Source organism: Brenneria roseae subsp. americana (assembly GCF_003115815.1).
GTDB classification, from domain to species: Bacteria; Pseudomonadota; Gammaproteobacteria; order Enterobacterales; family Enterobacteriaceae; genus Brenneria; species Brenneria roseae.
Window position 1 is genome coordinate 1 of sequence record NZ_QDKJ01000017.1, and the last position, 81,395, is coordinate 81,395.

Here is an 81,395-nt window from a genome sequence, read left to right on the forward strand (position 1 = left end):
CACCGACCGTGGCGGTGACGGTAAAGGCGCCGCCTTCGGTCACCTGATTGTCCGAGCTTAGAGTGATAACTGTGGTATCGCCGTCATCTACCACTGTGGTAGTGGTGGTACTTGTCGTATCCAGCGCGTCATAGTTGCCGCCGGACGTTTCTTTAATACCAACCGTGATCGATTCATCACCCTGCCGGTAGCTATCATCGGCTCGCGACGCGATCTGCACCGACCCGCTGCTTTCCCCTACCGGAATGGTGATGGTCTGGTCATTGCTCAGCGTAATGACCAGCGGGCTGCCGGTGACCGGCGAACCGACGGTGGCGGTGACGGTAAAGGCGCCGCCTTCGGTCACCTGATTGTCCGAACTCAACGTGATAACGGTCGTATCGCCGTCATCTACCACTGTGGTAGTGGTGGTACTTGTCGTATCCAGCGCTTCATAGTTGCCGCCGGACGTTTCTTTAATGCCAACCGTGATCGATTCATCACCCTGCTGATAGCTATCATCGGCTCGCGTATCGATCTGCACCGACCCGCTGCTTTCGCCAACCAGGATAGTGATGGTCTGATCATTGCTCAGCGTAATGACCAGAGGGCTGCCGGTTACTGGTGAACCCACCGAGGCAGTGACCGTAAACTGTCCGCCTTCAGTGACCTGACTGTTGGAACTCAGTGTGATTACGTCACTATTTCCCGTATTCCCTTCAGAAAGTTGCGTGTTCGTTAATGATTGGGTGTCGGCGCCATCAAATTCTTCTACCCCGTCGGTCGCGAAACCGATCCCCGCCGTCGGATAACCCACCGTCACATCAACAATCTGTCCGGTCAGATCGAGCACCACAGCGGTGTGTCCGCCGCCGCCGTCGCCCGCCTCGCCAGCGCTATCATTACCCGCTGCCGTGGCTTCAAGCACTTGTGTCGGATCCGCGCCCTGTTCAATGGCGGCCTGCAAAGCGGCAACATCATCCGCGGCTTCCTCCGTCTTCTGCGAAGTTACACCAGCAACTTCGCTCCAACGGCTGTCACGCCCTAAATCCAGAGAGCGCCCATCAGGTAACGTTATAGAGACTGCACCATTGTCACCGGTAACAATTTCTTCACCGCTATAGATACGATCGCCCGCAACCAATAATCGTTGGCTCCCATCTAAAGCGATAACAAAGACCTGTCCAATGACATATTTGATGATACCGATTACGCTATTCATGATAGCTTCTCCATGATATCTATAGTTATTTTATGGTGCAGATAAAAATGATTATATTTCGACATCATCCTAATGAATTAGGTTTGCTGTGTGTCGTCCTGATTTAAATTTGGGGTTAACTTACTAATTTAGTGTTTTCTTATGTGCCAGGTACTTGACTCAATGACTGATATAATAAAAAATTCGGATTATTCTTTCCACCACTTTACTTATTAAGTACGATAAATATCTCCTCCACAATAAAAAGACATCTTCATAAAATATAACACATTGATTATTAATAAATAAAAACGAAGACAGCACTAATGACCCACACATCTCATTTAATAGGAATAATCACAAAAAAACATTTGTGAGGAAGATAGTATGATATTGCGTAAATACAATGTTACTTTAATGCTACTTATTGTAGCCTCTTCCAATGCGGCTTATGCCGACACTATTCAGGAAGCGATTAGACACACACTCAATACCCATCCGGAAGTCAGCGCCTCAGTGAACAGCCGTTTTTCTGCAGAGCATGATATGAGTGCCGCCAAAGGGGCCTATTTGCCCTCGGTGACATTAAATGCAGGCATAGGACGTGAGGAAACAGACAGTGTTTCGACACGCTCCAGCGGTCATCATGGCGTTGAGCTGACACGAGGCGAATCCAGTATCAACCTAAGCCAGATGGTATTTGATGGTTTTGCGACATCCAGTGAAGTCGCCCGGCAACGAGCCACCGTAAATTCCCGTGCATACAAAGTATTAAACACCAGTGAATCCACCGCATTAGACGCAGTACAGGTTTATCTCTCTGTCCTGCAGCGTCAGGAGTTTGTACGACTTGCTGAAGCCAATCTCTCCAACCATGAACGTATTTACGATCAAATCAGGCTGCGTAGCGAGCAAGGCGTGGGTCGTCTGGCAGATATGGAACAGGCGGAAGCGCGTCTTGCTCAGGCACGGAATAACGTGTTAACAGAGAAAACCAATCTGGATGACGCCAAAACCAATTATCTGAGCGTAATTGGCAAAGAACCTGACAGTTTGATACTGCCAGATAGCGCAACGCTCTCAATGCCGGCCTCGCTGGCAGATGCGCGGCGTATCATGATAGCGAACAGCCCGGCGTTGAAATCTGCAGAATCTGATGTTGAGGCAACAGAAAAACAATATGAAGCCAGCAAGTCGACATTTTACCCACGGGTCAATGTTGAACTGGCGCGCAGTATGGACAATAACATCGACGGCGCACGCGGCCACAGTAATGAATGGCAGGCCATGCTGAGAATGCAATACAATTTGTATGAAGGCGGTTCCGGCAAAGCAAATATGGAATCAAAGGCCTACCAGATCAAAGAAGCACAGGATATCAGAAACAATGCTCTGCGCATGCTGGATGAGGAGCTGCGTCTTGCCTGGTCTGCGTTGAATAACGCACGCCAGCAACTTCCTATTGCCGCAGAATATGCCGATCGCAGTATGAAAGTTCGTACGGCCTATCAGAAGCAATTTAGCTTAGGCGAAAGGACTCTTTTGGATTTACTGGATAGTGAAAATGAATTATTCACCGCGCAACGACGTCTGGTTGAAGTTCGTTTTACGTCACTCTTTACCGAGTATCGGATAAAGTCGCGTATGGGAGATCTCCTGAACAGTTTATCAATCCCGGCGCCCATTGCGGGGAAAAGTCTTACTAACGTGACTACCCGCGCAGAGTTACCGAACCTAAATTAATATATTAATAGCTTGGAATCTTTTATTTGTAAGTATCATTGATACTGTGGGTAAAATAGCGGTGACGATATCTCGCTCCGGGCTTATCACAGATAGTCATTCAGGCAAGAGAACGTCGCGAATCATACCGCACCATTAAGTGATAACTGTCTATACTGCTTCCCGGTCTTGCCGGGAAGCAATTGTTTGCATATTGTCAGTTACATGGATCGCCTACGTAAGGGAAAGTTCCGTTAAATGAAGTTGCACTCTGTACAAGATGAAAGTAACAACCCTGACGAACCGGTTGTCCATGAATATAGCGATCCCCGCAATCGCCATGACGATCCATTATTGGATGGTCTGCTGATACTTTGTGCTTTGCAGGGAAAATCCGCCAGCCGAACGACATTGACAGCCGGACTTCCCCTTGCCAATCAGCGCCTGTCCATCAAACTGCTTCCCCGTGCCGCGGCACGCGCCGGTTTACAAGGCAGAGTGCTCAAACGCCCGCTGAACAAAATTCCAGCCATGTCCCTGCCGGCCATGCTGCTACTGCTCGAAGGAAGGGCCGCCATTCTGTTAGGTTGGAATGCCGATGGCAGCGCCCGTATCATGCCCAGTGAAACAGAGGGCGGAGAGATTTCTGTCGACTACAACACGTTACAGCAGAATTACCTCGGGTTAGTGATGTTCGCCCAGCCTCGTCATCAATTTGATATTCAAAATAATTCACTGATTCCCCGCACCAAATCCTGGTTCAAGGATACGCTCAAGCTCTCGCGCTTCCTGTATCTGGACGCCGTGTTCGCCAGCCTGCTGATCAATATCATTGCTCTGGCCACTCCGTTATTTGTCATGAACGTTTATGATCGGGTCGTTCCTAATCAGGCAACGGCGACCCTATGGGTGCTGGCTATCGGCATTACGGGCGCGTTTCTTTTTGACCTGGTGTTGAAAACGCTGCGTGGGCTCTGCCTGGATATGGCCGGTAAAAAAACCGACCTGATTATTTCCGCTACGTTGTTTGAACGTATTACAGGCATGTCGATGAAGGCCAGACCGGCACGCGTCGGTAGCTTCGCGCAAAATATTCATGAGTTTCAGTCACTCAGAGATTTCCTTTCTTCCTTGACGCTGACGACGCTGATTGATTTCCCTTTTACCTTACTGCTATTGCTGGTGATCGGATTCATTGGCGGCCCGCTGGTCTGGATATCGATTCTCGCCTACCCTATCGCCTTGCTCACCAGTTGGGCGCTGCAAAAACCGCTCGCTTCCACAATTGAAAAAACCATGCATCTTGCCAGTGAGCGGCAGGCAACGTTGATTGAAACGTTGGGGGGCCTGGATGCCATAAAAGTCAATAATGCGGAAAGTGAACGACAACACCTGTGGGAACAAACTATCGGTAGCCTCAGCAAACTCGAACTGCGGGCGAAAACGTTGTCATCATTAGCGGTTAACCTGACACTCTGGTTCCAGCAGTTTGCTGGCGTCGCAATGATCGTGGCCGGTGTTTACATGTTGATTAACGGCAACCTCAGTATGGGCGGATTGATTGCCTGCTATATGCTGAACGGCAGAGCACTGATGCCGCTGGGGCAACTGTCGGGATTGGTAACCCGTTACCAACAAGCCTCCCTGACGATGACCACCACAGAACAAATGATGCAATTGCCGCAGGAACGAAGCGATAATGAGCGACCTCTTAAACGCGAAAGTATCCGCGGTAGCATTGAGTTTCGTGATGTCACCTTCAATTACCCCGAACAAAAAAACAGTTCGTTGCAAGGCATAAATCTGAGCATTACGCCTGGTGAAAAAGTCGGCATTATCGGCCGAAGCGGCTCCGGTAAAAGTTCGCTGCAAAAGCTGATCGTCAATCTTTACCAGCCTTCAACCGGTAACCTGCTGATTGATGGCGTTGATGCGCGCCAGTTGGATGTCGGCGACTTAAGACACAATATCGGCTATGTGCCACAAGATATTCAACTATTCAGCGGTACGCTGCGCGATAACCTGATCAGCGGTGCACGCTATGTCGAAGATGAAGCAATGCTGTTGGCCGCAGAAATTGCCGGGGTAAATGAATTCGCCCGTCTGCATCCGGATGGTTATAACCTTCAGGTTGGTGAACGCGGTCAGCAACTCTCCGGTGGTCAACGTCAGGCGGTGGCATTAGCCAGAGCGTTACTGCTCGATCCCCCGATTTTGGTTTTTGATGAGCCAACCAGTTCAATGGACAACACCAGTGAAGACCGCTTGAAGCAGGCACTGGTGCCCGTGCTCGCCAACAAAACCTTATTGCTGGTGACACATCGTGTCTCCATGTTGGCGTTGGTTGATCGTCTGGTTATTGTTGATAAAGGTCGCATTATTGCCGATGGTCCAAAAGCCATCGTACTGGACGCCTTGAAGAAGGGACAAATCAATGCGTCTCGTTAAATATATCAAGCGAATCCATCGCTATTTTACCGGGGATGACAACCGCGATAATCTTCAGACGATGCCGGAAGTCAGTCGTGCGATGATCGAGGATTCCCCCAGAATTGCCCGCATCACACTCTGGACCATCGGTGCGTTTTTCCTGTTTTTTATCCTGTGGGCGGCGTTCGCCAATATCGATGAAGTCACCCGGGGTGATGGGAAAGCCATTCCCTCATCAAGGTTGCAAAAAATTCAGAATCTGGAAGGCGGCATTGTTACAGAAGTATTCGCTCACGAGGGGCAGGTCGTCAAAGCGGGCGATCCGCTACTGCGTCTGGACGATACCCGGTTTGCGTCAAATGTCGGAGAAACCGAAGCCGATCGGCTGGCGCTGATTTCAAGAATCGAACGTCTGAACGCCGAAATCAACGATCGTGAGTTGGTCTTACCAGAGGAAGTCACCAGGCAGGCGCCGGAAGTGGCCAACGGCGAGCGTGAACTTTACAACAGCCGACGCCAGCAATTTCATAACGAGATATCCGGCCTGGAAGAACAATTGGTGCAGCGTCATCAGGAATTACGGGACTTTTCTGCAAAGCAGATTCAGTTTCGTAATAGCCTGAATTTACTGCAACAAGAAATCAGAATGTCGGAACCGCTCATCGCCGAAGGGGCGATTTCCAGAGTGGAAGTGTTGCGGTTAAGACGAGCCGAAGTCGAGACCAAAGGACAGCTCGATTCAGTCACGCTGTCGATACCGAGAGCAGAGTCGGCAATAAAGGAAATTGAAAATAAAATAGCGGAAGCGCGCGGCCGTTATAAGAGTGATGCGTTATCACAGTTGAACGAAGCGCAAACCAATCTGAACAAAATTACCGCGACCGGTAAGGCGCTGGAAGATCGGGTAAACCGGACATTGGTTGTTTCTCCGGTACGGGGTGTCGTCCAACAAATTCTGGTTAACACTATTGGCGGTGTTATTCAACCTGGGAGTGATTTGGTCGAAATTGTGCCACTGGATGATAACCTGCTGGTTGAAGCCAGAATTCGACCACAAGATATCGCGTTTTTACACCCCGGTCAGGAAGCTATTATTAAATTAACGGCCTATGACTACACCATCTACGGTGGACTTAAAGGTCAGCTTGAGCAGATTAGTCCCGATACCGTTACCGATAAAGAGGGGAACAGTTTTTATATTATTCGTTTACGCACGGATAAAAACTATTTGGGTACGGCCGACAAACCGCTTCTTATTATTCCGGGGATGGTGGCCTCGGTCGATATAATCACCGGAAAGAAAACGATTCTCAGCTATCTGTTAAAACCCATCATTCGAGCAAGGGCGGAAGCCCTGCGAGAAAGATAATCAAGCAGGGAAAGAACGCCAAAAGAAGAGCGCTCGGTTAGAAGACTTATCATTACGATTTTTATATCCGATAGATTGCAAAGTGCTGGAAGGAGACAACTGAATAAATCACAATAACTTAGATAACCAAGTGACCGGATAAGTGAAAGTAGTCAGTACATCGGCAACCTGGATGATGGGGGATATTAAGGATTATTCAGGTCGTGATAGATTTGGGTCTGACTGCGCCCTATGGCTTTCGCCTGATACATTGCTGAATCGGCATTAATTGCCAATGTCAAAGAGTCAGTACCATGCTCAGGGTAAAGGGCAATACCTATACTACAGGATATATCGAGTTTTTTCCCTTCAATTTCAAAGGGCTTATTTAATGCGTTATGGATTTTATCTGCAACATACAACGTATTATCGACTTCTTTAATTCCCTGTAGCAGAATAATAAACTCATCACCGCTGCGTCGATATACCGTATCGGAATCCCTTACTGCGCCACGCATACGTGCCGCGGCTTCTTTTAATAGCAAATCGCCAACGGCATGACCAAAAGAATCATTGATTTGCTTGAATTTATCCAAATCGAGGAACATGAGCGCAATTTTTCTGCCCGTTTGTTTAGACAGCAATATTGCCTGTTCCATTTGCTCGGCAAAGGTTAAACCATTTGCCAGTGACGTCAGCGAATCATAGTGAGCCAATTGGCGATAGTGCTCCTCACTCCGACGCAACATATCAATTGCCCGATAACGCTCAATTGCGACAGAAATCAGTTGCGCAGACTTTTCGATAGAAAAAATTTCATCCTCAGTGGGAACATAGACTTTCCGGTGATAAACACTTAACACCCCCAGTATTTCTTTATTTTGTCCATAAATTGGCTCAGACCAGCATGAACGCAACCCGGCATATAATGCCAACCCTTTATGGAGAGACCAGTCCGGATGAACAGAAATATCGTCCGTGATCACACGCTTTCCCGTATACGCAGCCGTCCCGAACGACGCAACGCCATCAGCAATCTTGACGTTATGGATAGCATTTTTATAGAAACCAGGCAAACTCGGCGCCGAACCTAAGGCCAGGCATTTTTTATCTTTATCAACCAGCAACACCGAACAGACGATACGGCCGGGATTTTTCTCTTCCACACTGAATATAATCGCGTCAAGAATATCTTTTAGCGGTGCGCCACTCGACAACAGCTCCAGTGCACGATTGTAGGAATTGTCATGATGCTCCTGTGATTTTCTCTCTGTGATATCCAGTTTTACGCCAACATATTGGGTTGAGTTAGTCGCTTTATTATATATTTTGACGATATTGGCTTTTTCCCAGTAGAGTTGACCGTCTTTACGACGGTTAACAAACTCACCGCTCCATACATTACCTTTATTTATGGTAGCCCACAGATCTTCATAAACACTTGCGTTGGTCATCCCTGACTTTAATATATTCGTTTTTTTGCCAATAACTTCATCCGGCATATAGCCAGACATGGTAATGAATTGACGATTGACGTAAACAATTTCACAATTCTCGTCCGCGATCATAATAGAAGCCGGACTGTATTCCGCCGCGAAGAAAATCATGTTTAGAAAATCTTGTTTTTTCTGCTCAGAAGTAAACTTTTGTTTAATTTTTCTATTCTTTATAGAAGAAAACAACAGTAGCAATAACAATATGGTTATTATAATTTCATACACAATAACACTCTCCTCAGGCCCGAGCGGTCCTGATCGTACAAATCACGGCATTGATGACGAAAAATCCCGGTAACAAATCCCTATCCCATTGATTTTCAGGATTGGCACATTTCCGGAGAGCAGAAAGGATGAAAGAAAAAATGCTCCATATAGGTGGAGTGTTCAGATACATAGGAACGTCAGCATAAAGCCCCCGCATATGACTGTGCGTAAATAAGAATAACAAGATCAAAGAGTATCTTAATTGAATATTAGTAATTGTTTACGTTATAAGTTTTGCTAATGGTATAAAAAAATATGCCACCAAATGCATGGTGATATATTTTGAACATCAATTTTTTGTAAGCAAATCAATTATACCAATAAGTATCATTCTTTTAATCAATAAAATCTATCACAAAATGATTTTCGATCGTTATCGGCGAATACTGTGATTTTTTATCATTATAAATCATAAGTTTAAAATAAAACCTACAATCCTTCAACCGTCTATGCAATGAGAATGCCAGCTAACCCTTAAAAAAGTCATAAAACTTATCACCTTCTTTTATAACAAAATAAAACACTATGATTACGAGATTAACAAGAATAAGAAAATGAAATAATTCGATTAACAAGACAATAAGCCACTGTCTGACTGCAAAATGCGGTTATTTCGCAGAATGTGCTTTTATACGATAACCAAATGTTATTGAAGGGAACAGAATCCGGGAGAGTAAGACAAATGAAAAGTAAGGCATACATCGAAACGGCATGTTAATGACACAACACAACGATCTATCCTTAAAGTTCCAATTTCAACGCCTCGAAGTTATCAAACGGCTGAGGACGAGAAAGGTAGTACCCCTGAGCCGCATCCGCACGAGAGGCCTTGACAGTCGCCCACTCTTCTTTTGTTTCAATCCCCTCAATCACAATATAGTTACAAAAACGGGCAAGCAACGCGATTAATGCCGGGAAAACTTCACGCCCTTCGCCACTCTGCTGTAACAAAATAAACAGTTCCCGCGCCACTTTAATACAATCATACTGTGCCAGCATTAATGATGAAAAATTAGCCATCCCACAACCAAAATCATCCAGCCAAAGCGCCTGAGCTTCCGGAAGCTTAGTCAGAATTTCTTTGGGTAATCCGCCTTGGTTTTCCACCATCTCGAAACGAATCCAAGGCATCGAAGAGATCAGCCGCTTTGCTTCATGGCTTTTCTGTAACGCCAGTAGCGTCATGCCATCGATATTCACGGACGCAAGCAGATCTTCACGGATAAAACGCAAGTGCCAATGAGATAAAAGCTGTAGTTGTTCTACAATAATTTGCAGCCGCGCATCGACGTTAATATTGGCAAAGTATTTTTCAGGTGAGATAAATTTTTGCGGCAAGGTAAAAGAGGAGACGGAGGTGAGTAACTCAATGGCCATCAGTTTACCCGACGTTCGGTAAATTGGTTGAAAAGTATACCGTCGTTGGCATTCACGCCAATAATCAACCTCTAATGACTCAGAGTCTCCTTGATGAGAAAACAATGGCCCAAACTGATCCAGATCACCTTCCTGCTGCACTATGAGTTCCGCCATTAGACTGACACTTATTAGTTATAAAAATTATATCATACGGATATATACCGTTATCGACGTTCCTGGTACAAACTTTACCGGTGATAATGATTAAATCCCACACGGGCTAACGGATAAAAATAAGCAGATCAATATCACAGCTAAATTAATTTAATTTTTAAATCAGCTAATTAGCTCATGAACTTAGAGAGCCGTATTGGCTGACCGATACAGTCTAAAGGATAAATCTGGCGCCAATGTAACGAACAGATGGTTATTTTACCCTGTAACTTGACCATCTAATACCCACGCGCTTTCAAGCTGAAGCCAGCCCGGCTTCGTTCAATTATTTGCCCGCCATAAACCCCGTCACCGCGGTATTCGTAGTGCAAATCTGGACCAGACGTTTTCCGTCATTGGCTTTTCATCTCTTAAATATAGGGGGTATATTTACTCATCAGCCATCGTTACGCGTGTTTAAACGCGCTTCAACAGGTATAATCTGCGCCCCGTTTGTAAGACAGAAGGCTATCATGGCATTACTCATCACCCATAAATGTATCAACTGCGATATGTGTGAACCGGAGTGTCCTAATCAGGCCATCTCGATGGGTATGGATATCTACGAAATTGATGCAGATCGATGCACCGAATGTATCGGACATTACGACACACCGACCTGTCAGAAAGTTTGCCCGATTGATAACACGATCATCAAAGATCCTGCGCATCTGGAAGGGAACGAGCAGCTATGGGAAAAATTCGTCTTAATGCACCATGCAGATAGTCTATAACGACTAACTTTCAATAATGACCGTGGCACAAGCGTAACGGCGTTCATCTGCCAGGGTAAGGTGCACATACTTCACCCCCATGCGATCTGCAAGCTCCGCCGCTCTGGAGAGAAAGCGCAGGCAGGGTTTGCCCAGTTCATCATTGAATATTTCGAGCTGAGTAAACGCCAATCCATTGCGAATACCCGTACCAAGCGCTTTAGCCGCCGCTTCTTTGGCTGCAAAACGTTTGGCGAGAAAACGGACCGGTTGCTGGTGCTGCTGATATTGAAACCATTCCGCATCCGTTAAGATGCGGCGGGCCAGACGCTCACCGGAACGCTCAATCACCGCTTCGATACGGGCGACTTCGACAATGTCGGTGCCAAGTCCAAGAATCGGCATTAACGACGAGCTTCTTTCATCAGACGTTTCATTTCAGAAACGGCTTCACTTAGCCCACTCATGACCGCGCGGCCGATAATGGCGTGGCCAATGTTCAACTCATGCATTTCCGGCAAGGCCGCAACAGGTTGGACGTTATGATACGTTAACCCATGGCCGGCATTCACTTTCAGGCCTTTTCCCGCAGCATAAGTTGCCGCATCGCGAATACGCTCAAATTCGTGCTGGCGTTCGCTATCGCCGGATGCCTCCGCATACGCACCGGTATGAATTTCAATATAAGGCGCGCCGCTGGCAACGGCAGCGTCAATCTGGCGTTTATCAGCGTCAATAAACAGAGAGACCAGAATGCCGGCCTGGGTGAGTCTGGCGACGGCGTCATTCATTTTCTCCTGCTGTCCTGCAACGTCCAGCCCGCCTTCAGTGGTCACTTCCTGGCGTTTCTCTGGCACCAGGCAGCAAAAGTGGGGTTTCAGTTCGCAGGCAATCCCCAGCATTTCTTCCGTCACCGCCATTTCCAGATTCATTCTGGTTTGAATGGTCTCCCGCAAAATACGCACGTCACGATCGGTAATATGACGTCGATCTTCACGCAAATGTACGGTAATGCCATCGGCCCCTGCCTGTTCAGCCATAAATGCAGCCTGAACCGGGTCAGGATACGCCGTTCCACGGGCATTACGCAGGGTGGCGATATGATCGATGTTAACGCCCAGCAACAATTCAGCCATGGTAAATCCTCAAAAGGGTAACGCGTAATGTCTGGCAGTTTACACCGATGTATGGGTTGCTGGGTACAGGCGGGCGAGTATTATTTCTCAGAAGATGGTGCTTTGGGGACGTTGAATCCAGGAACAAACTGGCGGAACAGCTCTCGGCTTTTCAGCGGCTTACCGCCAAGATAGGGTTTTAATGCCATGCGGGTAAAACGTTTTGCCGCCCGCCATGTCGCCGCATCAGGAAACTCCCGTGAAGCCAGCGCACGCAATTCATAGCCGGTAAAACTATTATTATCAACAATCAGACTGGCTATGAACCCCTTCTCCTCGCGATACCGATATGTCATGGTGTCAGACACCGGTTCCCCGCTTCCCGCACAATGCAGAAAATCCACGCCATAGCCAAGATATCCCAGCAGCGCCAGCTCAAAACGACGCAATGCCGGCTCAGGAGATGCATTTTGAGCAGCAAGCTGTTGTAAACAATGGAGGTAATCGAAAAAGAGAGCGGAATAATTGGTTTCGTGTTCCAGCACCCGCGCCAGTAACTCATTCACGTATAAACCGCTATAAAGCATGATGCCGGAAAGAGGAAGCGCCAGCGATACGGGCTCGGCGTTACGCAGCGTTTTCACTTCTCCCCTGCCGCTCCAGCGCACCAGCAAAGGCGTAAAAGGCTGCAAACATCCTTTCAAACTGGATCGACGCGCCCGGGCGCCTTTTGCCAGTACCCGAATCCGCCCTTCACTCTCGCTGAACAAATCCAGCAATAAACTGGTTTCGCTGTAAGGTCGCCCATGCAAGACAAACGCGCGCTGCCAGCCTTCCATCGGCGCGGACCTTACAAGTCTTCGCTATAACCCAGGCTTCTCAGGGCACGTTCATCATCTGCCCAACCTGATTTTACTTTTACCCACAGTTCAAGATGAACTTTGGTTTCAAACATGTCTTCCATATCATGGCGAGCTTCAATGCCAATCGTTTTGATCTTGGCGCATTTGTTTCCAATGACCATTTTCTTTTGACCTTCACGCTCAACAAGGATCAGGCCGTCGATGTCATAGCCACCGCGCTCATTGGTTGCAAAACGCTCGATCTCAACCGTCACAGAATACGGTAATTCCTCGCCCAGAAAACGCATCAGTTTTTCACGGATAATTTCTGATGCCATGAAACGCTGTGAACGGTCGGTAATATGATCTTCCGGGAAATGGTGTTCGGCCTGCGGCAAATGTTTACGCACAATGCTGGCGATAGTGTCGACATTGGTTCCTTTTTCCGCAGAAATCGGCACCACATCCATAAAATTCATTTGCTGGCTGATAAACTGAATATGCGGTAACAGCTTGGTTTTATCCGTGACGTTATCCACTTTATTAATTGCCAACAGGACAGGATGTTTCTGGTCTCTCAGCTTGTTCAATACCATCTCATCGTCAGCGTTCCAGTGCGTACCTTCCACGACGAAAATGATCAGCTCGACATCGCCAATAGAACTGCTGGCCGCCCGGTTCATCAGACGGTTAATCGCCCGCTTCTCCTCAATGTGCAGCCCAGGGGTATCCACGTAGATAGCCTGATAGGGGCCTTCGGTATGAATGCCCATAATACGGTGACGTGTTGTTTGGGGTTTACGCGACGTAATCGAAATCTTCTGCCCCAGCAGCTGATTCAATAAGGTTGACTTACCGACGTTAGGCCGACCAACAATCGCGATAAAACCGCAGTATGTCTGTTCTTCGCTCATTCAAGCTCCAGTTTTTTCAACGCTTGTTCTGCCGCAGCCTGTTCAGCCTTCCGACGGCTCGAACCGGTACCAATTACCGATTCACTAAAACCACTGACCTGACAGTGGATCGTAAACTCCTGATCGTGCGCCTCACCGCGAACCTGAACAACCAGATAGGTTGGCAACGGTAAATGACGTCCTTGCAAAAACTCCTGCAACCGCGTCTTGGGATCTTTTTGCTTGTCACCAGGACTGATCTCATCCAACCGGCTTTGATACCAATTAAGGATCAAACGTTCGATAGTCTGAATGTCACTGTCGAGGAAAATCCCGCCAATCAATGCTTCTACCGTATCAGCGAGAATGGATTCGCGGCGGAAACCGCCGCTCTTTAATTCACCCGGACCAAGACGCAGGCACTCGCCCAATTCAAATTCACGCGCAATTTCTGCCAGCGTATTACCACGCACCAGCGTCGCACGCATCCGGCTCATGTCTCCTTCATCAACTTTGGGGAAACGATGATACAGCGCGTTGGCAATAACAAAGCTGAGAATGGAATCGCCCAGAAATTCAAGTCGCTCGTTATGCTTGCTGCTGGCACTGCGGTGTGTCAGGGCCTGTAACAATAGCTCATACTGCTGGAAAGTATAGCCTAGCTTTCTTTGTAAACGATTTATCAGGATGGGGTTCATGTCTTACCAATAGATCAACGATGCGTCAAAAACAGCAGCATACGGAACAGCCCTGACCCGCAATTACCCGTCAAAACTGTTTCGTTTGCATCGGCTCCCGACCGGGAGCCTGCATTTTATTCTTTCAAAAAGAACGTTTCGAAAATAGTGTTTCAGGAAATATTCTACAACGGGCGGCATAATAATGCTGCGTGTTTATCAATTTGATTAATGAATACCACCAATGCGACTCAGTCGAACACCGGTAGGCCATTCACCTTCCTGTTTTTCAAAGCTCATCCAGATTGCAGTTGCTTTACCAACAAGATTTCTTTCAGGAACAAAACCCCAATAACGGCTATCAAGACTGTTATCGCGGTTATCCCCCATCATAAAATAATGGCCGGCGGGCACGACCCAAGTCGCAAGCTGCTGCTGGGACTGCTGATAATAGCCGCCCAGCTGATCCTGCACGCCAGGAACAATCAGTATATTATGCGTTACATTTCCCAGCGACTCTTTACGCGTCCCCATGCGGACGCCATTAACGCTATTATCCGTCACCGGGACCTGATAGAAACCGCTGCGTGATTCCAGACCAGGCTGATTAAACGTCTGAACAAAATCACTGGGCTGTACATTATTATAGGTCACAGCCAGAGCTTTATCACAACGTTGCTGACCATCGCAGTCAGGACTAATCGTCACCTGTTTGCTCATCGGATTATAACTGACGCGATCGCCCGGAACGCCAACCACACGTTTGATAAAATCAACTTTTGGATCGGATGGATATTTAAATACCACCACATCACCGCGTTTCGGATGTCCGGTTTCAATTAACGTTTGCTGAGTAAAGGGCTCTTTAATACCGTAAGCAAATTTCTCTACCAGTATAAAATCACCGATCAGCAACGTTGGCATCATTGAACCCGATGGTATTTGAAAGGGTTCATAAATGAATGATCGCACCACCAATACCAGCGCAACGACCGGAAATATCGATGCGACCGTTTCAATCCATCCAGGCTGCGCCCCCGATTTTGACAACGCAACCAGCTCATCCGAGGCCGCTGATTTTTTCCGGCGCGCAGGTGCCCACATAAAGCGCTCCAAACACCAGACGATACCCGTGACAAGCGTCACTAATGCCAAAATTACGGCAAACATATTGGCCATGCCAACTCCTCAGGATTTATTTGTTGTCTTTGCCGACGTGCAAAATGGCCAGGAACGCTTCCTGCGGTAACTCAACATTACCCACTTGTTTCATACGTTTCTTACCCTCTTTCTGTTTCTGCAACAGCTTCTTCTTACGGCTGACGTCACCGCCATAGCACTTCGCCAATACGTTCTTACGCAGTTGCTTAACCGTAGAACGGGCAATAATGTGATTGCCAATTGCCGCCTGGATGGCGATATCGAACTGCTGGCGTGGAATAAGGTCTTTCATTTTTTCCACCAGATCGCGACCGCGGTATTGAGAATTGTCCCGGTGCGTAATCAGCGCCAGCGCATCGACACGTTCGCCGTTAATCAACACGTCTACGCGTACCATGTCGGAAGCCTGGAAACGTTTGAAGCTGTAATCCAGCGAAGCATAGCCGCGGGACGTCGATTTCAGGCGGTCAAAGAAGTCGAGAACCACTTCCGCCATTGGAATTTCATACGTCAGCGCCACCTGGTTGCCGTGGTAAACCATGTTTGTCTGTACGCCACGTTTCTCGATACACAGCGTAATGACGTTACCCAGGAATTCCTGCGGCATCAGCATATGACACTCGGCGATAGGCTCGCGCAGTTCCTGAATATTATTCAGCGGCGGCAGCTTAGACGGGCTATCCACATGAACCGTCTCACCGGCGGTCGTTTCTACTTCGTAAACCACCGTAGGCGCTGTCGTGATCAAATCCAGATCGTATTCACGCTCCAGACGTTCCTGAATGATCTCCATGTGCAACAGCCCAAGGAAACCACAGCGGAAACCAAAGCCCAGCGCCGTAGAACTTTCCGGTTCATAAAACAGGGAAGCATCATTCAGGCTCAGTTTACCTAACGCGTCACGGAAAGCTTCATAATCATCGGAACTGATCGGGAAAAGTCCGGCATAAACCTGCGGCTTCACTTTCTTGAAGCCCGGTAGCGCCTTTTCTGCGGGTTGACGAGCCAGCGTCAGCGTATCGCCGACCGGCGCCCCCAAAATATCTTTGATAGCACAAACCAGCCAGCCCACTTCGCCGCAGTTCAGCACTTCGCGATCCACGCGCTTGGGCGTAAAAATCCCCAGACGATCGGCGTTGTAAACCTGACCGGTGCTCATAACCTTAATCTTGTCGCCTTTTCGCATGGTGCCATTTTTAATACGCACCAATGAAACAACGCCAAGGTAATTATCAAACCAGGAATCAATAATCAGCGCCTGCAACGGCGCGTCCGCACTGCCTTCAGGCGGCGGAACATCGCGAACCAAACGCTCCAGTACATCAGGCACACCGACACCCGTTTTAGCTGAACAACGCACCGCATCCGTCGCATCAATACCAACAATGTCTTCGATTTCCTGGGCAACCCGATCCGGATCGGCAGCAGGCAAGTCGATTTTGTTCAGAACCGGCACCACTTCCAGATCCATATCCAACGCGGTATAGCAGTTCGCCAATGTCTGCGCTTCAACCCCCTGACCAGCATCAACCACCAGCAATGCTCCTTCACAGGCAGCCAGTGAGCGGGAAACTTCGTAAGAAAAGTCAACGTGTCCGGGAGTATCAATGAAGTTTAACTGATAGGTTTGACCATCCTGCGCTTTATAATCCAGCGTTACGCTCTGTGCTTTGATGGTAATACCGCGTTCACGTTCCAGATCCATGGAATCCAGAACCTGCGCAGCCATTTCACGTTCGGTCAAACCACCGCAAATCTGGATAATACGATCGGATAATGTCGACTTACCGTGGTCGATATGGGCAATAATGGAGAAATTTCGTATACGCTTCATTATAAAAATTTTTCTACCTTGATATTCCTGAAATTCTTGCCGATGGGCATGCGCATTAGGTGAAAACAGCCGCGATGTTATTCCACCCGAATCGCAGCATTCTACATGTCAGAAGAGCGAAAACCTAGTCATGTCCCGTGCATTACCATTGATTCTGACCGTTTTATTCGGAATGGCGAAGGAGCAAGACAAAAGCAGAGAGTAAACGGATGATAATTGATGAAAATAGCACAGGATAATCAAGAGGCACTGACAGCGGCAAGACGCAAATAAACGCCGCTACGACGACTGGGCGGCGGTCTGAATTTGCAAGAGTTCACCGGGTAGCACAATTTGCAGGATAATGGGCTCATAACGATTATTTTTACCCAATCGCCTGGCCCAATGTTTTACCGACACAAAAACCAGACCACCGCCGACAAACGCCCCGACAATGGCGGACAATTCACTGCCAAAAAACATCTGGAACAACGCCGAACCGATAAACAATCCCAGCAGAGGCAAAAAATAGACCATCATCGCCGAACGCAGCAGGCTGCCTTCGGCGATGCCCAATTCAATTTGCTGCCCGGCCTCAAGCGGTTGTGCACAAGGCACCGTCAAGAGATGTTCGGCAGAAGCGCCGAGCTGATTCAGCAACCCGGTGCCGCAGGTCGAGCGGGATTTACAGCCCCCGCATCCGGAACTCTGCTCACAGCGCACAACAGCAATGCCATTCTGCCATGAAACAACCGTTGCCCACTCTTTAATCATTACTGCGCCTTCTGGATAACATTGTCTGCAATACGTTTAGCCGTGGCGGGTGGGATCTCGCCGACAACGGTGATTTCGTTATTATTATGAACTTCCGTATGTATTGACCGTCTTCCAGTACGTATTGCTTGTTCGGGGCGGACATCAGGAGAAGGACTGACATTAATCGAAAAGCTGAACAAACCATCGCTGTATAAACGCGTCTCAATGGGAAGATTGGTCCCCGACAGTATTCTACGACTGCGCGAAACCTCTTTCATCCCTACGGGCAGCCACTCCGCACTCCAGGGAAAACTGACGTTTTCCGGCGTTGGTGCAGGCAGTGAAGGTGGCAAATTGATACGTTCCAGCGGCCGCAGGGCTTCTATAATCTCATTATCGATAATCAGCGAAGTCACCAGAAACTGTTCCAGACGCTCACCATTCCGATCCTGCAAATCTATCCGCAAAGGCAGCTTGGACTGGGCATCGACCCAGACGGCATAGCTGTAGCGCGTGGCGTCTCGAGAAATGATCCGGATGCCCACCGCTAAACGATCGGCAATACGCACTCGCCCATCAGCAGGGACGAAATCGTAGTACATCGCGAGTTTTTTGAAATCCGCATAAACCAGAGCGGGCAACGAATCAACGATGTGATCGCCCGTCAGCGTAAAAGGTTCAAGCCCGGAATCAAAATAGCTGATTTCATTACCACGCTGTACGATTTCACGCCTTGGCCCATCCATCAGCACAAGCTGCGCCAGAGAACGATTATTCAGCATAGCATGCCGGTATCTGACTGACTCGAATCCTTGCTGGGTGATGTTGATAAAAGAAAGTTCGTAACTTAATGAACGACTGGCGCTGTTCATCTGTTGCAACAACGCCCCGGACTCAGTTTGAGCCGGGGCGAGTGTGGAATAGAACAGACTGCCAATCAGCAAACAGGCGGCAAACAAAACACGCTTCATTACCGAGGCTGAGTTCCTAATGATTGAGTTCCAGGGACCTGAATGGCAGCTTGCTGATCATCATGCAGTTGAACCTGTTCAGCATGCAGGCGGCGCTGTAATTCATAATCCTGCAAAATAGCATTGAGGCGGTTACGCTGCGCGTCGTACTTTTGCTGTCCGTTATTATGGGCAGACACACCGTCTTGAGGTGTTCCCAGACTAACCGGAGAAGCGGTTCCCAACGCAGGCAATGTCCGGAACGACGCAGACTCGGTTGCGCCTTCCGAAACGTCTGGGCGATCATAATTCTGAATGCCCACAATCACGGCCAGAGACACACAGGCAGCAACACCGACCTGAGTCAATTGACCCGCCCAAGGGCGAACTTTATGCCAGAACGGCATTTGAGACCACCGCGCAGGATGTGGCTGAGACTCGGGTTGCGCTTGAGGAACCAGACGAACAGGCTCTTTTTCAATTGCGGCAGCAACACGGGAAGCGATATCCAGATGAATGACTTTTTCATCGATATCACCACGCAACGTATCGCGAATCAGATGATAACTTTGCCACTGTTGCTGCAGCTTGTCATCCTGTGACAAAGCCTTCAGCAACTCAGAATCGACTGTCTCACCATCCATTAAAGCGGAAAGCTTCTCTTTCTGCATACCGACACCCTTACCTTGTCAAATCCATCATTAGTCATGCGACTAGCTAAAAACGAGCTAACGCCGAATAAGCGGTTGTACTTTATTATCAATTGCTTCCCGTGCCCGGAAGATACGAGAACGAACAGTGCCGACGGGACAATCCATAATCACGGCGATCTCTTCGTAGCTCAATCCATCCAATTCACGCAGCGTAATTGCCAGTCGCAAATCTTCCGGTAAAGACTCTATAGTGCGAAAAACTATGCTTCGTAATTCCTCAGACAACATTAAATTCTCAGGGTTCGAAATTTCTTTCAATGCGCCCGCATTTTCATAGTTTTCAGCGTCATTGGCATCAATGTCGCTGGATGGGGGACGGCGGCCCTGCGCTACCAGATAGTTTTTCGCTGTATTCACGGCTATACGATACAGCCACGTATAAAAGGCACTATCACCACGGAATGACTCCAATGCGCGATATGCTTTGATAAACGACTCCTGTACCACGTCAGGCACGTCCCCCTGGGGCACATAGCGCGACACCAGACTCGCCACCTTATGCTGGTAGCGAACGACCAGCAAATTAAACGATTTTTGATCGCCTTTCTGGACTCGCTCGACTAGTACTTGATCTGCCAGCTGCTCACTCATCCGAGGTAATATCTCCTCAAACCGATCTCCACACGTAAAATAGTACTGCCAGCCATATTAAGTTATACCAGAGCAAGCTCTAGCTTAGAGCCAACACCCGGCATAAAGTTCCTGGTAATCATTTTTTCTTCTATAGCGCTATCGTTATCGCCCCGAACACTGATACTGGAACAATCCATTTTTTGGACTTATCAGGGGCATATGACGGGGATCATACGATAAATTCATAGCATTAGCACGATTCTCACCGTTCTGACGCCCGGTATTTATACATCTTTACAGGAGTGAAAAATCAATACATGAATAAATAATTGGGTGCTAACATCAATTCACCTCTTTTTTCTTGCATCAATGGCACTAACATGCAACCGACCGTAGAACATTCCTGTGATGTATTAATCATCGGCAGCGGTGCTGCCGGGCTTTCTCTTGCTCTTCGTCTTGCTTCCCAGGCAAACGTTACCGTTCTCAGTAAAGGCCCGCTGAACGAGGGCGCAACGTTTTATGCTCAGGGCGGAATTGCGGCTGTTTTTGATGAAACTGACAGTATCGACTCGCACATTGAAGACACATTGATCGCGGGTGATGGTTTATGTGAACGTGAAGCCGTCGAATTCATCGCCAGCAATGCCAAACACTGTGTACAGTGGTTAATCAAACAAGGCGTACTGTTTGATACTGAAACCAGCACCAGTGGTGAAGAACGTTATCATCTTACCCGTGAAGGCGGACATAGCCACCGCAGGATCCTGCATGCCGCCGATGCCACGGGAAAAGAAGTCGAGAATACGCTGGTCGGCCAGGCGCTGGCGCATCCGAATATCCGGATCATGGAACGCTGCAACGCCGTTGACCTGATTACCTCCAATAAGCTGGGGCTGCCCGGTACGCGGCGTATCGTCGGCGCTTATATATGGAATCGGGAACGGGAAATGGTGGAATCCTGCCGGGCGAAAACCGTGGTTCTGGCTACCGGGGGCGCATCCAAGGTCTACCAGTACACCACCAACCCGGATATTTCATCTGGCGATGGTATTGCCATGGCCTGGCGAGCCGGTTGCCGGGTGGCGAATCTCGAATTCAACCAGTTCCATCCAACCTGTTTATTCCATCCGCAGGCGCGAAACTTCCTGCTGACAGAAGCATTGCGTGGCGAAGGCGCTTACCTGAAACGCCCTGACGGCTCCCGTTTCATGCCAGACTTTGATTCCCGGGGAGAACTGGCGCCGCGCGATGTGGTTGCAAGAGCAATCGACCACGAGATGAAACGCCTCGGCGCAGACTGCATGTATCTGGATATCAGCCATAAACCTGCCGAATTCATTAAACAGCATTTTCCGACCATCTACGAAAAGCTGTTATCACTGGGCATTGATTTGACTCTGGAGCCGATTCCTATCGTTCCGGCAGCACACTACACCTGCGGTGGCGTTATGGTCGATCAGCACGGGCGTACCGATCTCGACGGGTTATATGCGATTGGCGAGGTCAGCTATACCGGCTTGCATGGCGCAAACCGTATGGCATCGAACTCATTATTGGAGTGTCTGGTATACGGCTGGTCGGCAGCAGAAGATATTCTGCAACGTCTGCCGCAGATAAAGCCCATCAAGAAACTGCCCGAATGGGATGAAAGCCAGGTCGATAATTCGGACGAACAGGTTGTTATTCAGCATAATTGGCATGAATTACGCCTGTTTATGTGGGACTACGTCGGGATCGTCCGGACCACCAAACGGCTTGAACGTGCACGACGTCGTATCATCATGCTGCAACAAGAAATTGATGAGTATTACGCTCATTTTCGCATCTCCAATAACCTGTTGGAATTGCGTAATCTGGTTCAGGTTGCGGAGTTAATTGTGCGCTGTGCGCTGGAAAGGAAAGAAAGTCGCGGGCTGCACTATACGCTGGATTATCCAGAACAGTTCGATATGCCACAGCCAACCATCCTGACGCCCTAGCACGTCACCTTTATGTAGCCAGTCGCGACATAAATGGGATGTTGACGCAAACACGGCGATGGAGGTTTCAAACTGGCCTCACGCCGTGGTCTTAAATCTCCGCCTTTATCAGTACACGCATAACGATTTTCGCCAAACCTACATAAAGAGGTAAAAATCTTTTGTCAGTTGCTGAAAATCAGAAGAGTATCCCCTGTCTCCGTCACGAATAACCAAACGCTGCGTCAGGCTCTCCCCCGGTTGCCGGGATAATGCTATCAGCACACGATGCGCGGGCCGGGAATCAGACTCAGTTATTGTCATATGCCGACGGACAAACCAGCCGCACTGATGCGCCAGCGGCAAAAAATCTTCTGCCACCCGAACAGGCAGCACCACACAAAATAAGCCATCAGGGGCAATCAGCTGCCGGGCGCAATCGAGCAGGATGTCATGAGTCAGCGACGTGGTATAACGGGCCTGGGTGCGTAATTCGCTTGAACAGGCGACGCCCGGCGAAAAATAGGGGGGATTACTGACAATCAATGAGTAATCGTTCTCGGCGGTGGCGGTGAAATCTACAATGCCGCCAGCATAAACGCGCATGCGATCGGCCCACGGAGAGGCCGTGATATTATCCAACGCCTGCTGGCTTGCGCCCGCGTCCAATTCAACAGCATCAATATAAACATCGTTATCGGCGCGCTGAGCCAGCATCAATGCAATCAGTCCCGAACCGCAGCCAATATCCAGTATGCGCCGCGCGCCAGAGAGCGGCGCCCAGGCCCCCAGCAATATACCATCGGTACCGACCTTCATTGCACAGCGATCGTGCGCGACAAAAAATTGCTTGAAGGTAAATCCATCTCGACGCAATGTCGGTTTATTATCATGACTCATTATCGATGGTTCCAGACTAAAACTGCCGTAGCATAAGTTAATCCTCAATACAGGAAAAGTGCCGTTGCCTGTTTAAACAGGTGAAGTACCCGGCTAATGCGTCTATAATCGGCGCCCCAAACAGAGGTAGACCATGACTGCAACAAATTTTTCCGAGCTTGATCTTGATGACAGCCTGCTAGACGCACTGCGTGATATGGGTTATGAACGCCCGACAGCCATCCAGCTGGCAGCGATTCCACCAGCGATGGAGGGCCGCGACGTGCTCGGCTCGGCTCCGACAGGCACCGGCAAAACAGCCGCATATCTGTTGCCGGTCTTGCAGCATCTTTTAGATTTCCCTCGTAAAAAATCCGGGCCGCCTCGCATTTTGATCCTGACGCCGACCCGTGAACTTGCCATGCAGGTCGCCGACCAGGCACGGACCATCGCGGCGCATACGCACCTGGATATCGCGACGATCACCGGCGGCGTGGCGTATATGAACCACGCGGAGGTATTCAGTGAAAATCAGGATGTGGTCGTTGCAACAACGGGACGCCTGCTGCAATACATAAAAGAAGAAAACTTTGACTGCCGCGCTGTCGAAACCCTGATTCTGGATGAAGCAGACAGAATGCTGGATATGGGATTCGCACAGGATATCGAACATATTGCAGGCGAAACCCGCTGGCGCAAGCAAACGCTGTTATTTTCCGCGACGCTGGAAGGCGAGGCGATTAAAGATTTTGCCGAGCGTCTGTTGAATGATCCTGTCGAGGTAGAAGCCGATCCCTCACGTCGGGAACGCAAAAAAATTCTGCAATGGTATTACCGGGCTGACGACATCAAACACAAAACCGCCCTGCTCTGCCACCAGTTGAAGCAACCGGATGCGACCCGTTCGATTATTTTTGTCCGCAAGCGCGAGCGTGTTCATGAGCTGGTTGCCTGGCTGCGCGAAGCCGGAATTACCGCCTGCTATCTTGAAGGCGAAATGGTGCAGGCCAAACGTAATGAAGCCATCAAACGCCTGAGTGACGGCCGGGTGAATGTGCTGGTTGCAACCGATGTGGCTGCGCGCGGTATCGACATCAACGATGTCAGCCACGTATTTAACTTTGACCTGCCGCGCACGGCTGACACTTACCTGCATCGTATCGGACGTACCGGTCGCGCAGGACGTAAAGGCTGCGCGATTTCATTCGTCGAAGCACACGATCATCTGTTACTCGGCAAGATCACCCGTTATTTAAATGAACCGCTGAAACCCAGAGTCATTGATGAACTACGACCGGCAACAAAAGCGCCCAGCGCCAAAATAACCGGGAAACCATCAAAGAAAGCGTTGGCCAAACGAAAAGAGAAGAAAGAGCAGGACAAAGAAAAAGCGAAAGTGAGGGTGAAAGTGCGCCATCGCGATAGTAAAAATGTCGGTAAACGCCGCCAGCCCGCTAAAAAAGCGGATGAGTCAGCCAGCGAATAACATCGGTTGTTTAAAAACGGGCTGACACCAAACGTGCAAATACAAAAAGGGAGCTTTCGCTCCCTTTGATTTTATTGGGGTAAAACGAACAACGCGACTTACAGACTTTCTGTAAAAGTACGAGTAATAACGTCGCGCTGTTGTTCTGGCGTCAGAGAGTTAAAACGTACCGCATAGCCAGAAACACGAATGGTCAACTGCGGGTATTTTTCCGGATGCTTAACCGCGTCTTCCAGCGTTTCACGGCGCAGAACGTTCACGTTCAGGTGTTGACCACCTTCTACACGCACTTCAGGTTTGATTTCCAACGGGATTTCGCGATATTCGATCTGCCCCAGATCGCTGACCGCAACAACCTCATCTTCGCTATAGCCGGACTTTGCACAAACGCAACGTGCCTGGGATTTTTCTTCATCCAGCAGCCAGAAGGAATTGATCAGAGCGCTGTTGTTCGCCTTGGTGATTTGAATACCAGTAACCATTATTGCCTCCGTAAAACGGCGTGTTATTGTCTTAATTGAAAATCGGTATCAGTAACAAACTGCCATTAATATTTAACGATTAAATAAAACCGATTGAATCTGACTCCCTGTATACCAGTACAATCACTACACATCTTTGATTTAAATCAATTTTAAAATCACATCAAAGCAGCGATAGATGGCAATTTATTGTTTTATATCAATTAAACCCACAAAACCAATTACAAATATTTTTGTAAATATTCAATTTTTTTTCAAGAAATCAGGAGGGCGGTCATTTTTTTGTCGCTACGATTTTACCTCAACACAATTGATCGGTAAGCTATCTTCATGAAAATTCACCTTGAAAGAGTGCATGATGGCGACTTCCCTCACCTGGCACGATGTGCTGGCACAAGAAAAACAGCAACCTTATTTTGTGAATACGCTTGAATTCATTGGTAAAGAGCGCGCCGCCGGAAAAACCATCTATCCTCCCCAGAAGGATGTATTCAACGCGTTCCGGTTTACCGAACTGTATCAGGTCAAAGTTGTCATTCTGGGTCAGGATCCCTATCACGGCCCCAATCAGGCTCACGGATTATCGTTTTCCGTTCGCCCCGGTATTCCGGCGCCGCCATCGCTGGTAAATATCTATAAAGAGCTGGCCACCGATATTCCAGGGTTTGAGATCCCTCATCATGGATTTCTGCAAAGCTGGGCTGAACAAGGTGTTTTGTTACTCAATACCGTGTTGACGGTTGAGGCGGGGCAAGCACACTCACATGCCAATCTGGGATGGGAAACCTTTACCGACCGCGTTATCGCCGCCCTGAATGAAAATTGTGAAGGGATTGTCTTTCTGCTGTGGGGTTCCCATGCCCAGAAAAAGGGCAGCATTATTGATCGTCAGCGCCATCATGTATTGAGAGCTCCCCACCCATCCCCTTTATCCGCGCATCGTGGATTTTTGGGATGTAAGCACTTTTCGCAAACCAATCAGATTCTTGAGAAACAGGGTTTAACACCCATCGATTGGACGCCACGTTTACCTGACAACGCATAAATTCCCCCTGCCTTCGTGACCGGAGGCAGTAAACAGCACGGTAATGAAGTCAATTATTTATTGATGAAAAGTCAGGAAACAGATAGCGGAAATAACAGCGAATAACGGGAAATTGTAAAGCGGAATATCGATTTGGTGGAGCTAAGCGGGATCGAACCGCTGACCTCTTGCATGCCATGCAAGCGCTCTCCCAGCTGAGCTATAGCCCCACATAAGTGGAATGTCGCACACTCAAAACTAAATCACAGAACCAAACCATCAAGGTTTGGTGGAGCTAAGCGGGATCGAACCGCTGACCTCTTGCATGCCATGCAAGCGCTCTCCCAGCTGAGCTATAGCCCCGTCTCTTACAGACCCATACTTAAGTAGAGTTCCGTGCGAACGGGTCGCATAATATGAAACCCGCTTAACAGTGTCAACGGCTAAATCTTTTTATGCAGTCAACCGCTGAAAAAGCCGCCAAACACCCGTTGCAATAGATAAAATATTGCCATAGGTTTGCAACATCTTATTGAAATACCGGCTTGCCCAACCAAGTGCGATAAAAAGAAGCTGCTAATGATAACGTGATTTATTATCATCTTTTTACCTTAAGCTCACACGACCCCATAAGTCACCACATGCGCTATTTTTCTATGATTGCTTTTACACTGATGGTTTCCTGTATTCTTCCCGCTCGGGCACAGCCCAGTATTCCGGTAATAAGTGAGCAGGCACAACGCCATTTCGAGATTCAGCAGTTTGATATGCAAAGCGGTAAGCAGCATGCCTATCGTCTTTTCGTTGCCATACCACGTCAGGCAGTGCCCCAGGCGGGTTATCCCGTTCTCTATATGTTGGACGGCAATGCGCAGTTCCCTTTTGCCGTAAACAGCTATAAAGAAGAAAATGGCCCTGCGCCGTTGATCGTCGCCATCGGTTATCAGATAACCCAGGCCTACGATGTTCCGGCCAGAACCCGGGACTATACGCCACCGACGACAATCCGCGAGCCCGATTTTGCGGCAGGCGGGGAAGCTGAAGATTTTTATCAGTTCCTGCAAAACCAGGTGAAACCCTGGGCCGAAGCGCGTTATCCGGTTAATACCCAAAAACAAACGCTCGCCGGGCACTCCTTTGGGGGATTGTTTACACTTTATACGCTGTTTAATCACAGCGAATCTTTCCAGCGCTATGTCGCGGCCAGCCCGTCCATCTGGTGGGGTAACGGCGTGGTTATACCGGCAAGAACACCATTGCTGAGTACACCGCCACTGTCCATCACGCTGAGTGCCGGTGAATATGAAGATGCGCCAGAAAAGGTTAACGCAGGACAGCCCATTGACGCCGAGCGAGAAGAACGGAAAAACCGGAGAAAATTGGTAATGAAAGCGAAAACCTTGGCCGCGCAATTAAAAGCACAAGGAACCAATGCAGAATTCATTCTGTTCCCTGGCAAGAATCACGGTAGCGTCATCCCTGATGCGATGGGAAAGGCAGTGGTGATTGCAGGACAATAATGCGCGCAATCAATGGCTGATCAACACGGAAAAACGCCGAAACGCGCTATGTTGAGAAGCCATGTTCTGTCAGGACGCCGCATAGAACATTGCAGCAACGACCCGAAGCCTCCCCCCATAAAAAATCCCGGCCAATTAAGCCGGGATTTTTTATCCGTTACCTGAAAGCAACCATCACTGCTGAGCTTCACGTTCGGCAATGAACGCCAGCGCTTTATCAATACGCGCCAGAGAACGCTGTTGGCCTACCGCTTGCACGGTCACATCAACGCCAGGAGACTGCCCCGCGCCCGTAACGGCGACGCGAAGCGGCATCCCGACTTTCCCCATCCCTTGTCCCAGCTCATCGGCCGTTCCCTGAATGGCATGATGAATATTCTCTGCCGTCCAGTCAGTGATAGCGGCTAGCTTCGCTCGTACCAGCTCCAGCGGCTGACGAGCGACGGGACGCAAATGTTTCTTCGCGGCGTCGGCATCAAACTGATCAAAATCTTCATAGAAATAACGGCAAGAAGCAGCAATTTCTTTCAGCGTCTTACAACGCTCTCCCAATAGCGTCACCAGTTCGCTCAATTGCGGGCCATTGCGGGTATCAATACCAGCCTGCTCAACGTGCCATGATAAATGCGTCGCCACATATTCCGCAGGCAAATGGTTAATATAGTAGTGATTCAACCACTGAAGTTTTTCCGTATTAAAGGCGCTGGCTGATTTGCTGACAGCATCCAGTGAAAACAGCGCTTTCATTTCTTCAATGGAGAAAATCTCCTGATCGCCGGAGGACCACCCCAAACGGACCAGATAGTTAAGCAAGGCCTCTGGCAGGTAACCATCATCACGATACTGCATTACACCGACCGCACCGTGGCGTTTGGACAGCTTCTTGCCATCGTCCCCCAGGATCATGGAAACATGCGCATATTCCGGGACTGGCGCGCCCAATGCTTTCAAGATATTAATTTGGCGCGGCGTATTATTGATATGGTCTTCACCACGGATCACGTGCGTGATTTCCATATCCCAGTCATCAATCACCACACAGAAGTTATAGGTCGGCGAGCCATCGGTACGGCGAATGATCAAGTCATCCAGTTCCTGATTGCTGAACTCAATCGGCCCACGGATACGGTCATTAAAAATAACGGAACCGTCCTGTGGGTTACGGAAACGAACGACATGCGGCTCATCGTCAGTATGGTGTTCGTGAGAATCGCGGCAGTGGCCGTCATAACGCGGTTTTTCACCGTTTTCCATCTGCTGTTCACGCAGCGCTTCCAGACGCTCTTTAGAGCAGTAGCATTTATAAGCCGTATCGTTTTCCAGCATCTGGTCGATAACTGCGTTATAACGATCGAAACGTTTGGTTTGGTAGTACGGACCTTCATCCCAATCCAGGTTCAGCCAGTTCATACCATCCATAATGGCCTCGATCGCTTCCTGTGTGGAACGTTCCAGGTCAGTATCTTCAATACGCAGAACAAACTCACCGCCCTGATGACGGGCAAACAACCAGGAATAAAGTGCGGTACGGGCACCACCGACATGCAGATAGCCAGTTGGGCTGGGTGCGAAACGGGTTTTGATTTTCATTTGGGATTAAAGCCTTATTACGCAACGGCTGTCGGCGTATACCGACATGAGTTCAAATACAAAAGTGGGCAACATTCTATCATTCTGCCCCGATTCCTCAACGCTGTAACTCGTCACACCGGCGTTTATTACCGCCGAAATCTATCGATTACCCGCAGAATTGAATAAAGAAGCGACATCCGCGGCCAGAAATAACGCGCCCTGACTAATTTTACAACGAACAACCATTTTAGATTTAAAAAGCGTTGACTCACTTTCAACTATCCCTATAATGCGACTCCACACAGCGAGGGTGATTAGCTCAGCTGGGAGAGCACCTCCCTTACAAGGAGGGGGTCGGCGGTTCGATCCCGTCATCACCCACCAATCGATTAGAGTGCTGCGTTGTGTAAAGCAAGAAGATTTGAGATTGGGTGATTAGCTCAGCTGGGAGAGCACCTCCCTTACAAGGAGGGGGTCGGCGGTTCGATCCCGTCATCACCCACCAATCTCATACCAGCTGCCTTCTTGTTGAATGGAGTACAGAAGTGGGTGATTAGCTCAGCTGGGAGAGCACCTCCCTTACAAGGAGGGGTTCGGCGGTTCGATCCCGTCATCACCCACCACTTCTGCGGGTCGTTAGCTCAGTTGGTAGAGCAGTTGACTTTTAATCAATTGGTCGCAGGTTCGAATCCTGCACGACCCACCAATTCCCCCAGAGTTTCATCCTCCTGAAGTCATTCCACCTTGTTTAACCCATATCGCGAATCCATGCCTTTTCTGTTCCTCATCATGCTTTAAAAACGCTTTACCTATTATTTTATCGCGGCGCCTATCATTTACTGATGTAAAAAACGCCCTTACCGGGCGTTTTTTATAGCGGAAGCATTACCGCACAATCATTAAATTTCCCAATCATGGTTATAACGTTTGGGTTTGAACTGAATGACATCCCCTTTTTGCAAACCATGCAGGCTCAAATCGTCTTTTGCCACTTCCGCTTCTATCAGCTCCTGCTCATCGCCCAGTTTCAATGACAGACGAGTCAACGCGCCAAGCGGGCGAATATCCCGCACCACAACGGGCTGGTATCCCTCCTGAGCCTGCGTGGACAAAGCGACTTCATGCGGCCGGAACAGAATGGTTTCATCGGTCTGCGCGATCTTCAGTCGGTTGCTGTCTCCCAGGAAGTGATAAACGAACTCACTTGCAGGCCGATTATAGACTTCATCCGGGGAACCAATCTGCTCAATGACACCTTTGTTCATCAGTACAATACGATCGGCAACTTCCATTGCCTCTTCCTGATCGTGCGTTACGAATACCGATGTCAGATTGATGTTTTCATGTAACTGGGATAACCAACGGCGCAACTCTTTACGGACTTTGGCATCCAGCGCGCCAAAAGGCTCATCCAACAACAGAATACTGGGTTCGACAATCAACGCACGAGCCAGCGCAATGCGCTGGCGCTGTCCGCCAGAAAGCTGTTCAGGATAACGATCCGCCAGCCAGTCCAACTGGACCAGATTCAGTAATTCATGCACTTTTTGTTCAATTTCACGCTTTGAGGGACGAATGCTTTTCGGTTTCATTCGCAACCCAAACGCCACGTTGTCAAACACGGACATATGTCGGAACAGCGCATAATGCTGAAAAACAAAACCGACATTACGCTTACGGACATCGTGAACGGAGACATCTTCGCCATGAAAAATGATGCTGCCGCTGTCCGGTTGTTCCAGACCCGCGATAATACGCAACAACGTGGTTTTGCCACATCCGGACGGCCCCAGAAGCGCCACCAGTTCGCCGCTCTGAATGGCCAGATTGATTTCGTTCAGTGCCTGAAACTGACCAAATTGTTTATTAATATTGCGGATCTCAATGCTCATTTTTGGTCAGCTCCTGTTGTTTCTGTATTTGCTTCGTCAACCTGCTTTCGCTCCACTGGCGCAGCAACAGAACCACCAGCGACATCACCAGCAGTAGAATTGCGACGCTGAAAGCAGCGACGATGTTATATTCGTTATAAAGAATCTCGATATGCAGCGGCAGCGTATTAGTCAGCCCGCGTATATGGCCGGAAATAACGGATACCGCACCAAATTCCCCCATTGCTCTGGCTGTACAGAGCACGACACCGTAAATAAGCGCCCACTTCACATTCGGCAGCGTAATGTGCCAGAACATCTGCCAACCATTGGCGCCCAGCAATCTCGCGGCCTCTTCCTCCTGAGACCCTTGTTGCTCCATCAGCGGGATCAGCTCGCGCGCGACATAGGGCAGCGTGACAAAAATGGTCGCCAGCACAATGCCCGGAACCGCATAAACAATTTCCAGATTATGAGCCGTCAGGAAGGGATAGAGCTTGCTTTGAGCACCAAACAACAGCACATAAACCAGCCCGGCTACTACGGGTGAAACGGAAAATGGCAGGTCAATCAGCGCCAGCAGCAGACTCTTGCCACGAAATTCAAATTTGGTTATACACCATGCCGTTGTCAACCCGAAAACCACGTTCAGCGGTACGGAAATCGCCGTTGCCAGTAAGGTCAGTTTCAGTGCCGAAACGGCATCAGGCTCAGAGATTGCATCCCAGAATGCCCCAATGCCTTTATCCAGACCTTGAGTCACCACCATCAGCAAAGGCAACACCAAAATCAGGAAAAACACAATCCACGCCAGCGACACCAATATGTAATACGCGGCCGATTGTTTTTTGGCTTTCTGCACACGGGATTGAGAGGAAATAACCTGTTCCATGACGATCTTGCCTTACAGTTTCGGTTGAATACGACGCTGCAATAAATTAATCAGCAGCAGCATAATGAAAGAAACCAGCAGCATAAATACGCCAATCCCGGTTGCCCCTTTATAGTCATACTGATCGAGTTTAGAGACGATCAGCAGCGGCAAAATTTCCGTTTTAAACGGAATGTTGCCGGCGATAAATACCACAGATCCGTATTCCCCAACGCCGCGCGCAAAAGCCAGCGCAAAGCCGGTCAACCATGCAGGCAACAATGTAGGAACCAGAACGTGGCGAAACACCTGCAATGGACGAGCGCCAAGACACGCCGCCGCTTCTTCAATTTCTTTCGGAATATCCGCCAGAACGGGTTGCAGCGTTCGGACCACAAAAGGCAGCGTGACGAAAATCAACGCCAGCGTAATCCCGATGCTGGTATAGGCAATTTTAAAGGGAAACAGCGAACCAATCAGACCATTTGGCGCATACAGCGCCGTCAGGGCGATCCCGGCGACTGCCGTCGGCAGCGCAAACGGCATGTCGATCATCGCATCAATGATTTTACGTCCCGGGAACGTATAACGAACCAAGACCCATGCCAGCAGCGTACCTAAAACACCATTAATAAAGGCAGCCGCCAGCGCAGTACCAAAGGAGAGTTGCAGGGAGAAAAGCACCTGGCGGCTGGTAATCAATTCCCAGAACTGTACCAGCGTCAATTGACTGGCATAAAGAAACATACCGGCCAATGGAATAAGGACAATCAATCCTAAATAACTCAGGCTAAAGCCCAAAGTTAATCCAAAACCGGGGATCACCGAGGAAGAACGCTGCGACATACTGTGCCTTTAATTGTCATGCTCAAAGATCCTGGCCAATTAAATAATTGCCGACGAACTAAGGCCGCTATTTCCCTTATCTTTCAACATGAAACCATATCGGCCTTTTTCACGTTGAAATCCATCAGGAATAAATAGCGGCCTGCATATATCAGAAAATCATAGGTTACTTATTGATTTCTTGGAAAATTTTATCGAACACGCCACCATCATTAAAAAAGGTTTCCTGTGCGGCTGCCCACCCGCCGAAATCTTTATCAATCGTCACCAGTTCCACCGACGCGAACTGATCTTTAAATTCTTCAGCAATCTTGGCGTTACGCGGACGATAGAAGTTTTTACCAATGATGCGCTGTGCTTCATCGCTATAAAGGTATTGCAAATAGGCCTCCGCCTGTTTCTGCGTTCCCTTGCGCTCAACCACTTTGTCTACCACGGCAACCGGCGGTTCTGCCAGAATTGACAAGGATGGCGTGATAATCTCGAGTTGATCGCCGCCCTGCTCTTGCAGAGAAAGATACGCTTCGTTTTCCCATGCCAGCAGAACGTCACCTAACTGGCGCTGTACAAAGCTGATCGTTGAGCCGCGGGCCCCCGTATCCAGAACGGGCGCATGACGATACAGTTCTGTGACAAACTTCAGCGCCGTTTCATCATTGCCGCCGGGCTGCGCTTTGGCATAAGCCCAGGCTGCCAGGAAATTCCAGCGCGCTCCGCCAGACGTTTTCGGGTTTGGCGTAATGACCTCCACGCCCGGCTTAACCAGATCGCCCCAGTCTTTAATTTGTTTCGGATTACCTTTTCTCACCAGAAATACAATGGTGGAGGTATAAGGCGTACTGTTATCCGGCAAGCGGGCCTGCCATTTAGGATCGATGATCTGCTGATTCAGATTGAGTGCATCAATATCGCCGGCCAGCGCCAGCGTGACGACATCAGCCTGCAAACCGTCGATAACAGAACGCGCCTGCTTGCCTGAACCGCCGTGTGAATTCTTGATGGAGATATCCTCACCCGTTGTTGCTTTCCAGTGCTTGATAAAAGCAGCGTTGTATTGCTGATACAGCTCGCGAGTGGGATCGTAAGAAACATTCAATAATTCCGTCGCCGCAGAGGCGACGCCAGAAAATAAGAGCGCTGCCGTAGCAACAGATAGCCCCAGACGACGTATTGACATTATTATCACTCCCCAAAATTTGAAAGTATTTATCGACCTGTCCGATTTATTCGTTGCGACTGCAAAGACATATCGAATCAGGTGAATATAAAAATAACGACGCATGCTACTGATTTACGTGCTGAACCAACACGGCTATCAGACTGACAACATGGAAGTGACAATAGAGGATATGGGAAAGTGGCAAAAATACTGTTTCGCGATAATTTATGCTATCACGTTATATTGTTCATGGTTATGTAATGGTTTTCAATCTAAGTGAATATCCGTACAGGAATAACGCCATGCTTCCTCTTTAAAGATCGAAGCTGACGCATCCCCCGATTGTGCGTACCTAGTCTTCTTCGTCGAGCTGTAGGGCGACATACAGCAGCAGGCGATCGTCGAAATTCCCCAGATCCAGTCCGGTGAGTTCGGAAATGCGATTAAGGCGATACTCCAGCGTATTCCTGTGAATAAACAGCGATTTAGCTGTCGCACCCGGTTGAACATTGTTGCGAAACCAGGCTCCCAGCGTCCGGCGTAACAGTCCATTGCCATCCATTGCTTTCAGTTTGCCCAAAGGACGCACCAGTTCGTTTGCCTGCCAACCACCGCGCAAACTATCCAGTAATACCGGCAGCATCAGATCCTGGTAGTAATAACAACGCTGTGACGGCATACGCTGCTTGCCGACGCTCATGGTGGTTCGGGCGGTCCGATAAGAGCGGGCAATGCTGCCGGGGCCGGAAAAGTAATTCCCCAATGCCAGACGAACCCGAAAACGGCTGCTTTCCGCCATGCGGGAGAGCAGATTGTCGACCCGGCGACGATGTTCTTCCGCATCCCAGCGACCGTGACAGTTCAACGCGGGCTTCAGTACCACCATTTCTGTCAGCGACACAATGGCAATCAGGTTGTCGCGCTCTGGCGTCGTCAGCAACGTTTGCAACTGTTGCAGTTCCTCCATTGCGCTATCTACGCCGAGTTGTCCGCTATCGACTTCCACAACCGCCACCACTCTCGGCTTATTCAGATCGATCCCTAACCGCTGCGCCCATTCCATCAGCGCAGGAGATAATTCATCGGTACGAATCAGGTTCAAAACCAGCTCTTCGCGCAAACGGCTATCCTGCGCCAACATATGCAGCAGCCTCGCCTGCTCCAGCATCATTTCAGCCGTCATACAAACCAGCTCACCATACTGCCGCAGCTGGCCGGGATTTCCGGTCAGACCGATGACCCCCACAATTTCGCCATCAATTCGCAACGGCAGATTGATGCCGGGGCGGACGCCATGCAAATGACGGGCGACCGCATCATCGATGTCGACAACCCGTCCCTGAGACAGCGCCAGCAATGCTCCCTCGTGCAATTCACCCAATCGTTCCTGATCGCCACTGCCAATGATTTTGCCGCGGGCATCCATCACATTGATATTACTATCAATAATCTGCATGGTTCGTGCAACAATATCCTGAGCCATCCTGGCATTAAGATGATATGACGCCATTTCTACCTCTGCGGGAAACACTGACAATTGCACCAGCATAACGTCACTTGTTACCTCGCACATTGTGCAAATTAACAAAGAATGGTGGATTCGTTTAAAACTGTGGAAGAACTCACAGAATACGGGCAAGAGAATGGAATAGCCGGGCACAAACGCACCCGGCATTAGAGAGAAATTACTGAGTTAACAGATAGATATCGCTATCGCCACGCCGAATATTCAACGCCAGAACCGCCGGTTTACTGTCCAGAATCTTACGCAACTCGCCAATGTTCTGCACGGGTTGCTGATTGACGCCAAAAATGATGTCGTCCTTTTTCAGGCCGATTTTCGCCGCGGCCGTTCCCGCTTTGACATTATCAACCTTGACGCCTTTCCGACCATCCAATTCAGTATTACTTAATTCGGCGCCTTCAATACCTGAATAGAGGTTACCTGACGATACCTGACTCTGATTGCTTTGTTGCAGCGTCACATCGACCGTCAACGGTTTGCCGTCGCGCAATAATCCCAGCGAGACCTTGCTGCCGACCGGCAATGAACCGACCTGGGCACGCAGCGCAGAGAAACTGCTGATGGCTTTTCCGTTCAACGTTACGATCACATCGCCTGCCTTTATACCCGCTTCAGCCGCCGCAGACTTCGGTTGAACCTGGCTGACAAAGGCGCCGCGCTGAGCATCCACTTTCATGGCCTGAGCCAGTTCGGAATTCAATTCCGTTCCGGTAATCCCCAGTTCGCCCCGTTTCACTTCACCAAATTCTACTATCTGTCCGACCAGACTTTTCACCATATTGCTGGGGATCGCAAAACCGATCCCGATATTACCGCCGTCCGGCGCCAGAATCGCCGTATTCAGGCCGATCAATTCACCGTTGAGATTTACCAGCGCGCCACCGGAATTCCCCCGGTTGATAGCCGCATCGGTCTGAATAAAGTTTTCATAGTTCTCAATATTCAGCCCGCTCCGTCCCAGAGCGGAAACAATGCCGGACGTTGCCGTTTCCCCCAATCCATAAGGGTTACCGATCGCCACGGTATAATCCCCGACGCGTAACTGATCCGAGTCAGCCAATTTGATGGCGGTCAGGTTTTTAAAATCGTTCAACTGCACCAGCGCAATATCCGAACGCGGATCTCTGCCGATGATCTTGGCATCATATTTACGGCCATCGCTGAGTCTGATCTGAATTTTATCTGCGTTTTCCACGACATGGCTATTGGTCACCACATAGCCTTTTTCCGCATTGATCACGACTCCGGCACCTAACACCTGGAAATTCTGCTGTCTGGAGGGTTGTCCATCATCACCGTCTCCCTGGCACATCGGTGATGTCTGAAACGGGGAACCTTCCTGACAGAATGGTGAATTCTCTCCGAAGAAAGGTTGAAGCTGCTGAGGGATCTTCTCTTTATCGACATTAGTATGTCCTTCCACATAAATACTCACGACGGAAGGCATCACTTTTTCCAGCATGGGAGCCAGACTGGGAAGCTGTCCGCTGGAAGACGAGGACGAAACTGACTCTGCCGCATTAGCAGCGATAGGCCCCATTGCCATCGCCAGGCTTAAGGTCAGCGCGCTTAGAACCAATGATTTTCTTTTCATAAGGGATATATCTCATATTAATCAACACGCAAGTCTTACGGCCTTTTATATCCGGTCGCAGTCAAAAAGCAGGAAAGCGGCAAACGGATGCCGCCGATACACTACCGCCTGAAAGACAGCGGATACATGCAGTGGTCGTGCTGTATGAGATAAATATGGACTAACAAAGTTCATCAGGAGAAGAAGATGAAGCGTAAGAAAATATTGAACCTCTTTACAAAAGTGCTTATTCCGCCGCCATCAATCTCCGATACTCATCATAAGCATATAAATCGGTCATACCGCTGATATAGTCCTGAATCAAACGGGCACGATAGTAGTACTCGCGAATCTCTTGTTCTTTGGCAGACAATCCTGCAAGTTTCTCCACGGCTTCACGGTAAGCCAGGCAGTGTTTGCTGGATAATTTATGGTACAGCCGGGTTTCGATGGGGTAACGCTTGTGGTGATCTTCTTTGACGAGTTGGCTGAAATCCTGATATGACATCTCAAGCAGCGGACTATAAATATCCAATAGTCCACGGATCACCCGATATCCCTGTAACTCCAGTTGTTCCACTTCGTAGTGATTAAAAACGTGTTTCAGCGCAACATTTTTGAATATTTTCAACAGCCGGTTTTGCGGGCTGCCATCTTCCAGCAGGGCATGATTAAACGATCCGGCATAGATTGCCGGCAAATTATCGATAAACCGCTGTGAAGCATGCGGCACCATTTTGGCCACGGTATTCACCCGAAGGTTCATAAAAAATTGATCGTTCACACTGCGCCACGGCTGACGCTCGCGCCCCTCGTACGCCCGGCCCACCGTTTTGGCAAACAGATCCCCGGTTCGCACTTCGCCCCAGGCGTCACGCAGACGATCGTGGAGTTGCTCAATAGTGAGAATATCTTTTTCTACCGCGTCTTCTAAATCGGCAATGCAGTAAGAGATATCGTCCGCAGCCTCCATAATGTAGGTCAGCGGATAACGGTGAAATTCCCCCATGGACAATTCGTCACGCAACCGGGAAACAAACGCTTCCTCCGCCAGATAATACCCCGGTTTTTTCATCAGATAGTTGTATTCAGCGGGGATTTTATCGCACCAGTAAGCGGGACGGGTATATTTCAATATGCAGCCAACCTGACCGTAGGTCAGATTCAGTTTAAGTAAGGTATGCACCATGCGAATAGCCTGCGCATTGCCTTCAAAATGACTGAGATCCTGCCGAATTCTGCCGCGTAATTCATTCAACCCGTCATCCTGCATACGCAAGAAATCGACTCGGCACCGATCTTCATGAGTCGCGTCTTCATCAAGAGAGGTAATGTCCATTAACTGGCAGAACCAGTTATTAATTGCGGATTCACCAAAATGTCCAAAAGGCGGGTTGCCGATGTCATGCATCAGACACGCCATTTCCACCATACTTTCAAACGGGGTTTGCATGTTTTCCAATCCCAGCGCTTTAAGTCGGTTGGTTTCTTTCAGGCGATGAAGAATCTCTTTGGCAATGTAACGCCCTACCTGTTGAACCTCCATGGAGTGCGTCAGGCGCGAACGCACGGCGGCATTGCGCTCCAGCGGGAAAACCTGCGTTTTTTGCTGTAGACGGCGGATGGCGGCCGAATTGACGATACGCCCACGATCGCTTTCAAACTGACGAATGACGGCATATTCATCCTCAGCAATAATCTCGGCACTGAAAGGTCGCTGAAAGCTTATCTTCTTCGCAAAATCGATATCAGACATACGATTCTCCATGTAACGTCAGTTCACACGCTCCATTTACCCTTGCCAGCCATGATAGACTAGCTTGACGTCATACTCGTGCTATTTATAACAAATTTTGTGGGGATCTTTATGAAAGTCGGCATTATCGGCGCTATGGAACAAGAAGTGATTCTTTTACGCGATCGCATCGAAAACCGTCAGACCTTGCAGCGCGCCGGATGTGAAATCTACCGTGGGCAGTTAAACGGTGTCGATGTCGCATTACTGAAGTCCGGTATCGGCAAAGTCTCCGCCGCGCTGGGCACCACATTGTTGCTGGAGCATTGCCAGCCGGACGTGGTGATTAATACCGGTTCCGCAGGCGGACTCGCGTCTACGCTGAAAGTTGGCGACATTGTGGTTTCCGATGAAGTTCGCTATCACGATGCCGACGTTACCGCGTTTGGCTACGAGCCGGGTCAAATGGCGGGTTGCCCTGCGGCGTTCATCGCCGACGAACGTTTGATTATGCTGGCTCAGGATGCCATCGCCAGTCTGCAACTCAATGCGGTACGCGGTCTGATCGTCAGCGGTGACGCCTTTATCAACGGCGCCGCGCCGCTGGCGCGTATCCGTCACACCTTCCCTCAGGCTATCGCCGTAGAAATGGAAGCTACCGCCGTGGCGCATGTTTGCCACCAGTTTGGCGTGCCTTTTGTTATCGTGCGTGCCATTTCCGACGTTGCCGATCAGGAATCGCACTTGAGTTTCGATGCGTTCCTGGCCGTGGCCGCCGAACAATCTACCCGTATGGTCGAAACCATGTTGCAAACGTTGGCTAAGCGCTAATGTTGCTGAAGCAATGGATGCTCCGCCTGCTGGGTGTCCTGTTTTTTTCACTGTTGGCGGCGGCACACGCCGCGCCTCAACGTGTGATCAGTCTGGCGCCTCATGCCACGGAGATCGCTTATGCGGCAGGAATGGGGGAACAATTGGTTGCGGTCAGCACCTGGTCGGACTATCCACCCGAAGCGAAAAAACTGGAGCAGGTGGCGTCCTGGCAGGGAATCAATCTGGAACGGATCCTTGCGCTCAAGCCCGATCTCATTTTGGCCTGGCGTGAAGGTAACCCGCAAAGGCCGCTGGAGCAGTTGGTCAATTTTGGTATCCCCATCGTTTACCTTGACCCTAAAACGCTGGAAGATATTCCTGCCGCGCTGCAACAGTTGGCAACATACAGTCGCCACCCGGAGGTGGCGGAAAAAACCGCCGCCGGGCTTCGTCAGCAAATCACAGACTTGCGGCAGCGCTACGCCAGCAGGACACCCACGGGTGAAACGCGTCCACCGCTGCGCGTTTTTATGCAGTTTGGTTCCCAGCCGCTTTTTACTTCAGCGAAAGACACGCTGCAAAGTCAGGTGGTGTCACTGTGTGGCGCACAGAATATTTTTAACGACAGCCCGGTGCCCTGGCCGCAGGTCAGTCGGGAGCAGGTATTGATGCGCTCGCCGCAGGTCATTATCATCAGTGGTTCAGCATCGGCGATTGCCAATACGCAAGCCTTCTGGAAACCCCAACTCAGCGTCCCGGTTATTGCGGTTAATGAAGATTGGTTTAATCGTAGCGGGCCCCGTTTATTTCTGGCGGCGCAGCAAATTTGTCAGCAATTATCCGCTTTGCCAAAAATAGGGTAATGTTGTGCCTATAGCCTGAGCAAAATGGTGGAAACAAACTAAACCACCCGGCGAAAACGCCAAAAGCAGGGCAAAAACGAATAGCACTACTTTGAACCGTAGTCGGTTCTTTTTTAACACCAGGTAATTTGAAAATGAAAAAGGCATTGCTCTACGCAGGCTTGCTTCTGGCAGTCTGCGGTCCTGCTTATGCAGGAAATAATAGTGGGCAAATTAACGCCCGGCTAACCATTCTGCCTTCATGTGGCGTTGAGTTGCAGGACGACCAGTATCAGATGCAATGTAATGTGGCTTCCGTGCCCCAGCCCAGAATAACCGAGTCACGCATACCGTCTGAACGGATAACAACATCGGCGGCGGTTACAGCAAACAATGTGGAAATACATCTGATCACGGTTGAATGGTAAGTCCCCTGCTCTCCCGCATGACCCTACCCACCGATAACCAATATGTGCTTCAAGCTCTACCGCTATAGTTTGCCCTACCTGTCGCTGATAAAAATGTCCATTCATATGTAAAAAACCCGTGTACCTATTCAGGCCACACGGGTTTTATTTTTATCCGTTGAAGGTTTTATCAAATACTGAAAGAAGAACCGCAGCCGCAGGTTGTCTTGGCGTTCGGGTTAGTGACAACAAAACGCGACCCTTCCAACCCTTCAGTGTAGTCAACCGAACCACCCACCAGATATTGCAGGCTCATCGGGTCTACCACCAGCGCAACGCCCTGCTTTTCAATGGTCATGTCGCCTTCGTTGATTTGATCATCAAAGGTAAAACCGTATTGGAAGCCGCTACAACCGCCACCAGTAATATAAACCCGAAGTTTCAGCTCAGGATTTTCTTCATCAGCAATCAGGTTTTTCACTTTGTTTGCTGCCGCATCGGTAAATTGCAGTGGCAATGCTATATCGTCGCTCATCTCTTTTACTCCCAACTCAGGGTCGTCATACACACCCAATCATACGCTTATTATCCAGCAGTAGGCTAAAACGTTCAAGATTTGACATCTTTTGTTCAATTAATCGTCACCGCCTGACATTCACCAACGATATCCGTACAAAGATTTCATAACGGCGGTCAGTTTATTAGAATGGCCCTACTTTCCATGCTAAACGCAACGTCAGGACCCACTTAATGAACAAATCTGAAAGTCTGTATGCCGCGGCACAGCAACTCATTCCGGGCGGCGTCAACTCGCCGGTACGTGCATTTAACGGCGTCGGCGGCGTTCCTCTGTTTATCGAACGGGCAGACGGCGCCTATCTTTATGACGTCGATGGTAAATCCTATATCGATTATGTGGGCTCCTGGGGGCCAATGGTGCTGGGGCATAACCATCCTGCCATTCGTCAGGCGGTGATTGCCGCGGCAGAACGGGGATTGAGTTTTGGCGCACCGACGGAGATGGAAGTCCAGATGGCGCGACTGGTGACCTCGCTGGTGCCGACTATGGATATGGTGCGCATGGTCAACTCCGGGACAGAAGCGACTATGAGCGCGATCCGGCTGGCGCGCGGTTTTACCGGACGCGATAAAATCATCAAATTCGAAGGCTGCTATCACGGCCACGCCGACTGTCTGCTGGTGAAAGCCGGTTCCGGTGCCCTGACGCTGGGCCAGCCGAATTCACCCGGCGTTCCCGCAGATTTTGCCCGCCACACGCTGACCTGCACCTACAACGACCTGGCCTCGGTGCGTTCCGCCTTTGAGCAATACCCAGAGGAGATTGCCACCGTTATTGTCGAACCCGTCGCCGGTAATATGAACTGCGTGCCGCCGCTGCCGGAATTCCTGCCGGGGCTGCGCGCGCTGTGCGACGAATTCGGCGCTTTATTGATCATTGATGAAGTGATGACCGGATTTCGCGTTGCGCTGGCGGGCGCGCAGGCTCACTACGGCGTGGTGCCTGATTTGACCTGTCTGGGAAAAATCATCGGCGGCGGCATGCCGGTCGGCGCATTCGGCGGCAAACGCGAAGTGATGCAGGCGCTGGCGCCGACCGGGCCGGTTTATCAGGCGGGAACGCTCTCCGGTAACCCGATTGCGATGGCGGCCGGGTTTGCCTGCCTGACGGAAGTGGCCAAACCCGGTGTCCATCAGAAACTGACTGAACTGACGCAACGGCTTGCAACAGGTCTTCTGTCCGCCGCCAAAGCGGAAAATATTCCACTGGTTATCAATCAGGCGGGCGGCATGTTCGGTCTGTTCTTTACCGATGCAGAAAACGTGACCAGTTATCAGGATGTGATGCAGTGTGATGTGGAACGCTTTAAGCGATTCTTCCATATGATGCTGGATGAAGGCGTCTATCTGGCGCCGTCCGCCTTCGAAGCGGGTTTTATGTCTCTTGCTCATAGCCACCAGGATATTGATCGCACTATCGAAGCAGCGCAGTTCTGCTTTGCCCGGTTGTAAAGCGGCCTGAGTTTTACCCTGTTTTCCAACGGCGTCATCTCTCTGGCGCCGTCTATTAGACTCACAACCTAACCTATTAGGTGTATCTCTCATTGAAAAATACACCTAATAGGTTAAAATCTGACGATAACATTAAGTATGGATGCGGAATATGGAAAAACGGACTCCCCATACCCGACTACATATTGTCAAGACACTGGTAGCTCAGGCAAATGTTAGAGCAACTAATTCAGCGTTGAACGATGCGGATCTGTTGGGAATGGATTTTGACGGCATGTGCAATGTGATATCCGCGTTGACTACTCAGGATTTTTACAAAAGCATGACGACATACCATGATCACACGGTTTGGCAGGACGTGTATCGTCCACTGGTAGATGGTGTCAGGATCTATGTAAAAATCACGGTTATCAATGGGGTACTAATCGTCTCATTTAAGGAGAAATAATATGAAATGCCCTAACTGTGGCGGTGCCGAATTAGTACAGGATGCAAAAGATGTCCCGTACTCATTTCGTGGAAAAAAAACAGTTTTACCCGCTGTTGATGGTCTGCATTGCACGGCGTGTCATGAAGTCGTCATGAACAAAACAGAGTCGACGGCCTATTTGGCAAAAATCGCTGATTTCAAAAATTCGGTTATCGCCGAAACGGTTGAGCCAGCATATATTGTGAAGGTTCGTAAAAAGCTGGATTTGACACAGCGTGAGGCCAGTGAAATATTCGGCGGTGGTGTGAATGCGTTTTCACGCTATGAAAAAGGAAAAGCGCAACCCCATCCTTCAACAATCAAATTACTAAAAGTCCTCGATCGCCATCCTGAACTACTCGGTGAGATCCGTAGTTAACATCTGTCCGGCGCCGGGTGTACAGCCCGGCATAAACATCTCTCCTTGCGATCATCCTGACGTTATTTCGCGCCAACCACTCCCATTGATCCGTGGGTTGATTCGTTGCCTGGCGCGATACCGCTCATTTCGCAGGCCAGTGCGCCCGCCCGTTTTAGCGCATAGGTGTAACGCTCATCAAAAGGGTAACAACAGGAAAGTCGGATGGCATGTTTACAGCGGTCGCTCAGCGTGTAGAGCGCACCGGGCGTCACACAGATCTTCTCCTGCAACAGATGGTGAAACAGCGCGACACCGTCTACGTTGCCCGGCATCTCCAGCCAGAAGACAAAGCCGCCCTGCGGCTGCGTGGCGCGGGTGCCCTGAGGAAAATGGCGGGCGATCAGCCCGCGGGCTTCATCCAACTGAGTCGCATAGCGACGGCGCAACGTTCGCAGGTGGTGATCGTATCCGCCTGATTCCAGAAATTGCGCCAGCGTCTCTGATAGCAGAGCCGACTCCGCCATTGACGACACGGCTTTGAGTCGCGCCACTGCCGCACTGAATCGTCCGGCGGCCACCCAGCCAATTCGAAAATCGGGAGCCAGGGTTTTCGTAAAGCTGGAGCAGTAGATCACCCATCCGTGGCGATCGAACGCTTTGACCGCTGGAGAAAGCGGCCAGTTAAACTGGAGCTCGCCATACAAACCATCCTCTATCAGCGGGACCTGATAATCGTTCACCAGTTTCGCCAGACGCTTTTTATCTTCCAGCGTCATACTGCAACCCAGTGGATTCTGTACATTAGGCATGGCAACGATCGCCTGAAGCCGTTGCTCTGAGAGCAGCATCTCCAGGGCATCCAGTGACAGGCCGCGTTGCGGATCGGTCGGGATCTCCACCGTTTTCAGCCCCAGACTGGCGAGCAGCGGAAACAGATAAAAATAGGTTGGCGTCTCCAGACCGACACAATCGCCCGGCTGGGTCACGGCTCGCAACGCCAGTTGCAACGCTTCCATGCAGCCGTGGGTCACCGTAATATCATCACTATTCAGCGCCATGCCTGAATCCATCGATCGCCGGGCCACCTCTCGCCGCAGGCGCTCACTGCCCGGCGGCAAAGCATAGCGGCCAATCATGCCGGGATGGCGGCGCAGTAGCGAAGCGGTAATGCGGCTGAGCTTCGCGGTAGGATAAAAATCGCTATTCTGCGGGCAGGCAAGCGAGATATTGAGATAATCGGGATGATTTTGCGCAGCAAAGACCGTATCAATCAGGTCCAGTTTTTCACTGCCGGGCGTGATGACCTGCGCACGATGCTGTCGGGTTTTCGTCAACGATGGCAGACGTCCGCGCACAAAATAGCCTGACTGCGGGCGGGCTTCGATCAGACCGCGATCCTCAAGAATGCGCCAGGCATTGAGCACCGTATTCACACTCACCTGATGCGACCCCGCTACGCGGCGGATTGCGGGTAAACGGCTTCCCGGTAACCAGGTTCCCTGATGGATCGCCGTAGCAAACGTTTCAGCCAGCTGTTGATAAAGCGTACTTTCCTGCGGGTCGATAATGGACACAATCACCTCGCCAATCGATAGGTACAATTAATGATTAATGCTATCTGTACTCATTACAATAGTATTTTTGTGTATCTGTTACCATAGCCTTCATCCCACTTATCATGAGTGCTCTCATTCAGTTTAAAAGGAAAGCACCATGCTCGATCCCTCTTTCTTCAGCTATGTCACCGTCATGTCGATTACCCCCGGTCCCAACAACCTGCTGCTGGCGACCTCCGGCGTCAATTTTGGCATACGGCGCACGGTGCCAATGCTATTGGGTATTCTGGTTGGCTGCGGGGTGCAAACGGCGCTGATGGGAGTGGCGCTGGAACTGTTGCTTAGCTGGATGAGCGCGGTAAGACTGCCGCTCACCGTATTGGGGTGTACCTATCTGCTGTGGCTTTCCTGGAAAATTGTGCGATCGTCCGCACCGGAGTTACGCGATAAAAGCCAGCCGATGACTCTGCTCCAAGGCGCGCTGTTCCAGGCGGTCAACCCCAAAGCCTGGATTATGTCCAGTAACGTGGCGCTGCTCTATACGGCCAGCAGCGGCATTTTTACGATCATGTTCGCTTTTATGGCGCTAAACCTGCCTTGCATTCTGGTATGGGCGGCACTTGGCGATCGAATCGGCAGGCACCTTCAGGCCCCCTGGAAACTGCGGTTGTTCAACGGCGTTATGGCGCTGTCGTTGGTGATCACCACCCTCTGGATGTTGATGGAGGCGATCAATGTCACCGAGTAACCTACGTCACCTGCCTGCGTAGCAGATAAATAAAGTATGGCGCACCAATAAAGGTCGCCAGCAGCCCTGCCGGTATCTGATACGGGAACAGTACCATTCTGCCGCACCAGTCGGCCATGACCATCAGCCCGCCCCCAATCAGTGCGGCGCAACCAAGCTGTGGAATAACGCGACTGAATCCCAACATTCGCGCCAGGTGCGGCGCCATCAGGCCAACAAAGCTCAGTGGCCCCACCAACATCGTCGACATCGCGGTGAGTACTGCGGCCAGTAATAGCACCAGCAGGCGCACCGGCGTGACGGCGACCCCCAGTGCACGCGCCGTCGTCGTGCCCAATGGCAGAATACGCAGCCAGCGCTGACACAGCGGCACCACCAGCAACAGCACGACGGCGATCGCGGCAGTCCTCACCGCGTCAGTGGCTTCCACGGCGTAGGTCGAACCCGACAACCAGGTCAACACATTTCCCATACGCGGATCGCCGCTAGCCAGCAGCAGCGTAATCACCGTGGTGAAGGCCATACTTAGGGCAATCCCGGCCAACAGCATACGCTGCGTGGAAAACCCGCCTCGTCCCGCGACGATCACCATGATCAGCAATGTTAACGCCGCTCCCGCGCTACCCGCAGGGAGCAGCCAGACAAATGCATTACCGGGGACAAAAAACAACAAGACAACAACGCCAAATGACGCCCCCGAACTGATCCCCAGCACTTCCGGGCTTCCCATCGGATTGCCTGTCAGCTTCTGTATCAGCGTTCCCGCTACCGCCAGCATCATTCCCGCCGCCAGCGCCGCCAAAACACGCGGCCATCGCCACGGCAAGAGTTCCGTCAACAGCTCACCGTTGCTCCAGTGCCATCCCTGCGCATTTTTCCCCAGCAGCAGCGCCACCAGCGTCACCGCAATCAGCAAGGCGCTTCCCAGCAAAAGCCACCATCCCCATCGGCGACGCTCATTAGCGGATGCGCCAGCCCTATCCATCATCGCGGGCGACCCATTGTTGCGCAGGCGAGGCAGCAGCCACAGCAATAACGGAGCCCCCAGCAACGCCGTGGCGGCCCCCGTTGGCACTTCACGCCATACGTCAGTCAGCCAAATCACCGCCTGATCGGCGACGCTCAACAGCAATGCGCCCAATAGCGGCGCCAGCCAAAGGCGATGCCACAGACGTCTGGCGCCCAGCATTTTGGCCAGCAGTGGCGCGAACAGCCCGATAAAGCCGATAATCCCCACCGCGTTCACTAATTGCGCACTCAGGAAAATTGCCACGCCCAGCGCACTCAATCGCGCCAGCGACAGACCGAGGCCCAAATTACGCGCCACGCCATCATCCAGCCCTAGCAGAGTCAGTGGCCGCAGCAACAGTAACATCAGACAGAAACAGACCAGCAGGCGCGGAAGAACAAACTGAACGTTGCTCCAATCCTGCTGATTCAGCGCACCGCTGCTCCACAAAAACAAATTTTGCAGTTGCTCATGGTGAAACAGTGCGAATAGCTGGTTCACCGCGCCACAGTAAAAACTCAACACCAGTCCAGCCAGTATCAAAGTGATCGGCGAGAGTCGTTTTCCCCAGGCGACCCCAAAAACCAGAGCGCCCACCGCCAACGCGCCTGCCATTGCGGCAATCTGTTGAACCGCTATGCCGCCCGGCACCGCCCATAGCGTCACCACCGTGATGCCAAGCTGCGCGCCTGCCGCAATCCCCAGCGTCGACGGTTCAGCCAGCGGATTACGCAGCACCTGCTGGAACAAGACGCCACACAATCCCAGACCGGCGCCCACCAGCAGGGCAATCGCCATGCGCGGCAGCAACGTATAGTGAAACAGTAATTGACGGATATCGTCGGTATCAGGCCGCCAGAATCCTTGCGGCCACAGCGTCATAGGCAACTGACGCTGCAAATTGTAAGCGCCCAGACCCAGCGCTATCGCCAGCAACACGCCGATCAGCAGGACGGGCAACGCCTGTTTTTTATGACGGGCGTCCTGCCCGTCCCCCTTCAGGCCGTCGCCAGCGACGTTGAAAATCTCTCCCGGAGATTTTTTAACGGATGTCACGCCGATCCTCCAGTGCCTGCGCCAGAATCTGAGCAAAACGCATTGCCGATAGCGTACCGCCATACAACCAAACCGCAGGCACCTGTTGCCAGCGCCGTTCCCGGATAAAGGGCATGGCCTGCCAGAGCGGGCTACGGGCGACCTGCTCGATCAGAGCGCTATCGCCGTGCTCAAAACAGAGCACATGCGCATTGTTGATTTCAGCCAGCCGTTCAATACCGACCACGGCACTGCCCCAGAAATTGGTTTCGCCCTTCCAGGCGTTTTCAATGCCAACGTGATCCATGACTTCCTGAAACAGGCTGTTTTTACCGATGACCAGTGCGTGACGCGCATCCAGCAGCGATATCAGCAATAGCGGGCGTTGAGTATAGGGGTGTAGTCTGGTCGTCGACTGCTGTATGAATCGTGAGAGCAGCGCTAAATGTCGTTCCGCCGCATCAGGCATCCCCAGCGCATTCGCCAGCTTGATCAGCGATGCCCTGGCCACGCTCAACGGTTTGCCCTGATTGTCGCTAAAACCGAACCCCATAATGGGCGCGATACGGGTCATCTTTTCCACCGAGGGACCATAGCCTTCAGAATACAGAATAAGTGACGGTTTCAACTGGGTCAGTTGTTCCAGATTCGGTTCGGTACGCAATCCTACATCAATCACACGTTCGGGAAGTGCCGGTTCATTCACCCACAGGCGATAATTCGGTTTATCCGCAATAGCCAGTGGCATCACCCCCAGCGCCATCAGCAGCTCCACCGGTAACCATTCGAGTGCGGCAATCCGGTTAAGATCGGGATAAGCGGCCGCATGACCGACTGAAGAATACATCAGGGGGGACAGCAGCAGCGCAGTCAATAGACGACGACGCCCGTGATCCGGCAACGTCGCAGAAGGCAGTAAATCAGACATCGTCAGCAAACATAACTTACCGGCGCGCCGCCGCCGGGATGAGGCAATATTCCCATCGGGATGCCGTAGATATTTTCCAGCACGTCGCTTTGCATTAAAGCAGCCGGTTCACCCTGAGCGATCATTTCCCCGCCGCGCAATGCGACGAGATAATCACAGTAACGAGCCGCCATATTGATATCATGCAGGACAGCTATCACCGTCAATCCACGCTCCCGGCTCATCCGTTGAATCAGCGCCAGCACCTCGACCTGATGGGCAATATCCAGCGCTGAGGTGGGTTCATCCAGTAACAGACAACCACTGTCCTGCGCTACCGTCATCGCCAACCAGGCGCGCTGCCGTTCACCGCCGGATAAACTGTCGACCAGGCGATTGGCGAACGCTTTTAGCCCGACCAGCGTAATCGCTTCGTCAACTTTTTCCCGATCGGCGCTACCGAAACGTCCCAGTGCGCCATGCCATGGATAACGCCCTATCGCCACCAGCTCGCGTACCGTCATACCTTCCGCCGCCGGCAGTTGCTGGGGCAGATAGGCAACCTGACGGGCAAAGGATTTGCTGTCCCAGTTGGCGGCAGATTGCTCGCCCAGCAGCACATTGCCACTGCTGGCAGGCTGGTGGCGCCCCAGGATTTTCAACAGCGTGGATTTCCCTGAACCATTGTGTCCGATCAAGCCACAGACTTTACCGGCAGGAAAGGCCAGCGACAATGGATGCAGTAACGTACGACCGGTGACAGAAAAACTCACCTCATCCAGTCTGAACGTTGTATCAGGCAATCGATTTTGATTTTGCATAACGTTTTGGTTTTCAATGACAATCAGGGAAAAGATGCAACCGTTATCAGGTAAAAAGTAAACGATAATGATTATTATAACGGTTGCATAATAGGCTTAACGGAATCGTCCCCGCAAGAAATTTACCGCGTGGGAGGATTGAAACACGCGCAAAAAAACCCCCGGGAAATCCGGGGGAATAAACCGTTACTGACCAAACATTTGCCTGATCCAGTCAGCCACGCCCTCGCCATCCTGCTGCTCTTGCTGCGGAGCCTGCGGCTGGCTGGCCTGGCACAACGCCTGCGGATTATCCGTCCAGACCGGCAGCACACGTCCGGCGCCGCTGCCGTTACAGATGAAGTTGCCACTGGCGTCCACCGTCATGGTGGTGATCCCTTCCGGCGGCGTCAGCATCAGCGGCAAAGGCGTCTGATTTTCCAGATAGCGACGATAAATCGTCAGCGCACCGTTTGCCCCCGTCAGCTTCGCCGGACCATTGTTATCGCGCCCGACCCAGGTGATCGCCACTTCTTTACCATCGACTCCGGCAAACCAGCTATCACGCAGATCGTTGGTCGTGCCGGTTTTGGCCGCCAGATGATAATTCGGGAATTTAACCGCCAGTGAACGCGACGTGCCCCGCGCGACCACCTGTTGCATACCGTACAACGTCAGATAAGCCGCCTGGGCCGGAACCGCACGTTCCGCCTGTGGGAAACTTTGATACAGCACGTTGCCGTCTTCCGCGATCACCGAGCGTAGCGCGGACAGCGGTGCACGATTCCCCCCGCTGGCGATAGTCTGGTATTCCTGCGCGACTTCCATTGGCGTCAGACTGATGGCCCCCAGCAGCATTGCCGGCACCGGTTGAATAACGTTGTCGGGAATGCCTAAACGCTTCAACGTCGCGGTGACCTGATCCAGACCAACGGCCATACCCAGATTCACCGTCGGGACGTTCAAAGAATTCGCCAACGCGTCAACCAGCATCACCCGGCCGCGGAATTCACGATCGTAGTTTTTCGGCTGCCACAATTGCCCATTCGGCTGCTTGAGCGACAAAGGCTCATCCGCCAGCCAGGTATTCAGACGATAAACGTCGGGTTGGCTTAATGCCGTCAGATAGGTTGGCGGCTTCGCCAGAGAACCGACCGGCCGACGGGCCTGCAATGCACGATTAAATCCGGCATATTGCGTCTGCGAACCGCCGACCATCGCACGGATCTCACCGCTGAAGCGATCCACAATCACCACCGCCGATTCCAGATCGTTGACGTTACGCGCCGCTCTTAACGCCGGGATCCCCTCTTCCACCGCCCTTTCTGCCGCATCCTGAGAGACAGGATCCAGCGTGGTGAAGATTTTTACGCCCGACAGATCGTTAATCTTATCGCCCAGCCGCAGCTGCAATTCCTGACGCACCACTTGCATAAAGGCGGGCTGCGGGCTGATGACCCCGCCTTTAGGTTGCACACCCAGCGGGCGGGCGCTCAACATATTGTACAGATCGGCGTCAATCACCTGCTGATTCTGTAGCAAACGCAATACCAGATTGCGTCGCTCCAGCGTAATCTGCGGGTTACGCCACGGGTTATACAACGACGCGCCTTTTACCATGCCCACCAGCAGCGCCTGCTGATCGAGGCTCAGTTCGTTGACCGGACGGCCAAAGTAATAAAGGCTGGCCAGCGGGAAACCGCGGATCTGATCGTTACCACTCTGACCGAGATAGACCTCATTGAGATACAGTTCCAGAATGCGATCTTTGCTGTAGCGATAATCCATGATCAACGCCATATAGGCTTCGTTAACTTTGCGCCATAAAGAACGCTCATTGGTCAGAAACAGGTTTTTCACCAACTGCTGCGTCAGGGTGCTTCCCCCCTGTACGGCGCGTCCGGCGGTAATATTCGCCAAAAACGCTCGACCGATCGAATACAGGCTGATCCCGTCATGCTCGTAGAAGTGGCGATCTTCGGTAGCGATGAGCGTATCGACCAGCAGATCGGGGAATCCGGACCGCTGCACAAACAGACGTTGCTCACCGTTCGGCGACTGCATCATGGTGATCAACTTCGGATCGAGGCGGAAAAAGCCGAAATTGCGCTGGTTTTCCAGATTCTGGATCTGCGCCAGACGATCGTTATTAAACGTCAGGCGAGCGCGAATCTGTCCTTCTTTGCCATCCGGAAAATCGAACGGACGCCGCAGCATTTCGATGGTATTGCTCCGAACGCTGAATTCACCCGGTCGGGTGATACGACTGACCTGACGGTACTGCATGCCTTCCAGCAGGCTGATCATCTCTTTCTGGTTATAAGACATGCCCGGTTCAAGGTTAACCATGCGGCCATACACCGCCGCAGGCAATTGCCATACCTTGCCTTCAATACGGCTACGGATCTGGCTGTCGAGGTACACGCCATAAATCGCCAGCACGACCGCAAGCACCAGGGAGAGCTTGATAAAAAGCCCCAGCCAGCGTCGTTTCTTACGCGGTTTCTGCGTCATCTCTTCCTCATCGTCATAGCCATCGTCGTCGTCAAAGTCGTCCTGATAATCTTCATAATCATCATCATAGTCGTCGTCCCTGCGACGCCTTACGGCCTGCTTACGCGTAGGTTTCCGTCCTGACGCTTTTCCTTTGCGCCCGATAGGTTCGCGATCATCCCGAGACATTACTGTTACTTCTCCGTCAGGTTGTTAACGGCCACCTGCTTTGCGCTCAAGCCGTCTACTCTGTTTCCGCCGCACATTTCAAGGAAGCGGAAACGTCTGAAATTAGTGATGCTGGTACTTCTTCGTACGTCGGGTCGGCATCGCATTTGCCGGGTCGTCCGGCCAGACATGTTTGGGATAACGCCCTTTCATCTCTTTTTGCACTTCACGATAGGCACCCTGCCAGAACGCGGCCAAATCACGCGTAATCTGTAATGGACGTTGAGCCGGCGATAAAAGTTCCAAAACCAGCGCAACACGCCCTTCCGCCAGCAGCGGACTTTGCCGTTCGCCAAACATTTCCTGTAGCCGTACCGACAGCACCGGCGGTTTATCGTCATAATAGGCGATAGGCAACCGGCTGCCGCCTGGCACAGTGTAATGGGTCGGCAACGCACTATCCAGCCGTTGTCGCAGGGGCCAGTCCAGCAAACGCATCAGTGCTTCACTGAGATTCACCTGTCGTAACGCGCGCAAATCACGCACGCCGGCCAAAGAAGGCAGCAGCCATGATTCCAGCATAGCCAGCAACGTTTCATCATCCATCTGCGGCCACTCGATCTCTGGCAGCCATTGCCGGGCGCACTGCACGCGGGCGCGAAGCTGTACCGCCGCGGGTTCCCAATTCAATAGAGATAACCCCTGTTCCCGCAGCCACCACAGCATGGCCTGCTGTAGCTCTTCATCAGAAGGTTTCGTCAACGGGCGCGTTTGTAATATCAGGTTACCAATCTGCCTGCATCTGCTGGCGCGCAGCGTACCTTTTTCCTCATCCCACTGCACGACGTTATGCTCACTCACCAACATGGGTAACTGCTGTACCAGTTGATCTATTTCCAGTGGCAAAGCCAGCAGGATGCGCGCATCCGCCGACTGGTTGTTCTGGAGCAGCGCCGGCGCCAACAGCCACTCGGTGCCGGACAGCGCATCATCTGCCGACATCATGGCCCCGATGCCGCCAGCCAACTGATAGCGGCCATCCTGACTGCGCCGCCGGGCGATTCGATCGGGAAAGGCCTGCGCCAGTAGCCAGGCGGCCCACGCCGTATCAATACGGCCGGATACAGACGCCAGACGGCGCGTCAGCTGCTGTCCACGACGCTGCCAATGCGGCAGCGGCCGATGCAGCCAATCCATCAGGTTAATCGACCCGCTACGGGGCGGTTCTTCCAGAATCGCCACCAGACACCCTGCCGTCACCAGCGCATCGTCGCCTTGTCGGACGGCGGTAAACAACATGGTTGCCAGCCGCGCATCACATCCCAGCGCGGCGATCTGTCGCCCCTCGGAAGTCAGCCGGTCCTGCCGATCGGTAATCTTCAACTGTCTCAACAAATTGCGAGCAGACTGCAAAGCGGATAATGGGGGCGTATCCAGCCACGTAAGCTGCTCCACGTCCGTACAACCCCATTGCAACAGGTCCAGCCAGAAACTGCTCAGATCGCTGCTGAGTATTTCGGCATCGCTTTGCGCCGCAGCTCGTTCAGCCTGCTCACGCGAACAGAGATGCCAGCACACCCCAGGGCTTAAGCGCCCGGCGCGTCCGGCACGCTGCACCATGGAAGCCTGACTGATACGCTGCGTCACCAGCCGGGTTAATCCGCTTTTCACGTCGAAACGCGCTACCCGCTCCAGACAACAATCCACAACCAGACGAATACCTTCAATGGTCAGGCTGGTTTCCGCAATATTGGTCGCCAACACCACTTTACGGCGACCGGGGTCAGACGGCAGGATGGCTTTTTGCTGCTCTGCCAACGTCAACGCCCCGTACAACGGACAGAGATCCACGTCATCCGTTATATTGCTTTCCAACAATGTCTGAACACGTTTAATTTCGGCGACGCCGGGCAAAAACAGCAACAGCGATCCCGTCTGTTCCGTCATCAGTCGCCTGACCTGACGGGCAACGCCCTCTTCCAGCCGTTCCTGACTGTTCAAGGGAATATAATGACGTTCGACCGGATAGCTCCGACCTTCGGATACCACGCAGGTCGAGGCCGGCAGCAGGGCTGAAAGCCGCGTATTATCCAACGTGGCGGACATAATCAGCAGTTTCAAATCCTCACGCAGCCCTTGTTGCACATCTAACAATAACGCCAGCGCCAGATCGGCCTGCAGGCTGCGCTCATGAAACTCATCCAAAATTACCAGCGCAATATCTTTCAACTCAGCATCCTGCTGCAATAAACGCGTCAACATCCCTTCCGTGACCACTTCCAGACGCGTCGAAGCACTGACCCGACTTTCCGCCCGCATGCGGTAACCTACCGTCTGGCCCGGCTCTTCACCTAATTGCCGGGCCAGCCGCCAGGCGACGCTTTTTGCCGCCAGCCGACGGGGTTCGAGCATGATGATCCGTCCGTTCAGATTGCCCTGTTGAAGCAATTGCAGCGGCAGCCAGGTCGATTTCCCGGCGCCGGTGGGAGCCGAGAGCAACACCTGAGGTGAAGTATGCAGCGCCGAGATCACATCATCGGATACGGCGCTGACGGGCGGTAAAATCACAGAAATCTCCGTAAAGGTTAACTTTCAGCGGCGAGCATTGTAGCATCGAATGAAAGTAGCATCGGATGGAATCAGAACAGAGAGACAGACATGCACGTCACCCGCCGACTGTTTTTTGCCTTATCGCTGCCAGAAAAAATCCAGCAGGACATTATCCGCTGGCGCGCTGAACATTTCCTGGCTGAAGCCGGCCGTCCGGTCGCCGCCGCTAACCTCCACCTGACGTTGGCCTTCCTGGGGGAAGTAAGCGAACAAAAAGAACAGGTGTTGCGCACACTGGCGGGGCGCATCAGCCAGCCGGCATTTACGGTAAACCTGAACGACGCCGGACAGTGGCCTCGTCCCGGCGTGGTCTGGATAGGATGCCGGCAGGCACCGCGAGGATTGTTGCAGCTGGCCGAGTTGTTACGGTCGCAGGCTGCCCGTAATGGCTGTTATCAGACATCCCAGCCCTTCCATCCTCATATCACCCTGTTACGCGGAGCGACCAGACCGGTCGCCTTACCGCCTGCAGATTTCAACTGGTCGATAAACATGGACCATTTCTCGCTTTACCAGTCTCTGTTTGAAAATGGCAGAACCCGCTATCAAACATTGGCAAGCTGGCCACTGGTCAAGCCTCTCTCACGATAGGCTACACATGCAATTTACTCCTCGCCTGCAGCCGGCCAGGCTGATTAAACGCTACAAACGCTTTCTTGCCGACGTCATCACCCCGCAGGGTGAAATGCTTACGCTGCACTGCGCCAATACGGGAGCGATGACGGGTTGTGCTACGCCGGGAGACACCGTCTGGTATTCCACATCCGATAATCCGAAACGGAAATATCCCCACAGTTGGGAACTGACGGAAACACAACAAAATGAATGGATTTGTGTCAACACGCTGCGCGCCAACACGTTATTGCACGAGGCCTTGTCAACAAACCGGATAGCGGAGCTGGCCGGCTACACGAAGGTCAAGACCGAAGTGAAATATGGTACGGAAAACAGCCGTATCGATCTGCTCTTACAGGCGGCAGACAAGATTAACTGCTATATTGAGGTAAAGTCTGTCACATTATTGCAACATGGATGTGGTTATTTTCCCGATGCGGTTACCCTCCGGGGTCAGAAGCATCTGCGTGAACTGCAACAGGTCGTAACCAATGGTGAGCGGGCCGTTCTGTTCTTCGCCGTACTGCACTCAGGGATAGCGCAGGTTTCTCCCGCTCGGCATATTGATCCACGCTATGCCGAATTATTAACGGAGGCACAGCAGAAAGGGGTTGAAATTTTATGTTATGCCTCCACATTATCCCCTGATGGCATCAGGCTTACGCATAAGTTGCCTTTATATACCCATGGCACCCACGCCGTCCTCACGGGTGAGTGACAAATCGGCCAGGAGCAGATTTGAACGCGGCTTGCAGCGGTCCCGGATGGACCGGGTAAAATCGCCAACACACCTGCAACTTGCAAGATGAAGGGTATAGGAGATAAATAAAGTGAGCATCGCTATAACACGCTAACACGTTGTTTATCATCTGATGATAATCAGTTGTTCCTCACACTTTATCAGGCCGGTGTCAGGAACCATTGCCAACCTAATCTCCATCTGCTATTTATAGCGGCCTGTTTTTCCCCTTAGGGGATCGATATACCCAAAGTGATTGAAGTTACGGTCGGGCAGCAAGCGGAGGGACGCCGGATAGCTTATCAAGATAAGACATTTGGATAAGTGAAAGAAGCCGACCTTTATTGTGACCGACAACGCGGTAACTTCGAATAAGCAGGGTATAGTGCGTGTCGTGTTATGTAGGAGAAGCAACATGCAAGAAGGGCAAAACCGTAAGACATCTTCTCTGAGCATTCTCGCAATTGCCGGAGTAGAGCCGTACCAGGAGAAGCCGGGCGAAGAGTATATGAACGACGCTCAGCTGGCTCATTTCAAGCGTATTCTTGAAGCATGGCGCAACCAACTCAGGGACGAAGTGGATCGTACTGTATCGCATATGCGTGATGAAGCAGCCAATTTTCCCGATCCCGTGGATCGTGCCGCTCAGGAAGAAGAATTCAGCCTTGAACTGCGCAACCGCGACCGTGAACGTAAGCTGATCAAGAAGATCGCAAAAACATTGCAAAAAATCGAAGATGAAGACTTTGGTTTCTGTGAATCCTGTGGCGTAGAGATCGGCATCCGCCGTCTGGAAGCGCGCCCAACCGCTGATTTGTGTATTGACTGCAAGACACTGGCAGAAATACGCGAAAAGCAAATGGCGGGTTAACTATCCATTCAAAAGCCTGCCCTGCGAGCGTAGATATGTACGCAGGGACAGGCTTTATGGAATAGGCTTGCCAACCCCATGAATTGTCGCGATCATATAAGTTTTGATCGTTGTGGTTTCTTTACTCTGCGCTTTTCAATACCACTCAACGTGTTAGCATTCGTATACCCAACCCGGTGTACACATTTATGGCTGGTATGTCTGAAACAAACCATTATGTTGGGCGTTTTGCCCCCTCTCCTTCCGGCGATCTGCATTTTGGCTCACTGATAGCTGCGCTGGGCAGTTACCTTCAGGCTCGCGCCCGATGCGGACGTTGGCTGGTGCGTATTGAAGATATCGATCCTCCCCGTGAAATTCCCGGCGCCTCATCCCGCATTCTCTCTCAACTGGAACATTACGGCCTGCATTGGGATGGCGATGTCGTCTATCAATCACAGCGGCATGCTCTCTACCTCGAAGCACTGCATCAACTTCAACAACGCGGATTAAGCTACTACTGCACCTGTACTCGCAGCCGTATCCGGCAACTGGGTGGTCAATATGACGGCCATTGCCGCGATCTGGGTCTCCCAGCGCATCAGGCCGCGGTACGCTTACGGCAGACAACGCCCGTTTTCCACTTTCATGACCGCCTGCGCGGCGATATCCATGCCGATCGCGCACTGGCTGAAGAAGATTTCATCATTCATCGTCGGGACGGGCTGTTTGCCTACAATCTGGCCGTCGTCGTCGACGATCATGAACAGGGGATCACGGAGATCGTGCGCGGCGCCGATCTGATTGAACCGACCGTACGACAAATCGCGCTCTATCGTCAGTTAGGGTATCAGGAGCCGGATTACGTTCATCTGCCACTGGTGCTGAATGCCGCGGGACAGAAACTCTCCAAACAAAATCATGCCCCGGCGCTGCCAGATAGCGATCCGCGACCGATTCTGGCCGCCGCGTTGCAATTTCTGCATCAGCCGTTACCGGAAAGCTGGCAGGATTTGACGCTCCCGGCGCTGCTTGAGTGGTCTGCCGCACAGTGGTCGCTTGATAAAATCCCCGTGAAAGCAGCAATAAATCTGTCAGAGATCACATGATCATTCTCAAAGAGAGTCTGGTGAGCTATGATTAGCCGCTATTTTTCGTGGCGTACCTTTATTTATCCATCACTATCGAGGTGTATTATCTTTACCCGAGTCGCTAATTTTTGCCGTAAAGTACTGAATCGTGAGAACGAAACGGTCGAACCCGAGGAGCCGCGTCAGTATCTGACGGTGATCCCGCGTGACCAGCATAATATTTCACGCAGTGACATCAGCGATAACGCGCTGAAGGTACTTTATCGCCTGAACAAAGCGGGCTACGAGGCTTATCTGGTCGGAGGCGGCGTTCGTGATCTGCTGCTGGGCAAAAAGCCTAAAGATTTTGATATCACCACCAGTGCGACGCCAGAACAGGTTCGTAAGCTATTCCGCAATTGCCGTTTGGTCGGCCGCCGTTTCCGTCTGGCTCACGTGATGTTCGGAGCAGAGGTGATTGAAGTCGCGACATTCCGCGGCCATCACGACCAGCATCAGGAACAGCAGGAAATCAAGAATTCCGCCCAGCAGGCCCAGAGCGGCATGCTACTGCGCGACAATATTTTTGGCTCGATTGAAGAAGACGCCCAGCGTCGTGATTTTTCCATCAACAGCCTGTATTACAGCATTGCCGATTTCACCGTCCGTGACTATACCAATGGGTTGAATGACCTGCGTCAGGGTATTATTCGCATGATTGGCGATCCGGAAACCCGCTACCGTGAAGATCCCGTGCGGATGCTGCGCGCCGTGCGTTTTGCCGCCAAACTGGGGATGACCATCAGCCCTGAAACCGCACAACCGATCCCTCGGCTGGCGGCCTTGCTGCACGATATACCGGCAGCCCGTATGTTTGAAGAGTCGCTGAAGCTGCTGCAAACCGGTTACGGCTACCCCACTTACAAAATGCTGTGCGAATATCAGTTATTCCAGCCGCTGTTCCCGCTGATTAGCCGTCACTTTACCGAAGCCGGCGACACGACGCTGGAACGTATGGTCGAACAGGTTCTGAAAAACACCGACCAACGTCTGCAAAACAGTATGCGCGTTAACCCGGCGTTCCTGTTCGCCGCCATGCTGTGGTATCCGCTGATCGAGCATGCGCAAAAGCTGGCGCAGGAAAGCGGTCTGGCGTATTTCGATGCCTTTTCGCTGGCAATGAACGATGTGCTGGACGAACAATGCCGTTCACTGGCTATTCCTAAACGTATTACGTCTTTAGTACGGGATATCTGGCAACTACAGTTGCGTTTGTCGCGCCGCCAGGGAAAACGTGCATATAAGCTGATGGAACATCCGAAATTCCGCGCCGCCTATGATCTGCTTTGCCTGCGTGCTGAAATAGAGAACCACCAGGAACTATTGCGTCTGGCCGCATGGTGGGGCGAGTTTCAGATTGCCGCACCGCCGCAACAGCAAAATATGCTGAAATCACTGGATGACGGCCCAACCTCTCACCGTCGCTCACGGCCCCGTCGTCCGCGCAAACCGACGACTCACAGAGAAAATACCTGATGACGTGCGTTTATCTGGCGCTGGGCAGCAATCTGGCACAACCGCTACGGCAAGTGCGGACCGCGCTAGCTGCGCTGGATAATGTTCCACTCACCCGGGTAGTCAATCGCTCTTCATTTTACCGTAGCCGCCCGCTTGGTCCGCAAAATCAGCCGGATTACCTCAACGCGGTCGTCGCGCTGGAAACCGGTCTGGAAGCTGAACGGTTGCTTGATTATACGCAGCAGATTGAGCTTGAGCAGGGGCGTGAGCGCAAGGAACATCGTTGGGGACCACGCACGTTGGATCTGGATATTTTGCTGTTCGGCGACGCCGTGATTCATACGGCGCGCCTGACGGTTCCGCATTACGATATGAAAAATCGCGAGTTCATGTTGTATCCGCTCGCAGAGATCGCGCCGGATCTGATTTTCCCCGATGGCGAGCCGCTTTCTCGCCGTCTTGCCCATGTCGATCGCAACGGCTTGACGCTGTGGGATAACGATAACCACGATTGAACCGTGCCAACTCGGCACACCATGCCCCGCTACCCATTTTCCCCGATTTACAACAGCAACTTGTAAGATAAGGGTATATCCCTGCACGCCAGCTTCCATTAGAATGATCGCCTTTCATTCTTCGCCCTATTGACATAGGAAGGCTGTCATGAAACCGACGACCATCTCCCATTTGCGCCAATGGAAACAAGAAAAGCGGAAATTCGCTTCGATTACCGCTTACGACGCCAGCTTCTCTCGCCTGTTCTATGAACAGGGAATCAAAGTGATGCTGATTGGCGATTCCCTGGGTATGACATTACAGGGACATGACTCAACGCTGCCCGTCACCATCAATGACATTGTTTACCACACACGCTGCGTTCGTCGCGGCGCGCCCTTTGCACTGCTGCTCTCCGATATGCCGTTCATGAGTTACGCCACACCCGAGCAAACCTTTAGCCAGGCCGCAGAGCTGATGCGCGCTGGCGCCAATATGGTCAAACTGGAGGGCGGAAGCTGGCTGGCGCCCACGGTGAAAATGCTGACCGAACGTGCCGTTCCCGTTTGCGGGCATCTGGGCTTGACGCCGCAATCCGTTAATATCTTCGGCGGTTACAAAATTCAGGGTCGGGACGAGGCGGCCGCCAACCAGTTGCTTGAGGATGCGCTCGCGCTGGAGCAGGCCGGCGCCCAACTACTGGTTCTGGAATGTGTACCGGTTATTCTGGCACAACGCATCACTGACGCCCTTTCCATTCCGGTTATCGGTATCGGAGCCGGTAACGTTACCGACGGACAAATTCTGGTGATGCATGACGCCCTTGGTATTACCGGGGAGAAAACGCCTAAGTTCGCCAAAAATTTTCTGGCGCAAAGCGGCGATATTCGCGCCGCCGCCCGCCTCTATGTACAAGAAGTTGAACAGGGTATTTATCCAGCCGAAGAACATTCTTTCCATTAATGCAGGCTGTATTCGTTAAGTTAAGGAGTATTAGGCGTGTTGATTATTGAAACCCCTCTGCTGCTACGCCGCGAAATTCGTCGCTGGCGTCAAGAGGGGAAGCGTATTGCGCTGGTGCCCACCATGGGGAATTTGCACGACGGGCATCTGACATTGGTAGATGAAGCCAGAGCGCGGGCCGATATTGTCATCGTCAGCGTTTTTGTCAATCCCATGCAGTTTGAACGACAGGATGATTTGGCGCATTATCCCCGGACATTGCAGGAAGATTGCGAGAAACTGAATCGTAAAGGTGTGGATCTGGTTTTCGCTCCCAGCCCGGATGTGATATATCCAAACGGATTGGAAGGACAAACGTTTGTCGAAGTGCCCGGTCTGTCCCAGATGTTGGAAGGCGCCAGCCGCCCTGGACATTTCCGCGGTGTTGCCACCATTGTCAGCAAACTGTTCAATATGGTGCAACCGGACCTGGCCTGCTTCGGCGAAAAGGATTATCAGCAGTTGGCCTTGATCCGTCAGCTTGTCAGCGATATGGGCTATGACATCAGTATTGTCGGCGTGCCTATTGTACGAGCGAAAGACGGTCTGGCCTTAAGCTCGCGTAACGGCTATCTCAGCCCGGAAGAGCGCCGGCTCGCTCCCCAGCTAAATAAGGTGATGGCCAGCGTGGTTGAGCAGTTGGTCAACGGGGAGCGCCAGATTGACGATTTACTGAATCAGGCTGGAGAAAAACTTCGACAGGCCGGCTTCACGCCTGATGAGCTGTTTATTCGTGACGCCGACACCTTACAACCACTGACAGCAGCCAGCACTCGTGCGGTTGTTCTCATGGCCGCCTGGTTAGGCAAAGCGCGATTGATTGATAACCAGCAGGTCGATTTGACTGTATGAACAGAGGTAATGAAGCAATGATACGTACCATGCTGCAAGGCAAACTGCATCGGGTGAAAGTCACCCAGGCAGATCTGCACTATGAAGGTTCTTGCGCCATCGATCGGGATTTTATGGATGCCGCCGGCATTCTGGAATATGAAGCGATTGATATTTACAACGTGGATAATGGTCAGCGTTTCTCGACCTATGCCATTCCCGGCGAAAGAGGCTCACGGATTATTTCTGTGAACGGCGCGGCGGCACGCTGTGCCTGCGTGGGTGACAAACTGATCATCTGTTCTTACGTGCAGATGTCCGACGAGCAGGCAAGAGAGCACCATCCCAAAGTCGCCTATTTCTCTGGTGATAACGAATTGCAGCGTCAGGCCAAAGCCATTCCGGTACAGGTTGCCTGAACGTGAAAAAGGCGGTGGACACACCGCCTTTTCGTTTATGCGTCGATCACGTCCGCAGCCCGCGGCCACGTTCGATCAACCACCACGCCAAAAGATAAAACCCGACGATAAAACCAACCAGCACCGCCATGGTAAAGATCAGCGGAACATCATGAGTTCCGAGAAAGCCATAGCGGAACCCGCTGATCATATACACGACCGGATTAAGCTTTGACACGGCCTGCCAAAACGGCGGCAACAGCGTCAGGGAATAAAATACCCCCCCAAGATAGGTCAACGGCGTCAGCACAAAGGTTGGAACCAGGCTGATATCATCAAAGGTCTTGGCAAATACCGCATTCAACAGCCCCGCCAATGAGAACAGCACCGCCGTCAGCAATAGCGTCAAGACGATAATCCACCAGGCATGAACCTGAAGCGGTACAAAAAACAGAGATACCACGGTCACCAGTATGCCGACACACACACCGCGAGCCACGCCACCGCCGACATAACCAATGATGACCACATGGGTCGGCACCGGTGCCACCAGCAGTTCTTCGATGTTGCGCTGAAACTTCGCACTAAAAAATGACGAAGCCACATTGGCGTAAGAATTGGTGATCACCGACATCATGATCAGGCCGGGGACGATGAACTGCATATAGTCAAAACCGTGCATCTCACCAATACGGGCGCCAATCAGGTTACCAAAAATAATAAAATACAGCGTCATGGTGATAACCGGCGGCAATAGCGTTTGTACCCAGATGCGGCCAAAACGATTGATTTCTTTCATCCAGATACTCTGCAAGGCCACCCAATACAACTGCATCATGCTTTTTCTCCATTACCATTAACCAGGGTGACAAACAGCTCTTCCAGTCGGTTCGCCTTGTTACGCATACTCAGTACCTGTATCCCCTGCGCGCTTAACTGGCTGAACAATCCATTCAGTCCCTGCTCGCGCATCACATCCACTTCAAGCGTCGAGGTGTCCAATAAACGGAACGGATAGCCCTCAAGCTGAGGTAACGGACTTTTAGCGGCCAGATCGAAAATAAACGTTTCAGATTTCAGTTTGGAGAGCAGATGACGCATTGATGTGTTTTCCACCAGCTCACCATGCTGGATAATACCGATATTGCGGCACAGCATCTCAGCCTCTTCCAGATAATGGGTGGTCAGAATGATCGTTGTCCCCTGCGCGTTGAGCTCTTTCAGAAAGCCCCACATGGAACGTCGCAGCTCAATATCCACGCCGGCGGTGGGCTCGTCCAGAATCAGCAGTTTGGGTTCATGCATCAGCGCACGGGCAATCATCAGACGGCGTTTCATCCCGCCCGAAAGCATGCGGGACTTTTCATTACGCTTCTCCCATAAGTCCAACTGCCTGAGATATTTTTCCGCTCTCAGCAACGCTTCATTGCGTTTTACGCCGTAATATCCCGCCTGGCTAACCACGATCTGCAATACCGTTTCAAACTGGTTAAAGTTAAATTCCTGGGGAACCAACCCCAGTTGACGCTTGGCGTTAACAACATCCCGATCCAGGTCATAACCAAAAACCTGTACCTTTCCGGCGGTCTTATTCACTAATGAACTGATGATCCCGATGGTCGTCGATTTTCCTGCGCCATTAGGCCCCAATAGGGCATAAAAATCGCCCGCTTTAACCTGCAGGTCGATTCCGCGCAATGCTTTGACGCCCCCTGCGTAGGTTTTGGTTAACTGCGCCAGTTCCAGTGCGTATGTCATAAGAAATGGATTGCCTTATTATCAGTGGGTTCTACAGTTCCGATTTTAAAACTATCGTTTTTCAAACGAAGAGTGTTGCCTTATATTACCTCCACTGCCTCTTGTCTGTTACAGGTCATTTACTTTCATGAAAGAAATTGAAACGCTCATCGCGAATAACCAACGCTGGTCAAAAACGATGGTGGAAGAAGATCCTGGTTATTTTGAACGGCTGGCGCAGGCGCAACGACCTCGTTTCTTGTGGATTGGATGCTCGGATAGTCGCGTACCTGCGGAAAGCTTGACCAGCCTCGCACCGGGAGAACTGTTTGTTCACCGTAACGTCGCCAACCTGGTTATTCACACTGACCTCAATTGCCTGTCTGTTGTGCAATATGCTGTCGAAGTTCTGGAAGTCGAACACATCATTATCTGCGGCCATTACGGCTGTGGTGGTGTGCAGGCGGCGGTTGAAAATCCCGAACTGGGCTTAATCAACAACTGGCTGCTGCACATCCGCGACCTATGGTACAAGCATAGTTCGCTGCTGGGAGAACTGCCTCCCGAACAGCGGCTGAATACGCTGTGCGAGATCAATGTCGTCGAACAGGTTTATAACCTTGGACACTCGACCGTTATGCAGTCAGCCTGGAAGCGTGGGCAAAAAATCATGATCCATGGCTGGGTTTACGGTATTCAGGATGGTCGACTGCGCGATCTGGAAGTCACCGCCACCAACCGGGAGACGCTGGAACAACGCTATCGCCGCGCGATTTCATCCATGCCTTGATTGATACCCGTCGACGCCCTGCAACGGGCGTCATTTACCCACCCATCTCATTTCTGGGGAACCACTTTGCCAACATAGGGTAAATGGCGATAGTGCTGCGCGTAGTCGATGCCATATCCCACGACGAATTCATCAGGAATAGAGAAGCCAACCCATTCGACTTTCACATCGACTTCCCGGCGTTCCGGCTTATCCAGCAGGGTGCATATCGCCAGCGATTTGGGCTCACGCAGTCGCAGGATTTCTCGCACTCGGCTCAACGTATTGCCGGAGTCGATAATATCTTCGACGATCAACACATCTTTGCCACGAATATCTTCGTCCAGATCCTTGAGAATTTTAACATCGCGGGTGGTATTCATACCGCTGCCATAGCTGGATGCCGTCATAAAATCGACTTCGTGTGAAACATCGATAGCACGGCACAGATCGGCCATAAAGATAAATGAACCACGCAGTAAGCCAACCAACACCATATCGTTGCCGCTGTTACGGTAGTGTTCGCTGATTTGTCTGCCTAACTCGTTAACTCGGGTCATCACTTCCTGTTCAGAAATCATGACTTCTACGGTATGTTTCATCATACTCATAACTCTTTGAATAAAAGAATCCAGCATCATCGGCAGAGACGAATGTTTATGCCCGATGATGCCCCATGCTGACCTGTTGTCAGCGCAGGCAGATGGCGCCTAAGGGCGCGAAGTATACCAGAAACCAACCGTCATCCCCATCCTTCCAGCCAGGGAGCGTTAATGAACACGCCAGATCATGCAATCAGCTATAAAGTGAATGCCCCGCTGTCCAGCCAGCAGTTTATTGACCTGCTGGCGCAAACGTCATTAGGAGCAAGGCGTCCACTGGCTGACAAAGCGACAATCGAGGGGATGCTTGAACATGCCAATCTTCTGGTTTCAGCATGGCATGGCGAAACATTGGTGGGAATTGCCCGTAGCGTGACGGACTTTCATTTTTGTTGTTACCTGTCCGATCTGGCCGTGTCAGAGCTCTGGCAACACGCGGGTATCGGGAAAACGCTGATAAAGATAACGGCGCAACAGCTGGAACCCAAATGCAAAATTATCCTGCTGGCCGCCCCTCAGGCGGTTGATTACTATCCCAGGCTGGGTTTCGAAAAACATAACAGCGCCTGGGTCTTACCAGGCAATGAGTTTAACGCGGCCAAAAAATAATCGTCTCGGCCAACGATATCTTCCTGAGTTTGCCGCATCGTTTTTCCCATCATTGTTAACAAACCATCAGGATTGCGTTATTGCAGAATAAATCTGCGTAAATTGGATTGCGGCCACCCTCAAGAGCGTCTTTATATATAGCTAATCGATTTCGAGATGCAGCGCGGCAGCCGGGTAAATTCTCGTGCTGACTCAAGTTAAACGACTCTGCAACTGGAAAGACGATGGGCATAGCATATATAGCTGATTAAAGGCGCTTTATGAAAAAACGATACCATGTATTGAGCATCTTCGCTCTTGCGGCAACCTTGTCCATTACCAGCGCTGTCGCTGGTATCACATCCATTCCTGGCGCGAACGCGCCTCGATCAAACGGACCGTCTGCGTTCGCGCTTCACGGGCGACCAGATATGCCGCCGCCGCTCTATGAAGCATCACTACAAACTCGTCATCCCGATCAGGCATTAAGCAAACTGATCGCTAACGCCCCACAGGGCGCCGACAAAAATTACGAAGTCAGAGTGATGATCCGGGAATTGCCGCCAGAACCAGAACCTACGACGACTGGCGACAAGTAATCGGGACACAACATGTCGCGAATAAAGTGAGTGATACACATGAAGGCAGGAGTCCGGCACGCGATGAAAAAGAACCTTGTATTGATAATTTCACTGGCGATCCTATCGCCAGCCAGCGTCCTCGCCGGTCCCGGTCCGGGCCATGGAATGGGCCCCGGCCCTCATGGCGCTCCCTGGCATGACAGACCAGGACCAGGCATTGTTGTTGATCGCCTGCCTTATGGGGTCGAAACCGTTCTGATTGCCGGGCTGACTTATTATGTTCTCAACGGTATTTTCTACCAGCGACAGAACAATAGCTATGTCGTGGTGGAAACGCCCCCCGCGACCGCCCATGCCGTCACTCAGGGTGAGATGACGGTTTTAGATATTAACGGCGAGCGTTTTTATGTGAAAAATGGGAGCTACTATAAGCGCAATATTAATGGTGAATATCTGGAGGTTCCCAAACCTGCTGGCTTATGAAATCGGCATCGAAATGGCAGGAAAGAACACGGGCTGATCGGTTTTAATGCTCAGACGCACCTTCTGACCCGGTTCAAACCAGTTGCTGGTCTGAATGAGGATCACCCGATCTCCCAGACTCACTTTATAGAGATTGGAAGTACCGGTAAAAAGGCGATCCTTAATTTGCGCCGCCCCCTCAGGATCCAGCGCCAGCGCCACATCCAGAGGACGAACCATCCAGTCGCATTGCGAATCAATCGGCTGATTCAGGGGATGATTCGCATGATGTTCGCCGAACGCGCTCTGCCATTGGTGATCGCTCAGGATCTTCACCGGCAGATAATTCGTGTTCCCCAAAAAATCCGCGACAAACCGACTCGAAGGGCGATGATAAAGATCTGAGGGATAACCCTGCTGCATAATTTTCCCCTCTTCCAGCAGGATAAGATGATCTGCGCAGGCAAACGCCTCTTCCCGGTTGTGTGTCGCAAAAACGGCCGCAACGTGCCGCTGTTTAAGTATTTGCCGCAGCTCGGTTATCAGATGATAACGGCTCTGGCTATCCAATCCGGGAAAAGGTTCATCCAGCAACAGCAGCCTGGGTTCGCAAGCCAGCGCCCGAGCGATGGACAAACGCTGCTGTTGTTCATTTGACAGTTCATGAGGATAACGAGAGGCCACGTCATCAAGTTTCAATAGCGTCAGCATTTCGCCGCAGATCCGCACGACTTCGCTGTCGGATTGGCCATATAAACCAAACGCCGCATTACCTTCGACAGTCAAATGAGGAAACAAGGCATAATCCTGAAAAATCATGCCGATCTGACGTTGTTCCGGCGTCAGCACCTGCTGAGGGGTGCTGATGGATTGTCCGGCGAGCTTGATTTCGCCGTGTTCTATCGGCAGCAACCCGGCGATAGCCTGTAGCAGCGTTGTTTTACCGCTGCCATTCCTGCCCAGCAAACAGATCGTTTCATCAGCCCTAACGGCGAACGTCACATTTTCCAGACTCAATCCTGTGGGCAATCTACAGCTCAATGACTGCACACTCAGAATATCCACCGACGCTACCATTTGATTATCCTTTGATATTCAAAACCCGGCTCAAGCCCACCACAGGTACAATACCCACCACGACCAGGACCAATGCAGGCAAAGCCAGTGACGCCACCTGCTCCCCAGAGGTAAACCGGAAAACATAAGTTGCCAGTGTTTCAAGATGAAGCGGGCGCAATAGCAAAGACACATTCAGTTCTTTCATACTTTCGGTGAAAATCAGCACCGCACCAACCAGCAGACTGCGGCTTAATAAGGGAATATGCACCCGAGACCAGCGCTCTCCAGCAGAACATTTCAACACCAGACAGGTTCGATCCAGCGATTCCGGAATTTTCGCCATACTGTACTCCAGACCATCCAGCATCAAACGACCGAACTTGACGCTGTATGCCAGTATCAAGATAAACAATGATTCTGATAGCAGCCGTTCCGGTACGGATAACCCCATGCTCTTAGCCAGCAATCCAATACCGTTATCAATCAAAATCAGCGGGATAAACAAACCAACCGCCAGCACAGTACCGGGGATCGCATAGCTCAAACCGACCAGTCTCACCGGAAGTTGATTCGCCGACTGGCCTGCCGTTCGGGTATAAAACACAAACGACAACGCCATAAGCGTAATCAATACCGTGGTCAAGACAGATGCCAGCAGGCTATTACCGATAGCGTGCAGGAATGCCATATCCCAACCCTGCATAAAATTCATTACCGCCCAAAATGCGAGTCGCAAAAGCGGAAAAATGAATGCCAGACAGACCAGGCCCCAACAGTAGAACTGCGCCAGCCCACTACGCCAGCCGCGCAATACTGACGGAGCAAGCGGTTCTGACTGCAAACGCGCTTGATAGACCTGTTGTTTCCGCCGCCAGGCGTGCGCCAAAAACATCAGTAAAAAAATAACGGGCAGAATGATAACGGCAATACGCGCTGCCGCGCCCAGATCGCCCTGCTGCTGCCAGATATCCAGCACGGTGGTCGTCAGCGTGGGGATCGCCAGATAAGATGCCACACCGTAATCTCCGAATGCCTCCACCGCAACCAGCACCGCGCCGGTTACCATTGCCGGTCGGGCGATTGGCAGACATACGCGCCATATCACTTGCGAATGGGAATGCTTAAGCAATCGGGCAGAATGAATCAGACTGGCGGGCTGTTTCACCCATGCATGACGCGCCAGCAAATAAAGATAAGGGTACAGAACCAGCGCAAGGATAACGCATGCTCCGCAGAGAGAAGCCGCTGAGTCAGACGGCCAAATCGGTAAATGCCGCAAAGATGCAGCGAACGTCAGGGCATCAGCATAAAGATAAGCGAGCAAAAAAGCGGGCATCGCCAACGGCAGACAGAGCGCCCACCGCAGCATACGCTGGCCGGGGAAACGATACATCGCCATCAACCAGGCGGCAGGTAAACCGATAAGCAGGCTGAGCAGCACCGTACCGACCACCAGCACCGCCGAATTGAGCAGATATGCAGGTAATCCGGTTTGCCATATCAGGACAAATCCCCGCCCTTCAGCAAAAAATGCCTGAAAGAAAATCGCCGCTAAAGGAAGCAACAACAGCCCCGCCAACAACCAACTACTGACGCGCCAGACACCGGAGATCATAAAATAAGAGCTATGTTAAGTTAGTCCACTATTATTAATAACAGAGCCTGATGTCGGCGTCATGGTGTCAATCAACGATAAATAGCCTGTAATCGCACGATTAACTTGAAAGAATTCGATTTGTCTGAAGCCAATAGCCGCCATCACCTGCTTTTCGGCCCGCTGTCCACTTTGTATTACCCGCTTTTTTTACTCATGCCGCCGCGCTCTGCCCGCAAGAAAGCTTGGAACCAGAGGCAATATCTGTGATAACGTCATCTGACGATACCCGGAACAGGTTTAACCATGAAAAACACTGCGCTGGCGATGCTCTTGCTGAGTCTGATGAGCTTCTCCTCCGTCAGCAAAGCGCTTAACGAATTTGAAGCGGAAGATCTTGCTGATCTGACTGCCATTTTCGTCTATCTGAAAAACAATTGCGGTTATCAGGATCTGCCCAATGAGCAGATTCGCCGGACGCTAGTGGCATTTGCGCAGCAAAACCGTTGGGATCTCAGCAATTACAATACGTACAACATGACGGCCATGGGTGAAGACAGTTATCGTGATCTCAGCAAGATTGCGATCCCCACGCCTAAAAAATGCCAATCGCTGGCCCGCAATTCACTCGGACTGCTTTCCTACGCGCAATAATTCTCTCTCTTTCCGGGCTGACTGAAATTTGACCGTGCAAGCGGCTCAAGAGTTAGCTATGATGGCGCGCCAATTTTCATGGCTGTTATCGCGGAGGAAGCCCTAACATGTCCCAGAAAGAAATTTGGTATGAAACCCTGCATGCCAACTTCGGTCAGTATTTCTCTATTGATCGGGTGTTGTATCACCAAAAGACAGATCATCAAGATCTGATCATTTTTGAAAACGCCGCGTTAGGCCGCGTCATGGCGCTTGATGGTGTGGTTCAAACCACTGAGCGTGATGAATTCATCTATCACGAAATGCTTACCCACGTTCCATTACTGGCTCACGGCAACGCTAAACGCGTGCTGATCATCGGTGGCGGCGACGGCGGCATGCTGCGCGAAGTCAGTCGCCATCGCAGCGTTGAGCATATTACCATGGTAGAAATCGACGCTGGCGTAGTGGAATTCTGCCGCCAATATTTACCCAACCATAATGCCGGCTCTTATGACGATCCTCGTTTCAATCTGGTTATTGATGATGGAGTGAACTTCGTTAATCAATGTTCCGGGAAATTTGACGTCATCATTTCTGACTGCACCGATCCCATCGGACCGGGTGAAAGCCTGTTTACCTCGGATTTTTATCAGGGATGCGCGCGTTGTCTGAACGAAGGCGGAATTTTTGTCGCCCAAAACGGGGTCTGCTTTCTACAGCAAGATGAAGCCGTTAACAGCCATAGAAAACTCGGTCGCTATTTCAGCGACGTCAGTTTTTATCAGGCCGCCATACCGACCTACTACGGCGGCATAATGACATTTGCCTGGGCCAGTAATAATGCGGCGCTTCGGCAGCTCACCGCCGAAACATTACGCCAACGCTTTGCGGCTTCGGGTATTGAATGTCGCTATTACAATCCGGACGTTCATGTGGGGAGCTTTGCACTACCGCAATATTTATTAAACGCATTATCCGGCGCACGGTAATTACCGCATTAACAAATCAATAAGGAGGTGACTTAAATTGCACAAGCTGAAGCTACACGGCTTTAACAATCTGACCAAAAGCCTGAGTTTTTGTATTTACGATATCTGTTACACCAAGACAGCCGATGACCGTGATGGTTATATCGCCTACATTGATGAACAGTATAATGCCAATCGCTTAACAGAGATCCTGACCGAGACCTGCTCGATCATCGGGGCCAATATTCTTAATATCGCCCGCCAGGATTATGAGCCACAAGGCGCCAGCGTGACCATTCTGGTCAGCGAAGAACCCATGGACCCGCGTGATGTCGATAATTCGGAACATCCCGGCCCCTTGCCAAACGCGGTGGTCGCTCATCTGGACAAAAGCCATATATGCGTACATACCTATCCGGAAAGCCATCCTGAAGGCGGGTTATGCACTTTTCGCGCCGACATTGAGGTGTCGACCTGCGGCGTGATTTCACCATTAAAAGCGCTTAACTATCTGATTCACCAGTTGGAATCAGATATTGTAACCATTGATTATCGCGTGCGGGGCTTTACCCGTGATGTCAATGGCGTAAAACATTTCATCGATCACCAGATCAATTCCATTCAGAATTTTATGTCAGAAGACATGAAATCGCTCTATCACATGATGGACGTGAATGTTTATCAGGAAAATATCTTTCACACCAAGATGTTGCTGAAAGACTTCGACCTGAAACACTATCTGTTCAATGTCACCCCTGACGCGCTGAACGCTGCGGAACGCAAGAGAATCACCGACCTGCTGTATCACGAGATGCAGGAGATCTATTACGGCAGGAATCTGCCGAAACTGTGATCTTTTTGAAGGGAGCAAGGCTCCCTTCCCCTACCATCACTACCGTTTCTTAAAAATTATTCTTCCCCTGATCTCACCTTTTCCCTTGTCCCATCTGGGTTAGCTGTCTTTTGCATAAGCTCACTGATAAATCCTATATATTGTATGGTTGAAATTCAAAACAACTACATCTAGTATTCAAGTCGTGACCTCATCACTAATGATGGTTGCTTCGTGGATCGGTCAGGGTACAGATACCCGTTGAAGATAGCCGCTCCGATATACTTCTCTCACGCCAAAAGGTAAATACGAATCATGCGTATTACTATTTTCACCAAGCCAGATTGCGTTCAATGCAATGCGACATGCCGTGCACTGGATAAACAGGGAATTGACTATCAACTGGTGGACTTAACGGAAGATGCCCAGGCGTTACAGCAGGTAAGAGCATTAGGTTATCAGCAGGTGCCGGTCGTCATGACAGCCAACGATCATTGGAGCGGTTTCCGTCCGGACAAAATCAGTACGCTTCACGCATCCCAACGGCTGCAGTAAGGGGGAGCGATGAACCCACTGGTCTATTTTTCCAGCCAGTCGGAAAACACCCATCGTTTCATTGGCAGGGTTGGGCTGCCCGCCCTGCGAATCCCCATCGCGACCGAGCTGCCGCTACTGAAAGTGGATCAACCGTATATTCTGGTGGTTCCCAGCTACGGTGGCGGCAGTAGCAAAGGTGCCGTACCCCGTCAGGTGATCCATTTTCTGAACGAACGGCAAAATCGTGATTACCTGCGTGGCGTTATTGCCGCAGGCAATATGAATTTCGGTGCAGCGTACTGCATCGCGGGTGACATTATCGCGCAGAAGTGCCAGGTACCTTACCTGTATCGCTTCGAGCTGCTTGGCACCGCAGAAGACGTTGCAAATGTGCGTAAGGGAGTAACTGAATTTTGGCAACAACAGAATCCGTGATCACTAAACCAGCCAGCGCGGAGCTGGACTACCATTCTCTGAACGCCATGCTGAACCTCTATGATGCAGAGGGGCATATCCAGTTCGAACAGGACAAACTGGCCGCACGGCGTTATTTCCTGCAACACGTGAATCAAAACACCGTGTTCTTTCATAATTTGGAAGAAAAACTGCGTTATCTGGTCGAAGAAGGCTATTACGAGGCCGAAGTCTTGGATCAATATGCCTTCAGCTTTATTAAGAGCCTTTTCCAGCAGGCCTACAGCCATAAGTTCCGCTTTCAAACGTTCCTGGGGGCGTTCAAATATTATACCGGCTATACCCTCAAAACCTTTGACGGCAAACGCTATCTGGAACGTTATGAAGATCGCGTCTGTATGGTAGCGCTGACCCTTGCCGCAGGCGATGCCGCGCTTGCCAGCGCCATGGTAGACGAAATCATTAGCGGTCGATTCCAGCCGGCGACGCCCACGTTTCTGAACTGCGGCAAAAAGCAGCGAGGCGAACTGGTTTCCTGCTTCCTGCTGCGAATCGAAGATAATATGGAATCCATTGGTCGTGCGATTAATTCGGCGCTTCAGCTTTCCAAGCGTGGCGGCGGCGTCGCCTTCCTGCTTACCAACATCCGTGAAACCGGCGCGCCAATCAAACGCATAGAAAATCAGTCATCCGGTATTATTCCCGTGATGAAAATGCTGGAGGATGCCTTTTCCTACGCCAACCAACTGGGTGCGCGCCAGGGTGCTGGCGCGGTTTACCTCAACGCGCATCACCCCGATATCCTGCGTTTTCTGGATACCAAACGCGAAAATGCCGATGAAAAAATCCGGATTAAAACGCTGTCGCTGGGAGTAGTCATACCGGATATCACGTTCCAGCTCGCTAAAGACAATCAGGTGATGTACCTGTTTTCTCCCTACGATGTCGAACAGGTGTATGGCGTTCCGCTGTCGGAAATCAGCATCAGCGAAAAATACCATGAAATGGTAAACGACAAACGCATTCGCAAGTCACATATCAAGGCCAGGGAATTCTTCCAGATTCTTGCCGAAATCCAGTTTGAATCCGGCTATCCCTACATGATGTTTGAGGATACGGTAAATCGCGCGAACCCGATTCAAGGGCGCGTCAACATGAGCAACCTGTGCTCTGAAATTTTGCAGGTTAATGATGCCAGCCTGTACGACGAGGACCTTGGCTATCGCCATGTCGGCAAGGATATCTCCTGTAACCTCGGCTCGCTGAATATCGCCAAAACCATGTCGTCTCCCGATTTTGGGCTAACGGTGGAAATGGCCATTCGCGCCCTGACCGCCGTTTCTGATATGAGCCACATCCGTTCCGTGCCTTCTATTGAGAAAGGCAACGACGAATCTCACGCTATTGGCCTCGGTCAGATGAATCTGCACGGCTATCTGGCGAAAGAGCGTATTTTTTATGGCTCCGAGGAAGGTATTGATTTCACCAACATCTATTTTTATACCGTTGCCTATCATGCCATTCGCGCATCAAACCAGCTGGCAATAGAACGTGGTCAGCGCTTCAAGGGTTTTGAAAACTCGAAGTATGCGTCGGGCGAATACTTCGACAAATACATCGAACAGAGCTGGTTGCCGGCCACGGAACGCGTAAAGGCGCTGTTTTCACAAGCCGGGATCGCCATTCCCAGTCAACAGGATTGGGCCGCTTTACGCGAATCGGTCATGACCTATGGTATTTATAATCAGAATTTGCAGGCGGTGCCCCCGACAGGTTCGATTTCTTATATCAATCATTCCACATCCAGCATCCATCCGATTGTGTCACGCATTGAGATCCGTAAAGAGGGCAAAATTGGACGGGTTTACTACCCTGCTCCTTATATGACCAATGACAATCTGGAGTATTACCAGGATGCCTACGAAATCGGGCCGCAGAAGATCATTGATACCTACGCCGCCGCCACCCGGCATGTCGATCAGGGGTTGTCGCTAACGCTGTTTTTCCGCGATACCGCCACCACGCGGGACATCAATAAAGCGCAAATCTATGCGTGGACCAAGGGTATCAAAACCATCTATTACATTCGTATACGACAGATGGCGTTGGAAGGTACAGAAGTTCAGGGCTGTGTGTCCTGCGCGCTATAAGCCATCGCTGAAGGAAATCCGATTATGACATTGCTAACGCGCGTCCAGGCCATCAACTGGAACAAAATCGAAGACGATAAAGATTTGGAGGTCTGGAACCGGCTGACATCAAATTTCTGGCTGCCGGAAAAAGTGCCGCTTTCCAACGACATTCCCTCATGGGGAACGCTGAGTGCCCATGAACGCCAGTTGACTATCCGGGTATTTACCGGGCTGACGCTGTTGGACACGATTCAGAACACGCTGGGCGCACCGACACTCATGCCCGATGCCGTTACTCCGCATGAAGAGGCCGTGCTATCCAACATCTGCTTTATGGAAGCGGTTCATGCCCGTTCCTATAGCTCCATTTTTTCGACGCTTTGCCTGACCAGTGAAGTGGATGACGCCTATCGCTGGAGCGAGGAAAACCCGGCATTACAGAAAAAAGCATCAATCATTCTGTCGCATTACCGTAGTGACGATCCGCTGATGAAAAAAGTCGCCAGCGTTTTTCTGGAATCTTTCCTGTTCTACTCCGGTTTTTATTTGCCAATGTATTGGTCAAGTCGGGCTAAATTGACCAATACCGCTGATTTGATACGATTGATTATCCGTGATGAAGCGGTACATGGTTATTATATCGGCTATAAATTCCAGCAAGGCCTGGCGAAAGCGGACACGGCTCGTCAGCAGCAGGTTAAAAGTTTCGCATATGATCTATTGCAGGATTTATATGACAATGAAGTGCTGTATACCCAAGAGCTGTACGATAGCGTTGGCTGGACGGAAGATGTCAAAAAATTCCTGCACTACAACGCCAATAAAGCGCTAATGAACCTGGGCTATGAGGCGCTGTTCCCTGCCAGCATGACGGACGTAAATCCAGCAATTTTATCCGCGCTGTCACCCAATGCAGACGAAAATCACGACTTTTTCTCTGGTTCCGGTTCTTCATACGTTATTGGCAAAGCCGTTAATACGGAAGATGAGGATTGGGATTTCTAACGGAAATCCGGCTCTGGAATGACAAAACCCTGAATCATTGCTGATTCAGGGTTTTTAAATTAAGTGGCGGAACGGACGGAAATCCACCTCATTACTCATCTATTTGATAAATAATAAAATCAACACCATTTATTATCGCTATGGCCACAGCGTGGGCCATTTTAAAAGGGGCTGCAAGTAAGATTTCTGCACCATTAGTCTAAGCGAGCAATTCTTAATCTTTCCTCAAATTAGCATGTTGTTACGCACAGGAAAACATTATGAAAAAAAACCATGTAGCGACAGACACCGCATCATTATTAATTAAGAGTTTTAATTTCTGCCAGGGGTAAATTCAAAACATTCAATCAGATGTCACCGTCGGCCACCCCTGAACAACTTTTCCGCCGTGCCCACAACCGTCCCCCACCCTGACCACCGGTTTACCTTCAATGGTGAAGATAGATGAACCCGAAACCAAACCATCCGGTATCCCGACACCAGTACACAGCGCTTTTCCACCCACCACGGCGACAGGGACACCATTGATAGTGACAATCGATTGCCCGGCATTAATAATCGGCCCGCCGACATGTGGCACCGGCCCCGGCTCAACTTTAGGGCAAACATGCATATGCCCCAATATTGCGACTGGTTTTCCCATACGATTATCCTCTTATAGCAAATAAGGTCTTTTGCGCTTTTCTGCATGTGCAGTTGCAATACTTTGATTGATACGAATGCGGTCATTAAAATCACCGCCATTTACCCAGGAAAAAAGACAGGCATCCGTCCGTTGAATAAACGGGTTGAGTTCAATCAGTGTCGTATTGAATTCTTCATCCTTATAATCAATGGCAATATCTGCAACCACGGAATCCATATGTAATACAGGCAAAAACTTTTGCAAAAACATGATTATTTGAAGGCGTATTTCATTTTCCTTTTCTTTTAGAAACGGAAAGTACTCCATACAGTGATATTGAGAAACCCCAACTACCTTGCCATCCCGAATGAAACATCTGAACTCTCCCCAGCGCGGAATATCGCGCCATTCCCTCAGGAACAACCAAACAGGTGTTGACGATTGCAGACAATCCCAAAGATAGGATGCGACGCGATGACTAGATACCGACAGTTGTTTTACTACCCCATCAACCGTATTCAATCGAGAAAGGGAAGCACCATGGTAGCTAACACCCCCAAACCGCACAAAAGCAGGCTTATTTAACACTGACAAAGCATATTCGATATCCTCACATAACTGTGTAGAAAAAACCGGCTTTTCCAGTAGTCCTCTGGCAGTCATAAACTCATCGGTACACGCACCAATGGCGATAACATCTCTCTCATGAAGCTCAATACCTTCACTCTTGAAAGATAAAGACAAAATATCTTCCGACCAGTTTTCAATAAACGTCTGTTTGTGCTCAGAGTACATGCTCAATCAGCCTTAACATCCTGTTGTTGACAGTGGCATATAGGAAAAATCATAACTCATCTTCCGATGTTGGCGTATTTAAAAACTCTTTCAATGAGTGAGCAAGAAATCCCAATCCTTCACCTACAAAAACATTATCGACAGAATAACGCCAATTAAATAAATGCTGATATGTCGGAGAGCCAGGCCTTACATCATATACTATATGTGCATCAGTCGCCCCATCATAATTAACACCAATAACAATTAAACCTTCTGGCAATATAAAGCGATGCTCATAAATAGATTCCTGAGACAATTTTGTTATCTCAATAATAGACTCGCAGCTATAAAATCCGTCCACATACACGACCCTACTTTCATTATTATATTTAGCCAAACAAAAATCTTTATCTTCCACTGGAGAAATAGCTTGATCATTAGTTAGAAGAAGGAAGATTTTAAATTCACTAGGTAAGTTAACGTTTAAAACCGATTCAACATTTTTTACTTTCTTTTCGATGTTAACAGGATCTTGCTCAAAAAGAGTTTCATCCATATGCCAATTCACCAAGTCTTCTTTGACAATACTCATATCAATAATCCTCACTTCTCCACATAGAATCACCACCAACATGTGGAGTGCCGCTGTTAGCCATACCAGTTTCAGCATCAGAATATGCCGTATGAATCTTTTTATCAACAAAGGTCATAGTTACTCCATCAGACTCATGATGCCACGTACCTGAGCGCCATTCAGCATCAGATAATGTTGAGTTATATTTATCAGAAAATGTTTCTTTAGCCTTCTTAAAGTCAGATGAGTTACCAGTCATATCAATCTCAACCTGATATGGTTTGCCATTTTCACCAATTGGTTTACCATCTTTCAACGGCGGAAATTCTGAGAAGTCAGGATGCCCATCTTTAAACGGGATACCATCCTTCCCATGGCGTTGTACCGCATCATACAAACTTGGGTTTTTCTCAGGATCTGGCATATATTTTCCAGTCCCTGGAGGACAAGGGTTACCATCTTTATCTACCCATTTCCCCTTATCGGACGACGGTAGTCGGCCAGGATCCATAGACTTGTCGTTTTCGAATTTTTCCCGAGCCAGCTTTTTACACTCTTCCGTTTTGCATTTACCGAGTTCTTTATCCAGCTTTTCCTGCTTTCTTTTCGCTATCAGATCTTTCCAATATTTTCTTGCATTTTCACGCGTTGTTGCAAATACCTTCGTATTCAGCGCAGCTTTGGCCTTAGATAAGGCTTCCGTCACTTTTTCAACTTTTGCCGCTATTTTCCCTGCCTTCGCGGCATCACCTACTATCGGGATAAGTCCCAATACATCCAGTGCAGCGCCACTCCAGTCGCCTTTGAAAAGCGAACGTCCCAATGACGCCACATCTGCCGCCGTACCAAACGGTGGCGGTGCGGCTCCAGCGGCTGCTAAGCCACCATCAATAATAAGCTCACTGTATTGAGACTCCATTTCAAGCACTTTCTTGCGATCTGCTTCAATTTCAGGACTCTCGCTACGCGCTCTGATATTTGCCATATTATTCTCCCTGTCGTTTCACCGGTTTTACTCTGGAAACCAGTAATTCGGATGACTCTGCATCAGCGCATCAACGCCCTGCTCCTCGCTGACTTCAGTGAACAACGCTTCCAGACGCGCATCCTCATTCCGCTCTGTATCAGCTAGGATTTGCCTGAACCCATCAAACTCGAAAAAATTCGCCCCGACGCCCCACATGAAATACAGGAACTTAGCCTGATTGGTCGGTTTGTGGATATTGAACTTTTTCGCTATCTCCCGACCATTCAGCGTCATCGTGTACAGGGTTTCCGGCTTATGCCCCTGTTTGTGCTCTGGCAGCGTTTCTTCCATCACCTCATCCACAAACCACCGGGAAAAGTCTTTATCGCTCATCAGATGCGATTCCATTTGCAGGTCATCAAAGTGCCACATGCGCCATTCTCTCCTCAGGCAATGGAGTAACCGGCAACGTCAGGCATGCCGTCTGTAATCCGCTATCATCATGGGTGTAATGCAGTAACCGTTCCGGCTCGTCAGTGTTTTCCACATACACCGAATACAGCGGAGCAAAAAAGTCCGCCAGCTGTTCTGGCGTCAACTGCGGAATAAACTGATTGAATGTCTTCGGCTGGTAAAAACGGAAAAAGTAAGTTTTGCCATGATTGATGACTTTGGTGAACTTCTTGAAATGCCTGACCAACGGTATCAATGGCAGCGTACTGCGCACAATGATGCCCCACTGCCGCATATAACCGTCCGCCAGCCACCAGTCCAGCACATCACTGTGCGCATTAATCTGCACCATATAGGGCGCAACGTGGCCGAGATTATCCAGCACCGACACATCAAACAGCGAGCGACAGGCTGGCGCAAAACCTTCCAGACAGATGGCAATATCCGGGCTGGCTGCCGCATTCAGCAACAGGTAGGTGTGGAGGGTTTTTTCGTGTTCATCCACAATCGTGGATGTGGGAGTGAATACCGTCTGTTTCAGACCGTCACTCACCGCGTCGTAAGGATTGTCCAACATAATGCCTCCCTGCCTATTTTTTCTTATACGGACACTCTTCCGAGAACGGTTTGTCGCTGCTCAGCGCCGCTGCCTGCTCTGCTGCGCCGCCGGACATATCAATGGACGGCGCTTTCAGTTTGATGCTCTTCGCCTGAATGGTCACGCCGCTGTCATCGATGGTAATGGTGCCGCCCGGCCCGCCAATCACCATCTTTTCTTTGGCGTAAAGCGTATGCTTTTTGGTACGGGAGAAGATGGCGCTTTTGCTCTCGATGTCATATTTATCGCCAACCAGCAGTTTCAGCACCTGACCGACAGACAGCGTCTGGGTATGACCGACCAGCGTGTTTTTATACAGGCCAACCTGTTCGGTACTGGCGATACCAGTGGTATCCGAACGAAACTTCTCGACGACCGTATTAAAAATGCCGGAGCCGGGCATCAGGCTGGAAAGCAGTCCGGCCAGCGAGGTGCCTTTCGATACCATATCCAGCCCGGCTTTGGATTTGAATCCGCCCGCGTCGGTAAAGGACTTTCCAGCGGTCAGCGACATCGTTTCCGCCGCCGCGCCAACTTTATTGATATCGTCGGCAAACTGCTCTACGCCCGGCTCGCCCACTTTGGCTGATTCTCTCTTCATGAATTTACCGCTGTTGGATATCAGGCTGAATAAGCCGCCCAGCAGTCCGAGTCCCTGTCCACCCACCGTCAGATTCATGTTGCCGCCGACCCGGTGCTGGTGATGCTTTCCAATTTCCGTATTCTGATTTTCGCCGATACTCTCCACCACGCTGGAATCCACGCGTTTGGTCATGTCGTGCAATATCTTGACCGACATATCTTTCTGGGCGTGGATATGAATATTTTCCCGCCCGGATTCATCCTCAAAAGAGAGTTCATTGAAACCGCTGCCCTGATGGGTGTCGGAACGCAGCACCATCTTGGTTTTATGCTCCGGCAGCGGATAGGGCACCGGATTGGTGGCATGATATGTCCGCCCCGTCACGATCGGCTGGTCCGGGTCGCCCTCCA

At 50.7% G+C, this 81,395-nt stretch carries 78 protein-coding genes and 6 tRNA genes; 39 read left to right on the plus strand and 45 right to left on the minus strand.

Annotation, left to right across the window (positions count from 1 at the left end; translation table 11 throughout):
• Positions 1 to 1,201, minus strand: a 1,201-nt coding sequence (locus B4923_RS18230; protein ID WP_146187270.1) for a retention module-containing protein, incomplete at its 3' end; no start/stop codon positions are given.
• A gap of 396 nt (positions 1,202 to 1,597) precedes the next feature.
• Here B4923_RS18230 and B4923_RS18235 point away from each other — a divergent pair.
• From B4923_RS18235 to B4923_RS18245, 3 genes are all read left to right on the plus strand, one after another.
• Positions 1,598 to 2,923 carry a TolC family outer membrane protein gene (locus B4923_RS18235; protein ID WP_245929661.1) on the plus strand — a complete coding sequence of 442 codons (1,326 nt, stop codon included), beginning with the start codon at positions 1,598 to 1,600 and terminating at the stop codon, positions 2,921 to 2,923.
• Between the two features lie 237 nt (positions 2,924 to 3,160).
• Positions 3,161 to 5,350: a type I secretion system permease/ATPase gene (locus tag B4923_RS18240; RefSeq protein WP_109055791.1), complete on the plus strand. Its 2,190-nt coding sequence runs from the start codon at positions 3,161 to 3,163 to the stop codon at positions 5,348 to 5,350.
• Positions 5,337 to 6,701 carry an HlyD family type I secretion periplasmic adaptor subunit gene (locus tag B4923_RS18245; protein ID WP_109055792.1) on the plus strand — a complete coding sequence of 455 codons (1,365 nt, stop codon included), beginning with the start codon at positions 5,337 to 5,339 and terminating at the stop codon, positions 6,699 to 6,701. The genes B4923_RS18240 and B4923_RS18245 overlap by 14 nt, the downstream gene beginning before the upstream one ends.
• A 185-nt stretch (positions 6,702 to 6,886) precedes the next feature.
• Here the strand turns inward: B4923_RS18245 and B4923_RS18250 are convergent, their stop codons facing one another.
• Positions 6,887 to 8,401: a sensor domain-containing protein gene (locus B4923_RS18250; RefSeq protein ID WP_109055793.1), complete on the minus strand. Its 1,515-nt coding sequence runs from the start codon at positions 8,399 to 8,401 to the stop codon at positions 6,887 to 6,889.
• A 783-nt stretch (positions 8,402 to 9,184) separates the two neighbouring features.
• Entirely contained in the window at positions 9,185 to 9,976 is a 792-nt protein-coding gene (gene pdeH, locus B4923_RS18260; protein WP_109055795.1) for a cyclic-guanylate-specific phosphodiesterase, read from the minus strand.
• Positions 9,977 to 10,488: 512 nt separating this feature from the next.
• On the opposite strand from pdeH, the gene B4923_RS18265 reads away from it, so the two are divergent.
• Positions 10,489 to 10,749: a YfhL family 4Fe-4S dicluster ferredoxin gene (locus tag B4923_RS18265; protein ID WP_109055796.1), complete on the plus strand. Its 261-nt coding sequence runs from the start codon at positions 10,489 to 10,491 to the stop codon at positions 10,747 to 10,749.
• A gap of 3 nt (positions 10,750 to 10,752) precedes the next feature.
• Here the strand turns inward: B4923_RS18265 and acpS are convergent, their stop codons facing one another.
• From acpS to rpoE, 11 genes are all read right to left on the minus strand, one after another.
• Positions 10,753 to 11,133: a holo-ACP synthase gene (gene acpS / locus B4923_RS18270; RefSeq protein ID WP_109055797.1), complete on the minus strand. Its 381-nt coding sequence runs from the start codon at positions 11,131 to 11,133 to the stop codon at positions 10,753 to 10,755.
• On the minus strand, positions 11,133 to 11,864 hold the full coding sequence (gene pdxJ, locus B4923_RS18275) for a pyridoxine 5'-phosphate synthase (RefSeq protein WP_109055798.1): 732 nt from the start codon (positions 11,862 to 11,864) through the stop codon (positions 11,133 to 11,135). Before pdxJ ends, acpS begins: the two co-directional genes overlap by 1 nt.
• 80 nt (positions 11,865 to 11,944) lie before the next feature.
• Entirely contained in the window at positions 11,945 to 12,682 is a 738-nt protein-coding gene (gene recO, locus B4923_RS18280) for a DNA repair protein RecO (protein ID WP_109055799.1), read from the minus strand.
• An 11-nt stretch (positions 12,683 to 12,693) separates the two neighbouring features.
• Entirely contained in the window at positions 12,694 to 13,599 is a 906-nt protein-coding gene (era, locus tag B4923_RS18285) for a GTPase Era (protein WP_109055800.1), read from the minus strand.
• Positions 13,596 to 14,276 (minus strand): ribonuclease III, encoded by a 681-nt coding sequence (gene rnc / locus B4923_RS18290; protein ID WP_009111837.1) that lies wholly within the window; start codon positions 14,274 to 14,276, stop codon positions 13,596 to 13,598. The genes era and rnc overlap by 4 nt, the downstream gene beginning before the upstream one ends.
• Positions 14,277 to 14,483: 207 nt before the next feature.
• The gene (gene lepB, locus B4923_RS18295; protein ID WP_109055801.1) at positions 14,484 to 15,434 is read right to left on the minus strand and encodes a signal peptidase I; all 951 of its coding nucleotides are present in this window, start codon (positions 15,432 to 15,434) and stop codon (positions 14,484 to 14,486) included.
• A gap of 16 nt (positions 15,435 to 15,450) precedes the next feature.
• Positions 15,451 to 17,250, minus strand: a complete 1,800-nt coding sequence (gene lepA / locus B4923_RS18300) for a translation elongation factor 4 (protein WP_109055802.1) — start codon at positions 17,248 to 17,250, stop codon at positions 15,451 to 15,453.
• Positions 17,251 to 17,529: 279 nt separating this feature from the next.
• Complete coding sequence (gene rseC, locus B4923_RS18305) at positions 17,530 to 18,003, minus strand: SoxR-reducing system protein RseC (protein WP_109055803.1); 474 nt, start codon at positions 18,001 to 18,003, stop codon at positions 17,530 to 17,532.
• Positions 18,003 to 18,956: a sigma-E factor regulatory protein RseB gene (rseB, locus tag B4923_RS18310; RefSeq protein ID WP_109055804.1), complete on the minus strand. Its 954-nt coding sequence runs from the start codon at positions 18,954 to 18,956 to the stop codon at positions 18,003 to 18,005. Before rseB ends, rseC begins: the two co-directional genes overlap by 1 nt.
• Entirely contained in the window at positions 18,956 to 19,606 is a 651-nt protein-coding gene (rseA, locus tag B4923_RS18315; protein WP_109055805.1) for an anti-sigma-E factor RseA, read from the minus strand. Before rseA ends, rseB begins: the two co-directional genes overlap by 1 nt.
• Before the next feature lie 57 nt (positions 19,607 to 19,663).
• Positions 19,664 to 20,239, minus strand: a complete 576-nt coding sequence (rpoE, locus tag B4923_RS18320) for an RNA polymerase sigma factor RpoE (RefSeq protein ID WP_109055806.1) — start codon at positions 20,237 to 20,239, stop codon at positions 19,664 to 19,666.
• Positions 20,240 to 20,601: 362 nt separating this feature from the next.
• On the opposite strand from rpoE, the gene nadB reads away from it, so the two are divergent.
• Positions 20,602 to 22,203 carry an L-aspartate oxidase gene (gene nadB, locus B4923_RS18325; RefSeq protein ID WP_109055807.1) on the plus strand — a complete coding sequence of 534 codons (1,602 nt, stop codon included), beginning with the start codon at positions 20,602 to 20,604 and terminating at the stop codon, positions 22,201 to 22,203.
• A 138-nt stretch (positions 22,204 to 22,341) separates the two neighbouring features.
• On the opposite strand, the gene trmN is transcribed toward nadB, so the two are convergent.
• Positions 22,342 to 23,082, minus strand: a complete 741-nt coding sequence (gene trmN, locus B4923_RS18330; RefSeq protein ID WP_109055808.1) for a tRNA(1)(Val) (adenine(37)-N(6))-methyltransferase TrmN — start codon at positions 23,080 to 23,082, stop codon at positions 22,342 to 22,344.
• A gap of 133 nt (positions 23,083 to 23,215) precedes the next feature.
• Here trmN and srmB point away from each other — a divergent pair, with 133 nt between their 5' ends.
• On the plus strand, positions 23,216 to 24,547 hold the full coding sequence (gene srmB, locus B4923_RS18335; protein WP_109055809.1) for an ATP-dependent RNA helicase SrmB: 1,332 nt from the start codon (positions 23,216 to 23,218) through the stop codon (positions 24,545 to 24,547).
• A 98-nt stretch (positions 24,548 to 24,645) separates the two neighbouring features.
• Here srmB and grcA read toward each other — a convergent pair whose 3' ends face one another.
• A complete protein-coding gene (grcA, locus tag B4923_RS18340) occupies positions 24,646 to 25,029 on the minus strand; it encodes an autonomous glycyl radical cofactor GrcA (protein ID WP_109055810.1) in 384 nt (127 codons plus the stop codon).
• 358 nt (positions 25,030 to 25,387) lie between these two features.
• On the opposite strand from grcA, the gene ung reads away from it, so the two are divergent.
• A complete protein-coding gene (gene ung, locus B4923_RS18345) occupies positions 25,388 to 26,074 on the plus strand; it encodes a uracil-DNA glycosylase (RefSeq protein ID WP_109055811.1) in 687 nt (228 codons plus the stop codon).
• A gap of 133 nt (positions 26,075 to 26,207) precedes the next feature.
• Here the strand turns inward: ung and B4923_RS18350 are convergent.
• Together B4923_RS18350 and B4923_RS18355 are read right to left on the minus strand one after the other, a co-directional pair.
• A tRNA-Ala gene (locus B4923_RS18350) sits at positions 26,208 to 26,283 on the minus strand.
• Positions 26,284 to 26,340: 57 nt separating this feature from the next.
• Positions 26,341 to 26,416 (minus strand) — tRNA-Ala (locus tag B4923_RS18355).
• A gap of 293 nt (positions 26,417 to 26,709) precedes the next feature.
• Between B4923_RS18355 and B4923_RS18360 the strand changes: the two genes are divergently transcribed.
• Positions 26,710 to 27,573, plus strand: coding sequence for an alpha/beta hydrolase (locus tag B4923_RS18360; RefSeq protein ID WP_245929663.1), 864 nt, complete (start codon positions 26,710 to 26,712; stop codon positions 27,571 to 27,573).
• Positions 27,574 to 27,747: 174 nt separating this feature from the next.
• On the opposite strand, the gene gltX is transcribed toward B4923_RS18360, so the two are convergent.
• Positions 27,748 to 29,163: a glutamate--tRNA ligase gene (gltX, locus tag B4923_RS18365; protein ID WP_109055813.1), complete on the minus strand. Its 1,416-nt coding sequence runs from the start codon at positions 29,161 to 29,163 to the stop codon at positions 27,748 to 27,750.
• Between the two features lie 290 nt (positions 29,164 to 29,453).
• Here gltX and B4923_RS18370 point away from each other — a divergent pair.
• The 4 genes from B4923_RS18370 to B4923_RS18385 all read left to right on the plus strand — a co-directional run bounded on the left by B4923_RS18370 (position 29,454) and on the right by B4923_RS18385 (position 29,851).
• A tRNA-Val gene (locus B4923_RS18370) sits at positions 29,454 to 29,529 on the plus strand.
• A 45-nt stretch (positions 29,530 to 29,574) separates the two neighbouring features.
• Positions 29,575 to 29,650: transfer RNA gene (locus B4923_RS18375), tRNA-Val, on the plus strand.
• Between the two features lie 42 nt (positions 29,651 to 29,692).
• Positions 29,693 to 29,768: transfer RNA gene (locus B4923_RS18380), tRNA-Val, on the plus strand.
• Between the two features lie 7 nt (positions 29,769 to 29,775).
• Positions 29,776 to 29,851, plus strand: a tRNA-Lys gene (locus tag B4923_RS18385).
• 193 nt (positions 29,852 to 30,044) lie between these two features.
• Here B4923_RS18385 and B4923_RS18390 read toward each other — a convergent pair.
• The 7 genes from B4923_RS18390 to dgt all read right to left on the minus strand — a co-directional run bounded on the left by B4923_RS18390 (position 30,045) and on the right by dgt (position 38,746).
• Entirely contained in the window at positions 30,045 to 31,037 is a 993-nt protein-coding gene (locus B4923_RS18390; RefSeq protein ID WP_109055814.1) for a sulfate/molybdate ABC transporter ATP-binding protein, read from the minus strand.
• Entirely contained in the window at positions 31,027 to 31,908 is an 882-nt protein-coding gene (gene cysW / locus B4923_RS18395; RefSeq protein WP_109055815.1) for a sulfate ABC transporter permease subunit CysW, read from the minus strand. The genes B4923_RS18390 and cysW overlap by 11 nt, the downstream gene beginning before the upstream one ends.
• A gap of 12 nt (positions 31,909 to 31,920) precedes the next feature.
• Positions 31,921 to 32,733, minus strand: a complete 813-nt coding sequence (gene cysT, locus B4923_RS18400; protein WP_109055816.1) for a sulfate ABC transporter permease subunit CysT — start codon at positions 32,731 to 32,733, stop codon at positions 31,921 to 31,923.
• Positions 32,734 to 32,899: 166 nt separating this feature from the next.
• On the minus strand, positions 32,900 to 33,910 hold the full coding sequence (locus B4923_RS18405; protein WP_109055817.1) for a sulfate ABC transporter substrate-binding protein: 1,011 nt from the start codon (positions 33,908 to 33,910) through the stop codon (positions 32,900 to 32,902).
• 334 nt (positions 33,911 to 34,244) lie between these two features.
• Positions 34,245 to 35,402 (minus strand): CdaR family transcriptional regulator, encoded by a 1,158-nt coding sequence (locus tag B4923_RS18410; protein WP_109055862.1) that lies wholly within the window; start codon positions 35,400 to 35,402, stop codon positions 34,245 to 34,247.
• Positions 35,403 to 35,577: 175 nt separating this feature from the next.
• A complete protein-coding gene (gene degP, locus B4923_RS18415; protein WP_109055818.1) occupies positions 35,578 to 37,011 on the minus strand; it encodes a serine endoprotease DegP in 1,434 nt (477 codons plus the stop codon).
• A gap of 226 nt (positions 37,012 to 37,237) precedes the next feature.
• Positions 37,238 to 38,746, minus strand: a complete 1,509-nt coding sequence (gene dgt, locus B4923_RS18420; protein WP_109055819.1) for a dGTPase — start codon at positions 38,744 to 38,746, stop codon at positions 37,238 to 37,240.
• Positions 38,747 to 38,857: 111 nt separating this feature from the next.
• On the opposite strand from dgt, the gene mtnN reads away from it, so the two are divergent.
• The 3 genes from mtnN (at position 38,858) to B4923_RS18435 (ending at position 40,808) form a co-directional block, all read left to right on the plus strand.
• On the plus strand, positions 38,858 to 39,556 hold the full coding sequence (gene mtnN, locus B4923_RS18425) for a 5'-methylthioadenosine/S-adenosylhomocysteine nucleosidase (protein ID WP_109055820.1): 699 nt from the start codon (positions 38,858 to 38,860) through the stop codon (positions 39,554 to 39,556).
• Positions 39,556 to 40,401 carry a vitamin B12 ABC transporter substrate-binding protein BtuF gene (btuF, locus tag B4923_RS18430; RefSeq protein ID WP_211313974.1) on the plus strand — a complete coding sequence of 282 codons (846 nt, stop codon included), beginning with the start codon at positions 39,556 to 39,558 and terminating at the stop codon, positions 40,399 to 40,401. Before mtnN ends, btuF begins: the two co-directional genes overlap by 1 nt.
• Before the next feature lie 134 nt (positions 40,402 to 40,535).
• A complete protein-coding gene (locus B4923_RS18435; protein ID WP_109055821.1) occupies positions 40,536 to 40,808 on the plus strand; it encodes a hypothetical protein in 273 nt (90 codons plus the stop codon).
• 169 nt (positions 40,809 to 40,977) lie between these two features.
• Here B4923_RS18435 and erpA read toward each other — a convergent pair whose 3' ends face one another.
• Positions 40,978 to 41,322, minus strand: coding sequence for an iron-sulfur cluster insertion protein ErpA (erpA, locus tag B4923_RS18440; protein WP_109055822.1), 345 nt, complete (start codon positions 41,320 to 41,322; stop codon positions 40,978 to 40,980).
• A 215-nt stretch (positions 41,323 to 41,537) separates the two neighbouring features.
• Here erpA and hemL point away from each other — a divergent pair, with 215 nt between their 5' ends.
• From hemL to B4923_RS18455, 3 genes are all read left to right on the plus strand, one after another.
• A complete protein-coding gene (gene hemL / locus B4923_RS18445; protein ID WP_109055823.1) occupies positions 41,538 to 42,818 on the plus strand; it encodes a glutamate-1-semialdehyde 2,1-aminomutase in 1,281 nt (426 codons plus the stop codon).
• Positions 42,819 to 42,969: 151 nt separating this feature from the next.
• Positions 42,970 to 43,266 carry a type II toxin-antitoxin system MqsR family toxin gene (locus B4923_RS18450; RefSeq protein WP_109055824.1) on the plus strand — a complete coding sequence of 99 codons (297 nt, stop codon included), beginning with the start codon at positions 42,970 to 42,972 and terminating at the stop codon, positions 43,264 to 43,266.
• A 1-nt stretch (position 43,267) separates the two neighbouring features.
• Positions 43,268 to 43,666, plus strand: a complete 399-nt coding sequence (locus B4923_RS18455) for a type II TA system antitoxin MqsA family protein (RefSeq protein ID WP_109055825.1) — start codon at positions 43,268 to 43,270, stop codon at positions 43,664 to 43,666.
• Between the two features lie 62 nt (positions 43,667 to 43,728).
• Here B4923_RS18455 and B4923_RS18460 read toward each other — a convergent pair whose 3' ends face one another.
• Positions 43,729 to 45,222 carry an aminotransferase-like domain-containing protein gene (locus B4923_RS18460; RefSeq protein ID WP_109055826.1) on the minus strand — a complete coding sequence of 498 codons (1,494 nt, stop codon included), beginning with the start codon at positions 45,220 to 45,222 and terminating at the stop codon, positions 43,729 to 43,731.
• A 139-nt stretch (positions 45,223 to 45,361) separates the two neighbouring features.
• Between B4923_RS18460 and B4923_RS18465 the strand changes: the two genes are divergently transcribed.
• Positions 45,362 to 45,952, plus strand: a complete 591-nt coding sequence (locus B4923_RS18465; RefSeq protein ID WP_109055827.1) for a LysE family translocator — start codon at positions 45,362 to 45,364, stop codon at positions 45,950 to 45,952.
• Between the two features lies 1 nt (position 45,953).
• On the opposite strand, the gene fhuB is transcribed toward B4923_RS18465, so the two are convergent.
• The 5 genes from fhuB to hrpB form a co-directional block, all read right to left on the minus strand.
• Entirely contained in the window at positions 45,954 to 47,963 is a 2,010-nt protein-coding gene (fhuB, locus tag B4923_RS18470) for a Fe(3+)-hydroxamate ABC transporter permease FhuB (protein ID WP_245929665.1), read from the minus strand.
• A 40-nt stretch (positions 47,964 to 48,003) separates the two neighbouring features.
• Positions 48,004 to 48,924, minus strand: a complete 921-nt coding sequence (gene fhuD, locus B4923_RS18475) for a Fe(3+)-hydroxamate ABC transporter substrate-binding protein FhuD (protein ID WP_109055829.1) — start codon at positions 48,922 to 48,924, stop codon at positions 48,004 to 48,006.
• Positions 48,925 to 48,926: 2 nt separating this feature from the next.
• On the minus strand, positions 48,927 to 49,724 hold the full coding sequence (gene fhuC, locus B4923_RS18480; RefSeq protein WP_109055830.1) for a Fe3+-hydroxamate ABC transporter ATP-binding protein FhuC: 798 nt from the start codon (positions 49,722 to 49,724) through the stop codon (positions 48,927 to 48,929).
• Between the two features lie 186 nt (positions 49,725 to 49,910).
• Positions 49,911 to 52,385 (minus strand): bifunctional glycosyl transferase/transpeptidase, encoded by a 2,475-nt coding sequence (mrcB, locus tag B4923_RS18485; protein ID WP_109055831.1) that lies wholly within the window; start codon positions 52,383 to 52,385, stop codon positions 49,911 to 49,913.
• 102 nt (positions 52,386 to 52,487) lie between these two features.
• The gene (gene hrpB / locus B4923_RS18490) at positions 52,488 to 54,932 is read right to left on the minus strand and encodes an ATP-dependent helicase HrpB (protein ID WP_109055832.1); all 2,445 of its coding nucleotides are present in this window, start codon (positions 54,930 to 54,932) and stop codon (positions 52,488 to 52,490) included.
• 90 nt (positions 54,933 to 55,022) lie between these two features.
• Here hrpB and thpR point away from each other — a divergent pair, with 90 nt between their 5' ends.
• From thpR to panD, 9 genes are all read left to right on the plus strand, one after another.
• Positions 55,023 to 55,565, plus strand: coding sequence for an RNA 2',3'-cyclic phosphodiesterase (thpR, locus tag B4923_RS18495; protein WP_109055833.1), 543 nt, complete (start codon positions 55,023 to 55,025; stop codon positions 55,563 to 55,565).
• Between the two features lie 7 nt (positions 55,566 to 55,572).
• Entirely contained in the window at positions 55,573 to 56,307 is a 735-nt protein-coding gene (sfsA, locus tag B4923_RS18500; RefSeq protein WP_109055834.1) for a DNA/RNA nuclease SfsA, read from the plus strand.
• A 436-nt stretch (positions 56,308 to 56,743) separates the two neighbouring features.
• Positions 56,744 to 57,199, plus strand: a complete 456-nt coding sequence (gene dksA / locus B4923_RS18505; RefSeq protein ID WP_109055835.1) for an RNA polymerase-binding protein DksA — start codon at positions 56,744 to 56,746, stop codon at positions 57,197 to 57,199.
• Positions 57,200 to 57,396: 197 nt separating this feature from the next.
• Positions 57,397 to 58,287, plus strand: a complete 891-nt coding sequence (gluQRS, locus tag B4923_RS18510) for a tRNA glutamyl-Q(34) synthetase GluQRS (protein WP_109055864.1) — start codon at positions 57,397 to 57,399, stop codon at positions 58,285 to 58,287.
• A gap of 87 nt (positions 58,288 to 58,374) precedes the next feature.
• Entirely contained in the window at positions 58,375 to 59,784 is a 1,410-nt protein-coding gene (pcnB, locus tag B4923_RS18515) for a polynucleotide adenylyltransferase PcnB (protein WP_211313976.1), read from the plus strand.
• Entirely contained in the window at positions 59,784 to 60,281 is a 498-nt protein-coding gene (folK, locus tag B4923_RS18520) for a 2-amino-4-hydroxy-6-hydroxymethyldihydropteridine diphosphokinase (RefSeq protein ID WP_109055837.1), read from the plus strand. The genes pcnB and folK overlap by 1 nt, the downstream gene beginning before the upstream one ends.
• A gap of 148 nt (positions 60,282 to 60,429) precedes the next feature.
• On the plus strand, positions 60,430 to 61,224 hold the full coding sequence (gene panB / locus B4923_RS18525) for a 3-methyl-2-oxobutanoate hydroxymethyltransferase (protein WP_109055838.1): 795 nt from the start codon (positions 60,430 to 60,432) through the stop codon (positions 61,222 to 61,224).
• A 36-nt stretch (positions 61,225 to 61,260) separates the two neighbouring features.
• Positions 61,261 to 62,115: a pantoate--beta-alanine ligase gene (gene panC / locus B4923_RS18530; protein WP_109055839.1), complete on the plus strand. Its 855-nt coding sequence runs from the start codon at positions 61,261 to 61,263 to the stop codon at positions 62,113 to 62,115.
• A gap of 17 nt (positions 62,116 to 62,132) precedes the next feature.
• Positions 62,133 to 62,513 (plus strand): aspartate 1-decarboxylase, encoded by a 381-nt coding sequence (gene panD / locus B4923_RS18535; protein WP_109055840.1) that lies wholly within the window; start codon positions 62,133 to 62,135, stop codon positions 62,511 to 62,513.
• A 46-nt stretch (positions 62,514 to 62,559) separates the two neighbouring features.
• On the opposite strand, the gene B4923_RS18540 is transcribed toward panD, so the two are convergent.
• Positions 62,560 to 63,330, minus strand: coding sequence for an ABC transporter permease (locus B4923_RS18540; RefSeq protein ID WP_109055841.1), 771 nt, complete (start codon positions 63,328 to 63,330; stop codon positions 62,560 to 62,562).
• Positions 63,327 to 64,250: an ABC transporter ATP-binding protein gene (locus B4923_RS18545; RefSeq protein WP_109055842.1), complete on the minus strand. Its 924-nt coding sequence runs from the start codon at positions 64,248 to 64,250 to the stop codon at positions 63,327 to 63,329. Before B4923_RS18545 ends, B4923_RS18540 begins: the two co-directional genes overlap by 4 nt.
• 127 nt (positions 64,251 to 64,377) lie before the next feature.
• Here B4923_RS18545 and can point away from each other — a divergent pair, with 127 nt between their 5' ends.
• On the plus strand, positions 64,378 to 65,019 hold the full coding sequence (gene can, locus B4923_RS18550; protein ID WP_109055843.1) for a carbonate dehydratase: 642 nt from the start codon (positions 64,378 to 64,380) through the stop codon (positions 65,017 to 65,019).
• Positions 65,020 to 65,066: 47 nt separating this feature from the next.
• On the opposite strand, the gene hpt is transcribed toward can, so the two are convergent.
• Positions 65,067 to 65,609 (minus strand): hypoxanthine phosphoribosyltransferase, encoded by a 543-nt coding sequence (gene hpt / locus B4923_RS18555; RefSeq protein ID WP_211313975.1) that lies wholly within the window; start codon positions 65,607 to 65,609, stop codon positions 65,067 to 65,069.
• 162 nt (positions 65,610 to 65,771) lie between these two features.
• Between hpt and B4923_RS18560 the strand changes: the two genes are divergently transcribed.
• The 3 genes from B4923_RS18560 to B4923_RS18570 all read left to right on the plus strand — a co-directional run bounded on the left by B4923_RS18560 (position 65,772) and on the right by B4923_RS18570 (position 67,252).
• Positions 65,772 to 66,209 (plus strand): GNAT family N-acetyltransferase, encoded by a 438-nt coding sequence (locus tag B4923_RS18560; protein WP_109055844.1) that lies wholly within the window; start codon positions 65,772 to 65,774, stop codon positions 66,207 to 66,209.
• A 260-nt stretch (positions 66,210 to 66,469) separates the two neighbouring features.
• Entirely contained in the window at positions 66,470 to 66,787 is a 318-nt protein-coding gene (locus tag B4923_RS18565; RefSeq protein WP_109055845.1) for a hypothetical protein, read from the plus strand.
• A gap of 63 nt (positions 66,788 to 66,850) precedes the next feature.
• Positions 66,851 to 67,252: a DUF6515 family protein gene (locus B4923_RS18570; RefSeq protein ID WP_109055846.1), complete on the plus strand. Its 402-nt coding sequence runs from the start codon at positions 66,851 to 66,853 to the stop codon at positions 67,250 to 67,252.
• Here the strand turns inward: B4923_RS18570 and B4923_RS18575 are convergent.
• Positions 67,247 to 68,308 carry an ABC transporter ATP-binding protein gene (locus B4923_RS18575; RefSeq protein ID WP_109055847.1) on the minus strand — a complete coding sequence of 354 codons (1,062 nt, stop codon included), beginning with the start codon at positions 68,306 to 68,308 and terminating at the stop codon, positions 67,247 to 67,249. The two genes, B4923_RS18570 and B4923_RS18575, sit on opposite strands and share 6 nt — an antisense overlap.
• A 4-nt stretch (positions 68,309 to 68,312) precedes the next feature.
• The gene (locus B4923_RS18580) at positions 68,313 to 69,905 is read right to left on the minus strand and encodes an ABC transporter permease (protein ID WP_109055848.1); all 1,593 of its coding nucleotides are present in this window, start codon (positions 69,903 to 69,905) and stop codon (positions 68,313 to 68,315) included.
• Positions 69,906 to 70,190: 285 nt separating this feature from the next.
• On the opposite strand from B4923_RS18580, the gene B4923_RS18585 reads away from it, so the two are divergent.
• From B4923_RS18585 to nrdF, 7 genes are all read left to right on the plus strand, one after another.
• Positions 70,191 to 70,538, plus strand: a complete 348-nt coding sequence (locus B4923_RS18585; RefSeq protein ID WP_109055849.1) for a YacC family pilotin-like protein — start codon at positions 70,191 to 70,193, stop codon at positions 70,536 to 70,538.
• A gap of 107 nt (positions 70,539 to 70,645) precedes the next feature.
• The gene (speE, locus tag B4923_RS18590) at positions 70,646 to 71,509 is read left to right on the plus strand and encodes a polyamine aminopropyltransferase (RefSeq protein ID WP_109055850.1); all 864 of its coding nucleotides are present in this window, start codon (positions 70,646 to 70,648) and stop codon (positions 71,507 to 71,509) included.
• 37 nt (positions 71,510 to 71,546) lie between these two features.
• Positions 71,547 to 72,341, plus strand: a complete 795-nt coding sequence (speD, locus tag B4923_RS18595; protein WP_109055851.1) for an adenosylmethionine decarboxylase — start codon at positions 71,547 to 71,549, stop codon at positions 72,339 to 72,341.
• A gap of 294 nt (positions 72,342 to 72,635) precedes the next feature.
• Complete coding sequence (gene nrdH / locus B4923_RS18600) at positions 72,636 to 72,875, plus strand: glutaredoxin-like protein NrdH (protein ID WP_109055852.1); 240 nt, start codon at positions 72,636 to 72,638, stop codon at positions 72,873 to 72,875.
• A gap of 9 nt (positions 72,876 to 72,884) precedes the next feature.
• On the plus strand, positions 72,885 to 73,292 hold the full coding sequence (gene nrdI / locus B4923_RS18605; RefSeq protein WP_109055853.1) for a class Ib ribonucleoside-diphosphate reductase assembly flavoprotein NrdI: 408 nt from the start codon (positions 72,885 to 72,887) through the stop codon (positions 73,290 to 73,292).
• Entirely contained in the window at positions 73,271 to 75,421 is a 2,151-nt protein-coding gene (gene nrdE / locus B4923_RS18610) for a class 1b ribonucleoside-diphosphate reductase subunit alpha (RefSeq protein WP_109055854.1), read from the plus strand. The genes nrdI and nrdE overlap by 22 nt, the downstream gene beginning before the upstream one ends.
• Before the next feature lie 24 nt (positions 75,422 to 75,445).
• A complete protein-coding gene (gene nrdF / locus B4923_RS18615) occupies positions 75,446 to 76,408 on the plus strand; it encodes a class 1b ribonucleoside-diphosphate reductase subunit beta (protein WP_109055855.1) in 963 nt (320 codons plus the stop codon).
• A gap of 343 nt (positions 76,409 to 76,751) precedes the next feature.
• Here nrdF and B4923_RS18620 read toward each other — a convergent pair whose 3' ends face one another.
• The 7 genes from B4923_RS18620 to B4923_RS18650 all read right to left on the minus strand — a co-directional run.
• A complete protein-coding gene (locus B4923_RS18620; protein WP_109055856.1) occupies positions 76,752 to 77,051 on the minus strand; it encodes a PAAR domain-containing protein in 300 nt (99 codons plus the stop codon).
• A 12-nt stretch (positions 77,052 to 77,063) separates the two neighbouring features.
• Complete coding sequence (locus B4923_RS18625) at positions 77,064 to 77,828, minus strand: cell division cycle protein 123 family protein (RefSeq protein ID WP_109055857.1); 765 nt, start codon at positions 77,826 to 77,828, stop codon at positions 77,064 to 77,066.
• Positions 77,829 to 77,877: 49 nt separating this feature from the next.
• Positions 77,878 to 78,402, minus strand: coding sequence for an SMI1/KNR4 family protein (locus B4923_RS18630; RefSeq protein WP_109055858.1), 525 nt, complete (start codon positions 78,400 to 78,402; stop codon positions 77,878 to 77,880).
• A gap of 1 nt (position 78,403) precedes the next feature.
• On the minus strand, positions 78,404 to 79,369 hold the full coding sequence (locus tag B4923_RS18635; protein ID WP_109055859.1) for an HNH endonuclease: 966 nt from the start codon (positions 79,367 to 79,369) through the stop codon (positions 78,404 to 78,406).
• A gap of 27 nt (positions 79,370 to 79,396) precedes the next feature.
• Positions 79,397 to 79,783 carry a hypothetical protein gene (locus B4923_RS18640; RefSeq protein ID WP_109055860.1) on the minus strand — a complete coding sequence of 129 codons (387 nt, stop codon included), beginning with the start codon at positions 79,781 to 79,783 and terminating at the stop codon, positions 79,397 to 79,399.
• Positions 79,770 to 80,381 (minus strand): DUF4123 domain-containing protein, encoded by a 612-nt coding sequence (locus B4923_RS18645; RefSeq protein WP_109055861.1) that lies wholly within the window; start codon positions 80,379 to 80,381, stop codon positions 79,770 to 79,772. The genes B4923_RS18640 and B4923_RS18645 overlap by 14 nt, the downstream gene beginning before the upstream one ends.
• 13 nt (positions 80,382 to 80,394) lie before the next feature.
• Positions 80,395 to 81,395: bacteriophage T4 gp5 trimerisation domain-containing protein (locus B4923_RS18650; protein ID WP_425428654.1), on the minus strand; the 1,001-nt coding region annotated here is incomplete at its 5' end.

Coding starts and splice junctions, on each gene's coding strand:
- B4923_RS18465 (WP_109055827.1), top strand. CDS start 45,362: ATGCTCGATCCCTCTTTCTTCAGCTATGTCACCGTCATGTCGATTACC.
- B4923_RS18625 (WP_109055857.1), bottom strand. CDS start 77,828: ATGTACTCTGAGCACAAACAGACGTTTATTGAAAACTGGTCGGAAGAT.
- cysW (WP_109055815.1), bottom strand. CDS start 31,908: ATGGAACAGGTTATTTCCTCTCAATCCCGTGTGCAGAAAGCCAAAAAA.
- sfsA (WP_109055834.1), top strand. CDS start 55,573: ATGCAATTTACTCCTCGCCTGCAGCCGGCCAGGCTGATTAAACGCTAC.
- speE (WP_109055850.1), top strand. CDS start 70,646: ATGTCCCAGAAAGAAATTTGGTATGAAACCCTGCATGCCAACTTCGGT.
- grcA (WP_109055810.1), bottom strand. CDS start 25,029: ATGGTTACTGGTATTCAAATCACCAAGGCGAACAACAGCGCTCTGATC.
- B4923_RS18265 (WP_109055796.1), top strand. CDS start 10,489: ATGGCATTACTCATCACCCATAAATGTATCAACTGCGATATGTGTGAA.
- B4923_RS18640 (WP_109055860.1), bottom strand. CDS start 79,783: ATGTGGCACTTTGATGACCTGCAAATGGAATCGCATCTGATGAGCGAT.
- gluQRS (WP_109055864.1), top strand. CDS start 57,397: ATGTCTGAAACAAACCATTATGTTGGGCGTTTTGCCCCCTCTCCTTCC.
- folK (WP_109055837.1), top strand. CDS start 59,784: ATGACGTGCGTTTATCTGGCGCTGGGCAGCAATCTGGCACAACCGCTA.
- srmB (WP_109055809.1), top strand. CDS start 23,216: ATGACTGCAACAAATTTTTCCGAGCTTGATCTTGATGACAGCCTGCTA.
- nrdF (WP_109055855.1), top strand. CDS start 75,446: ATGACATTGCTAACGCGCGTCCAGGCCATCAACTGGAACAAAATCGAA.
- rpoE (WP_109055806.1), bottom strand. CDS start 20,239: ATGAGTGAGCAGCTGGCAGATCAAGTACTAGTCGAGCGAGTCCAGAAA.
- nrdI (WP_109055853.1), top strand. CDS start 72,885: ATGAACCCACTGGTCTATTTTTCCAGCCAGTCGGAAAACACCCATCGT.
- pdxJ (WP_109055798.1), bottom strand. CDS start 11,864: ATGGCTGAATTGTTGCTGGGCGTTAACATCGATCATATCGCCACCCTG.
- B4923_RS18575 (WP_109055847.1), bottom strand. CDS start 68,308: ATGGTAGCGTCGGTGGATATTCTGAGTGTGCAGTCATTGAGCTGTAGA.
- lepA (WP_109055802.1), bottom strand. CDS start 17,250: ATGAAGCGTATACGAAATTTCTCCATTATTGCCCATATCGACCACGGT.
- mrcB (WP_109055831.1), bottom strand. CDS start 52,385: ATGTCTCGGGATGATCGCGAACCTATCGGGCGCAAAGGAAAAGCGTCA.
- fhuD (WP_109055829.1), bottom strand. CDS start 48,924: ATGTCTGATTTACTGCCTTCTGCGACGTTGCCGGATCACGGGCGTCGT.
- B4923_RS18540 (WP_109055841.1), bottom strand. CDS start 63,330: ATGATGCAGTTGTATTGGGTGGCCTTGCAGAGTATCTGGATGAAAGAA.
- trmN (WP_109055808.1), bottom strand. CDS start 23,082: ATGAGTCATGATAATAAACCGACATTGCGTCGAGATGGATTTACCTTC.
- panD (WP_109055840.1), top strand. CDS start 62,133: ATGATACGTACCATGCTGCAAGGCAAACTGCATCGGGTGAAAGTCACC.
- hemL (WP_109055823.1), top strand. CDS start 41,538: ATGAACAAATCTGAAAGTCTGTATGCCGCGGCACAGCAACTCATTCCG.
- B4923_RS18620 (WP_109055856.1), bottom strand. CDS start 77,051: ATGGGAAAACCAGTCGCAATATTGGGGCATATGCATGTTTGCCCTAAA.
- btuF (WP_211313974.1), top strand. CDS start 39,556: ATGTTGCTGAAGCAATGGATGCTCCGCCTGCTGGGTGTCCTGTTTTTT.
- nrdH (WP_109055852.1), top strand. CDS start 72,636: ATGCGTATTACTATTTTCACCAAGCCAGATTGCGTTCAATGCAATGCG.
- B4923_RS18630 (WP_109055858.1), bottom strand. CDS start 78,402: ATGAGTATTGTCAAAGAAGACTTGGTGAATTGGCATATGGATGAAACT.
- dgt (WP_109055819.1), bottom strand. CDS start 38,746: ATGTCTGATATCGATTTTGCGAAGAAGATAAGCTTTCAGCGACCTTTC.
- nadB (WP_109055807.1), top strand. CDS start 20,602: ATGCAACCGACCGTAGAACATTCCTGTGATGTATTAATCATCGGCAGC.
- era (WP_109055800.1), bottom strand. CDS start 13,599: ATGAGCGAAGAACAGACATACTGCGGTTTTATCGCGATTGTTGGTCGG.
- B4923_RS18435 (WP_109055821.1), top strand. CDS start 40,536: ATGAAAAAGGCATTGCTCTACGCAGGCTTGCTTCTGGCAGTCTGCGGT.
- B4923_RS18360 (WP_245929663.1), top strand. CDS start 26,710: ATGATTGCTTTTACACTGATGGTTTCCTGTATTCTTCCCGCTCGGGCA.
- B4923_RS18565 (WP_109055845.1), top strand. CDS start 66,470: ATGAAAAAACGATACCATGTATTGAGCATCTTCGCTCTTGCGGCAACC.
- lepB (WP_109055801.1), bottom strand. CDS start 15,434: ATGGCCAATATGTTTGCCGTAATTTTGGCATTAGTGACGCTTGTCACG.
- B4923_RS18410 (WP_109055862.1), bottom strand. CDS start 35,402: ATGGCGTCATATCATCTTAATGCCAGGATGGCTCAGGATATTGTTGCA.
- B4923_RS18545 (WP_109055842.1), bottom strand. CDS start 64,250: ATGACATACGCACTGGAACTGGCGCAGTTAACCAAAACCTACGCAGGG.
- pdeH (WP_109055795.1), bottom strand. CDS start 9,976: ATGGCGGAACTCATAGTGCAGCAGGAAGGTGATCTGGATCAGTTTGGG.
- degP (WP_109055818.1), bottom strand. CDS start 37,011: ATGAAAAGAAAATCATTGGTTCTAAGCGCGCTGACCTTAAGCCTGGCG.
- B4923_RS18390 (WP_109055814.1), bottom strand. CDS start 31,037: ATGAGCATTGAGATCCGCAATATTAATAAACAATTTGGTCAGTTTCAG.
- B4923_RS18635 (WP_109055859.1), bottom strand. CDS start 79,369: ATGGCAAATATCAGAGCGCGTAGCGAGAGTCCTGAAATTGAAGCAGAT.
- acpS (WP_109055797.1), bottom strand. CDS start 11,133: ATGCCGATTCTTGGACTTGGCACCGACATTGTCGAAGTCGCCCGTATC.
- dksA (WP_109055835.1), top strand. CDS start 56,744: ATGCAAGAAGGGCAAAACCGTAAGACATCTTCTCTGAGCATTCTCGCA.
- hpt (WP_211313975.1), bottom strand. CDS start 65,609: ATGAGTATGATGAAACATACCGTAGAAGTCATGATTTCTGAACAGGAA.
- B4923_RS18455 (WP_109055825.1), top strand. CDS start 43,268: ATGAAATGCCCTAACTGTGGCGGTGCCGAATTAGTACAGGATGCAAAA.
- rseB (WP_109055804.1), bottom strand. CDS start 18,956: ATGAAGCGTGTTTTGTTTGCCGCCTGTTTGCTGATTGGCAGTCTGTTC.
- ung (WP_109055811.1), top strand. CDS start 25,388: ATGGCGACTTCCCTCACCTGGCACGATGTGCTGGCACAAGAAAAACAG.
- thpR (WP_109055833.1), top strand. CDS start 55,023: ATGCACGTCACCCGCCGACTGTTTTTTGCCTTATCGCTGCCAGAAAAA.
- panB (WP_109055838.1), top strand. CDS start 60,430: ATGAAACCGACGACCATCTCCCATTTGCGCCAATGGAAACAAGAAAAG.
- B4923_RS18645 (WP_109055861.1), bottom strand. CDS start 80,381: ATGTTGGACAATCCTTACGACGCGGTGAGTGACGGTCTGAAACAGACG.
- B4923_RS18450 (WP_109055824.1), top strand. CDS start 42,970: ATGGAAAAACGGACTCCCCATACCCGACTACATATTGTCAAGACACTG.
- gltX (WP_109055813.1), bottom strand. CDS start 29,163: ATGAAAATCAAAACCCGTTTCGCACCCAGCCCAACTGGCTATCTGCAT.
- cysT (WP_109055816.1), bottom strand. CDS start 32,733: ATGTCGCAGCGTTCTTCCTCGGTGATCCCCGGTTTTGGATTAACTTTG.
- fhuC (WP_109055830.1), bottom strand. CDS start 49,724: ATGCAAAATCAAAATCGATTGCCTGATACAACGTTCAGACTGGATGAG.
- rnc (WP_009111837.1), bottom strand. CDS start 14,276: ATGAACCCCATCCTGATAAATCGTTTACAAAGAAAGCTAGGCTATACT.
- rseA (WP_109055805.1), bottom strand. CDS start 19,606: ATGCAGAAAGAGAAGCTTTCCGCTTTAATGGATGGTGAGACAGTCGAT.
- B4923_RS18235 (WP_245929661.1), top strand. CDS start 1,598: ATGCTACTTATTGTAGCCTCTTCCAATGCGGCTTATGCCGACACTATT.
- B4923_RS18585 (WP_109055849.1), top strand. CDS start 70,191: ATGAAAAACACTGCGCTGGCGATGCTCTTGCTGAGTCTGATGAGCTTC.
- recO (WP_109055799.1), bottom strand. CDS start 12,682: ATGGAAGGCTGGCAGCGCGCGTTTGTCTTGCATGGGCGACCTTACAGC.
- mtnN (WP_109055820.1), top strand. CDS start 38,858: ATGAAAGTCGGCATTATCGGCGCTATGGAACAAGAAGTGATTCTTTTA.
- B4923_RS18580 (WP_109055848.1), bottom strand. CDS start 69,905: ATGATCTCCGGTGTCTGGCGCGTCAGTAGTTGGTTGTTGGCGGGGCTG.
- can (WP_109055843.1), top strand. CDS start 64,378: ATGAAAGAAATTGAAACGCTCATCGCGAATAACCAACGCTGGTCAAAA.
- B4923_RS18245 (WP_109055792.1), top strand. CDS start 5,337: ATGCGTCTCGTTAAATATATCAAGCGAATCCATCGCTATTTTACCGGG.
- rseC (WP_109055803.1), bottom strand. CDS start 18,003: ATGATTAAAGAGTGGGCAACGGTTGTTTCATGGCAGAATGGCATTGCT.
- erpA (WP_109055822.1), bottom strand. CDS start 41,322: ATGAGCGACGATATAGCATTGCCACTGCAATTTACCGATGCGGCAGCA.
- B4923_RS18240 (WP_109055791.1), top strand. CDS start 3,161: ATGAAGTTGCACTCTGTACAAGATGAAAGTAACAACCCTGACGAACCG.
- B4923_RS18570 (WP_109055846.1), top strand. CDS start 66,851: ATGAAAAAGAACCTTGTATTGATAATTTCACTGGCGATCCTATCGCCA.
- B4923_RS18405 (WP_109055817.1), bottom strand. CDS start 33,910: ATGTCAATACGTCGTCTGGGGCTATCTGTTGCTACGGCAGCGCTCTTA.
- B4923_RS18560 (WP_109055844.1), top strand. CDS start 65,772: ATGAACACGCCAGATCATGCAATCAGCTATAAAGTGAATGCCCCGCTG.